This window comes from Campylobacter sp. RM16188 (assembly GCF_012978795.1).
GTDB classification, from domain to species: domain Bacteria; phylum Campylobacterota; class Campylobacteria; order Campylobacterales; family Campylobacteraceae; genus Campylobacter_A; species Campylobacter_A canis.
In genome coordinates this window covers 1-114,104 of sequence record NZ_LIWQ01000004.1, presented here as the reverse complement: position 1 = coordinate 114,104, position 114,104 = coordinate 1, and the positions used below count along the sequence as shown (strand labels likewise).

Below are 114,104 nucleotides of genomic sequence, written 5' to 3'. Positions count from 1 at the left end.
GCAAAACAACATCCAAAAGTTCATTGTGAGCTTTTAGTCTGTCTTGCTTTATATTTGCACCAAAAACAAAGATGCTTTCACCGCGTAAAATATCTTCTGAATTAGCCTTGATTGATGATTCTACTTTTGATGTTTTCTCAAATTTAGACACTTTTGAGCTTAAGCTGCTCGCATCAAATTCAGAGCTTTTTATCTTGTTTATCTCTTGTAGCGGCAAGGTATATTCCGTAATTGTTCTTTTTTCAAAAACATCAGAGCCAAAAAGCAAAGTTGCCGTTAAGCCTAGTGTCAAAAAAGTTTTATTCATAGTAATCATTATATTCATCCTTTTTACTGTTTTTTTTCATTTGTTGAGCTTTACGTCTTTCTCTTTGTATGCGCTGCTGCTCTCTTTTAGCTTTCATTTTATTTATAGCTTCTTCAGAGCAAATATCCTCTTTATAAGCTACTACTAAAATTCCTTTTCTGTCTTTTGGGCTAAACCAAAACACTCTATCTTCACCATTCTCATTTTTAGGTTTTTTTATATACCCTATTTTTGTCGTTATAACAGGAATAACAACTGAAAGAAGAAAGTATAGGGCAACATATAAGACAAGACTGCCAGAAAGCCCTTTTATTCCGGTAGTTTTAAATATGAAAAAGATGGTAAAAAGAAAATTGATAAACATTCCGAAAGCAAAAATCTTTTTGTAGCCAAAGCCGTAAAGTAAGATATAGCAAATAGCCGTAAATATACCAAAAAGCGATATATGATTAAGGACGAAGCCGTTTTGAGAAACAACAAACAGACAAAGTAATCCCAATAAAAAGACAGCGATGAAGTCCCCGCCTAGATATAAAAATTTATGCAGACCGCTTAGACTTGATATTTTATCAAGAGCTACTCTATCAAATTCATATTTCCCTTGAAAAAACCATTCCTCGCCATCCTCTTCAATCGTCATATCCAACGCAGAGATATTTTGCCAAAGAGGAATATATACTATTCTGTTTGAAAGTATCTCTCTAAAATAATACTCTTTAGTTATTCCACCATCGTTACCCATTTGTAAATCGTTCCTGCGCTAGTTTTATTGTTATTTATTCTATTAATGATATAAGTAAAAGTGCTGTTGCCTTCGTTGTTTATGATTTGAAAGGTGCTATCTTTCTTCTCACTTAAAATTTTTAAACTCATTAGCTTTCTAAAACTCATAAAAGGCAAATTGTCATTGTTGCTCTTGTTATGTCTTTTGATGGCTGCACTAAAATCCGCCTCAAGCCCTTTGTAGTTGATAAAATCTTCAACGGGTCTAAATTCTTGAAGCATAATATATTCATCTTCAACAAAAGGCATTCTAAAAATAGAATCATCATCTATTCCGTTTTCTAAAAGCTCTTCTCTTAGAACGCTAGCCATATATTCACCTTGTAAATCTACATCAAAGCCCACCAAAAAATAAACTTTTTCATATCCATTCGCAAGAGCTTCCTCTCTTGTTTTTAAAATTTCTTTAAAAACTTCATTGTCAGAAAGCTTTGTGTTGTTTTGATAAATTCCCGGCTCTTCTGTTTGCTTGACGTTTAGTGGAATTTTCATATCAAAAATTACCACTTTTTGATTAAGCTCGTGATTGCTATGGCTGGCAATTAAGGATTCGCTAATCAAAATAAAAAAAGAGTTCATTTGCAATTCTTTAAAAATTTATCTTTTCCAATTACCATAGGCTGACCGCCTATTGCTGACACTATCGCATTATTTCCTTCAAAATGCACATCAACCTTAAGATGCTTATTCTTGTAGAAATCATAAACAGGCTCACTCTTGTAAGTTCCGTCCTGTTTTTTAATCAACTGAGTTCTGATTCCTGTAAGTTGTTCAAAATTGCACTCCATTGTTTCAAGCGCACTGCTGGAATTAATAGTAGATGTTCTTGATGCAGATTGTTTTGCCTGTTCAGCCGGAGCTTGTTGAACTACGTTGATAGCTTCTTTTTCAGGAGCTTTAATTTTTGTTACGCTGCTATTGCTTTTTGTTCCTGAAGCTATTTTCGTATTAGCGGTAATATCAGGATTATAAAATAGCTCGTCTATCGACATAAAGCCCTCTTTTGGATATTTAATTCTTGCTATCAATTTTTTGGTTGAATAGTCATCGAATTGGACTATAAACTGAGTGCCTTTTTTGTAAATTTTAGTAAGCTCGAAGCTACAATTTGTATGCTTGAAAATATCGCCCTTGTTGTAAATTTGGTCGTTATATTTAAATTGCAATGTTTCTAGGTTGAAAAGTCCGTATTTTTTAATATTATAAATTGCACTTACAAGACAATCCGCTTGCGTATCTTTAGTTTTAGATGTTGTCTTGGCGGGTTGTTTTTTCTGTTGAGTTTTTTTAGACTTGATTTTAGGTGAAGTTGTTATACTTTGTGTTTTAATATTCACACCTGTTTCAAGCCCTATCATTTGTCCTTGAGCAAGAGGCTCTTTGCCGTCAATGTATCTTATTTTTTCTATTGTAACAACTTTTACGGGGGTATTTTTAATTGTTTCAATAGCGTTTAATTCAATATTTTTTTGTAGCAAATTAAAATGAGTGTAGTCTAAATTTGTATTTTTCAGCTTAATTGCGCCCGCATTATAGGCTCTTAGCTTATCAATTAGCTCATCAGCTTGGTTTTCAAAGCTAAAGCTTCCATATAAGATAAAGTATCTATTGTCGGGATTTTTTATAATAATAGGCAAATCTGAAAGCACGTGTGAGCTAATGCTCTTTAAAAATATGATTTCATAAAGGCTACTATTTGTTACATCTCTAAGAACTAAAAATTTACCATCCAGACCAAGAACTTTCGAGCCATTTTCAATTCCTGTTGAAAGTTCATTATTAATTTGAGATATGGTATCTTTAATTCCCTCTTTATAATACTCATAGCTAGTAACTTGCTCATATCCCGGGTTGCTTATAATATGATACTCTTCATTTCCATTAAAATAACCAAATGCGGATACTGAAGCAAGAAGTGTAGCTGCTATAAAAGATTTTTTCATTTTTTTAAGTCCCCTTTTTCACCCTCTACCTTGCTTTTCTCTCCTTCTTCGATTGCTAGCAGATAGTTTGGATTTATTCTTTCATCTCTTATAAAATAAATAGGCTCTAGCCCGTTAATCTCATCACCATTTATGGTTTTTATACCAATTAAAATATTTTTAACCGCCTTTAAAAAGTCTATTTTGTTATCGGATAAAGGCTGAGTCGTTTTCAAATTTACAATATTGTTTATATCTTGGATGCTTAATTTATCTTTGACAAGTTGAGAAGTTCTTAATAGAACGCTGTCATCAAGATTTACAGGAATCAAAAATAGATTGTATTTTTGTATTAAATTTTTATAACCGTCTTTAAAAAATATATAGTTGAAGTCCTTGCTGTTTGGGCTAATGACAATATATAGATTGTCTTTATCAGCATTTGCCTTGTCTATTATAGGGATAGCATATTTTTTTAGTTCATTTAAAGCCTGAGAAGGAACTATATTCATCTTTCCTCTTAAAAGTAGTGCCTCGTCAAAAGTAGTGTTTTGACTTCCATTTTGTATGAGGTCGCCACCGATAATCACAGAATCATCACTCACGGCATATACAATATTGATTTCGTTAGTGTTTTTGCTCTTGTAGCCTATCTGCAAAATAGTTTCATTTGCAGGAAGCGGTTTAACGCTTACTATTATGATGTCGTCAGGGGAAATTCTGTTTTTTGCCAATACGCCTTCGGCAATTCTTATGTATGTCTGTTCGTCTATTTCGGCTAAAGCTTGAGTTGAGAACAAGATGCCACAAAACAAGGCTGGGATGATTTTTTTTGCTATTTCCATTTTTTGTCCTAATGATATAGAGAGGTTGCCCTCTCTAAAAATTTTAAATATCAAGGTTAAAATTATTGAACTAGCTGCTTCCAGAAGTCCATAACTAGGTAATCCCACATTTGCATAAATTCCTTTCCTGCAAAAACGGAACCGAAAATACCGTATAGAATAAAACAAACCACTATGCCTGCTATAAAGCTTGCAAATATTTTGCCGTAACGAGATGCTTTTGGCTCTGTTTGCCCGTTGCTTTGCTCGTCTTTTTGTTCCAAGTAGCCTTTGATTCGGAAAGCCATAAAGAATCCCAATCCAAATGGTAATAGGGCAAAAATCCATCTCCAATTTTGGATTGTCTTGATTACAGTTGTTTCTGCACCCTTACCCGCCTCGTTAAGCTTTGTCAAACCTTCGCCTGCCGGATTAGCTCCACCACCTGCTGCAAAAGCCTCAACAGCCGTTAAGGCGATTAAAGCTAAAATAAGAACCAAGCCTTTATGTTCGCTTAGAAAGCCAAATAATGTTCTTCCCGCTCTAGCAATTCCTTTACTAAACGAAAAGAGCATATCTTCTTTTGTTTGATATGTAGTAGCCGCTTTGACCATTTACATTCCTCCTTTATATAAAAAATTTTAAACAGCATTTTAACATTTTTTTTATAAAAAACATAGAGTATTATAAAAAAGTAATAAAAAATTGCACTTTTTGTTTTTTTTTATGTATAATAATGCAGTAAAATATGCCAAAAGCGAGGAATTGGATATGACGGAAAATAATGACACGTTAAATTTTGAAGGTGCGATGGAAAACCCATCCGGCAAAAGAAGAAATGGAGGCACTCAAAGACCCGCCAAAAAAAAGAGCAAAAGCGGACTAATAGTTACTATTTTATTCTTAATGGTGGCTGCTTTTGCTATTTTAAAAACGAGTGGTATAGGAGCAGCTCTAGGAATTTCAACAATAAATCTTGATGAACCGGCTCCAGAAACAACTCAAGCCTCAAAAACAGAGCCGGCAGTTGCGCCAAAAGAAATATCCAACGAGGAATTAACAAAAAAGCAAGAGGCTCTTCAGAAACAACAGATAGCTCAACAAAACAAAGAAGCAATGAATGAAAAAGCTGCAAAAGAATTTGAAGATATAGAAAAAAGAAAAGATGAAATTTTTAGCAATATAGAAAAAGACTTCAAAACAAATGCGCAAAAGGAAAACACCGAAACGGCTTCACAAACAAATGCCGTAGTCGAACTTCAAGTGCAAAAAGATGAAGATTCATCGAATTGGAAGCGTAGAATAGCATCGCTATTTAAAAACGATAAAGACGTTGTTTTTATTTTGGATGCCGACATTCCATCCATCATTGCTAACAATTTCAGGCAAGAAGCCTATAATCAATATAGAATTGCCGGAACAGACGCTAGAATTTCAAACATTTCATTTGTGCAGCCTCGCAATCATAATGATTTTTTAGATATTAAAGTAACGGTTGAATCGCTGCCTCCAACTCCGCCGCATTCTTTTGAGAAGTTATATCCTATATCAAATTATGTTAAACTTGATTTTTTTGATGATGCTATTGTAAAAACATCAAGAAATAAACAAGAAACACTTGTGGAAGGCGATTTTATATTTCCATATATGCAAATTAAAAAGATTGGACAGCTAGAAAATGGTAGAATCTTCGCTGAAATTATTATCACTCAAGACGGATTCGGAGGAAATAATTTTGTGTATAGATATGAAAGAGATATGCAGTAGGAGTTAAGTATTATGAATAGTATATCTATTATAGATGCGCCTATTTTATTTACGGCTGTAATAGCAGGGCTTGCTTCAATGATTATATTTATCTATCCCATTATCTCGTATGTAAGAGAGTTTAATAGCAAGCAACAAACCGGGAAAAGCTACATTGAAATTTTTGCAAAGACGTTTGGATTGCAATTTGCCATTTTGCTCTTTATTCTGGCTTTTGCTTTTTTGTGGAACACTGCGGTAGGCGACCATCCTAGAGTAAGGTCTTACTCTATGAAATATGGAACTGCCCTATTCTACGGACATTTTAATCCAAATAACGGAAGTTTTACAATTCCGGCAACCGAAGATGGAAAAGGCTTTTGGACTGTATGGCGCGATTTGGGAGCTAAGGGCGTTACAACAATAAATTCCATCACTTCAAATACTATGAATGCAGGAGCGGCAAAGGCTATCGGCGGAGCAATCGTAGTTATAGGTATGATGACGATGGTTATATGGCTTGCTCTCTTGATTTATCCGCCGTTTTGTATATTAGCTCCCGTTTTTATGGTTATACGGCGCGAGCAGCAACAGCAGCATACAGACGATACTTTTGATAGGCTTTACAAGGGGCTTATTCTCTCTTTAACTTTGGTAGTCTTTGGCTATATTCATTCGTCCATAGCTTCAGTTTTTGTGTCGGCTCAACTAGGAGTAGATTTCAGCTTCTGGAAAAATATGGAATCAATCTGGTCTGGAATTTTTATGGGAGTATAAAATGGCAGAGAACAAAAACAAAAACAATCGCCCCGAATCAAAAGAGCATTCCTTAAGACGCTTTTTAATAGAAACGCAATTTTTCAGGAAGGCTTCCATCTGGGCTTATATTTTTTCTTTTAAAATTTTAGTCGCTACTGCAATCACTCTTTTTTTGATTTATTATTTTGGAGAGCAGTATTTGCTATGGATAGGAATAGGCTTTATGGGCTTTGTGATTTATAGTTACAAAAAAGACAATATTAACTTTACTTTCAAGATAACCAGAGCCGCAGACAGAACTATATTTAGCTTTTTTTCAAAAATGACAAAAAAATTCTATAACAATAGAAAAAATATGCTTAGGATTGAAGCAATGAGTAGTGAGCTTTTATTTAGTGAGCCGGCAACCAAGAAAAAAAAGAAAGGACAAAAATGAGACGCTTATTAACAGTCATTTTGCTATTTTTATTAGTTCCTTGCGCGTATTCAAAAGATGTAGTTGATAACAAGGGTAGAAATTATAGGAATCCTAAATTATCTTTGTTTGACAACACGGTTCGTTCTCGCAATATGCTTGGTGTGCTAGCCGTTACTCAAGGAATATCTAGCAGGCTTGAGCCGCAAACTCTTTTCAAAATAAGAGAAAGCAGCCACTATCAGGAGAGAATAAGTGATGCACCTCAAATTTTAGACTATAAAATTTTAAACAATTCGCTTAATATCTTAAATCAAGAAAAGAACATACTTGATATAAAAAATTCTAACAAGCCTTAATAAAACTATATGGCGAAAGCAAAAAAAAGATGTTATTATTTTTGAAAATTCAAAAAAAAAGAAAGGAGATAGAAGATGAACTTTCTTGAAAACCCAAGAGTGTTGTTATATTTTAAAATTCTTGGCAGACCTTTGCATATACATATCTTGTTTGCTTTGCAAATGCTGATTTTATTTAAGACATTTATAGATATGACCTATGCTAGTGTCGATAATGACAAGTGGGTTATGATTTCCGGGTTTTGTATGACTATTGGACTTCAGCTAATCTTTTCTCTAGTAAAAGCTGTAAAAGTAGCGGATTGGAAAGACGATGCTCTATATAGTATTAAGACCATATTTTTGCTAGTTTTGACATACGTTGTTATATTGGCTGTATCATCGGCACTTGTCCTATTTTTTGACACTACGCTGGGAATTTTTCTTAATGCGATAGAAACAACAATTTACGTAACCATACAACTAGCAGTAATTCTAAGCGGGACATACGGTCTTTTGATAGACGTAACGATAAATAACTTCTTTACTTATGACTTTTATCGTGCAGGTGGAAGAAACTATCCTTATGAGTATCTTCCATACTATGAAAAGCCTAGTCCGTTTTCGATTGTAATTTAAAAAAAGGAACAAAAACAATGAAACAAAAAATTTTTTCAGTAGCAGCTATCGCTGTTTTAGCCTCCGGAGCTTTTGCTTTGGAACTTAAGGACATACAAAAAGATATTGACGCTCTTAATTTAAGCAACAGCGCGGAGTTTAGTAAGAATTTTGCACCGCTCCTTAAAGAGTTCCCGGATGGAGTAAAATTAAGTCATTTTTCAAAGCTTAAAAATTCAAATATGATAATGGCAAATATAGTAACCCCCGATGAAGGTATGTTGCCGATTTTTATCTCTTCTGACGGAACAATGATAAATGGTTTCGGCTCAGTGCTGATTGCAGATGATACTCTCAGCCTTGAGATAAAGGAAAAGCTTGAGGTTATACTAAAAGACAACAAGAAATTTCAAGCACAAGAGCTGGAGCTAGACAAGAAAGTGCTTGACATAACAAGCAAAATTCCATCGGAGTATAGTCTTGATTTTGCATCAGAAGATGCCGCTTCAAAACAATACGCAATAGTAATTAGCGACCCTGAATGTCCTTTTTGCCGTATGCACTTGCAAGAAGAGCTGCCTGAGATGCTAAAAACTATGAGTGTTAAAGTCTATTTTGCCCCTGTGCATCAAGATTCTGCTTACATAAAATCAAAAATCATACTAGAAAGAGCAAAAAAAGCAAAGACTAATGCCGAAAAAATAGCGATTATGAATGAGTTATATAATCCTGATTTCAAAATTTCAGACAATGACAAAAAACTACCTATTGACAAGCTAAAAGCTTATAGAGAAATAGTATTTGCCGAAACAGGCATTAGGGGCGTTCCGCACGTTTCAATATACGAAACTCCTGAAAAAAAATAAGGAAAAAGAGATGAGAAGAAATTTAAATCAACCGCAGCACGTTATGATTACAGACCGTGATGCCGATTACGAGAAAAGATTAAAAGACAGCATCCCTTATGTGGAAGGCGATGAGCTTAAATTTTTTGAAAAGCACTATGGTTCTGCATACCATAAGGATATAGATATAAGAACAGAAAAGGGCGTTGTTTTTGTTGAAGATAACACGGATGGCGATTTCTTCAACAATATTGATGAAATGACAAAGGACTTTAAAGTTAGGCAGTTTATCCTAAGAGGAAGGTATGAGGGCAAACTTGCCAAATACTTCTTTGTTGATTTGGACAAAGAGGGAAAAGACAGAGTTGCAACAGGCATAGACGGCTATTATGAGAGTAATACAGTAGCCTTGATTGAAATTTTCAAGAAGCATTACGGAAATAGCGTTGGCAAAAAGTAAGCAAAAAAGCGATGTCGCCGCAACGTATATAATAGATACTCTGAAAAAAAATCCAAACTATGAGAGTTTGAAAAAAATTTTATACGATGCAACAACCGACATAGACAACCCTGCCGTCAGTAGCGGCAAGGAATTTTTTGATGCTGTGGCGTATCGCCAAAACATTGAAAATCAAAAGCTATATACGGCAATAGCCGCTTTGGTTATTGCAGAACTTCAGAGTGAATTTGAAGGAAAGGAAAAGCCGCTGTTTTTACCAGTAGAGGCACTGCCTCTTGCCTATATGTTTTTCTCTTTTTTTAAAATGTCGCTTAATGCAAATTTGACCGAAGAGCTTTTTGGAATAGAGGAAGAAAAAAGCCTGTTTGACGCTAACGCCAAACAAATTTTTTTAAAGAATTTCTCAGATATTGCCAACTATCCAGAAAAAAGCATAAGATTTATTGCTGATTACCCTTATAATTTTAGCGATAAGCTTGAGCAGATGTCATACGAAATTGATGAATACAACTCTGTTTTTATGCTAGACCTGCTAAGAGAATTTGCAGGCTGGGGAGCAAAAGAAGCTGAGGATAAAAAGGATAGTCTTGAGAGGTTTGACTATCTGCTTGGACAGATTAAAAAAGAAATCCCTTTAGTCGGGGATGTTTTACGTGTATATAAAAAACAAAATTCACATTAAGGATTTAAAATGAAAAAATTTTATGGTTTAAGTCTTGTCGTGGCTACTCTTTTTTTGGCGGGATGCGCAACAAAGGGTGAGCTTGGTAAGGCTGATTTAAAAGAGCGCGGATGCGAAGCTTTTAACTTCACTAGCTTGCTTCTATCGAAGGCTAAAGCGGCTGAATTTATAGACAAGAGAACTCAAGCGGAAAAGAACTTCCAGAATGGCTTATGGACAGCAAAAGAGTATTGCGATATGAGCGAATTAACGCTTACAGAGCTTTTGGTAGAGTATGGCAAAAAAACCGATTATTCAAATTTGATAAGTGTAAGAAGCGGCAGCAATATAAAGCTTAACAACAGTGGTGCTACTGTCATCGAAATAGAGGGTAGCAATATGCAATACGTCAATGATAGAAAATCATTTAACTACGTTGCAACAGACGATAAAAACGTAATAAGCTTTAAAGATGGCGATGAAATAAAGCTTGATGGCAAGAAATATCGCATATACAACAAACAAGAGTATAAAAACGATAAAGAGGCGTGGATTATAGAGATTGTGGAGATAAAAGACAAAATGCCTAAATCAAGCCTTATAACCATCAAAGAAAACAAATTTGTTTTGGGAAATTACAAGGTCATTTTTTAGCAGGATAAATAATGAAAAATATAAGGGTTCTGAGCAACGAAACACCTATCGGAGTTCTAAAAATATCATCTCAGGGCAGGAATGAAACTTACTTTTTTGAATACTGCGATAGCTGGATTTCGTCAGGATATGAAATAGACCCCAATTTACCACTCATAAAACAGGAATTTGTATCTAAAGAGCTTTGGAGTGCTTTTAGCGATATTAGTCCGGATAGATGGGGGCGATTGATTCAGGATAGAAAAGCTGGAAGCAACTTAACTACAAGCGAATATATGCTTGGAGTGAGTGATTATTTCAGGATAGGCTCATTAAGGCTGATGGTTGATAATGTTTTTGTTTCGCCTACGTCAGACATTCCAAAGCTTACCAGACTTAATGAGCTTTCAGCCTCTATCATAAATATAGAAAAAGGCGATAGCGTTCCTGAAGATTTAAAAAATTTAATCGAACCTAGCGGAAGTCTTGGCGGTGCTAGACCAAAGGCTAGCGTTATTAAAGATAATTGCTTATACATTGCCAAATTTCCGTCTATAAGGGACGAATACAGACAGATAAGCAGATGTGAAAAGACTATGCTAGATGCTGCAAAGATAGCAAAGATAAATGTCTGTGAAAGCGAGCTATTTGAAGTTAAAAACGGCACAGGATTGCTTGTAAAAAGGTTTGACAGGGATGAGGGAGCAAGAATTCCGTTTAAATCGGCTATGACAATGCTAGGAGTCAAAGAAGGCGTTAGTAGCGAGGGTAAAAGCTACTGTGATTTAGCCTTTTTACTAGATACTAAGAACAAAAAAGAGCTTTTTAGACGAATGGTCTTTAACGGGCTTTTTGGAAATACTGACGACCATCTAAGAAATCACGGAATACTTTATGATAAAGACACAAAGAGTTGGAACTTGTCCCCCGCTTTTGATATAACACCTGAAACCATAGCTTATTCCAAGCAAAATCACGCTTTAAATTTTATAGATTATAAAAATTTACCGGACATAAACCTATTTGATTCCATCAAAGAATTCTTTGAAGTAAGCAGCTCAGATTTTAAAGAGATTTTATCGGATATGCTTAATGCCAGAGAGCAGTTTGAAACTATTGCGAAAAGCAATGGAGTTAATTCAGACAACTTAAAGATGCTAAAAAATAACTATATGCACGAAGATTTTGAGAAGGCTGAAAAATTAATATCCAACACTTTCTCTAAAAAGATTTTTATCAACAACAAATGCTGCTTAGGTATCAAGAGTTAATATTCTCTTGATACTATTTTGCATTAAGCAACTAAATTTCTTTTCATACTATCTATTGTGTCAATCGCAATAAAAGATACGTTTTTCAAATCCCTACTAAGCTTTTCCGGGTTTTGATTGTTGCTTACAATAACAGACCTGATTTCATCTATGCTTCTGCCGGTAGTTTCTAGCAGGGATGAATGGATGGCTTTTTTTAAATTTTCAAAGAACGATATTCTTTTGTTTAGTATATCGTTGTAGCAATGGACTACGTTAGTGTCAGAACCTTCTCTGTCCAAACTAGCCCTTTTTAATCCTTCAGCGTTTTTTTCACAGATATTGCAAATTTCTATAAAAAAATCTATATAGTCTAAAAAATCATCCTTATACTTTATCTCTTTGTCGATAAAATTTCTTAGTATCTCTTTTATTGTTTCTATATTATCATTCATATTTCAATCCTTTAATTTATTTTTTAAGGCTTTTGTGATACTTGAGCCTCATAAGCTGTCCCCTTGTCCGCCTTCTTTGAAAGCAAAAGCTCCTCATTGAAGTCTTTAAAACCGGCTGATGGAACACCTCTTATTATTTTAAAAGTCGCAAATTTATGCAATAAAAGCTTTTGCCTGTCATCAAGTGTTGCATCTTGAGCCTTTAAAATTTCTTTTGCAGTGTCGTTTAATTCAGACAATGAAGATATTTTACTCGTATCAATATCAAGCCCGATTCTACCTAATAATCCGCCTAAAGATGAAACTATCCTTGCCGCCATTTTTTGAGCAAATTCATTGCCTTTTTCATCATTATCCGGAGAGAGTATCACTCTGGAGAAGCAAACAAGAGTCCTTTCAAAGAAGTTCTCAAGAGATATAAAAAAGTCTTCAGATGGATGCCCCATAGTTCCGGCAATCGTTGTTTCCTCTTTTTTTAGATAACCAAGCTTAATCGCACTACTTCCATCAAATACGGGATTTTCTACTATAAGCAAGGTTTGATTTTGAGCATCTTTGTTTGGGAAATTCACAAAAGAGATAGCCCTTCTGCTTCCTTCTCTCATACGTTTTTTAGCATCAACGTAGCCTATACTGAATTCTTGCTCGTTTTTTTCATCGTCAATATCTGGCGTGGCATTATCATCTACTACATTTATAGTATATTTTTCTTTTTTTGTTTGGACTAAAAGCATTTTAGACATAACCTCATAGCCCAAATTCGTTCTCAAGTCTTCCGGGATTTTTTGCTTAAGTAGTTTTTCTATAATTTCATCAACTCTCTTTTTTTGGCTATCTTTAACAATATAGCTACCCCATTTTTCTGAGTAGGTTTCAATATTTTTTCTTGCGACAGAGAAAAAGTTTTCCGGGAGTGCATACATCACTTGGTCGGCACACATAAGGGCTTTGCCGCCCTCTACCATATCCATACCACAAGAAATTCCTATTAAAATAGGCTCTTTAGGCGTATTGTCAAAATAAGGATTTTTAGGGAAAAAAGCTCTTATGGTGCTTTTGTTTGTATTATTTAGCGACAATATGTCGGCTTTGAGGTTTAAACCTCTAACTTTTATATCATCTGCAATATCAACTGTTTGGGCAAATTTGACTTTTGTGTATCTCTCTTTCCAAGCAGCAAATCTATCCTGATTTCTAACGCTGGCATCAGGGATTGTGTAATCTCTTCCGAGTGTGGCGGCAATATTTAAATTGTATTTTGCGGCATTGCTCTCGTCTTTAGCAATCTCGTTTAACAAATTCAAAACTGTATCATAGCTATAAGAAAGCATCCTGTCGCAAACAAAATTGATTACATCTCCGCCAATGTGAGGCTTGTATTCTCTTACAAATTTGCTTTTTTCCAATACACTCTCAGGTATATTTAGCTGATTAGGCTCAAAAGCATTGTTTTTTGGGTTAAAGCTTACGAAAAAGTCAAATCCTCTAGTATCTCTTTTGACGCTCAGAATCACGGTTTCATTATCCCTTTTGTAATAAGGATAGGTTCGGCAAGTTTTACCTCTCTCTTCCACATAGCCCATTAGCTCAAGCATTTTTTTAAAGGATAAATTTTTTAATATAAACTCTGCTTTTTCGGCACGCTCAATCTCTTTCTCTTTTTTAAAGAAATCTTTTTTGTTAGCATTGATAAAATTTTGAATAGAATTAATGCTGTTAAGCATATTTCCGTCAATAGGTTTATTTAGCACTTTCGCAATCTTTATAGCAAAATCTTGCTGTTTTTTGCTTGGCAACATCATTTTTACGCCTTTGGTCGAGCTATATTAACCTTCGGCTGCTCTTCGATGTCTTGCTTGGTTTGCGATAGTGTTTGAGCTTCAAGCTTGGCATTTTTATTCTCAGCCGTTAAAATTTCAATAGCTTCTCTTACAAAGCTTCCCTCTCTTGTTTTGTAATCAAGGTTGCTTAAATTTAATACGCTTTCACTTATGTTTTTGCGCTCATTTATAAACATATCGGTTGTTGTCTGTATGCCACAATAATTTAGAAGTCTTATATACTCTTGCATAGTTTCATCGGGGTTCTTGCCTACACTCATATCAACTCCTGAAAGCATATAATCCTGCTTTGTTAGCCCTATATTACTATCAATGTCCAGCTTAAATTTTTTAATAAATTCAATAGAGTAATCGTGTGCCAAAACAGCATTTGGATTGTCAATATAGCTTTCATAGTCTTTTAATAAACCAACTAAAAAATCTCTTCTACTGTTATCTGAAATATTTGATTTTATATCTTGCTCATAATCCTGTAAGAATATGTCGGCTGCTCTTATGAGGTTTTCAGGACTTTTAAAATGTAAATTGATAGAAGTTGCTCTTTCTACCCTGTCTGCAAAATGAATAATATCATCCATATATGTATTTTTTATGCCTACTGCACTATAAATGTGTTCGGCAAAACTTGCTTCATAATCCCTAATTTCAGGTATCACATCTTTTACGGGCGTTGGAACATCACCCATTAGCATTGCTTCTGTCGCATCGTGTAAAAGAGCCTTAAGGATTAGCTCTTTTTTCTCTTCTTCTGTTTTGTGAGAGCCAACGAGGTTAAGTTCAACAATTTTTGCCACATTAACACTGTGCTGTAACGTGGAGTAACCTGTGCCTAAAAAGCCTATGCTTTGCTCCAAATTTGCTCCTATTTTTGCGACAAGCACTTCAGGTTTCATATTGCCAACATTGAAATTTCGCATTAGCTGTTTAAACACAAAGGATATAACGTCTTTTTGCTTTTGAAAATGCTTTTGTGTGGCAACGTCCTTAAAAACTAAGTCAATATTTTTAGCAAATTTTTCTCTGATTTCCTCAATATCTTCCAGAGGGCTTAACTGTTCAATCTCTTTGTAGTTAGGGACAAAGAAGCTTGCAAGTAATTTAGCTGTTTTTTGAGCGAGAGTTACAATCATCCTTGAGATAGGATTGTAGCTGTCTATTATTTTTTGTCTTGCTTCGTTTTGCTCTCTTAAAAATCCTAACATTGCCTTTATGTTCTCTTCGGCGATAGCAGGGTCGATTATATCCATTAGCTTTGTATGCTCTTCCTCGCTTAGAGAGAAAAAGTCCGTATCTAAAAGCAACGCCCCTTTGAAGTTACAATCGTATTGTTTTGCCTCGACTATCTCTTCGCGTAAAGCATCGTATTCAACCACAAAGGTTCTATCTGGATTTTTGATGTCTTGAGCGTAAATTTTAACTATGTCGCTGTTGTTTTTATCTTCAATGTAGCACATATTTACATAATTGACATCTTTTCCTAAATCTACAAATTTGCCGTCTATCAAAATTTTAGTGCCGGCTGATGTTAAGACTTGAGGAATTACTGATGAAATAAGATGAGAGCCAGCCTTAATATTTTGTGAGGCTCGATACTCTTCAGGAGATATTGCTGCCGCTATCTCTTTGTGCAAAGATGCAAGTTTTTGAGGTGTGATTATTTTATTTGCTTCTAGCGTATTAGATAGCGATTTTAGCTGCTTTAGAATTTTTGTAGCGGCTAAGAAATTATTTGAATCGCTAAAATTTTTGACAACTTGGGTCATAGTAGAGATTAGTTTGGCAATATATCTTGATTCCATATCCAAAATTACATTTTTGTCTTGCATATAATCAACCAAGTTGCTTAGATAGTTGAATATCCCGGCATTTTGCTCTTTTAGTCCGTTTCCCTCTACCAAAGAAAGGCTATAAACATAAGCAAAAACGCTGTTTTTTATTGATTTGCTTGACAATATTGTATGAGACGATTTTAAGTCGGCTCTAGCCTTTAAAAAGTCATTGTCGAAATTTTCAGACATAATATCTTTTAAAATTTCAGATAGAGCCAATTTTTTAATATTAAGCTCTGAATTTGTAAAATCGCTTCTTTTAGCAAAAAAGTCAAAGTCAGAAAAAGCCCACTTTTCGTCTATGGTGTTTGATGAAATTTTAATAAAAGCTCTTGTTGAGCCATTCTCGTCATAAACGGGCTTAAATCCAAGCTCTGTCAGCTCATTAAATTCTTTGTCCGGGTCTTTGGGCAATCTAATGTCATAGCCAAACGATGCCTGCTTAATTGCCCAAAAAGAAGAAGAGTTCATTAGCGTATCAAGCGGAGTAGTATTAAAATCTCTTATTTCATCAGTAAGAACCTTTAAGCTTGCCGCAAAAATCTCCTGTTCAATTTTATCTTCACTTATCTTCTTTTGCGAAAGTTTTTCACCACTAAATTTCTCGATGCCGCAGTCTATTCCATCAGAAAAAAACGTGTTCATTTCATCGCTAGTCATCATTGTATTCGGAGTTGTCATAAACAAAGTAGTATTTCCGTCTATTCTGATAGTATTGTTTGACTTGGCTTTTGCAAGCAAGGCATCGTTTTTGTTGTCTATATAGACTTTTTCACCCATTTTTTTATAAAAATAGCTTCTAGTATCGTCCGGGTTTTTTTCTTCCACGATATACTTTATCCCGATAAATTTGTCTTTTATCTTTTTGTATCTTGAGTCCGAAAAAGCGTTATGTATCTCTGAAGCCAAAGCATTTAACACTTGGCTTTTAGAATATGCCTTATCAACCAGAGGCAAGACCAGCAAATCATTCTTGTCTGAATAGATAATAGATAAGTTTTTAGCATCTACAAGCGTTCCGTCTTGAGCTATTGCAATGTTGTTTAAAATTTCACCATTCATCAAGTCATATATGCCAAAACTTCTACTATTTTCAAGTATATCCTTTATTCTTGGGGATATAGTTGTTTTGATTCCTTTTGCATATTCAGAAAGCTCTACATCTCCATCTGCTGAATGTAAATTAAAGTCTTTAATATTTCCGTTTTGAGTAAAAATTAGCTGTCCGTCCCTGCTTTGGTCGGTTTCCTCGCCTTCGATAACCGCCTTAAATACTTTTTCGTTCTCAATATAGCTTAAGTGTTCTTCTACCATCTTCTGTTACTCCATCCTTTTTGAATTTTATATACTCGTTCATATTGCTAAAAGAATTTAAATTTTTAGGGCTTACGTTGTTTTCGACTAATTTAAAGATTTCTTCTCTTCGATTAGAAAAATCTTGAGTAAGCGCATCAAAAATAATAACGTCAGCACTTGTTTTGCCCGGAAAAGGGCGCATTGCCCTGCCTATTACTTGCTCTAAGCTATAAATAGAGCTTACCGGAGGTAAAACAGGCGACATCACCCTTACTGTGTCTATGCAAGGCAAATCTATTCCTTCTTTAATTAAGCTCGTGGTGGAAACTAAGACAAAATTATCTTCGTTGCCTAATTTTCTAATCTTGTTGAAAACTTCTTGCTTGTCTTTGGATTCGCCATTCAAGTAAAAAATTTGAGCCTTGTCTTTAAAGTCTTGAAATTTTGCATATATTTTTTTAGACCAAGATATGGAATTTGTCAAAATGATAGCTTTAAAGCTCTTTTTTTCTTGAAATTCATTATATACAAAGCCTTCTACTTCTCTTTGTCTTAAAAAATCTTCATCAATGGACTTCTTTAGATAGCCTATTTTTATGCCTATATCTTCCCATTTTGTAGGAAGGCATTGAGGATATTTTCTAAAGTGGTTAATAGATAAAACTTCAAAAATTCTGCTGGCATAGTCTAAATATTTTGACTTCTCATCCTTGCTATAATCTTTGGTGGTATCAAAATTTGGCTCATATCCATAAATTTTAGTTCTTAGCATTATGGTTTCAATAAATTTCATCTTTCTGTGCAGCTCGCTAGGCTGGCTTGAGAAACAATCTTTAAAAAAATTTTTAATATTCTCAACCTCGCCTATACCGATTGGTTTTTGAGTTCCGTTTGGCATTGTTTTAAAAATATTATAGGGCTGAAACTCTTTTTGTTTTAGGATAGTAGAGATAACCATATATGCTGATTTAAAACTGCTATCTATAAAGTCAATATAGCTTTTTATGCTCTCATCATTTATTTTTTTTAATAAAATTTTACCTATGAAATCTTGTTGCGCAACGTCATTAAGTCTAAAAGAGCCACTCTGAATAATATTCACATCAGGTCTTACAAGATAGCCGTTATCGTAAAGCTGCTCAATATTTACGCGATAAGCAATATTGTTGTTAAAAAGGTTCATTAGTCTAGTTTGGTCTTGATAAGCACTTCTGTATGGAGTGGCACTTACGCCATATACCCCTTTGCAATATGGCGCAAGAGTTTCTATGATGTTTGACAATACGTTTGCTGATGCGTGATGACACTCGTCAATAATAAGATTTTGATGTCTTCCTTTTAGGTCTTTAAGTAAAAAGCTGCTCTGAAATATGGACTGCCAAGTCGATACTAAAACCTGCTTTTTTGCTTCACTAGCTTTATCTGCCGTATTACCATCTATCGACCCTATTGACATACTATCTCCCAATATGCTTTCAAGTCTTTCTCTGGTTTGTTTTACCAAATCTATTGCCGGGACAATAATGAGGGCTGTTTCTTGCTTTTGTTCAATCAAGTAGGCGATAATGTTGGTTTTGCCTGAGCCTGTCGGCGCATAGATTATCCCTCTGTCCGTTTTCATTAGTGCATCAACGCACTCTTGTTGGTATGGACGAGGAGGAAATTTTTTATGCTTAGTTACAGAAGCTATACGAACGGTATCGCCGTCCGGAATATTTAAACACAAAACAGAATTGTTTTTTTGCTCTTTTTTTAACTTCGTAATCAAAAAACCCTGAATTGTTCTTACGTTGGTTTCGTATGCCTCTGTTAGCTTCCTAAAAAACCTTTCATAATTTTTTATGCCTTTTATGTCTTTTAGTCTTGCAAGATACTCAGGGTATCTTGTTTTATAAATTTCTATCATATTCTCAAGCTCACTAGCTAGACGATTTTCGTCTTTAATGCCTAATTTTTTGCCTATCTCTATTATGTCGGCTATGTTTATACTGCTCTTTTTGCCGTTAATAGGCAGTGTTGTTTGCTCGTTTGACATCTTAGTAATAGGAAAAGTGTTTATAACGTCATAAGCGGGCGTAAGCTTTAAATTTTTACCATCTACAAAAAAGCTGATATTCTTTTTGTGAAAATCCGAATTAAACATCAAAGCGTTGGCGAAGACGTATTTTAAAAATTTAATCTTTTCATCTTCATCAAGGCAGTTTTCTTCGTTTAAGAATTTTGCTATCTTGTCAATAGTTCCATCGTATTTATCGGAACTTTGCATAAAGGCATTGAGGCTAACTTGACTTATTTTATTTTTATTCGCATCAAAATCAAATCTTTTAACGACATAGTGCGAAAAATCGTAATATTTATGATAGATTAGTCCATTATACGGAACTTCAAAACCGAATTCTTTTAAAAAAGTCGTATGTAAATGCTCATTAATTGCCAAATTCTCATAATGGTTAGCGGGCTTTAAAATTAAATCGCCGTAACACTCGGAAAGAGTATTATTTTTAATAACCGCTTGAAGCTTATGTTGATAGCCGGGAAGGGATAATTTTTGCTGCTTAGGCGGCTTTGAGTCTGATTTTACAAATAAGACCTCAGAGCTTATATTTATATCCGCTTTTATCTCGTTTGGAAAATCAAAATCTCTTGTAGCAATATCTGAAAATTCAATCTCTTCGCCATTATATAAATTTGATGAAGAGAAAGTAAAGTCCCCTATGGTATTGTTAAGATGCTTTAACAGCTCCAAATCGTTTTTTGGATTAAAAAATCTGCGCATAATTAAGAGGTCTGCGCCTTCTGGCAATATATCATAAAATAGATGAAGCTTGCTATTATCTAAAGCGTAGTCGTCTAACTTCTCATTGTAAATATAAAAATTATCCTCTTCTATCTTTCCAAATTTTTGTTTGTTTTTAAAGACAAAGATTGGTCTAACATTGTCCATCGCTTACATCCCTGTTTTTATGCCGCTACTAATTTTTTCTTTTGGTGTTTTATGCGGCTTAATAAAGTCGATAGGGTCTAGCTGCTCTGCAAAAACTATCTTGCCCGAAAACGCTTCAATATCCCCATCTGCCGAGCAATTATTAGATAATTCCATTAGAAATATAGGCATTTTCCTATTTTCGGCTATCTCTTTGCTTTTGTTTATTAAAATTTCTGCGCTGTCGCTAGTTGCTATAAAATCAACTTTTTCTATTATGTCTGATAGTGGGTTCTTAAAACCTAACTTGAGCATTACAAAATCTTGCGTTTTTGTTTTGGCGGCAGCTGTATCCGCATTTGAAATCATATCGTGCGTAACTATTACGGGTGCTAAGAAATTTTTACTATAAGGGATGGCATCTGTCTTTTGAGTAAGATATTTTGAAAGCTCTACATACTCAAAAAGAGTTATAGGCTTGGAAAGCACTATATGGCTTTGTTTTGCTAAGTCAAGCTCGCTTGTGGCATCGTTTGAGATTAGTATGTTGTTATCAATAGCCATTTTTAGTAATTCGGTAAATTCTTTTAAATTTTTAATACTTCCGCCCAAAGCTTTCAAGTGTCCGCCAAAAGAAAAACAAGGCTCTTTGTCCGTATCTTTATTGAGTTCGGCATAATAATTCATCAGTCTTGTAAGATTATTATGGACATTTTCCCCACGTCCGCTAAAAACAATTTTTCCTGTGTCCTTGCCTGAATTTACTCTTGAAGCAGCAATCACATCAGCCCCTGTATTATCAAACACTCTCTGGGCAACTAGCCCGTTGATTCCTACGCTTAAATTTTCCGTAAATACAAGTATAAAAGGGTTGTTTTTGATTTGTTTGACTTCTATTGAGTGCAAGGCTTGTTTTGTAGCTTCATAGGCTACTTTCTTTCTTCTTTCGTTTAGATGATTTAGTGCGGCATAGCCATTATCTAAAAAATCCTTTGTTTTGGTATCTGCATCCACGCTTTCTTGTTTTTGCATAACCATACGAATAAAAGGCTCACTGTCCGCCCCTATTCTGTTAATAGCGTTCATCATAGGAATTGCTCCAAAAGCCAAGTCTTTTGTTGATATAACGCTTTTGTTCTTGAAAAAATAGCTAAAAATAGGTCTGCGAAGTTTTGCTAGCTTTTCTATTTCGGCTTGTAAATTTTCCATTTTTCCTATTTTTTCTATGCTTTTTTCAGCTTTTTCAAAATTCTTGTTAGTAATTTGATTAACAATCTCTTCACCTAAAGTGTCAATTTTTTTAGTTATTAAATTGTAGCTAGCCTCAGCGTTATTGATGATGTTAAGCCCTTTTTGAACTATATCTCTGTTGCTGTCAAGAGATGCCACATCAGAAACAGCAGTAAAGGCTGCTAAGTCTGCTAAGTCAGGCAGTTCTAAATCGTGCCTTTGAGATAATTTGTCAAAAAACTTATATAGTAAAATACCTGTTGAAATTTCAACTTTGCCATCTACGTTTGGATTAAAAATATTTGGAAATTTTCCAAAATCACCGTTTGCGTGATGGTCGAAGGCGAAATATTTGTCTTTGTAGTGTTCATCAGCTATTATTGGCAAAACGCTTTTATGAGTTCCGTTGTCGCAAGTGATGATGTAGTTGATGCTGCCGGTTTGTAAAACCGCTTTAACAAAATTTTGAGATATGCCATAGCCATCGGTTCTTTTTGGGATTTTAAATTTTAACTTCTCTAAAAAAGCCTTAGCTGATTTTTCATCGGCATTGCCCTTTTTTACCTCTTGTTTTGCAATGGCGGCTAAGGTTTCTATCATCATCGTGCAAGATAGCATACCATCGACATCATAATCGGCATATATCAATACGCCGTTTCCCTTTTTTATCTGATTTGATATATTTTTATAGAAATGGTCTATTTTGCCTACCGGTATATGAAATTCACCGGATGCGCTATTTTTTTTAAAATTTGAAATTGCGTTATTTATCTCTTTTTTATTGATTTTGCTGTTATTCTCTGTTGTTTTGAAAAGGTCTTTTATTAAATTTTTCATATCTAAACCGTTCTTATAAAAATTATCTATATAAAAACCCCGCCACTATCATTATGGCGGGGGTTGCCAAATTATATTTTTGGTCTTGAAACTTGCTCTTGGTCTTCGTCCGGGTCGTCTAATTTGATTTCTTCTTGGTTGCTAAAGTCATTTTCATCAATATCAAAATCAAATCCGTTGCCCATATCGGTATCGTCATTTAGCTTATATTCCCAATCGTCTAAATCCCCTATGCCAAATGCGCTTGTTAAAGAAATGTCTTCATTTTTTGGCATTTCAACTTCATCTATTAAAACAGCATCTTTAGGGATGTCTTCTGTAACAATCGGAGCTTTAGTCTTGGCTTTAGCTTTTGTGCTTACAGACGGAGCTTTTGCAGGTTCGTCTGTTACAGGGATGTTTGGAGTTATGATAGTGCCAGCCATTTCTTCAAAATTTTGTTGTTTTGCCGCCGCTAGCATCTCATTCATTGCTTCTAGCGTTAGTTTAGGTTTATTCATTCCGGCATTATTTATAAAATTTGCGACTCTTACTTCTCTTGCGTCTTTTTGGTTTTGCGCAAAGCTTTCTCTTGGATTTATGCCTATTTCAGCTTCATAGTTTTTGTTGTTTAAGACTCTGGCAAGGGCTTTGCTTATGTCAGAAGGCATAGGCACTACAAGCTCTGTCGTTTCGCCATCCGCACGTCTTTTTGACATCTTTGTTGAACCCAAATTGTTATCATAAAAAGCGTTAGGGCTTGCAAGAACTTGATATTTTTTATCATCTTGCGTAATCTCTGTCATTAAAGAGGATGAAACTGTTGGAATAAGCCTATCATAAAGAGGACTGAATACCTTTTGCTCGGGATTTTTCTCTTTGTGTTCTTCAAGCTTGTTTCTAACCTGCTCTGCGGTTTTTACCATAGCTTGGTTCATATCGTATATTTCACCTAAGCTCTTATTGACTTCTCTTATAACATTTTGTGAGGTTTCAGGATGGTCTGCTTGTTTTAAGAAGCAAAGCGTTCCTGTTTCTAGGCTTCTTTTTAGACTTTCGTTTATTAGTTTGTTGTGATAAGATGAAACGCTTTGTCTAAAATTTGAACCGTTATCTGTATGTTTTGACAACTCAATAGCCACTCTTAAAACATTTAAATTGACTTGTAATGCTCTTGGCAAGCCTTTTATCTCATTTCCGTTCTTAATGTTTTCTAGGAAATTTTTAAGCTCAGTAGGGCTATTTTGTAAGTCGGTTAGTTTTTTGATAAGGGCTTTGTAGAAAGGTGCGACTTTTAGATTGGATTTGTTTGTGATTTCGCCCTTATTTTTTTCTGTTCCATCACCGTAAGCTTTTACAGTTAAAAATTCAATAGCCTCTTTAACTTTTGCAGGATAGCCTTTGTCGCTTCCCTCATAGTATATATTTCCTTCATTGTCCATTCTGTCTATTCTGTTAAACACCTCATAAAGACTTGGGTCAAGTCCGCTTTGCGGTCTAGGGAAAAAGGCTCTTGCCGGGACTTTAAGCTCTTTTTCGTCTTTTGTGGTAAAGCTTTTCTCGGAAAATACAATTTTTTCTGGCAGGATAGTTGCTTTAATATTTAAAAGAGTGTCGCTGTCGATTCTTCCAGAGATTTTAGCTGTCGGAGTGCCAAACACAACATTTGCATATCCTGACGGAACTCTTCCTGTATATTCAAAGCCCGGATTAATTTTAGATTTATTTAGCACTCTATCGCCGTCTTTTGTAAGCCCTATTTGCGCTATATTTTGATTAAATTCAAGCACTGTCTTAATAGCTTTTTCCATAGCATACAAGAAGTTGTTTGCAGATTTTAAGAGTTTATCCGGAGTTTTTTGCTGTAAAACTTGTGTGGAAAAAAGACTATCCCCATAGAAGCTTATAGATGGAAACTTATTGCTAAGTGGTTTTAGCTTATTTACTATGTCTTGAGATAAGGATATGGCAGCTCTTTTATCTTCTTCTGACGGTTTTTCTTTTATTGTTATGTCGTGAAGTTTAAACATTGAAGGTTTTACCTCTTTTGCCACTGCTGAAAATAAATGTCCAGCCGCAAATATATCTTTTTGAGCCTTCTCAACAAATGCTTTCATATCGGCTCTTACTTCTTGTGATATATACTCTGTCCTAATTTTGTCAATAAGCTTATCGTCTTTAAGAGTAGGGAAATTGCTATATTTAGCCGAAAGTTCTAAATCTTTATCGGCTGCTAAAATTTCATAAGATTCAACCTTTGTGGAAATTACGCTTATTCCCAATTTTTCTTGTAGGTCATCTTTGTTGTTTGCAATATTTGTTGCCGACATAAAGATTATCGACTCAATAGGATGGGCTTTAAATTTGTTCAAAATTGCGGTTGTTTTATCGCCATCATTAAGCTTAAGAGGTATTGAAGGGTCTTGTAGAGAGAGTGCAATAATTTTCTGCGCAATATTCGTAAGTGCGGTTAAATTCTCAGGTATGATATTTAAAGACGAATTGCCGTCATCGTCTTTCACCCACAATGACTTATCTTCGTATTTGCTTGTTTCAGCTATAAACATAGCAAGAGCATCTTTACTTCCTTGCTCCAAATTTGCCTTCATAGCACCTTGCAAAACATCATTGATAGCGAAATTCATCTCTCTTAGAGTTACTCTAGTTGCAGGGATATTCACCTCTTGTAACTTAATAGTTTCATCCGGCTGTTTAATCTCTTCAAACATCGTAACAACGCTTGAGCTTTGGTTGTTGCTGTTATTTGCATTGGTTAGATACAATTTAAAGTTTCTGAATTGACTACCATCTTGGACTGATAGTGTTGCAGATGTGATTTTAGGCTGAAAAAAAGCATTTATTACAGTGTGTTTTTCTTTGATGTCGCCTAGCATATTGAGATACGCTTGAGGTTGTTCATCTGTGGAGTTGTCTGAAGTTATATCTTTGATATATTCTCCATCTTCTAAAATAGGATGCTCTTCAATATTTTTTCTTGTCTTTTCTTCGTTGATGGTTATAAAATTTTTACCACCTACAATTCCACTGAAGACATCTCCGCTTCGCTCTAAACTAAATGTGCCGGTATCGGCGATATTTATTTTTTGTGCCATTTTTCGTCCTTTTTAGAATTATTTTGAAATTTTTACTTTTTTACTTTATTTTCGGTCTTGAACTTTTGCCAAAGCTTCTGCTTGAAACAGGCTGGCGGTCTTTTATACTATTTAATACTTCTTTCGCTTCATCGTTTTTCTCTTTAAATATATTGAATTTTTCACTTTTAAAACTATTTTCTTCTTTGTCAAATACACTGTTTTTTATAAAATACACTCTTTTAGAATCTAAATCACCGCTATAATCAAATTTTTTTTGTGTTTCTGCTTTTATTCCTTTTCCGTCAAATTTTTTTAAAAATGCTTTTAAGTCTTCTTCTGTTAATCGAAGTTCTTTTTTTAGAGTTTTTGTGTCTATTTCATAAGAGAAAGAACAAGTATAGCAGCTTGTTCTGGCTTTTAAATCTTGGTTTGCCTTTACGTAGTTGTCGCAATCGGTATAAAGAACGCTTAAAGGCTCTATTAGATTAATCTTGTCGTAAAACGATAGCTCTTCAAGCATAGAGCCTACTTCATCCTTGCTTCTTAGCCCTTCACTTCCTATTAAATAGTGCATTAAAGTATCTTTTTGGCTTTCCGAAAGCTTTGTTTTTGGCTCTTCAACCTCTGAATACCCAAACATTCTAAGAAGCGACAACCCATAAGCTTTGGCTGCTTGTTTTTTTGCAGACTGCTCTATAATCATATAAAAATTTTCTCTCTCATAGAGATAAGCTTCTGCTTCCTTAGCATTCATACGATAGCTTTGGCTGCTTCTTATAAAATCTTGACCGCTCTCTTTGGCTTCTATAAGTGTCTGCGCTTTTTGAGAAAGAATACTGTCGTCAAGATTTTTTCTAAGTGTTTTTAAAGAGGATTCAGAGAAGCTTATAATGTCGCAGTTGTTAATATTCCAACTTCTTTTTTGTTGCTCGTAAGCTTCTTTATCTTGTGGAGTGTCGATGCTTCTTGAGCTTATAGGAAAAAAATATCCTTTTTTGTGGAAAAAATTACCTATTCTTTCGCCATTATCATAAAGTGCGTAGATTGCGTTTTCCTTATAATCTATATTAGGATTAAAGTCTTCTTTGTTTAGCTCTATCGGCTTGTCAATGCTTTCCATATCGTCCAAGCTTGAATTTACTTCTTGCTTACAATTATCAAGCATCCACTTTGTAAGGTTTGCGATTTGATTAGCATTAACAAGTGTTGCAATATTGCTCATAGCACAATCCCCTATTTTTTCTTAAAATTATAGACTATTTTTACAAAAAAGCAATAAGAAAAAATAAAAAAGTAAGAAAAAATTGCACTTTTTATGTTTTTTTCTAAACAAAAATGCAGAAAATATTGTATAATTTAACAACCAAAAGTTTATAAAAAGCTAATAGAGTGGTGAAAGATGAAAAAATTAAAAGTTCTAACATCCGAATTGGATGAGCTTTTGCATAAAAAATTTGCCTGCGAACAGATAGTTTTTATAAATTATGTTGTCAAGGTCATTCTAGGGTGGTTTGAAAGTCCGGAGCATATAGAGATAAAAACAAAGAATAATTTGATTATTGTCTTTGCTTACGGAGTAAAAGCCTTTATCATTAAAACCACCAAAAAGCAAATTTTAGATAAATTTAGCATTGATAGTGCTACAATCAGCAAAATATTTTTGTCTGAGGGCAACCCGGAAAGCACTATAAAAGACATTGTAAGACACGCTCAAAACATAGCTTCTAGGCAAGATACGGATAGCAACAAAGAGCTTGAAGACTTTTTAAAATTTGCCAAAGACAAGCTAAGCTTAAGCCCTTATGATGTAAGCGTGCTAATCAATCAGTATAAAAAATTGAGCTTCTTGTCAAAAGAAAAAGTTGTAAATTTTAAAAATGAAATTATGGAGTAAATAAGATATGAACGTTAAAAAAGGCTCACTAACTTTTAAATCATTTGAGATGATTGACCTGTTTTTACTAAAAATTTTTGGATATTTTTCAAAAATGAATTTGGAAAAAACAATTAACTACTTTAGCATTAACGGCGATGATAATTCCATTAGCTTGACTCCAAATAACGCCATTAGGCTATATGCCATCAAACTTGAAACAAGAAGCAATAGGACTATTAGGACATATGATTTTGAAGGGTTTTGTAATGATATAAAACACGACAAAGACGGAACTGAGGTTATGCTAAGTTTCGTTAAGCAAAGAAACGTGGAGGCTATATATCTTTTTACTTCAAGCAAAAAAATAGCTCTTGCTATGTCCAAAAAATTTGAAACAAAACTACTTGAATCGTATGAAATACTTAGTGCCTTATATCATATCTTCTTGCTTGATGTTTTTGAAATTAAAGGAAGACGAATTTATAATAAATACAACGATATAAAACACACTCAGGATATAGATTTATTATATAAACAATTCCCATCTCTTATAAGTATTGCTGCTGACAATATGTTACAGAAATACACACCATATCAAATAACAGCCTTTAAAGACAGAGAGGATTTTTCTATAATCAATCTGTTTAGAACGGAGTGGTATGGCGTTTGTCATCTATTTTTTGACTTCTCAAGCAGCAAAGCAAACGGAAGGCTTGCCCTATTAGAGCAGGGAGCAAAGCTTGGCGATTCTAGCTATCTTAAAGAATATAATAGCTTTGTAAATAATCCAGAAAATAAAGAGAGCGTCATACGACTAAGAGAACACTGCTTTATAGGACACGGAATATTTTTTTTAGAGGATAGAGCCGTTACAAGCTCTTTTCAAGATGCTTTAGGAGTGGTCGCCGAAGAGAGATACTACTCTATGGATAAAATTTTGCCAAGAACCTTATTGCTTACTCGTGATATTGATTTTGATATATTAATGGAAAATAAAAATATCGGCAAATACTTCTCCACAAGCCTTTGCAAAGAGTGTCTAAAGGATGTAGAGGATAAAGGCGAAGTAATTTTAAAGCCTGATTTCTTTGGGACTGATATAAACGGTAATTTCTTTAATTTTATGTTTAAAGGTAACTCATCGCCTCACGCTTTAATTTTCGGAACTACGGGAGCCGGAAAATCAGTTGCCGCACTTAAGATGCTAACCCAAATTATCGACTATGATTTTGAAAACAAAGTGGCAAGGGACTTGCATTCTGAGAGAAAGATTAGATATATAAACGTAGGCTACACGGGCGGCAGAATTTTTGAAAATATCAAAAAGAACAGCACCGATAAAAAGATAATAGAGATAATCCCTTCCAGCGTTTCTAACTTAAGATTTAATCTGTTTGATTTTGAGGATATGAATAATCCAACAGAAGAAGAGCAGTCTATGTTTGTCAATTTTATCAACTTAATTTTGGACGTTTCAAGCTCAGACACGGAAAGGACATTAAGCGGAAGCGAGGAAAATGCTTTATGGAATTCCGTCTTAAAAATGATTGCGGAAAAAAGGTATGCAAATCTCTCTTTAGGCGAAATTCAAGGTAGCTATCCTAGAGTATATGATGAAATTATAGAGGAAATTTTAAATATTAAGGATGAAAACGGGCAGCCGAAATTTAGTTTAAGAACAAAGGCTGATGAGCTGCCTTCTGAATATGAAAGGTTTAAAAAGCCTATTTTAGCTGATTTGATAAACACAGTTATTGCCGGTATGAACGATATGAATAAAACATCGCTTGAAAAAACGGTATATCAGACTTTAAAGCAAAAGCTAGAAAACATTAAAAATATAGCTGCTTTTGCGTATTTTAACAACGTTGTGGTAAGAGATAATTATCCTGCATACTATGTAGATTTTGACAAAATCAAAGATGACAGAAAAAGTTTTGTCGCTATCGGTTGGCTACTAATCAAGAATTGGTTTAAATACGATAAAATGCAAGCTTTAAAAGCATTTAACAACAACGAAAGGCGACCTGATAGCTTCTATTTTGTAGAGGAGGCTCACAACTTCTTAAAAATTCCTGTTTTTGAGGACTTGATAAAAACCTTTGCAAAAGAGGTTAGAAAGTATGGCGTTCATCTTGTGCTGATTACTCAAAGCGTGAGCGACATTACACCGGGTTTAGCTGAGTTGTTTAGCACAAAATGCTTCTTGTTTAAAGAGCTGGACAAAGGAAATGCGCAGCAAGGCGTTATAATTGTTAATGGTAATGCAGAACTTGACCCATCAAGTCAGGAAGTTTTTGATAAGATTAAAGACGATGCGGATGATGATAGAACTATCTTTATGATGCACTCAAACGGCGTAAATGCCTTTAAGTTGCCAAGATATAAGCAATATCAAAATCTGTTCTTGCCTTATGATATAGGATAGTGTTATGAAAAAATATCTACTTTTTTTAATAGCAGCTTCGACTCTATTTGGACTAGATGAAGTTGATACCCCACTAAGGGCGCAATATAGAGAGCTTCAGGCAACTAATTGCTATTGCAATAACCCTGCCGGGACTACACTTATTAATAGCTCTCTCATAAAACCTAGTGAAAAGAAAATCAATGAGGAAATTTCTCAAATGATTGTTGATGCTAGAAACGAAGTCTATTATATCAGGGAATTTTGGACTAGAGGGTTAGGTGCTGAAGCTTCACAATTTGCTACTCAACGAGCTATGTATCAATATTTTAACTTTGAGGAAACAAAGCAGCACCACGAATTTGAAAAGAAAAATAGATATAAGTGTGTGGCTTTGGATTTGGAAATCAATGCGATTAGCACTCAAATAGCGGATGCCGAATTGGCTTTGCTTAAGCTAAAAGAAAGTAAATAATGGCATCAATTCTTCTTCAAACCAACAAAATAAACCGCAGTGTTCGTTATTTGGGGCTAGAAGAGAGCCGTTTTAGATTTAAAAGATACACAAAGACAGCGAGGGCTTTATTTTGGCTTAGTTTTTTTTGTGCCTTCTTCTCGCCGTTTGCATCGGTATTTTTCTTTTGTCTTTTGATTTTAAAGACAGGGAATCAACTTTTTGGAGTGTTTTTTAAGAACGAAGCCTATATCAGACAATATAATGCGATATTGCAGCCTCAAACCGCAAATAAAGTAGTTTCTATCATAGGTTATAGGGTTTATGACGAAGAGCTTGACGGGCATTTATCCATCATAAAGTCAGGAGATATTGAGTCATTGTCTGCAAAACAAAAGACAATGGAACAACCACATAATAAACTAAGACACGTTGGAATAGATATGAAAATCGCAAAAACGCATCTTTGCTTAGTGGGAAAAACCGGAGCTGGTAAAACAGAGTGCTTGCGCTCTTTAATGGATGACATTATGAAATTTGGCGGTGGAATAGCCTTTAATGACGGAAAGTCAGATATTAAAATGCTCAACGAAGTTATGATGCAGGCGAAAAGAAATTACAGAGAAACATCCGTCCGGGTTTTAAATTTCTTGAAAGCCGAGAAAAGCGCAGAATCCAATACCTTTAACTTTTTCAACAATCAACACCCAGTAAAGCTTGTTGAATTTTTATCAAGCCTTGCCTTCAAAGAGAGTTCAGAAGGCAATACGGCATATTTCCAAAATCGCGGTAAGGCACTTCTTTTGCCTGTCGTTTCAGCTTTATATACTAGAAATAAGCTTTTGAACGAAGGGCTTGACTCAGAGAAAATCCGTGATAATATGCAAGTTCTAAACGTTTCATTAATTTTTATCACCTTTTACTGTATGTGTCGTGATATAGACGGCATTATTGCGAAAAATAGCAAGGTTGTTGCAATGATTAGCGATAAAAGTATCATAACCGCAAAAACAACTTTCTTTGACAATATAGAAAAGCTGCTTGCGACCATCATTCAAGAGCCTACAAGAAGAATTGATATAGAGCGTGAGCTTGGAATTGAATACGCTTTCATAAAAGACGCTTACACAAACGTTTTTCAAACAATAAAATCCTATCTTGGAAACGTATGGAATAGATTTACCCCTATGCTTGAGAGTGTTTCTCTTGCGGTCTATGGGCAAGGCAGAGCAAATTCAAACGACCTGAAATTTTTTTATACAAAAGACCATAATCAAAATAATTTATATACCTTACAAGATATAAAATTTTTCTACAATAATATCAAAGAAGCATATACCTCAGACGGTAGCAATAACGAAGATAGCGAAAGCAGCAAGCAGACAAAAGAGGCAGCAAAAAGAGCCTTGAAGGACTTTGGGCTAAACACTATTAACGAAAAAAGCTTTAACTCTATTTTACAAGATGCTTTTGCCGGCAAAGATGGTTCTCTTGAAAAGCCACCTGCCGATGCTATTCAACAGCACGCTTACGCACAACAACAGTGGGAGCAGCTTTTTAACGTATTTACGGCATTTAAGCACATAGTAGCCCAGCCAAAAAGCGAGATAGACCCGATAGATGTTATTTCAGACAACCAAATTTTATATACCCTACTTCCTCCGCTTGAGCTTTCAAGAGCGCAGGTTGAGATACTTGGTAAAATTTTAATTATGACAATTAAAAATTTTGCGGGTATGGCTCTTGGCGGCGAATTTATAGGAAGTCATAACACCATAAAGAACATAGCAAAAGACAAATTTACACCAAAGCCATTTACTCTAATATCTCTTGACGAGTATGGAGCTTATCCTGTTGGCGATATCGACACCATCTTAGCTCAAGTGCGCTCTTTGAATATGTCGGTAGCTCTTGGTATTCAAGACTTTGTTTCGCTTAAAACATCAGGAACAGACGAAACAGCCCAAAAAAGAGCTTTGGCGAATACATCAAAGATTATTTTCAAAGTTGCCGATAGAGATGTTATAGAGTGGCTTGAAACTATGATAACAGAGCAAGAGGTAGAAAAAAGCGAATATAAAAGAGATGCGGCAGGCGAGCTAGTGCTTGATACCTCTACGCAATTAGTAAAGGAGAAATTAGTGCCTATCAGAAAAGTTCTTGACGCAGACAACGGATTTTGTTTGATGCTGCTGGGAGCAGAAAATGATAGGGCTGTATGGACACATACTTTCTTTAGAGGCGGTGAAACAGGCAACGTCAAGCTTATTCATACAAACGCCATAAAAGGGCTTAAAAACGACACTATACACAATGCCAAAAAAGGTTTTGATGATTTTAGAATGGAAACACTTGGGGTTGCATAGTGGGAGATTTTGTAGATATAAGAAATTTCAAGAACAATAAAAAGCTTTTTCTCTTCCAAATTTGCCTTATATCTTTTTTTGTATATCCGTTGATATATTATTATTTTGGATATTTTTTAAGGATTGAATCGCCGGATGCTAAATTTCTGATATTAGCTCATTTAATGTTTTTCTCCGGAGCATACTGTGCTTTAATTACCCTCGAACACTATAAGGATGAGCCTATTTATTTCAAAAAGACTATAAGCCTGATTTCTACCATTTTTATTCTTGATTTATTAATCCCGCCTATGTTAAAGCTGGCAAGAGAAATACTTATATTTTCTTTGAGCGTGTTAAGATAATGCGCTTTACACACGAACAAGAGAAAATTTTTAGAGTTTGTTCAGAAATTAATCCGGGTGAAATTGTTGCTATCACTGCGGCGGCAGGCTCAGGCAAAACATCGTCTTTGGTCGAGCTTGCAAAGAGATTGAGAGATAAAAAAATACTCTATTTAGCTTATAATCAAAGTATCGCGGCAGAATCAGTTAGAAAATTCCCGGCAAACACCACAATAAGCACTGTTCATAGTTTGGCGTATAGAGAGCTAAAAATAAAGCCTTCGGAGCTTAAAAACGGGGATTATAACTCTACTGAGATAGTAGAGCTGTTTGAGGTTGATTACAGCTTGGCTGCGGCTGCTTTAGAGTTAATAAATTCATTTGTCAATTCAGACGAAAAGAGCATATATTCGACTAATCAGGATGCGCGTCTTTTAGCTTTAAAAATTTGGCAAAAGATGCTCGACCGAAAAATTTTAATCACCCATTCGGCATATTTAAAAGAGTTTGAGCTACAAAAGAATAGGGAAATTTATGATGATTATGATGTCGTTATGCTTGATGAAGCTCAGGATAGCAACGATGTTACTTTGTCGATATTTTTCAATTTTACAGGAAGTAAAATCCTAGTCGGCGACCCACACCAAGCAATATATGGTTTTAGAGGCAGTGTTAATGCCTTCGATAAATTTGAAGCAGACTATAACTTGGTGCTGTCTGAATGTTTTAGATGTTGCCCTAATATAGTTAAAAAGGCAAACGAGGTGCTTCACGCATTTAAACAAAATCCTATAACCATAACCAGCCGGGTTGTGCCGTTAAGAAAGGATGAGGAGCAAGACCGAATAAAAAGCCGAGCCGTAATTACGAGGACAAACTCAAAAATCATTGAACTTCTGGCTGAAAGTTTAAAAAGTGATATTAACTATGTCCTTGTTAAAAATCCAAACGAAATTTTCAGCCTCACCTTAAATATTGTGCATTTTTTAAAAGGAAATTTAGACAAAATTGATACAACCAGATACGGTTTTTTGCTAGCTTGCAAAAACGAAGACGGCTTAAAGGAAAAGATAGAAAACGATGGCGGAATAGAGCTGAGTAGTGCTTATAGAATCGCCAAAAGATACGGACTTGGGCTTTTTAAGATAAAAAATAAGGCTATTGATAATTTTAAAAACCAAAAAAACCTTGAGGACAAGATATACCTTGCAACCGCTCACTCTTCAAAAGGGCTTGAATTTGACTATGTTGAATTAGAGAGGGATTTCCCGTCCATTAGCAAACTAGCTAGAGAAGGAAAGAGGATTCATAGCGACATAATTGAAGAAGTAAATTTATACTATGTAGCCATCACTAGAGCTAGATATGTGTTGATAGACCGCACTAGAAACGAAGAATTTGGCGGAAAAGGTTAAAAGCAAGCCCTGTTTTTGGTATAATGCAAATAATAAAGCATTTTTTAAGAAAAATCAAAGGATGAAAGAGAAAAATGGATATCGTTGAGTTCTATACCGACTGTATCATATCATTAGCAGGAAACAGCTCTGACCTTACGATAACAAATCTTAGTAAAAACTTCGGAATAACTTACAGAATTGCTACTGTCTGGAAAAACGAAAATATCAACGGAATGGACGGTTGGAAAAATTTTATAGTAGAATTTTTAATGAGATATGATGAGCAAAAACAAAAAGAGCTAGAAAAAAAATACGGGCTTAAAACAACTTCAGAAATTCCAATAGAAAATCTATCGACAATACTCAAAATTCCTTTATCAAAACTTGAAAAATTCAAAAATGACGGACGCTGGACAGGCAAGGCATACGAAACATTTTCAAGGCAACATCCTAGAATTTTATTTTTTCAAAGCTTATTTGTTTATAGGGTATGTGGCAACAATTTTTATCATAATTTTGCAGACTACAAAAAGTATGAGATAGAAAACAATGGAATTGCCGATAGAAAAAATGACTGAAAAAGAGCTTTTGGCTTTTAAGGACAGCATAGATTGGGAAAATTTATTAAGCAAAAGATTTGTTAATGAGATAGTTCTTGAGCAGGTTAAAAATTTAAAGTGGGAGTGGGTCGCTAAAAATCAAGGTATTTCTGTTTTTTTGTTTGAAAGGCTTACTGGAATCAATTATTTTCCATTGAGAGCTAATGAAGACAAAAACAACAGAACTATTGACAATATAGGGCTTGATGACTTTGCTTTGAGGTTGCACTGTGAGGAGATATATTCAATAAATTGGTATCTTTTTGCTGAAAATGCAAGATTAAATTCAGACCATCTAGTTCAATTTTTTATAAATTTTATGCAAAATGGAAGCATATTTAATAAAAAAGTTGTCAATTTGGTAGCTATAAAAGAGGCTTTATTAAAAAACCGGTTTATCCCTAAAGAAAGTAAAGAAGATATTGAAAGACAGATGACTTTTTAGTCATCTGTTGATTGTTAGATTGTAAGAGGACAATTTATCTTTTGTGCTTTTATTCTTAAATCAGCCATTATTAAATTTAGCATTACATCGGAGTTTTCTCTGGCAGTAGTGTCTTTTTCTTCGACAGATACTTTTTCCACATCTATTAAAAACTGAGATATATTATCTTTAAATTCAGCCTTTTCCTTTGGGCTCAAAACCTCTGTTTTTAGTATAAAATCGAGCAGCTTATTGCTTGCACTTTTAATTTTTTCAACCTTCTCAATTCTTGTCAAATTTGTTCTGTTTTCCATCTTGCGCCCCTGTAAAAATATAGTGCAATTATATGGCTTTTTTGTTATAATTGCAACAACCTTATATAAATAGAGAGAATAAAATGATAAAAAAATATATATTTTCATTCTTGATTTTAACTAGCTTTAGTTTTGCTGCAAGTTATGATGCTAGAGAGCCTGATGACGGCAGACCTAAAGTGTCAATACCGGGTTCGGGCGGAGCTACTTGCTGCACCGGAACTATGGCTACAAGCTGCGCAATGGACATTATCGACAGTTACGGCGTTATGACGGATAGAGTCAAGGAAAATTTAGAAAGACTTGAACGAAGATGGAACATAATCTATGACGAATATGTAACAATCAGAAATAAATCAATCCCTATGACTGCAAATACAATAGAGCAAGAAATTATGCAAAGCGAGCGTATAGCTACTGTCTATCAAACCTCTTATGAGGCTGAAAAATACAACAAGCTAGTAGAAACAGAACTTGAGCTTAACAACCTTTCTGGAAGTCTTAAATTTTTAACAAATGAAATTAGCGTATTAAAGGTCAAAGAAGGTAAATAATGTCAAGAAAAGGCGCATATAGTGAAGTAGAATCGCTCAAAAAGGGCAAATATGAAATAAGCCGGGATTATCGCCGCACTGAGCTTCTTTTTGCTGTCGGTTTTACTATCATCATAATGGTCTTCTTCTCAGGCAAACTAATATCAAAAGACCTATTCGTATTCAGCCCTGCGGATTACTTCGGCAAGGATTACAAGGGTGATTTTAACTATGTTGTTTTTTTAATATCCATTTTTAGCTGCTTATTTGTCGCTTGGCTTTTTGTTGGAGCAAAATCTCTTGAAAAGCACCGGGACAAGTTGTGGTTTAAAATTTTAAATTTGCCATTTTGGTTATTTAAACTATTTTTCTATATACCAAAAGACCTTGAACATACTATTGGATTTGAGGCTTGCTACCTAAGAAAGCTTGAAAAGAAGTTTTTTTATCAAGAAATCAAAAAAGAAGACGGCTATTCAAGAGTAAAAGAATTAAGCATATTTTACGACAGAAAATATCTCTTCGGGAAAGAATATGAGAGCATTTTAAGACTTTTTCGTTCAAAAGAGCATTTTGACGATTTATTCTTCATTATAGAGGGTTATCTTACCAAAAGCAAACTGTATGATACGGTTATATATAGACAAAACGATGACATTTTCCCTACTGAATATATACAGCAGCATAACGCAAAAATTGAGCAAAAAGGCGGAAAAGAGGAAGAGAAAATATCCAAAAACCGCGATTATAAATATTTTCAATCATATATGCTCAGAAAAAATCAAAACGGCATTCTTGAAGATAACGTTACACTATCGCTTAATGCCATTAGAATTTATATGGACGATAAAAAAAGAAAATTTAGAAAATTTCTTGAAGAGGAAGCTTTTGAATTTAATAGAGCTTGCACAAATCCAAAAATGGAATTTGCTAAAAGGTTCTATGCTCTAGCCCAAGATGTCCATTTTAGGGAAAAAATAATACAATTTTTAGACAGGGAGGAAGGCAAGAGGGTGTTAAGCCTTCTTGATGATATGTCTTCCAAGTCAAGAGCCAGAACGAAACGCATCAGAGGACAAGGCATACCTAAAGTAGCTATATTTAATGACAAAAAGACTATGGGCTACATTATAGATATGCTTATGGCTGACTTTACTCTTGTTTTGTTCCGTATGGTAATTGGACAGTTTATGAACCTGCCTGCCGGGACTATTGTTGTTAAGCTTGAGAGCTACGATACACGTATGATAATCGAATACTATAAGCAATTTTCAACGATTGAGATAGTCGAGAAAAAGAACGATGGACAATCACGACTTTTTCAATCTGATAACTATGCAAATTTGTTTTTCATCTTATTTGCTAGATTTGTTGATGATAAGCAAAACAATGTCTTTTCAGAGCTTTATTTTAGGTTTAATACCGCAGAATATACAAAGCCTCTTACCTTTGATGAGATAGAGGAGCTGATTGATTCTCGCGGCATAGAAACAGCAATGGATGTTGTGGATAAAATCAACGAAGAGCATAAAGCCGGATTGCAACATACAAACACAGCAGAAGATGCAAGAGCTTCTTATTTGCAAGATTTACAGGCGTAGCAAATAAGTATTGTAATTGATTTTGGTATTATTAAAGTAGTTTTTTAATCAGGAGATGTTAAAATGCGAGAAATTTATAACAATATATCTTTGATACTTATTGTTTTAAGTTTTATATTTTTTATTTGTTATATTGTTTTTTTATTTAAAGCGAATAAAGAGCAGCACTTATCTTGCCTGAATATGAGTTTTGTGGGTATCGCTTGTTTTGTTGTTTCAATAATACTTGGCGTGGTTGGTATTGTGGTATTTAATCCAGAATATAACCATTTTGCTGTTATTATGATATACGCTTATCTTATAGTAGCAACACCAATTTTTTTATTTGCGCTAAAAAAATCTCCTCTATCAAAAAGAAATTTCTTTTTAAAAATATTAAAGCCAAGCAAGTCTTTTATTGCAGGATATGCTCTTGCGCTAATCTCATATAGCACTCTTGCTTATTTTAGTGTCTTCAAGATAAATATTTTTCTAGCAGACACAATATGGAACATTTTATCCGTTGGTTTTTGTATTCTACTTGTAATGGGTTTTCTTTTATCTATTTTTTCAAATGACAAACCTGCTGAAAACAAACTAAGTAATTCTTTGTTTGGTTTTTTAGTAGCCTTTGTAGTAGTAAATTTCTGCTATTTTAGTGTGTTTATTTTTACACCTATAAGCAATAAGTTGTATGTTGCCTATTCACCACTTACAAATTTTATTAGGATAGACAAACTTGAAATAAATACTCAAGCCAACAAACTTAAAGGAGAACCAATAGCATTCTTAGAAAAGAATCTAAACTCCGATAAAGACCCCAAAAAAGTTGTTGAGGATTTTCAAAACAAATACTTCTAAAATATGCTAGGATATACTAGATTTTTTTTAGCAATTTTGGTTGTTTTATCTCATTTTGATATAAAATTTTACGGCTTAGACATTGGCAAATTTGCCGTTTTTTGCTTTTTTACTCTTGCAGGATATGTAAGCGTTAAAATTCTTACTCAAGTATTTTCATTTGATTCAATCTCTTTTGCAAAAGATAGATTTCTTAGAATTTATCCAAGCTATTTTATTACCCTTACCATCTCTTATATTTTTTTTCTTTCAACACAATACGGAAATTTTGACACAAATTTATTAAAAGTGCTGCTGTCGTATATCATTATCCCACTTAACTACGTTGAGTTTATAGACCTGTATCAAATAAAAGTTATAGATGATATTTACTTTGCTTTCCTGCTTCCGCCTTTCTGGAGCTTAGGGGTTGAGATACAAGCCTATATTTTGTTGTGTCTGCTTTTGGTATTCAAGAAGAGAAAAATACTTAGGATTTTTGCCTTTGGTAGTTTTGCCGTTTTTTCTTTGGCAAATTTAGGAGTGTTTGAAAAGGCGTATCTTTTTAATTATATGCTGCTACCGGGAAATTTCTTTACTTTTTATCTAGGAGTGTTGCTCTATGAACGCAACAAAAAAGAGATAGCTATTTTTGTCGGATGCTCTTTGCTGCAAATTTTTTATATTTTTACTTTTGATAAAATTTACGGATTTAGCAGAGAGGCTATTTTTGCAATATTTTTTATACTCAGCATTATCACCCTGAATCAGCATTTTAAATTTAAAGCAAAGTATAATTTTTTGATGGGCAATTTGTCTTACCATATATTTTTAAACCACTTTTTATTCATCTATTTGTCTTATTTTATATTTGGACATTTAGATAAAGTTTTTGTTTTGCTTTTCTCAATAATCACTTCAGCTCTCTTTCTAAAAATTGATAAAATAATAAACAAATATAGAATTATTAAATAAAATATTATAGTTTTTATATTTTTTTATTTATTTTATATACATTTTTATTTATTTTGTGGTTAATTATATATATTGATGTTTTCTGCAAAGTATTTTTAAATAAATTATCATATAAATTATATTAAAATAAATTTTTTTATATATTTTTGTATTTATTTTATATAAATTTACAATATTTTTATATAAAAAGTGAGATGTAGCCCAAAAGTATCAAGAATGTCAAAAAATTATAAAAAATACATCTTTTAAATAAAAAACTGATATTTTTATTTAAATTATCGTATTAAAACATATAAAATATATAATTTCTATATTGTTTTATATAAAACTAATGATAATTTATATAAAAATTAAGTTTTTTACAAGTTTTTTTATGTCATTATTTGAAAAATAAAACAAATCTTATGAAGAGGAGTAAGAAATGAGAACAAACAAATCTTTGTTTTTTGACTTGGCAGAAATTAGAGATACTCTTCTGATTGCAAGAGGGTGTGTTCTTTTTGAAATCAATCAAAAACATCTTGAACTTCTAATAGAAACTATCAACAACTATGAAACGATAGACGTTGAAGTTTTTAATGCCATAAATAAAAACTATAAGATGCCAGAGCAGCTTGCACAAAAAATAAGAAGTGTTTTTATAGAACACACGAGTTCTTTTCTTGGCAAAGAAAAAGAAGCTATGAAGGCAAGAGAGGAAGTTTTTAGCAACGAGTTACTACCTGAACTTATTGCGTTTGTGGATTTTTTCTACGAAATTATAGATGCTCAACAAAGAGCAGCATAAAGAGGTGTAAAATGAATAACAGCTGTATGGTTTGGCTTTGGAATGAGAGAAGTAAAATGTTTAAGGGTGTTATTTGCAGAAAAAACGGAGGATTTAACGAAATAGGTAAAATTCTATTAAAATACTACAACAATCCTTTAAAGATAAAAAAGCTTTTAGACTTAGGCTCTTTAAATGAAGTTGGAACGACAGTAAATGATAGTTTTCCCTATTATGACAATGGCGACAATATAACAATATCTAAGGCAAAAGACTTGGAGAGCATAGGCAAATTTAATGTTGCTAACCACTATTTCTTTGTGGGTGATTGCTGGTTTGTTAAAAAAGGCTTTTTTGTGAAAAAACTTAAAGAGGTCTTGGCTTGATTGACTTTTAGAGAAATAGTAAAAATCAACCCTGCTCTACTACTTGATACGATTCAACACTTCTAAGTCTTGCCGCCAAAGAGTTAAATAAAAGCTCTTCTGTATGGCAGCCGTTTTCATATATGACTTTTATGTGAGCGTTTTTATACCCATTTTCTGAAATAAAAAATTCTCCAACTTCTTGAACATAGAGCATTACGCCTTTAATAATAAAAAAATCGCCTGCTTTTATATCTTGAGAGTTAATTACCGGGATAATTTTTTTGCTTTTGTCCTTTAAATTTTGATGAGTTTCTTTAAACAGTGCGTCAAAGACCGCAAAATCTTTTACTGCCCTACTCACTGCTCTTTGGTCTGGATATTTGTTTTGCTTTTTGGCTGTTTTTAGAATATCTGATGTGTCATAAAGGCTTTCGATTAGCTCTTCTTCAGCATTTAAGACAGGCTCTGATTCTAGCCATTTAAAAGCTTCGTCTAAATTTTTAAATTCTTTTTCTGAGGGATTTTCATTTTTCATAATTTTTGCCCTGCTTTTGTTTATGCGCATTTACGAAATTATCGTCTTGAGAGCCAAAATATTTTTCCAAAACACTTTTGTCTGTCGCCTCAAGGAAAGAATATAAATTCCTTCTATAACCGCCCTCTTTCTTCCATCGAGATAGTGTCATATATGGAATTTTAGTTATTTGGCTTAGTTCTTTCATTGTCATTTTCTTGTCCTTATCTTACCTGTTAGCAAAAAATGCTCTTCATCAATATCTGAGTATTTTTCTTCACTTCTTTTAAACAGGTCAAAGTTTTCAAAGATATTGCCAATAATTTTTACCTTATTAGACCTAACGCCTAAAGAGGTGCTAAAAAAATCAGGGTTTCCGCCCCATTTTATTGAAAATCCATCGGCTTTTATAGACTCATCAGAACTTCCCCAGAATACATAGCCAACAGATTTTCCCTCTTTGATTATATCTCCTGCAAAAATTTCTTGCCCATTTTTATCAAACAATCCTGTTGATAGCATAAGCTCAAATTTCTCATCTGTTTCAGAGAGGGAGTTGAGATAAACAGCCTCATTCTCCCCTAGTCCATCTTCGTAGAGCCTTCCGTTTTCTTTGTTGTTGAAGCAAATTTCATAGTTGCCATTTCCTTGAATTCTAATACCTTCAATGGTTCTCATCATTTTGGCTGTTTTAAGCCAAGCTCTGATGCTCAAATTCATCATTAGTTTCATTTTTTAACCCTTTATATTTAGGATAGGCTTTACGTAGTCTATTGTATTTACAAGCTCTCGTTGCAATTCCATAACTTCAAAAATATCTTTATATGCTCTTGGCGATTCATCTAAGGTGCTGTCGGTGTGATTTGTTACTACTCCTCTCATAAGTTCGTGAAATTCTTGTATATCAAGTTGCGCTCTTGCCTGATTGCGGGATAATACCCTGCCCGCTCCGTGAGAAGAAGAACAAATTGAGGCTTCATTTCCTAGTCCCTCAACAATAAAGCATCCGTCCTTCATATTTCCCGGAATTACTCCCATCATACCCTTTTCTGCGTGAGTCGCTCCCTTTCTATGAATTACAAATCCATCCTTTAATTCTGCGTGGTTGTGATTTCGGTTTATAAATCTATCGGTAGATACCTTGCCAAAAACCGCTTCCATAGACAATAAAACGTTCTTTATCATCTATTCTCTGTTGTCTAATGCAAAATTTAGGGCTTGGTTCATATCGTTTAAATACTCTTGTCCCTCTTTTGAATTTATATCAAATCCAAAATGACCCTCTGTGTTTGTGGATAATCTGGCTCTTACACGGCGATAAATAAATTCTTTCTTGGCTCGTTCGTAGCCCTCTGGATTGTGGTGCATCCACCCGCTATTCTTTGCATCAAATTCTTGCGCGTATCGCTCTTCGTCTGTATTCTTGATTGCAGCCAACTTCATATACTCTTCGGCAATTACCTTTCCAACATTTCTTGAGCCAGAATGGATTATTATATTAATAAAACCTTCTCTATCTTGCCCAAGCTCTATAAAGTGATTGCCACCGCCTAAAGTTCCGAGCTGATACACTCCAACATCTCTAAAGGCTGTTTGTGCAAATTTTGCTATTGGGTTATACTCATTTGGGTATCTCTTTTTGTTTGCGTGTCTTTCTGCACCAACAGGAATTCTTGATAAAATTTCAAGCTTTAAAACTTCTAATTGCTCTGTTTTAAAATCCTTAATAGATGTTCTAATTGCAGACATTCCGCAACCTATATCATAGCCTACATAAGAAGGGAATATCATATCCTTGCTCTTTATCACAGAGCCGATAGGTAAGGTATATCCAGCGTGGGCATCTGGCATTAACGCCCCTGCAACATTGCAAGGTAGCGACATTGCCTTATAGAATTGATTTAAGGCTTCATCCTCAAGCACTTCCGCGAAGATGTTTATATTCTTTTCCATTTTCTGTCCTTTTCAAATAAGATTTTGTTTTGTTTCAATAAAATTATATAGGATTATTGCTTAATGTTTCTTTAATATTTTATCTATTAGATAAAATAATTTATCTATTTGATTATCTATTTGTCTTTTTTGTATATATTTTTATATTATTTTAAGTAAGAATATATTATAATAATTCTAACAAAACAAATCTCACCTTAAAGGACAAAACAATGAAAACACTACTTAGAAAAATAGAGCAAGCTTACACTCTTTATTATAAGGTTGAAAAAAAAGAGATTGAAATTGAAGCTTGCGTAGAAGAGCTTATTGAGAAGATAAATAAGGCTTTAAAGAGTGAAAAACTTGAAAATTTAAGCACAAACACTCTTCAAAGAAGTTCAATTTATAGTATTGATGAAGTTTGGCGAGAGGGATTTCTGGCTCTTGCCTTTGGTGATTGCTCAAGCGATTACTACGTTCAATATATTGTTGAGCTAGAAGGCGGAGGAAACCTTGCCATAACCGTCTTTTTTCCTAAAGAGGCATACACAAAAACAAACAAGGATGCAATTCAAAATGTTTTCAAAAAAGTATATAAAAATTTTATAAAAAAATATACAGAAAGAGCTTAAACAAGTTGGCTATTTTTTTCTAAATTCCCAAGCAGGGACTAAATCCGCCCTGCTCCAAATTCCTATTTTGGCACTTTTTGCTTCTTCTTCAGCCTCAAAATATTTTCTTTCGGAAGCGTATTTTTTATAGACCCAAGCCATACCGCGTTTAACCTGCTCTAAATTGGCTTCTAAACCATCACAAGACACTACCCCTACCGACCTATTGTATTTGTCTTTATCTTTCACTAGAACGCTTGCTATGCGTCCGTAGCACATATCAGATAATGACTTCTTAGAAACATTGCCAAAGTCTTGAGATTTTTCAGGTGCATCTATGCTTGCTAATCTTATTTTGTGTTGCCTTTTGTCTTTGTCTAAAATCGTCAAGGTATCACCATCTGCTATTGAAATCACCTTCCCTGATATTTCATTGTTTCCAAACAAATTAAAAGATATTGCCTGCAAATTGCTTGTTGCTAAAAAAAATAATAATATCAAAAAACTTATGTTTTTAAATTTCATCAAATTTTTATCCTGTTTCTTCTGGTGTTTTTCTCTGGTTCGTCAGCTTTTGTGCTGTGTGTATAAATTTTACTTTTGCCAAATGAGGTAACAAGATTGTCGTTTTTTGATATTTGTCTAATAACCGCACTTGCGTTCATATCTGGATTTGCCATTTTACAAATAGCGTCTATGGCTTCTTTAAGCACATTATCCCTTATGTTTTCTTCTTCTGTGTTTCGTCCGTAGTTGTATGAAATATAATTATCAAAATATTCGCTTAACCCTTCCGAATTGTAATATTTCCCCATATACATCCCTATCGTTTTGTCTTGATTTATAATTTTTAATGCTTCTCGCACATCTTCTGCCTTATCATTAATATTCCCATCGGTTAAAAATATATTAAAGCGAGAATCCTTTATCCATCCTCTAATTTCTCTTTTTGCTACGTGTAAAGCATTGATAAAGGCTTCGTTGTAATGAGTTTTTATTGCAGAAATTCTTTCAAACGGCTTGTCTTTTAGCTTGGACAATTTTACAATGGTGCAGTAATCTTTTTTTGTAATACTTGCGTGAAATACAAGCGCAACATCTATAAATTTTGCATCTTGTAAATTTTTCAATACAGCAATCAAATGCTTTGCCGTATTTAGGGGAAATCCAGACATAGAGCCGCTAAGGTCAAAGAAAAAAGTCAGCTTAACAGGCTCTTTTACCTTGTTTGTTTTTTCTAAAAAGATATTCTCGTAAGTTGGATTAAACGGCAGAGTGTGCAGCTTTCTTTTGTTTAAATTTTTAGAAAATTCGCTACTTTCATCCTCTTCTGTAAATGGAAAATATTTTTTTAGTTCTTGTTTTGCTTTTTGAGTGCAAGACCTCACTATGGACATAGATAGCTCGATGTCGTCTTTTTCTACTGATTTTGCGCTAGGAAGCAGTGAAAAACCTTTGCCTTCTTTTTGTTTTTCTAAATTTGAATCCCTGTTGGTTGTTTTTTTGTCGTGAAATTTACTCTCTTTGTTGTTTTTTGTTAAATTTCCATCTTCATTAATCTTTACGGCAACTTTTTTTATTTCGTCTATAATCTCATCTTGTTCTTCAGGGCTTAAACCGCCAAGAAGGTCGCCCTCGTCAGATAAAATATCTGGAGAATTAATATCTTTTTCCTGAGCATCTTCCTTTTCTTCTATTCTCCAAACATCCTGCTTGCTTTTTTCTTCTTCCATTTTTTCCATAGGGTCTATAAATTCGTCATCATCATCGTCATAATTTTCACCAACTACGCTATCTTCAGGAGCGTCAAAAGCCGATTTTTTCTTCTCGCTGTCAGCCTTTCCTCCGCCTGAAACTTTACCTCTTGCTTGCATCATTGATTTTGTCATTTTTGCTTTAGGATGCCTTTTTTCCATTTCATCTAGGAAGTCTTTTACTATGCTTACTACTTCGTTTATACTGACGGCATCTAAAATTCTTTTAAAAATTTCTTTGACAAATGGATAGTCTGGGCTTTTGTAGTAGTATTTTGGGTCATCGAGTGTTACGCAGACGGGAAAGAAAATATCATATCCTGTCTTGTTTTCTGCTTGAAGCTCAGGCGAAATTTTAAAAAGAGGATTTAATAAAACTTGGTAGTTTTTATCAAAATTCCAAAAACTATTAACTCTTACGTCCTCTGCAATGTTGATTAAAGAAAATGGAACGCTTTGCTTGTCTAATTTCTCTAGGTTTATCAAATTTGAGATAATTATGTGCGCAAGTTCGTGTCTAAAAACAGAAAGGGTCATTTCTCTTGTGAGGGCAAAAGTATCATCTGCTAAATTTATCTTTTTCCCTCTAAAATTTATAAAGCCGTTTCTGTCTAATCTTTTGTTTGAGAAATCTTCCGTAAAGGTTGATACAAAAATTTCATAAACGCTTTTTTGTGGATTGAATCTCGCAAATGATGCGTTTGCATCTAAGGCTTCCAAAATCTTTTGAGTTTCTTTTGGTAGCGTAGTTATATCAAAAAAATACGTAGTAACAGGAAATCCTAAGTTGCTTTTTACTCTCGGGTCGTCAAAAATATTAAAGGCTTCAAGTGCTAAAGCTTTAGCTATATTTGAAGTGGCTAGCTGACTTCTTCTTGTTGATGCAACAGCTTCTGTTAAGTTCATATCAAATCTTCATAGTGGTTTTTTTAGCTGGAGTAGAATCTATTTTGTTATCTTCTTCCTGCTTGGTTATTTTTATGCTGCCCCCTTCATCAAATTTCATTTCAGGAAGTGTCAGTATGGACATTATGTGGGCTGCTGAATCTTTGCCTAAATTTGTTTTTATATTGTATTTTGCTGCAACCTGAGCAAACTTTTTTGCGTGCTTGTCTATGTTTTCGCAAAAAATATCCATTTCTGCTGCTTCTTCGCTATCAGGACATCCCCTAACTCCCAATATTTGAGCAGAATATCTCTTAAATCCATCAATCACATCCTCAATATTGCTTGAAATATTAAAAATATGAGTGATTAGTCTTGGATTCATAGTAGGAGATGATAATACGCTAGTTTTATAATCAGGCTCTTTGCTTGTGTCGTATTCGGGCTTAAGCAGCTCGCCTTTGTTTTGTAAATCAAAAATGTGCTTTACTAGATTGATTGTTTCATTGACAACTTCTTTAACGGCAGCACCATCTGGGCTTATGGCATCTAACTTTTTAAATAGCTCAGATTTGATGCCAAATCTGCGAATAGCTATATTTTCTTTCATTTCGTCATAGGAAATTCCATCAACTCTAACAACAGAAAATCTGTCCCATTCTGCATTGCTAATATTTGCATCGTTGTCATTGCCGGTTATGGCTAATTTAAAGTGATTTTCGTTAATGGCATAAGGGACTGCCTCACTGATTAGCTTTAGGTTTTTAGAATTTAATGATGCCCTAATCTCCTCTGCTTTTTCTTGGCTTATTAAAGGTAGCACAAGACCTTCGGCAACGCTTTTTACTAGCTGATTTGCGTATATGTTCTTGTTTTTTATCGTATCATCTTCGCCGGCTGATACAAATTTCGTCTTTTCTGTCCTTTCGTTGGTTATACTTGATAAAAATAGCTCTTTTTGTCTGTTTGTCATCTTATTAACATCCACAAAAACAGAGTCGTTTTTTACTGAAATTGCGCTATCATCAATCGTATATAGTCCATCGCAGCGTTCCCCTACTTCAAACATCACAACGGTTCTTTTGTAGGCTTTGTCATCAATTTTTATATCTATTCCGTCTTTTCCCGCTATGGTAAGAAAATTTCTAGGAGTTACCGAATCAAAGTGCATAAAGCCATTAACAGGCATAATCGCTGATTTTAAAGCCGTAAAAAGCTTTGGGTTATCAGCCATTTCGTCAAACACAACAGCTGCGCCGCCACCATTGTATAAAATGTCTTTAAAAATAGTCAGTAAAACGCCGTTGTCATAAACTAATTGCGTATTTCCCGTTTTTGGGTTTTGAGCAATGGTCGTTTGTTTCATAAGGTCAGCTAGCGTCATTTGAGGATTTATCGGAATCAGCTTTGTGTGTCTGTAAAATTTTAACTTTTCGCCTTCTTCTTTAGATAAATTATACCTCTGAGAAAGCTCTTCGGGATTTTTTGAGTTGATACTTGAGAATATATTTTTAAGGCTAGTTGTCTTACCATATCCGGGAAGTCCCATAAGGGCTAGAGGTTTTTCATTGCTGCCTATAATTGCCCTGATAATTGATTTTTCCACCTCTCTTGATTTGCCCTTTTTATTAGCCAGACAGAAATCGTTGATTTTGTTGAAAAGAGCAGGATTTTGTTTTTGAATCATACTTATTATTGTGTCTTTTCCATTTGAGAGATAATTTCTCATATCGTCTTTGATGGATTTAGGAATTGAAGTGTCGATTGATATATCAAAATACATCTCAGACGAATCCCTAGCGGACTTTGGGTCAAGGCAGAAAAACGCCGTGTATTTGCTTGTTTCAGGAAGGCTTGGGTCAGGTATGTAGTCTATTATGACAGGGACTCCTATGAGGTAGCTTTTTTTATCAAGCTGTATTCGTCCTATGGTTGAAAAGTCATTTGTTGATGAAATTTTTAAAAGCGCACTGCTCATTTTTAGCCTTTCTTTGTTTTTTTAAAATTATACTTTTTTTATTGAAAAATTAATAAAAAAAATGATGTTTTTGCATAAATTCTTTACTTTTTTATTTTTTTTAGTTAATTTTATATAGTTTTTAATTTTATATTAAGTAAATAAATAATATAATAAAAATAAAAAGGATTAAAGATGGATAGACATTTTGGAATTTCTATAATTAAACTTCTTGTGTTTGCATTTCTTTGCTTTTATTTCTTTGAAATAGCAACAAAAGATAAAGTTTTAGAGGATTTTATTAGTGTTTTTTTTGATTATTATTGGGGATTAATGCTTCTTATTCTTTTGTTTTTTCTTCTTCTTGCATTAATAGGCTCTAAACAGAAAAACAAAGAGGAAGAAGTGAAAAAAATCTTTACACAACTTGGAGCTTTTGTTGTTATTTTTTCAGGTTTTTACGCAAGTTTAATTAGTTTTAGCATTAGTCATAATGAAAAATATATCGAAATTTTAAAATCACAAATAAACGAGTGTTCTGTAATTAACGAGAAGAACAGTCATCTTTGTGATACTTATAAATATACTTTAAATGAATATTATAAAGATTTTGAAGATAGTATCACAAAGTATGTAAAAGACCTTAATGACCCTTGCAAAAGCAAGAATAAGCTTGAACTTCCAAAAAGCACTTTAGAAAAGCTAGGCAATATGGCTATATCGTTTATGTTTTGTCTTTCTTTAATTTATTTTTTAACTATATCAATAGACCCGATTGCTAATGCGGCTATAAATACAAAAGAAATGTTTTTAAAAATATCAGGAAAGGATAGGAATAGTAAAAATGAAAGACCTAACTTACGTAAAAATTCCAGACGATAATGGAGATTTTACAATCTTTTTAAAAAAGACAGTTATTGAAGAGGACAATGGAAATAAAGAGTTGGTTTATTTTGAACCGGGATTTACGATAAAAGACGATAGAATAGTCAGAAAGGATATTATATACGAGCGAAAATTCGTATTAGGGTATGAGAGCAATGGATTTGCTCTGTCCAACGAAGATGATTTTAAGCAATATGCTAGAGAAAAATTTGAAGCTTTTAGAGGTGAGCTACTTATAAACCCTTTTGCAGTGCATTTTTGCGGCAAGAAAGAGCCTGAATATACGGACGAAGAAATCACCAAGACTGAATTTTCTTGGTAAGGATATAACTTTTGATTAGGAGCAGAATATGAATTTTTTAAAAATCAAATTGTGGTTAGAGAGTGAAAAGAGGTTTGCTGCTGTAACAGCTGTTAGCTTTGTAGAAAAAAAGGCTGAGATTGATTCTAATGAGATTGTGTTCTTTAGCGATGAGAATTTATGCTTTTTTACAGGTGTGTATGACATAAATTTTAAAGAAATTTACACAAATCATAAAGTCAAAGTCAAAAAGGATGGGCTTTTTAGAGAAGCTCTTGTTTGTTTTGATGATAAGATGGCTTCTTTTAGACTTGATTTTGGTAATGGAGAAAGTGCTTATCTAGGAGATTTTATTGATGTTTTTTATGGTTTGGAAGTAGTAGGCAGTATTCTTGGTGAAGAATCCAAAAATAAAGATGATGAAATTTATAACCCTGAAGATGCTGGAGCGGTATCAAGCGTTAGCAGTTTGATTGATAATATTTTCAATTAATTTTTTGAGCGTTTAGCGTTAATATATAAATTTAAAGTTATTATATAAGTTAATGTGATGTGAATAACTTATAATAAATATGATTTAAGCGTGGCTTCTGTTTAATTTTTTTTTGGAAAAAAAGGGAAATTTTAGTATTTTTTTTTGGAAAAAAAGGGAATTTGCCAATTTTTTTTTGGAAAAAAAGGGAATACGGCATACTATTTTTTCTACGAATCAGCTAAAAAACATCTGTCATAATAGGCAAATACCCATAAATACGGTATTTCGGAAAAAAAGTGAGTTGTGTTATAGTCTGGTAAAATTACTAATATTCAGAAAAGAAGCAAGTTTTTAAAAGCTGTAAAACCAAGTATAATACCCTTAAATACGTTATTTTGGAAAAAAAGGGAATACGGCATACTCTTTGCAAAATGCCTATTTTTTGGAAAAAAAGGGAAAATTTAGTATCGCTTTTTGGAAAAATAAGGAATTCTATATTATTTTTTTTCACAAATTAGTCCAAAAAAGCATCTATTATAATAAGCAAATCCCTATAAATACGTTATTTTGGAAAAAAAGGGAATACGGCATACTCTTTGCAAAATGCCTATTTTTTGGAAAAAAAGGGAAAATTTAGTATCGCTTTTTTGGAAAAAAGATGAATTTAAATAGAGTTTTTAATCAATTTAATGTCTATAACTGCCTATTTTTTGGAAAAAAAGGGAAAATTTTAGTATTTTTTTTGGAAAAAAAAGGAATACGGCATACTGTTTTTTCTACGAATCAGCTAGAAAAACATCTGTCATAGTAAGCGAAAACCCACAAATACGTTATTTTGGAAAAAAAAGGAATACGGCATACTCTTTGCAAAATGCCTATTTTTTGGAAAAAAAGGGAAAATTTAGTATTGTTTTTTGGAAAAAAAGGGAATTTCATAGTATAATTTCAATAAAAATTGAGAGCTTTTTATGAAATTCAAAGACAATGAATCTATCGCAACCGTAAATAATGACGTTGAATTCAAAAAAATTCTTAAAGCAAATTCTGTCATTCGCGGCTGGGTTGTAAATCCAGCGAATCTAAAAGAAAAACCTAAGCAGCTTAGTTTATACGAAAAAAGAGTGTTAAATTTTTTGCTTAAATGCTTTCAACAGTGTTATAGAAATAACCCGGAAAGCCTGAGAGAATTTAACACGATTGTTTTTCCGTTTGAACTGTTTAAAAACACTGTGGATGACAATAAGAATTATCGTAAAAAAATTCAAGATGCACTAATTTCGCTTGTTTCAAAAAGATTTGTCCTTAAAGATTTTGTCGAATTTGAAACCGGAAAAAGGCTAGGCAACTACACTACGACACTTGTTAATAGCTTTTCTGTCTATAAAGAAGACAAAAATATGCTAAGAGTTACTATTCCTGCCCCGCTAGCCGGAACTTGTTGCCAAAAACTAGGGCATTATACACATCTTGACTTTAAAACAATCAACTCTTTTACTAGAAAATATGCTTTAAATTTATATGAATATCTAGTTTCAAAAATACAATTTCAAGCCAATGAGCGTAATTTTAAAGATGAAATTTCATTTAAAATAGATGAGCTGGAGAATATCTTTGAATTTCAAAAATCTGAACTTAGGGATGATTACAGTTTAAATTCATTGCTTGCCGATAAAAAGCTAGGTGATATTATGGATTCAATCAAAGAAGCTGTAAATTTTAAAAACTATGAAGTATTATCAAAAGACTTAAAATTAGTTATTTCGATAGGGAAAGATGTCTATTCAAAATTTCAAACGATGCCACCCGATGTTGTTGATTTGGCTTTTGAGAAGTTTTCTAATTTAATAGATGCCGATGTTTCATATCCTGCGAGTAATCAAGTAGTTTTTACTCTTGATAAAACCAAAATGATTGATACTATGGCAAATTTTTTAAACATCTTAGCCAAAAATTACCCTAATCAACCATTACTAGATGCCGATGAAGATAAAGTTAAATACGGTGATATTGCTGTAAATTCTAAAGGAGATTTTTATTATTTAAGTAAAGATGCCTCTATGCCTCTCATAAAGTATAAACAAAAGAAAAAAATTCTAAATTTCTTATACAAAAACCACTATGAGCATCTAATGAAAAAATGTAAGCAAACTATCGTTCTTGACGTAGAGTGTGAAGAGCTACAAATGTCAATAGAAAACCAAGAGAGAAATGATATAGCTGAAACCATAAAATATTTTATTGGCAGGAAACTTTACTCATCAAAAGCTGATTCTACATTTGAAATTGTTAGCTTGAGTGTTGATGATAAAAAATCCATTGAAGGGGAGTTTAAAATTTTCGCCAATATGATTAATACAGAAACCAAACAAGAGGTGCATAATAGTTTTGCCAGCCTAGAGCAACTAAAAAAAGCCCTAGAAAAAAGCAGAAAAAAGATTGAACAAGACGTAAATTTGTTTGATGACTTATAGATTTTAATAAAATAGTAGCCCAAGAACATTGTGTCGGGTGGGGCGTTAATGAATTTATAAAATTATCAAATTTAATATTAAATTAAGTTATTATATAATATAATAATTATAACAAAACAAATCTTAGGAGAAATACAATGGCAAACAACAGCTTTAACATATCCTATAACGACAGCCATAGGGCGCAACAAGATTATGGCTGCGCTACAACTGCTTTGTATATCAATTCCACAGGTCAGTTTTTAATACTAAATGGCGACCATCGAAGCGGATATGAAAATTTAAATTTTGACGAGAGCTTAGACTACTTTTACTCTCATATCAACGAAGCGAGCGAATTTTCAGAACACGGGCGAATTTTTGATTTTAACAACGGAAATGCCCGATATGTAAGTGGTGGCTACTAAAATTTACCGAATTTCAAAAAAAGGACAAAAATGCAAAACGATTTAAAAAACACTATTGAGATTCTTTTAGAGGCTCAACTTCAGCTTTCAACAGAGGATATAGTCAAAGCAGGAATCGACAACCATACGGCTTGCAAATTTAACGGTAACTTGCTAAGTTTTTATGCTGTTTTGGATAGCGACAATAGAGAGAAGTTGTTAAATTTTATATTTAAAGACCTAAAAAGACTACAAGAAATAGCAAACGAATTAAAAGAAGATGCAGAAAAAATACTTGGATGCGATTTAGTTTTAATTCAAACGAGTATCTCTTCTAGCGACAATAGATTTTTTCCTGTTGCAAAAATTATAGACAAAACAATCAGGCAAATAGACAATGAAAAATTTGTGTCATTTAATGGCAAAAAAGGTTTTAGCAAAAAAATAGGTAAATTTCAGTATTTCTTAGAGATTGAAGGCTTAATGATTGAGCATCCTAGTTTAAAGGATAAAAATGGAAAATTTAAATTTATCTACTAGCATTAGTGATTTTATTTATTACGTGTGGATTTGGCTTTTAGTGTCTGTCGGCTTATTTTCATTTTTTGGGTTTTGCTTGACAAACCCCTTTGTTAAGCTGGAAGAAAAAGAGATAAAAATTGCCATTTGGGGCGGTTTCTCAGGTGCAGTATCTTCTCTTTTGGCTTTATTGGTCATATTAGGCACTCCCGTATTTGCCTTTTTAAAAACCTTAGACATAGAAATCGTATGGAGCTTTATTGCGTTTGCTTTTAAAGTTATATTAAACAATTAAAATAAAGGATTTAAAATGCAAGTAAATGCAGAAAAATGGAAAAACAGCATAATGGCACAATTTAAGAGCTTTAACGATGAAATGGAAAGAATTTTAGACAATTTAAAAGGCAATGATGCAAATATAGACGAAGCAACCGAGCTGCTAGAAAGACACAAAGAGATAGTAGGAGAGGTTGAATTGTTTATGGACACGGCGATTGAAAATGACATCGGAAATTAAAAATGAAAAGTGCAACAGAGTCTAAATATCTTCAGGGCAAGGCAACCAAAGAACAAGCGGAGCAAAACCTAGATGAACAAATAATCGAGGAAAATTTTGCTCCGATTGCGGGAGCTATTAAAGAAAGCCAAATTGATATAAATGAGTTGTTTGGATTGATTTTGTCAATAGAGGAATCCATACAGAACCAAAACGAAGAAAAATAGATGCCAAACAACTCTATTTGCGCGATTAAGATTTGCTATAATTGCCTAAAATTAAAATGTAAAAAGGCTCATAGATGATAGGCTTTACGGATTTTTTGCTTGCATTTTTTATAGCTTTGGCTGTGATACAAAAATACAATTACATAGTATTAAAATCAGAAAACGAGTGCTTAAAAAGAGAAAATGATTTTTTAAAAAAGAGGTCTGAAAGTAACGCATAAAACTATTAAAACCTCACCCAATATATAATATTTTTACTTCATAAAACCTCATAAAAATATCAAATTTAATATTAAATTAAGCACATAATTAATATAATAATTCTAACAAAACAAATCTCACCTTAAAGGATAAAACAATGAAAAATTTAGTCTCAAATTTAAAAGAAAACGAGCAAGACTACGAATGGTATCCTACTACAAAAGAGATACTAAAATGCGTAAAAGAACACATAAATTATGGTTTTAGCTCAATTCTTGACATCGGAGCAGGGGACGGCAGAGTTCTTAAAGAGCTTGCTTTTATTGAAAGCGACAGAGGCTCTTATTTTGAGAAAATGTATTCCATAGAGAAAAGCGAAATTTTAAGAGCTAGACAAGACAAAGACATAATCCCTCTAGGATGTGATTTTTGGCAGAATACACTCATCGATAAAGAGGTTGATGTGGTATTTTGCAACCCGCCTTATAGCGAATATGAGGAGTGGTGCGAAAAGATTATCAAAGAGGTAAATGCTGAACATTTGTATCTTGTGATACCTCAAAGATTTAAAGACAGTGATAAAATCAAAAGAGCCTTACAGGCAAGAGCTATTAAAAATTATGAAATCATTGGAAACTTTGATTTTTTAACAGCCGATAGAAACGCAAGAGCTAAAGTGAATGTTGTTTATTTTAAAATGAAGAGCAGATACAGAGATGAGGGCAAGAGTGCGTTTGAGTTGTTTTTGGACGAAAATTTCCCTTTTAGTGTAACTGAAGGCAACAGCAGTGAAGCGCAAAAAGAAAAGATTAACAACTATCTTGTAAATGCCAAAAATCAAATAGAGGCATTGGTTAAGCTTTACAATGCGGAATTGAATAAGCTTATGGATAATTTTAAGGCTATTTGCGCACTTGATGCAGATGTTCTTGAAGAGATAGGCTTTAAAAAATCAGTTTTGAATGAAAGTATATCCAATCGTATTAAAGGACTAAAACATATCTATTGGAATGAACTTTTTGATAGATATGAACCTATCACGTCTAAATTTACAAATAGCTATAAAAATAATCTGTTAGAAGAGCTTAGATATCGCAAAAACATAGACTTTAATCTCGACAATGTTTATGCTATTACGATATGGTTTTTGAAAAATGCTAGTAACGATTTTAGCGAGCAGGTGTTAGATTTTTATATGGTTCTTGCCGAGAAAGAAAATTTAAAAGCTTATAAGTCTAATAGGCATTTTACTACCGATACTTGGCGATATATGAATATGAATGAGCGAAAAAACCTCTTTAAAAAAGATGCTAATCAAAAATCAAAACTAGATTATAGGCTTGTTCTTCAAAGAGGTGCTTTTTATTCTATGGATTGGGGAGGTCGAGGCTATTTCACTGCTGATGGTATAAATATAGTTAATGACTTTTTGGTAATTGCCAGAAATTTAGGTTTTGCCATCAATTCGGAGCAGTTCATCAAGGGCTGGTATCGTGATGTGTATATATGTCCGGGAGAGAAAAATTACCTGTATTTTAACGGTAATGAAATTTTGCTTGAATACAAAGTCTTTAAAAACGGCAATATGCACATAAAAGTCAATCAGGACTTAATGAAAGCAATTAATATAGAGGCAGGAAGGCTCTTGGGGTGGCTAAGAAGTCCAAAGGAAGCGAGCGATGAACTTGACATCAAACAAGAGGATGCAGAGAAATTTTTTCACTCTCTGCCCGAAATAAGTATCGATAATAGCTTAAAGCTACTAAGTGCATAATAGTATCGGCGGCAGAGGCTGCTTTGCCGCTTTTTAAATAATTCTATCTTCAAAATTTGTGATATAAACAGCCGCATAAGGGTATCAATGTTCAACTTAGAGATGATTGACGGGTTGGATTTTATTGCTTAATTTTTTATTCTTGTCTTGGCGAAGATTTCTATGCTATGCAAGCAGATAGGTATTTAGAAACACCCAAGCGGAGTAGTTTTCAAAAAAAGATTAGATGCGCTTTGTTGCCTATCGGGATATTGCTTCTAATATACTCAATTTATTTTGTGCCGGGCGAAATTCAAGGGATAAAAGTTTAGCGGTTAAAGCTGTGGCGGAAATTACCGCTTTTGCTAGGATTTTTATATCATAGGGCAGGGCAGCTACTCTGGTTTTTGTAGCTTTAAGCCAGAGCAAATCCTAGACCCCATAACGGCTTTAGCGGCATAGAGGTTATTGTCTGTTCTGCCTGCTCTCTTGTTAGCCTTATTATGCCAAAGTTTGTTGTGTTTCCCGAAATAAGCAGATTATAAGTGCCATTGTTGAAAAATTCCCAATACCAGAGGCAATTATCTTCTCTCACAAATAAATTTTTAGCCTCTTCGAGCGCAAAAATTTTATCACCTATAATAATTTTTTGGCTGTCATCCGGGAAATTTTTGACTTCTAATATCTCATTGCCGACAAGAGGTAAATTTTGCAATCTTTTTTCGATAACTTTATCGCCCGCTTTGAAAGTTTGTTGTGTTTTTGGCTTGACGCGATATGAATAAAATTCCCAATTCCATTTCGGATATTTGCAATCTTCCCATCCATCCTTAAAGACTTCGCCTTCAAAACATTCTGTGATTTGTATTTCTTGCCCGCCTATAAAAGCCTGCATTACCTTGAGCATTTTTTCTGTTTTCATCCGGTTATTTCCTTTTTTATTGGATTAGCCTAAAATATCGTAACAAATTTTCTTCAAAGAAATTCTAGTTTCTTCCAAGAAGGTTTTAAACTCTTCATCGTTCGCACAAGCAAAGATTATCGGCAAAAAAAAGGGCGTAGTTTCCCCATCTTTATTTGTAGTTTGGAGTAAAATTTGGTCTTCAAGAAAATTTGTAACATAAACACCTGCGTATTGTTTATCAGAATTATATAGTTCAACTAAATCTTCATAGTTTTTTTTATAAAAATTGCCGATATATTCTTCTATACAGTCTTTGCCAAGAATTCTTATAAAAGGTCTGTTTTTATTAATGACATCAAAGAGCATCCACAATCTGCTGCACACTAAACTAGCCAAATCGTGATGTTTTCTAACGAGTTGTATATATTCCGTTTTCATCACTGTCCCTTTAAATGCTTGTATTCGTCATCATAGACGCTACCAATGACTTTTACCTTTGTCAGCAAATCACAAAAGAAAAAGAACCTGCTACCTGCTTCGCCGTTTGAATCGGGCAGTATAATAAAAGCGGCAAGCTCTGTATCATATTTTACTTTGCCAATGAGTGTATAGCCCAAATATTGGTCGCTTTCAAATTTTAAAACATCGCCTTCGCAAATTTCTTTGCTTCTGCGACTAAATCTAAACCCGGTATATTGCAGCAGCTCAATATCTTTTAATAAAACTTCAAAAGTTTCATCTCTTTCTTCGTCCATAAGGGTATATTTATTCTCGATGAAGCTCGCATAAGACACTTCATACAAGCCTTTTTTATAAATAACCCTCTCGTTTGTCTTTGTAGATATTGCGGTTGTATCCCTTTTTAAAAAAGCCCTATAAGAAATTCTGTCTAGCTTTTCTCTTTGGATTGGATTTTTCCAAGAGGCTTTTTCGACTTTTACGCAATACACATCTGAAAGCTCAAAGGTTTTATTGTCTTTTAGGCTTTTTATCATAAACGCGGCAGATTCTTTGTCATAAAAGACACTTCCCGTATATGAAGCATCGTCTTGCTTAAAAGAAACGATATTCCTTGAGTAGATATATTTGCCGTTGATGTCTTTTATTTGAGAGTTTCTTAAAATTTCAACGTTTTTTGCAGAAATATCAAAATGAGCGGATTCGGCTTCATTAAACAGGACGCATTTGTTGTTTTTGAAATCCATTTCCCATACCGGATAAAATCCTTGAGGGCAACTCATTTTTGTTAAAAATAGAGGCTCGCAAATCGTCTTATTTTTTCTTAAAAAAGCCATATATCTATATTTTTTCATCTTCTGTTCCTGTGTTTATTACTATCTTTTTTTAAAAATTCTCTTTTTGGTAACAATTTTTGAAAAGAACTCATCGGTGATAAGTAGGCGAACTTTTTGAGTGTCTAATAAATTGTCTTTTAAAGAAAAATTGCCATATCGTTGCTTTAAATTTAGCACAAGCTCATTTTTGAGAGCTTTAACAATTTTTTCATTGTGCCTTAAGCTCTTTTTTCGTCTTATGCGTTTTTGGGCAAGGGTGTTAATGTCTTGCCCGGTCAATAAGAGTGTCGGCTTAGAGCTGCTCTTTAGTTTTTCCGCATAAAAATCACTTGGTGGGAAAAATAGATGCGCTTCATCAATTAATTCGTTTTTATACATTGCTTACTCCTTTATCTCTATTTTGTGCATATTTTTTAAGAATTTTTCTTTTTCTATGCGTTGTCTAATTTCTTCCATTCGCTTTTGCTCTGCTAGAGTTTTTGCCTTTTCGGCTGTAATTTCTCTTTGCTTTATTCTGATGCTAGCCATTTGGTTTATCTGCTTTCTACTTGGATAGTTTTCAAACCGATGACTTCTCCCCTCTACAAATTTAACTTTTGCTGCAACGCATATATCGGTATCTTTGTATTGCTCAGAAAGACAATACTCAGTAGCTAAGGCTATATTTAATCCTTCTTTCTGCAAGAAAAAAGCAGAAATACTTATGAATATGGCAACCACAAAACTTAAGCCAAGCACATACTCTTTTTTGCCAAATGGCATATAGTCTATTTTCATTGTAAGCAAAATGCTTGTCGCAACAAAGCAGGCAATAAAAAGAACAGAAATTGAAACGTAAATATATCGCCCGAATGTGTCATACATAAGAAGGTAAAATTCTTGCATAGCTATCGCCCCTATCAGTTGTTTTGTAGCTTAGACTTTATCTCTTTTATCTCTTTGGCTTTTTGGATGTCTTTTTTAACATCTGTAATCATAGCCCAAAGGGTTTCTAAGAGATTCTCATCATCGCTCTCTAGCTTTCCTGTGTAGCCTGCGAAATGGTCGTCATAGTATTTATCAAAATTTTTGCTGAAATACTCATACTCTTTAGCATCTAGTATCAGCTTGGTAAAATTTGCGACTTGTTCATTGCGCAAAGCTTGGCGAGCTTCTCTTTTTTCTTTTGTTGCTCTTGCCTTTGCCCTTACGTTGCTTATAATATCTTTCATCCCATAAAAGCCGTATTCATAAAGCTCCGTCTCCTTGTCTGTAACAACAAAGCTATTTTTATTTTTTATGAGGTCTTGGAAGTCTGACAAATTTGCTTTTTTATAAGCATCTTTCGCTTTTTTACCTGATGCTTCTTTAATTTTATTGATAATAGCAAGACCATACTGTAAAGCCATACGAGCTGATTTTGGACGCTTCATCAAAGAGGGATAAGAAATATCCAAGTATGTGCCAACATTTGCTAAACTCTCTTTTGAAATGTTATCTTTATTCATTTTTCATCCTTTAGTCTAAATCCTAATTGTTATAATTATTATAATATATATATACTTAAAATAAAATAAAAAACTATATTATATTATTATGGTTTGTGCTAATTTTATCGCGTTATCATCGGAAGAAAAGCATACACTGCTATTTATTTCTTGAGGATAAATTTCTATATTTTTGCTAGGTTCTCGGCTTGTTATATAAAGCTTATTGATGCTCAGTCTAGGACTCCCCTTAAAATCTTGTATAAAAAAGAGTCTGTCCTGTATAAAATTTAAGTGAAATTTATCGACATCGCTGTTTTTTATGTCAAATAAAATTCCGTCTTCAACGTTATTTTTGTTAAAATAAATAGTTAAATTTGGATATTTTTTTAACGGAAAACTATCCCAAATTTTAAAAAAATTATTATAAAAGCCTGTCAGCTCTTTAAGCAGCCATTTTTCAATTATGACTTCAAAAGTGCAGTTTTTATATTTCGATTCTTCCAAACTAATATCATACTCGCCGCTATATTGAATGTAGGCATTCTCAAAATTTATCTCTTTTGGTTTTATTTTTTTGAGAGAGAATATATTTTTTATGGCATTAATGTTTAGTTTTGTCCCTTTTTTTATACTCAAAACTGGAAATATGATAGTTTTTTGGCTAATGTCTTGAATTAAAAAATCAAGTCCGCTGTTGTGAAGGGCAACGGCGATACTTAAGATAAAAATTTTGCTGTCTATCTCTGTATTATATAGATAAATTTCGTCTATTTGTCTATCATTAAGGCTAAAAACTATATAGGGATTATCTGTTAGCTCATTTAAGTCGCTAACGGCTTTTAAATCAGCTTCTATCTGGTTGATTAAACTCTTTGGGGCTAATAATCTGTGTATGGATTTTTCGCCAAATTCAAAAAATTCATAGTGTGTTTTTAGTTCAATCATTTTTTAGCCTTATGAAAAAATAGAGCAGGGAGAATTCCCTGCAAATTTTAAGCAAAACATTCCACTTGAATATTAAAGCAGCCGAATTGCTCTGGATTTTCCCTTGTCTTGTCCCACTTGCCGTATTCACCCTGAGTCATATCTGGGTTTAAGTAGATTATATCAAATCCGCTTGTTCTTAAATTAGCCTCGATGGCTTTTAAAGCCTTGTTTTGGCTTTTGTAGTAGCCAACAGTGTCAATACTATCGCTACTAAGCCAACAATCGCCTATTTGGGCTATAAATATATTGTTGCTACTCATTTTTTGCTCCTCAGAAAAACTTGTTTGCTATTTTTTCTAAGATAGCGTTTATTCTCTTTTTTAGAGTATTAAAGCGTTTTAGTCCAAGAATGAGCATTGATAGCTCTGTAAGCAATTTAAATGCGCCAATCGCCAAGCTTCCTAATATAAAAATTAGTGCAAGTGTTAATGCCGTTTCTAACATTTTTTGTCCTTTTTAGACGAGATTTTTTGTTTTGTTAGAATTATTATATTATATATTAGCTTAATTTAGTATTAAATTTGATAATTTTATGAAGTTTTATGAAGTAGAAACAAGAGGCAAAATCCTCTTGTTTCTTGTTTTTTAATGCGCTTGTTCGCTTTGCAAAACTCCCTTAACAAAAATGAGCTTTTTGTCTGGATATGCAAAGGTGATATTTGCATCGCCGCCGTTTCGCCAAACAGCTTGGCAATCTTCGCCTGCACGATGAAAAAAATTAGCTTTGTAGTAATAAGAGGATTCCTTGTTGTTACTTATGCTTACTATGTCGGCATAACGCAATCCAAGAACCATAAAAGCCATATAAAATAAAGCTCCAAAAGCGATACCAAAAACTGAGCTTATGGCATATCTTTTAAACATCGGGCGCATACTTTTATTTTGCATAAACGTAACTAAAAAAGCACAAACACTGCCAAAAATAGCACTTGAGAATAAAAAATTTACATTTATATCCGATATTTTTGCTAGCATATAACAATTAATGGCTAAACTTACTCCAAAAGAGGTTGCTATAACAAACAAAAAAATATCGCCATTGACTATGTTTCTTTTAAGCTCTTTTCTTAAAGAAAGCAAAAGTAATTTTGTTGAATAATCCATTAGATTTCCTTTTTAAATTTTTATATAATTATACAAAATATACAGCTAAGTTTCTTCCCATATCTTTTGGGTTTATAAACTCTTCGGCAACAAAATATTTTAAATTGTTTTTGTCAAAAGCTTTTATATAGCTATGAGCGATATAATATTTGTCTTTGCTTTTATAAAATTTATACGTTAATATTAATTTTAACGGTAGTAGTAAAAAAACAAAATACTTAAAAATTATATCAAATCCACCTAATATAAGGTTCTCAAATCTAGCCATATCCCAACCAATTTCAGCTCCCAAAAAAAAGATTAGAAAAAAAATAGCTATTGCGACAATTATTGGAATAATTGCAGGAATTTTGCTCGATTCTTCTACCTCTTCGTCTTGTTGCTTTATGATTTTAACACCTATAACACCAACACACACAAATATAACCCCTGCCAATACTTTTGAAAGCACGCTAAAAATGGACGATTTTGCATTTTGAAGCGCAGCATCTATTGTGCCGTCATAAGAGAAAGATTGCTCTTGTTTTAAACTTATATCCAATCCTGCAAACGCCCCAAATATCAAGTTTAAAATACATATTAAAACCCAAAAGCCTAAAAAAAATTGAATATAGTCGATTGCAAGCTTTTTAAAATTAAATTTAATCATTTTCTATCCTTTTATTTGTAGGTTAAAATGTTAAAGCCAAGACCATAGACGGGAATAAAATCAATCTTTGCCAGCCTATGAAAATATAGGTCAATTTTGTCTTTTCCGTATTTGTTTTCAATAAAGACAAAATTTTTATCGCCTCTGGTTTCTGAAATTTCATCAAGCATCAGAGCCAAGACCCTGTTTATGTCAGATACATATTCGCTTGTTTTATGGTGTTTGTAAAATATGGAAACATTAAAATCTGTCGGGTTTTGTAACTTATTTGCAATAAAGGCAGGAAAATCATATATGCAATCATTGTTCCGCATAAAATTGACAATCTTTTCTTTTGGCTTGAATATCTTGTTGATTCTAAGGATAAAGTTGATATTTGTTTCGGGAAATAAATACAATTTATCCTTTAAAATATCCTCGTATGTTATATCGTTTAGCTCGTCAAAATTATCCTTATTGATTTTTGAAAAAGCTATGGCAAATTCTTTCAACTTGGTTTCTTTAGGTTCGCTATATATATCGGGCAAATTTAAAGTTTTCACCTTTGAATATTCCCTTAAAAGCTTGGCTAGCATTAAAACCTCCTTGCTTCGATAAGGATTTCGTCTTTTGAATAATCTTCAAGACTTAAAGCACCTGAATTTTTAAGTTCAAGATATTGTTCGTTCATAAATTTTGTGTTCTCCGCTTGAGCTTTTTGTATCTCAGTAGCAACTTTCTCAATTTGTTTTTTGCCTTGCTCTCTTAATTTATCCATTTCGGACATATCTTTTGCGCTTAATAAATTCGTTTTTGTATTATTGAGAATTTCAACGATTGCTTCATTAGTATTTATAACATTGAGCTTTTGAATTTCAACGATACTTTCTTTTAAAGTAATCATCATATTGGCTGCACTCTTAAAGGAATTAACCCCCACCATTGTTTTTAGCTCGCTATATAAAATATTGCGAAGTATAGGGGTAAGCTCGTTTATATTTTGAGTTAAATGTGTTGCGGATAAAATTATAGGCTCAATGAGGCTTTTAAGGCTGTCGTGCTTTCTTTTTACTTCCGACTTTGCTTCGGTGAGCAATCTGTCCATTGCCAACTTGTCTGTTGTTTCAGTAAGGGTATTATAAAATTCTGTTGCTTTTGCAATCCATTTATCTAGCTCTACAATATCTGAAGCGAATCCGCTTCTAGTTTGCTCAAAAAGCTTAAGGTGTTCTATTAGTTCATCGTATTTTTTTTCAAAGTGAGCTAGGGTGTTTGTGATATATTCTGTTAGCTCTTGCTGAAGTGCTATCTCCGTTTCCGCGCTCTTTTTTAATTTGCCAATTATAGGCAACTTATCGGCAATTCTGCTAAATAGTCCTTTGCTTTTGCTCATATCCTCTATTTGTTTTTGGACTTTTACCAGCATATCGCCAACATCCTTTAAGTCGATAACTCTTGCATCAGAGTATATCTCTTTTAGGTGTTTTTCTGTGTTTTGAATTGATAGCAATTCGTTTTTAAAATCTGAAATTTGCATTTTTTGTCCTTTTAGATGAGATTTTTTGTTTTGTTATAATTATTATATTATATATACACTTAAAATAAAATAAAATATGATAATTTTATGAGGTTTTTGAAATTGTATGCAATAATTATGAAGGTGTATAAAATTTCGTAGAGTAGGGCAGGGCAAAGAATACCGATGGCTAAAAGTATCTATGCCCCAATGCGGTTTTAAGTTGTTTGAGTTGTAAATTTGCTACTAAGCCTTATTCCGCTTCAAGCGTTTTGCAGTTTTGATAAATATTGCCTATGATTTCCCAAAAATTGGTTATAGGCGTTTTGTCGGCTTGTGAATATGTGGAATTTAAAGGCATAGTATAATCACCGAAGTTGGCAATAAAGCATCCGTCCTTAAGCTCTATAACCCCAACAGGATTTGATGGAGTTGTATCGACAAAATTTTCATCAGAATCTTCATAGCCACTAGGAGATACGACCAAATCCCTGATTGTATAGCCCGTATAAATCTCAACTCCATTTGCATCTTTAAAGCCCGTATATTGCATAAGCTCAATATCTGCAAAACGTCTTTGATGAAGATAGGAGCGACTATTCGTAGGTGTTATATGAAATAAATCAGCTGTAAAATCTGAAAAATCAAGTCTAACAACTTCCCTAACCCTTTTTAGCTTTTTATCCCACGCTTTAAATTTAATCTCTATCATACTATTATCCCTTATGCAAGATTTGTTTTTTTGTTAGAATTATTATATTATATATTTACTTAAAATAAAATAAAATATGATAATTCTATGAGAGTTTTGAGATTGTATGGAGTGATTTTATTTTGTTTTAAAATTTTAATCAATAATCGTCATATTCGACTACCCAATATTCACCATTTTTTAGTTTATAGGCTAAATAGCCATAAAAACTATCTTCCCCATTTTGTCGTTGCCAAACTAAATAGTTATCGTTTTTTTCAAACAAAAGGCTCTTGCCAGAAGAATCACAAATTAAATCACAAACATAAAATTCTTTATTGCTTTTAACGACTTTGTTAAATTTGGTAAAACCACAATGCTTAATATTTTCGTTTTTTATTTGTTCTTGCAACTCTTCGAGCGCATCCTCTTTTATTTCGCAGCAACTGCTCATAAAAACATCAAAGAAATATTTGATTTCGTTTTTTTCTCTATTACTCAGAAACATTTTTTATTTCCGTTCCTTTTAGGGTTTAATTTTTATGAATTACTTTCTGCTTCCGATTTTTGACAAGATTTCAAAAAGCTTTTGCATTTGTGAATTAGAGCCATCCATACGAATTAACTCATATTTTAAATTTGGCTTGTCGGCTATATATTTTTTAGCTTCTTCAATATCAAAAGTGATTTTAAGCCCCCTACTTGGAGCTTCCCAAGTTTGTTGCAAAGGCAGGAAAGAAAAATTGTTCAAGTCTTCTTCATCTCTAAGAAAAACAGAAAGGGCTTCATTATCCTCGATTTCTCTGATTTTTAGGATTAAGTTTATATTTTTTACTTTCCAATTCTCGTGGTCTGTATGGGAAGTTCCATCAAGAATATAATTAATCAGATATTCTTTGGCTTCATCTAATCCTTCCGCTACTTCTTCACCCTCTAGGCATAAGCCCCAAAAATCTGCAAAGTCAGGGAGTCCGACAAGCGGTTTCCCCTTTTGGATAATAGCTATATACTTATCGCCATTGTCCTTATCCGCATTGCAGTTAATCGTTTTGCCAAATTCTCTTAAAAAGTTAAAATCAGTTTTTGATATTTGATTAGTTTTATATGGCAAAGACACATTCAAATATCGCTCTCCAAAACAATCTACTTTTTCAAAAAAATCACAAATTGTTTCGTCATCAATCGTTACTGCCACATTATTGCCGTATTTTTCGATATAAAAGTCTAACTTTTCTTTAAATTCTTGTAGTTTCATCTGTTTTTCCTTGCTCCAAAGCTTGCCTTTTTCTCTCTTCAGCCATTTCATCGACTATTCTGTTTATCATAAGAATAACAGTTGTTATATTGAGAAAAAACCTTTGTCCTCTTATTGTGTCGATTGGGAGTTTGTTATCTTTGCTGCTTTTGAGCAGTTCCTCTTTTTCAAGCATATAGTCTCTGCCTTTGTATAGCCCTTTGTCGTGGTCTATAATTTCTATTACTTCAGTAATATTGATAGATATATCTTCTTTGTCAAAAGCCTCTTTTGAATAATCACTTTTTGTTTTTGATTCGATTATGTAATCGCCTACCTTTACTTCTATATACCCGTCCTCAGTTGCATCTTTTAAGCTAACGAAGAATTCGTCCATCACGAAACATAATTCTTGTTCTGCTATTTTTGTTTTGTATCTCACTTTTTACTCCTAAAATGGTATCGTTTCGTCTATTTCATATTTGTCATCGTCATTTGATGCAACACTAGGGGTCTTAATTTTACTTGGCTCTGGCTGATTATAGTTGCTTTGAGCCGCTGCTTTTTGTGGCTGGGTATATTGCTGTTGTTTTTGCTGAGGCTGTCTTGAGTAGCTGTCTTGCTGCCCATAGCCGTAGCTGCCTTGATTTCCTTGTTGCTGTCCGTAGCCGTAGCTGCCTTGATTTCCTTGTTGCTGTCCGTAGCCGTAGCTGTTTTGACCGCCCTGACTTCCTTGTTGTCCAGCGTTTCCAAGCATTTCCATATTTTCAACGGCTATGCTATGCTTGCTTCTGTTATGTCCGTTATTATCAGTCCATTGCTGAAATACTAGCCGCCCTTCGATTAACACTTTTGAACCTTTTGCTAAGTATTGATTTGCTATTTCAGCTTGTCTTGCAAAAAACGTGATGTCAATAAAACAAGTTTCTTCGCGTTTTTCGCCGTTGAGCGTGTATTTTCGAGTTACCGCAATGGCACTGTTTCCCATAGCATTTCCGCTTGTAGAATAGCGCAACTCAATATCCCTTGTCAAATGTCCAATTAAAACAACTTTGTTAAACATTATTCAGCCTTTTCAAAATAGTCCAAGATTACGTCTAAAAAATTTTGAATGACCTCTTGTAAGTCATTCTCGCTTTTATACTCTCTAACATCTGCAACCCCAAGATGTTCTTTTTCTTCAGGATTGAAATAGCTTGACAGAATAAATTTATCTGTATTTTTGTCAGCTAATAAAATCGCTAAGGTCGAAAGGCTGTGATTAGGAAGATATAAATTGTCGCTTATTTTAGTAGAAAATAGCGAGTTTATCTTTTTTCTATCAATGTCGGCTCTTTCGATAATGGTTATAAACGATTTCGGGCTAAGTTCCTGTATAGTTTTATTTATAATCTCTAAATCAGTTCCTGCCCTCTCAAAGTTTTTGATTGTTTTGCCTTTGCCTAGTAGCATTTTTATCCTTTCTCAAGTGAGATTCTTTTGCTTTGTTAGAATTATTATATTATATATTTACTTAAAAAAAAATAAAAAACTATATATTTTTAATAGTTTTACGAATAAAATTTAAGAGTATGGCAAAGGGCGATTAAGCCCTTATAATTAGTCGGATTCTTTGAATATAATGTTAAATCGTTCAGCTGTGATGCTCTTGTTGCTTTTGAAATGTTCGTCAAGTTTTGCCCTTAGAGAGTAAAAGCTTTTTTCGGACATTGCAACGCAAGGTAGCATATCGAGCTTGCCGCTTTTAATATCCTCTATTTGCTGCGGAGTTGCCAGCTTGAAACAATATCTGTTCTGTTTGCCTTCAGGTTGTATCAGTATTTCGTTTTGTTTCGTTACGATATAGGGTTTGTTTGCCTCGTAAAATACATATACGCTTGACAAGATAGCCGCCGCAAGAGCTAAGGGCATAATTAGCTTAGTGTTACTCATTTGATATACCTTCCATAATTTTTATCGTGTTCTTGATAGTGTTTAACGCTGTGGTGTGTTCTTAGGACATATATGTATTTATATGTGCCATAGGTTGCGCCGCCTAAAAATTTTCTACTGTGATTTGCACCCCCGCTTGTTTTTATTCTACATATCAGATTCTCTCTCCACATTTTAAGCAAGTCTTCTCTGAAAGTAGCTACTGAGCAGTTGGTAGCTTTTTGGTATTGCCAAAAAGCGGGACAGTTTTCATTGGCTGATATGCGCGACACATAATTAGAAAGAATATCCAAGATGATATTTTTGCGTTCAGTATAAGGAATTTTCATTTTAAAAGTCTTTATATTAATTTTTATTTTTGTGTTGCTCAAGAATTTTATCAAATTCGCCATCGTGTGCTGGGCGGGCATTTAGGCATAACAAAAAACCACTACTCAACACTTCAAAAACGCCAACAAATTCGTCTGTCGCTTCTTCATCATCATCTATGAAGAAATCATCGTCTTTAAATTTTTTAAAATTAAAATCCCCACTCTTGCTCATATAGTTTTTATCGTGAAAAACAGAAAAAAAGAAAAGCTCGTCTGTTAAAAGCTCACGGCAATTAACTACCAAATTGCCACGACTGCCCCAATAAAAATATTCAATGTTAAAATAGACCTGCTTTTTGTTGGCAAAATCTATCTTCTTTATCTGCTGTTTGTTTTCTTCTGGAGTTAATATTTTAGGCGAATAGCCAGAAGAGTAAAAAACATTCGGGCTTTGATGTATTACTTTTTGCATTGTTTATCCTTTTGTTCGCTGATGCTATAATTTTCATTTCTGTTTTTAAAAATGTTTTTATCTCTAGGGAATAAATAATCAAGCAACTCTGCTGTTGCGACCCATTTATTGTTTAAAAGAAGCCTTTTAACTTCATCTAGCGTTTCTTTTGATGTTTTTAAGATGTATGCTTTTGAGTTGTCTATGTTGTAAAATTTTATAGCACCATCGTTTATAAATGTTATATAATACAACTGCTCTAACATCTTTTGTTTAATGTCGCTATTTGACACTTTGTCTTCGGTATAAAAATATATCGCAAGCTTGGAGTTATCTCTACTTACTAAACTAACTTTGTAGCTATATACAAGCGATACCTGTATTCTTTCGTTGTCATTAAAAGTTTTTGGATTACACACAGCAAACCTCCCTGATTTCTTTGATTCCCTCATAAATATTGCCAACAACCTCATAGTCGGCAATATTATAAAATCTAAAGAAAATCTCTCTTTCACACTCTACGAGGTATTCGCAACCTCCTTTGTGATAGACAACTTGCCCGGTATGAGTTCCGCTTCCAAATCTTGTTTTAAATTTTAGAATGTCGTTTCTGAATATTTTGACGTTATTTTTGTCTGTGTTTTTTGTCCATTCCATAACGTCAATATCACTGCCAGCTCTGGTGTCTATAATTTTATCTAAGCCGTATTCATCAAGACATAATGCTCGGACAAAATCTTTTTTGAATTCTTTGGCAAAAGCGATTGATTTTACTTGTAGCATAACCCCCTCGCTTTTATCCCAGATTCTAAAGTCTAAATTTTGCATTTTATCCCTTTAGGAAAGATTTGTTTTGTTGTTTGACTGCTCTTTTTTAATCTTTTTTTAAATTAAGCTCTGAAAATACGTCTTGTAGCACATTAAAAAGATTGTCTATGTTTTGCTCTGTAAATTTTGCATAGCCGAAATTGACTACTATACTGATTTTATTCTTATTGTCTGAAAAGCATATTCGCTTGCCATAGCCACTATCAAAGCCATAAAAATTTAAGAAAATTTCTTTAGCACCTTCAAAGTTATAATCTAAGTCAAAACCCTCTTTTGCGAAAAAGCTATCCGCTTTCGATAGACTAGCCTCAATAGTTTTTTCAAGCGTAGATGCCTCACATCCTGCCTCTTTGCTTAATTTTGATATTAGCTCATTAGCTTCAAACATTTTATTGATTTTTTCCACCAACATACATCATCCTTTATTTTGAAGTTTAAATCTTGAATCTTGTCATACAAGAAAGATTTGTTTTGCTAGAAATATTATATTATTTATTTACTTAAAATAAAATAAAAAATTATATTTTAGAATATAAAATCTTTAGTGCTTTTAAATACTTGCTTGGCTCAACAAAGAGTAGCCCCTCTTGGTTTTTAAGTTTAAAATTTGTGCTATGTGATTTTGAGCTTCAGCCTGAGTGTCAAAATTTTTAATGACTATGCCTGTTGGAGTCTTGTTGGCTTTGCGACCATATATGCGCTCAACCCTAAAATCTTCAAAGAGAGTATTTACACAATCAATTTTATAGTATCTTGTGTCTTTTTCTAAGACAATCATTTTATTTATTTCCTTAGTTATTTTATATATTTAAGTTATTAAAATAAATAAAATACACTGAATTTTATTTATAAACCGCAAAGAAATATATAATAAATTATAGCATTTTTTCAATATTAAAACCATAAAGAATATATAATTTTTAGTGTTTTTTGTTTAAAATTATTTAAAATATATAAAATATTATTTAAATAAACATAGATTAAATAAGCTTTTTATTTAATTACCTTTAAAAAATATATTTGTTTATTTATTTTTTATTGTTTTTATTATATAATTTATATATTTTTCAGAAACAAAGGAGAAATGATGGCGAAAGGCAAGAAGGCAGTAGCTATTGACAACAATACGCTTTCACTAGATTTAGGATATAGTAGCTCAAAAGCGTTTTATATGCTTAACGGCAAAGAGGTTTTATATAAAATTCCAACAGCTGTGAGAGAATTGCCAGAAGATACTAAAGAGGATGATTATTTAGAATATGAAGGCAAAAAATATCTTGTCGGAGATAGGGCTATAAGATATGACATAGAGATAGAACTTGATGCAGCAACCCTGATTAAAAATGCCCCGTTGTTTGTATATGAAGCAATCAAAAGCAAAAATATAGACCACGAGGGACTGACTTTAACAACGGGATTATCTATTAAGGATTTCGATTCTGCTAAAGAATTAGCAGAAAAACTAAAGAGTTTTACCGTCAATGGTGAGGAAATAAATTTAGATGTTGAAGTTCTGCCTCAAGGACGCGGAATCGGATATGATTATTTCAATGATAAATCCGGCAGAGAAATGCCGGATATAGTCTTGATATTAGACATAGGTTATAACACCTTTGACTTTATTTGTTTAGAGAATGGCAAGATGATTTTAGATAGCTCTTTTGCCAATGATTTTGGAGTAAATAGAGTGCTTTCAGAAATTCAAGGAAGGCTCGCCGCAGAATATGATATAGAAAGAAGCACATCAGAGCTAATCAAAATAATTTTAAAAAATAAAATTTTAAACCACAATGGTAAAAAAATAGACATCTCAGATATGTTCCAAGAGGTTCTTGAAAAATATGTAAGAGATATAAAAACTTACTGTATAAGCGGCAAAGAGAAAAGAAGCTTGATTGAAAGAGCTGATACTATTTTGTTTGGCGGCGGCGGAACATATATGATTAAAGAGTTAGGCGGCAAGAAAATCTCTGAAGTTTTTGGCAGAGAAGAGGTCGATTTTGTAGATGAGCCTTATGAGTATTCAAATGCTAGAGGATATTACATCAGACATACCCAAGAGTAGCAATCAGGAGGTTTTAAATGAAAGATAAAAAGAGTAAAACACTAAAGACAATTAGTTTGCAAGGTAAAGAGATAGAGCTATGGGATTTGCTGGAGAATAAAACAGGATTTGTCCGTATGGCTCTAAGAAAATTCGCCGCCGATAGTGAAACGGCAGGAATGTTTTTTACTTACCCGGCAAGAGCTAGAAAAATTATTGAAGATATGGAGCAAGAATACTATGAGGCTAAAACGCAGCAGCAAAAATATGCTGATGATGACCTTGAAGTTGATGAAGATACAGAAGAAACCTCAGTCAAAACGACAAAAGAGATAAGGGAAATAAAAGAGGTAAAAAAACCGGTTAATAAGCCTAGCAAAAAAGGCAGTGGCACTGTTAAATATGATTGATTCACAAAAGGAATTTAAATGGCAGACTTTCCAACTTTAATAGTAGATGACATAGAAGAGCAGGGCGAAGTCTTACCTAAGACAAAAAAAATCATTGATAATGCAACAGCGTTTCTCGAAAAAAATATAACCCCCCAAAAGAAAGACGGGAATAAAAAAAGCGTTTTTTTGTTGTCGCATTTGTTTTTACATAAGCCAAGCGGAATTGTAATAGGCATCTCGGTTTCTAAAATGAGGAAAAGTAGTATTTTTAGCAATGTAGTATATTTTGATTTGGCAAAAGAAAAAGAGCAGGAAGGCAAAATTTTTTTAAATTTGTATGCTAGCAGACAATCTGAAAATTCTTCAAAGATAGTAGAAAGAAGAGATTTTTTATACCAAAATATCCCATTTATAGGATATAAAACAAAAAAGAAAGAAAGTGGAAAATTAGACCAATATTTCTTTTTTGTTTCAAAAGTAGATAATAAAGTCTTTGGAGGATTGGATATTGTAAAAAATAATTTTGAAGCTCACATAATGATTTTGTATTCTATGCTTCAAAATAATAATTTTGAGCCATTTGATAGCTTGGATAATTTAGTGGAGATGTCAATTTATACTAAATTTCTAAAAAGCGGTTCAAGATTTGAGCTGATACATACCGCTCCGATACACAGTTTGTCTTTTACTTGTAAAAAAAGATAGTCAAAAACGAATATCCACTTTTTTGCATTTTAAATTTAAAAATCTATGACGAAAAAGTGGATATTAAAATTTATTTTTGTTTTTTAATCTCAATGATTTTATCTACTATTTTATTTAACTCTTCCAGCACAGGTGCAAGTTCATTCTTGCTATTTTTTATATCAGTGTATGCTTCGCCGTCTTCCCATCTGATTTTTACCTCATAAAAGAAAGACCCGTCAAATTTTTCTATCTTTTCAAAAAAGAAAAGTCTATCAGGATATTTTTCGCTTGATAAATTAACTCCTTTGATTTTGTGTTCGCCATTGAGCTGTTTTGATTTTTTAAAAAGAAACATCTATTTTTCCTTTTGTAGTTTTTTATTTTAAAATTTTAATAAAAAATACTTAATGCGTTTATATATTTTTTAAAAAAATATTATTGATTTTATATTTTTTGCTTGTTTTTTAGAAATTTTAGATTTTATTTCAATAGTAGTCGTCATAGATTTTTTGTTTTTTTTGAAAAAAGTAGAATTAGAAAGTCATTTTTGATTTTTCGCTGCCGAAAACATAAATTCTTAGAATACCTTTTGCGATTTTTAAAAAAAAGGTCGTAGCTTTACGAGGTTGAAAAATTTTTGTAGCAATTTTTAAAAATCAATCCGGGCAAATTTGTGCTAGAATGCTTTTAAGCTTTTATGCACTTTTAAATTCCTATCAATTATATTCTTGCTAGTCAAATTTATTAAAGCTTTAAAACAAAAATACTGCAAAAATCATTCTACTTTTTAAAAACTTAACAAAAAAAGTGAAGTATTTTTGTAAGTTGCAAACATAAACAAATACAGCTAAAGTTACGATTTTATCGTGATTATTGCTATATTTGCTTTAAAAAACAACTTGTATCAAAAAAAGCAAATTTTTAAAAGAAATCTTATAAGCCAATTCGGGTAGATTTATACTAGAAAAGTATTTTTTAGACATTATCCATTTTTTTAAGAATTTTCTAGTCAAGCTATTCAAGTTTTATTGTAAAAATAAAAAAGTGTAAAAATATTAGTGAATTTTGAAAAAAATTAAAAATTTGCTAATGTTTTTTGTATGTTTTATTTATATATAATATAGTTATAAAGTAGCGTATTTTTAGATGCTTAAACTGCATTTGCCTCAATATAATAAAACTGCAAATACATTTTATATAGTAAGTCTTTTTTGTAAGTTATTGCTCAAAAGAAAGAAAAATCTTTCGACCTTGAAAGATATATTTTATTCTATCAGCGAATAAGCTTGAAAATATTAGCTTTACATCTTCGTCTGTAAAAACAAAACCATCTAAATTATCGTTTAAAATTTTTTTGTATATTTTAGTAAGTTTCTTTTTGGGCATATCTTTTTCTACAAAAGAGTTTTTTAGTAAATCAAGAGCTTTTTCTTTGTTGCCTTTAATATTTAAGAATTTTTCCAACAACTCTTTTCTTGCTTTTAATAAATCAAGAGGGTTAATCGAAACAAACTTTTCAGGCGTAGCCAATGGAAACGAAAAGTGCCATTTGTTGCCGCTGTATTCAACTAGAATTTTTCTAATCAGTCTTTCGCTAGCGTTAATATTGATAGCTGTTAATTCTTCTTTTATTCTTGGAGTTAGCTCGTTAATAGACATATATTCATTGCGCTCTAGTATTTTAATAGCAGCATCACATATTTGGCTGCCTTTTTCGCTACTATGCGAAAATTGGACGACATTAGAAATACTATTAACGACTCCTTCATCTTTCTTGATTTGCTCCGGAATAACTGAATACACCCATTTGTCCATATTAAATTTATTAAGTATTTGTAAAATTTCTTTTTCGGTAGTTTTGATTCTGCCTTTTATTTTATAGACTAAAACAGAACACAAGATTGCGCCTTTTGCATCTAAAAGATTTAAAATTTCATTAACTATTTTGTTTTTTAAATCAATATTCTTCATTGCCAAGCCCAAGTATCTCGTTTAGTTTTTCATCTTCAATTTCGTCTTTAACCTTATAAAGCTTTTCATCTTCTATTTTTATATAGTTAGAACCCACTTCCTGAGAGGGCTTTTTGCTCTCTTGGATGGCTTTTTCCATCTCTTCTGTTTTTTCTTGATTTATGCCCGTTTTTATCTGCGCATCGCTTGAGATGTTAATTTTAATAGGCTCATCGCTCCCCTTTGGCTCAAATAGGCTTTCTCCTAAATTTTGAGAAAATCCATCGTTGTATTCTTCTATGGATTCTTGAGAGAATTTTTCGGCTATAAGCTCTTTGCTTCTGTCCTCTTCGGCAAAAGAAACAGCGGATGAAATTTCAACCTCGCCGATATAATCATCCTCATCACCGCTTGGAATTTCAGAGCTATTAAATTCTTGAGGCTCTTCTTCCTCTAAAGGAGCTAAAAACATTTTCTCTTGCTCTTGAATTGTCTTTAAACGAGCTTCTTTTTCTTGATTGTCGCCGTCATCAAAATCATCATCGACAAATTTTCTTGATTTTATTTCGTCTTCATTAGCGGCAGCAAGGATAATTTCATCTTCGCAGGCTTGAGTCTTTGTAAAATTTGAAACAACTATGTTGTTAATATCCGGGATATTGCTGTTGTTTGTTTGAGCCGGAGAAGAGGACACAGCCTCTTGTTCGCTCTCTTTAAGATTATCGGCGGATGTAGAATTTTCTTTTGATTCAATAGCCTTTGTAGCTTGGTTTTCAAGCGTATCTTCTTCCTTCTTTTCCTCTATTTCAATATTGTTAATATGAAAAAAGCCATTAAAAGGATATAAGTCCGGGCGTTCTTTTGCTGATGGTAAAACTATATAATCGCTATCTTCTATCTTGTAATATTTTTTTTCAGGGTTATATTTTTCTTCGCCTTTTGGCTGCTTAATTTTAACTTCTTTCATTTTCTTCTTTACGCCTTAAGTATTCTAAATAAGAGGTTTCCATAGTCGCTTCGTATGGGAAGTCATCATTTTCTTTAACAATATATTTTTTGTTTTTAATGAGTTTTAAGATATACTCCATCTGTGCTACCCAAATTCCATAAGCAATATCGTCTGAGAAGTCAGCTCTTTTAAAGCCAGCATCCATCTTGCCATAATAGTAGTTTAAAACGCTTAGGTCTTCTCTTTTTGATGTATCAACCTCTTTTGTTCCAAGCCCTGCCTTGCTTATAATAAACTCAGGAATACCAATAAACAAAAAAAAGATAAGATAGAAAAACTTTTCAAAAATTTTTGCAATCATTTTTAACTCCTTGTCCGAAAGCTATTATAGCAACTATTTTTTTTAAAACAATAGCCTTTTAATATCGCTTTATTTTTAAATTTCTGTTGTTTGAAGGCTTATCACCTTCGTTTTTGATAAATATATCGTCAAGCTTTTCTTGCGAGCCATAAGCTTCTTTTATCTTTTTCTTGTAAATGCTATGAATGTAATCAGAATAGTTTTTTGCCCTTTGAAAACCTACTATATTACCGGCTTTTTGTATCGCTTCCTTGCCTTCAGCAGAAGTATAAGCTGCTACACCCTTAACTTTAGCGAGATTAGACGACAGATGTAAGAAAACATTATCGCCTATATTTCCCGCTATTGTTTTTGTCCCTGAATAGGCTTGCGACATAGACTTCCATAAAGACGTTAAAATTCTACCTTCTTCAAGCTTGTTGCCGGCAATTTTTGCAAGGGATTTAAATTTGATAGGGGCATTTGCGTTAAGTATATTATTAATTTTATCTCCGGCAATATGCTCTAAATCAGCTCTCATTTTTGCAAAATCGGCAGCACTCTGGATTCCAACTCCTCCTTGAATAATATGTTTTACATTTGCCATCTCAGAAGCAGAAGTATCTAAAACCTTCAAAGCTTCAGCCGATATTTTTTTTGCAAACCCTAATCTGTCCAAAGGCAGCTTTTTGATTTGTTCAGGAGTATATCCAGCCCCTTTCAATAGCCCGATTATTCTAAAATTATCATTTACCGGAAGGGATGTGTCAAATTTTTGGCTAAATACCAAAGAGCGAGTTTTTTCTTTTTCGTCTTTTATGTATAGAAAATCCTTTGTGGCATATCTTGTATTTGTAGAAGCCGACACTAAATAGTCCATTGCGGATTTAGCGTCTTTTTTATCAACTGCTTTATCTGCTTTTATTTGATGACTGTATTGCATTACGCTCAATTCCGGTCTATTTTTAGATTCAAGATTTTTTCCAAAATGTAGCTTCATAAACATAAGTCTAGCGGGCATTACTTTTGTAAAATGAGCCGGGTCAAAATGTAGGCGTTTTGTAATTTCGCTAACATAGTCTAGCCTATTAAGTCCTTTATTCAGAAAATTTAAAAATTTATGTTCTTGAGGAAATTTATCTACGGGCAAGAAATGAATAATATTTTGAAGCTTATCAGCATCTCCCTTGTGGATTAGTTCATAAATTTTTTTATAAATACCTTGTTTGGTTTTATTTAGATTATCTACAAGGTCTTGGTTTATTTTTTCCTCGACAAGCAATTTATCAAGTTTTGTCTGAAGCCGAAGAATATTGCCAAATCCTAAATCTTTTACTGTCAAATTAGCAATTATCTTTTTTTCATCTTCCGGCAAATCTAATTTTTCAGACAGCTCTTTTAAAAAAGCTTCAGGTGCTATTTTGGATAGCGTTCCGTTTGCTAATTTTTCATCTTTCAAGTCATTAAATGCCTTATTTAATATTTTGTTTTTGTTCTCTTTGTCTTCCCTTGAATAGAATTTGTTTGATGCTCCTTTACTAAAAAAAGCTGTCGCAAAATCTTTACCGCTAGGGAATTTCAACAAAAGGTTTTTTTTGTTTTTAATTTTTCTTAATTTTTCCTCTAAAATTTCTATGTTCTTTCCGGAATATCTAATGTTTTCATTGTAAAAATTAACACTATCTATTGACTTAAGGCACTCACTGATTCTATCAGCATCTTTGCATATATAGTCTATTTCTTTGTTTATTAGCCGAGCTTCATCAATTTTGGCGACAACTCTTTGCGATATTCCATCTACTGCTTCCTCATCAAATTTATCTTTGTGTTTTTGCATCGCAGCTTTTATGTCTTTAGTTAAAGCAGTAAAATCCATTTCGCCCGTATCGGCTACTTTTTGGTGAAATTTATTAATTTCTTCGCTCAATATGCTTTCAAGTTCTTTTTTCTTGCCTTCATCAATTTCTAACTTTTCTACAACTTTCTTTGCTATATAAGCATTGGAAGATTTTATCTTTTCTTGAGATGTAATTTGTTCTAAATTTTCAGATGCCATTTTTTTAAGAAGGTCTAAATTCTTATCGATGTGTTCTTTGTGTAAAAAAATTATAGAAAAAAGATTGTCTGTTAGCTCTACCGCTATCTTATCTGCTTGCTTAAGATTTTTGTTTAAAAATATTTCGTGCCTATCTTTTAGGGCAACAGCAGCCTCTTTTTCCATATCCAGAGCTACCCTTGAAGCTATTTTCTTACCCTTTTCTAAATCCATCAGAATCGACTGCTTTTGCAAAGTTTCTTTATTGGCATTAAAAAAAGCTTCTGCTCTGCTAGAAATTTCATTGGCAAATTTATTTTGTTCATCTTCAGACAAGCCAAAATCGTCCATAATTTCTTTTATTCGTTGGCTTAAGTCAATTTTTTCAGTTTCAAAAATTTTTTCGCCAAATTCTTTGATTTTTTCTTGTTGTAAAGCCAATATCTGACTTTTAATGGCAAAAATCATTGCCGATTTAGTGTCTTGTTTTGATAGAGCATCAACATAGGCTTCATTGTAGGCATCCTGTATTAAATATGCCCGTTCAACAAAATCCCTTCTGTCGGTATCTTTGATTTCTCTCTCTGCCTTCAAACGCTCAAGAGCGGCTGCGAAATACTGCTCATTTGCTTTTGGCAAGTCTTCCCCAATCATATCGTCTAAAAATTTGTGTTGATTCCCAATGCCATAATCTATATTGGCTATTTTGGTATCTGCTTTATTGATGGTATTGATTAAGAATTCTTCAGCCTCTTTTGGGACATACCAAGCAGTTTCAAGATGACTATTTTTTTCGCTAAGATGCTTAATTTCATCGGGAGTAAGCTCTTTATTTAAAAAGTCTTCTTCTAGCATACTGTGAGCTGTTTTATACTTATTATTTGAAGAAATCTTAGCAGCTTCATCCAAGTTTTCCGTTATATCTTTTTGAACTCCATCGATAAACTGCTCTGCTGTTTGAACGTTGTCATTATAGCCTTGTATCTCTCTTTCTATTCCTTCAATAGTTTTAAATTTTTCCGTTTCTGTTAAATTTGTAAAATTAGCTAATTCTCGCAATTCTCTTCGCTCAATAACTTGGAAATGAAGCTGCTTTGTCTTTTCCCAAGTGTCCGTAATAACATACATAGCTAAAGCCAAAAAGAAAAATGGCGAAGTAACCATATTGCCGCTTGCTTCATCTAGTGTTTTTTTTGCCTTATCAACAGCTTGCTTTGAATCGGAAATATACTTCTCAAAGCATTTTTCGATTTGGTTTTGTGAGTATTGAGAGCCATTTGAATCATTAGCCATAGCTATCTGTGCGCTTCCGCATATTGCAAGTTGTTTAGCGGCAGGGCTAAAAAGTGGTGAAGTTTCAATTATCTCTTTGAGTTGTTTCTGTTTTTGGAGTGTAAAAAAAGATGATACTTTATTTGAGCGAGCAAATTGACTAGATTTAAAATCCGGCTCGGATTCCTCTTTGTTTTCGTCTTCGCCTGCTTTTGGGTTATCCATTTTTTTGTCAAAAAGAGAACCGCCATATCCATCAAGACTGTAACCGGACATTTTTATATCGTTATTGTCATCTTCGTCTTCGGGCTGACTCGCAAAACTTTTTTGAGCTAAAGAATCAACAGACAAATCTTCACTCATACTCATATCGTTCGGATTTGCTTGAGGAATTTTTATTTTAAAATTGTCTAAATTTATAGCAAATTCGTCTTTAGCTTTTTTATTTACAATATCAGAGTCAGTCAAGTCTTCTATTTCGCCATCTTCTTCAAATTTGCTTGCGAAAAGATTTTCGGAAGGAATTTCAAACGTTATTTCTTCATTGTTTTCTTCTTGTTTTGCAGGTGTCTTTATTTTATCTATATCTATATTCATACTTACTCTTCTCCTCTTGCCTTTTTGTCCATTTCTATTGCATTAGAGTAGTTAGGGCTGTAATAGTAGCCATCTTTTAGCCTTGAAGGAATGTCTATTAACAATAAATTTATATCTATCTTATTGACATCGCAGTAAGCAATTAAGTCATTATCTGCCAAAATCAGGCAATTTCTTAAGGTGTCTGCTATCGGTAAGGCGATGATGTTGCCAAAAGTTTCATAAAAGTTTTTGTGGAATTCGTGCAAAACCCCTTCTTGAGCCTGCAAATATCTACCTACTATGCCAAGTATGTTATCGTGGCTTTCAAGCCTCGTAAATAGCTTCTCTTTTAGCATCCTGAAAGCTTCGTCATAAATTTGTGGGTCTAAATTTGGAACACTCTTTATCGTTTCAGAGTCTTTTAGCTCTTGAGCTGCTTCGTCCATAACTTCTGCGATAATGCTTATGCAATCCGGGTCTATGTTTTCGTAATATAAGCCCTCAAGGCAATCTAAATCTTTTGTGTCTATTAATTTTTGAATAACTTTTTTCATAAAAAGGTCTGCAAAGATACTTCTGCTTAAATTGTGAGCGGCAGAGCCAAAAACAGAGTTGTTTTCCATTAGCTGTTCAAATTGAGCGATTGAGGCATCAGGGGTTGCTTCAAGAGATGCAGACAGGGATGACATAAAATCTACTATGAAAGAGGGCATATTCTTTTCTAGCTGAGAGTATATCTCATCCATTTGTCGCATAAGCTCAAAAAGCTTGTTGGTTGCTTCTGTATAGGAATAGTCAAAAATGTGTTTCCCACAAACAAAAACATCATCGAATAGTTGCTTTTTGTTCAGAAAGGCTTTCTGCATAGCCGGGAAAAATTCGTCAAAAGACTCTATCGTAGCTTTTTTCTCTTCTTCATCTTCAATATTGTCAATGACAAATTTGGCTCTGTTTTTATCTTTGATATATTCATTGATGGATATTAAATCAAGCATTGAGAACAAAGTGTCATAGTCCCTTTTTAGGCTTAAAAAATATTTCTCGCGGTTTTGTTGCTCCATCTCTCTTTTGCTGTAAGCCCTATCATCATCAAAAGAGAATGTATATTTGCCTTCTAGTTGCTCAGTTACAATATTTGAACACTGCATCTAAATCCCTTTATGTGTTAAAAATAATTTTTGTAATACCTTAAGCCTTGAGTGAAATTTTCTAAATCTCTTCTTGAGTAGAATCTGCACTCTCTATAAGAGCCGTCTTTGTCGTCTTGGCTATAAACAAAATGCACTCCGCTGCCATTAGCTTCTTCAAAAATTTCCTTAAACTCTCTATTATTAGCATTATTAATCACAGAAAAAGCCCACTTTTCATATTCGTCAAATTCGCTGCCTATTATCTGTTCTTGCTCATACCAGCTTAAATCCAGCAGCTCTTCATCAGTTCCTCTTGGAAGCTCATTTATAAACTCATATAGCGGTCTAATGGCATAATATTCTTCTAAAGCTTCAAATGACGGCTTCTCTTCATAGTAAAATATCTCATCTTCATCAAGCTGTTTAAATATTTTATCTATGTTATTAGCAAATTCCTCATACTCCTCAAAAGTATCAAGGACTAAAACGCTATGTATATATTTAAAAGTTTTTATTTTGTCTGCATATTTTGACTCAAGTAAGTCTTCTTGGTCTAAAAAAGCAGCATAATACAAAGCCTCTTTCACAACGTCATATTCTGCATTTTCTCCGGATTTAGAGTGTATGATATTTCTAAGAAAAGCCCTTTCTTCCTCATACTCTTCGATGATTTCTCTGTAATAATTTTTAAACTCCAACATTTTTCCTCTGCTTATTTTATTCTTCTGAAAGTTTTTCCATATATTTCATCAAAGCTTCTAGCTTTTCTTTAGATGCGCTTTTCGCAAACGCATTTAGCTTGTTGCGCATAATATTAATTTCTGAGTTCTTTTTTGCCTGTTGTTTAAGCTCAAGCTCTTGCGATAAAATTTCAACTACTTTTTCAATCAAGGCATTACCAAATTTTAAAATTTGTTTTTGGTCGTAATCGCTTTTTATAATCTCTTCGTTATATTCCTTATCTATGTTTGGAATCTTGTAAAATGTGCTTAGTTTTAATCCAAAATCTTTTGCTATTGCCTTTGCATTTTGATAAAAATTTAAATTAATTAACGCTCTAAACAATAATAATTTACACAGTTTGTTAAATTTTTTAGAAAGCTCATCATCTTTTTTTAGCTTATATATCTGTTTTGTTGATAATCCATAATCAACTATAAGCATTTTTTCTTCTTGTGTTAATTTATATGCCAATATACTATTTATAACTTCTTTTAATTGCAATCCGGCTTGTTGAGATATTGTTTTTATAGAGGATAAAATGGCAGCATCTACCTTATCTAAATTTTTCTCTTTTTTGTTTTTCATCTCCTTTATTAAAAGAAACAAATTGTCAAATTCTCTGTTCTTTTTTACATCAGTATAAGAATCTGCGAAAAACTCCTCTTCAGTGTATTGTTTAAAATGCAAAAATATAGCCAAAAAGATAGCTTCTACTTGAGCAAAATCAGACAACTCAGCCCTTAAACTATTTTCATCAAAGGCTGCTATATATCTGCTATATAAAGGCATATTACTATTGATTATTTGCGCAGGCACGGTAGTAATTTTTGTGCCGCCTTCCATATTATTGATGACATTTATCGCCCTTAACCTTCTTCGCCCGGATATTAGCTCCAGCTTGTCATCATCTACTTTGGCAAAAATCAAAGGAACTAAAATACCCTTTTCTTTGATACTCAAGACTAAAGATTTAAAGTCTTTACTCTCCTCAAAATCGCCGTCTAATCTTCTGTCTTTTAACTTATCGACTATCTTATAATCAGCAAGATTGATTTGAACTATATCGTCATTGGTAAATTTCATAAGATTTTCCTTTTACATTTTTGTAAAATTCTCGGTTGCTCCGTTCATAGCCAATATACCCTCAGACATACTAATTTGCAAAGGTGTATTTGCCCTAACATAGCTTCTTAAATCAAAATTTTGGCTCTCACCGAAGTAATATTCTGAGAAAAGCTCTGAAATCATACTCTCAATTTCAGCCGGCACATAAGGGAATTCGCTTCTTGACCCCAACATCTTATCTCTATGCTCAGAAAAACATACACAAACAAGCTCGTTGGTATCAAGCTCAAATTTATACTCCTCCAAAAGTCCATCCATAACCTTGCACATATAGTCGCTTTTTTTGATATGCTCAAAGAGTTTTGTCTTTTGTTCGTTTGTGTTTTTATCTGGAGTTAGGATATAAGGATAAGATTTTATAACTTCCATTGCCTGAGCATCTTCTTTTATCTTGTCAATGATTTTTCCTAGCCTTGATTCTTTCGCAAAGTTGTAAAATTTATGAGCCGGGTCGGCAGCTATCATAAAGAAAACCATAGGCAGAGATTGAGCCTTAAATATCTCTTGATGTTTGCTGATATAGTGGTCGAAAGTATCTGTCGCCTTGCTCTCTGTCGGAGCTGTCAGATATATACTCAGGTCAAATCTACCCTTTCTGAAAAGCTCAGGGTTTTTCTTGACTAATTCCGTAACATTATTTGCTGTTGCTATAAATAAGACATCAGCCTTATTCTTTTTGTTTTTATCTTGATATTCGTTTAATACAGTTAGCAAATATCCAAGCACCTGTTTTGCTTTAGGGCTATCGTTAAACATTTTTTCTATCTCATCTATTAATACAACATAGTTTCCTTCTGTGTATTTAAAGAAGTCAAAGAATTTATTTAGCATCCCAAAAGTATCATCGCTGTTAATAAAAAAGCTTAAATTTAGCTCTATGAGGCTTCTATCTAACTCGCCGGCAATACATTTTGCAAAAAAGGTTTTACCTGTTCCGGGAACGCCAGTAAGAAAATAGCCACGAGATGTAATGCCAAAATTTGTTCTTGTTTTAATTAGCCTTAAGGCACTAATCATACTCTTAAAAGTTTGGCTATCTTTGTCTATGATATAGTCGTCAAAAGTAACTGTTGGATTATAAACATTGGCTTTTAACTTATCTTTTAATACCTGTATCGGTGTAATTCCCTCTTCTTTTTGACGCTTAGTCAAAAGACCGAATTTGTTTTCAACCCTAATGACATCAAAAATTTCACTAAATTTAGGGTCTAGTAGTTCGGGCAAGTAAGGGGCTATAAAAATTTTATATGAAATTGAGCCGTCTTCAAAAGCATTTAATATAACTTCTTTATCTCTAGCAAAGCAGATATTCTCTTGCTTGGTGTTGTATTTTGAGCAAAGTTCATCTTTGCCTTCTTTTGAGAAGAAATATTCATCTTCTATCTTTAAATATAGCATTTATACCTTCCTTTTTGTTGTTTCTTCTATCTTTTCTTCTATTTTTACTTCAGGCGCAGAATTTGTTTTGCAATATCTGCTGTCTAGTAGCTTAAATACTGCAATTTTTGATACTTCCGCCTCAATATTGCTTGTAAAAGGGCTATGGGTAAAACTTTTTTCAACAGCACCAAACAAGAACGGAATTCTATCTGATGCCGGGTTTGGTTTAATATCAACAAAAGCCCCTGTCGATTTTAGCAGGTCTAAGCAACCGTCCATACGAACCTTGTCTATCTTGCCGTCTTCAAAAATCTTATTCAAAGCGTTGTGCATACTGTCGCTTGAAAGCAACTTCTTGGTTTCTTTTGCCGTTTCTTTGATTATGCCTATATTGATAAGCTGATTGTATATTGCAACAGGCAAAGGAATATTTTTAATACCTAATTCCTTAGCGACCTTATCCCTATAAGGCATATTATCAACCCTTGAAACTGATTGAATTGTTGTCAAGAAGTTGTTTTGAATTGTTGAGCCGTCAGGATATAAAATTCTAGCCTGCGGGTCAAATCCAAAAAATGAAAATCCTTCCGCGCTAGGCTCTAGTGCAGCAACAAGAACGTTTGGAGAAACCCCCATTTGAAGTAACTTATTAATTTCAGTCTGCAAATCGTTCGTGTCCATTATAGTCCTAAAATCTATATTATAGTTTAAGCGCAAAAATGTTTTGTCTATCTGGTTTAAAATATTAGCAATTTTATTGTTATTGCACAATACCACAATGGACTTAGACTCTAAATTCCCTTGTTTCTGCTGGTGCTGCATCATAAATTCCAATGCGGCTAAAGATGCAAAGAGGTTTGAGCCTACACGTTCTGTAAAAATAGGGAAGTGATAGCCGTTTTTGATGCCGTCTTTCAAGTCATTGTTGAAGCTTTCGTTTGTCAAACAATGAAAGGCATAATACGAGTTTTTGGTGTTAGCCGCCAAAACTCTCTCTTTGTATGGTTCAAAATCACCTATGATAGCACTTGAAACATTAGGGAAAAAGCTTTGCATTTCTCTCTCCCCAAAGGTAGCCTGCAAAGAAAAGTAAAGTTCAATATCTTTTGCTGCGGTATTTGTTAAAGATATATAACCGCTCTTATCCTGTCTTATCCTTAATTCAGCAATATGTCTTGGCGGAACTGAATCTTTAGGAAATAAGATATTAAAATTTGTATTTTTGTCTATATAGCATAAATCATTCGGGTCAGTAGGCAGATTTCTAATATCTTCCCAGCCACCGTATGTTCCATTGATATATTCAAGAAGGTTAGGGATAATTAAGCTTTTGGCAATCTCTATCTTTGCTTCTAGTTTTTTTATAATTTTTTCATCTTTATATCCCGTTATAAGAGTCGAAGCCCCATTGTTTTTAATCATATCCTTTGTGATTTCAACTAGAGATGAAGCAGAATCGCTATTTTCAGAGTTTAAGATTTCTGTAACGCTCTTAGTAAAACCAATACTTGTTAATGCGTTTTTTAGCATTCTTCTATTTTCATTAACCGCTCTGATTTCTTTCTCTGATAAATTTTCCCTATACAAGAATGAATCCAAGAATAAATCAGCCCATCTATCGACTAGCTGTTCAACGGCATTTATTTTATTTAATGAAAAATATTTTGCAGCCATCAAGAAAGATGCTGTAATGTTATTATTAATGCCGCTGGTCGGTCTATCTATTTTAACGTCATAGGTTATATTGCTAGACATTTTTAGAGTCATAGCGGCATCTTCTCTGGTTTTTTTATCTATTATGTTTGCGCTGGTAACTTGTGCGTTGTCCATTAGCTTTCTTGCTTGCAAAACCTTCTCTGCCTCATCACCCAAAGCATCACGATAAAATTCTATGCTAGCCAAATCAATCGCAGGAAGGTCGCTCTCTTTTATAGCCCCGCCCACGCTATGATTATCTTTTACGTTTTCAACGATTCCGTTTATTAATTTGTTTGCAATGCCGTCAAAATTGCCAAGCAGACTTTTTATCTCTTCTTCATCTTCTTTCTTAATGCTTCCGGTATCTATATCAATATTTAAATTTGGCTGATGAGCCAAAAAATATTCCACTGTATGGTTTATAAAATTTGGTATCTCTTTTGCGCATATTCCAAAAAAATCAACTCCGCTGCTTTCCTTTTCTTTTTTATTGCGTTTTATATCCAATCTACTTAGAACTTGATTTTTAAAAATTTGATTAAATTCAGGAACTACGCTTGCCAGATAGAAAAAGCATCCGATTGTTTCATTTTTAATCTCTCTTATTGATGTTATATTAGGAAGTGTATTAACGGGCGTGCCTGTAATACTAATTAGTGTTTTTGTGCAGTCTTCTATTTTCTTTAAACCAGCACCCAAAGATGTAGTAGGGTTTATGTTTTTGTGTATTTCATCAACAGCAGAGATTTGGTGTTTGTCCTGTTTTTTGACTGAGGCAATAAACGTGCTTCCCAAATCAATTAAATTTGCGTTTTCTCCTAAGTTATATTTTATAGGCTTGTCTGTGTCTTTGATATGGACTGATGTTATAAAAATCCCCTGAGAGTTCTTTTTCAGCATAACAGATATTTCAGATTCGTTAAGCGGCGTAGCAATAAATTTACTTCCCTCTATCGGACTAAGCTCTTCGCCTACTAAATCAACAAAACAAAATTTAGCCCCTTCATTAGTCCTATTGTTTATTTTAGACGGCAATAAGAGAGTTCTTCCTTTTTGAATATACCTTAGCTCAAGCTCTTTAATATTCATAGGCTTTGCGCCAAATTTTACATTTTCAACAAAATCAGAGGTTCTCATTTTTTGGTAGGCAGATGTTTTTGCTGAAATTTGAGGGTAAAACAATTTTGAGTAGCTCTTAATAAAAGTGTTTTTATTGAAATTAAGTGCAAAAGAAGAGGTTATGTTGTTTAATCTTTCTATAAGAGCGGATTCCATCTCACTTCTGTTTGCAAAAGATAGCAGTTTTGCGCTATTTTCCACTTGGTGTGAATAAATATCAAGAGTATTTTTAACTATGCTAGGTGTCGATGCGATATATTTTTGCAAAATATCACCAACAGGTAGCATATAGCCTTTAGAGCTATTACCATCAATCAAAATATCATTTATTTCGCAAATAAAATCTTTATGATTTCTTTCAGACAAACCGGATGTCGATTGAATTTCGTCTTTGATATTTCGAGCTATGTTAGCAACATTTTTATTAAAAGAGGTGTATAAATTTAACAGATGTTGTTCTTCATATAAAATGCCGCCTGAGCTTAAAAAGCTGTGTATCTCTTTCTCGTAGGCGGTTTTTAATAAATATTCTATTCGTCCAAATTCTTTTGACAAATAATTCTGAACAGACAGCCCTTGCTTATTTTTCCAATCAGGCATCAAGATTATGTTTCCTTCTTTGGCTGCTTTTTCAAGGGATGAGTCTTTTATGAAATTTATTCTTGCGTTGCTGGCTTCGATTATTTCAGCTAATTCTTCTTGCGCTTCTTTGGTGGCTTTTGAACCTATGCTAACAAAAGACGGTGTTGTTTGTATAGATTTTCCATAGGTATCTATTTTTATATTGTCTATTTTTTTAATGTTATCCTGATTTTTCTGGCTATATTCAGATATAACATCTTTAGACGGCAAAGTATTGTTCATATTGTTTTTTGATTCTATTGTCAATCTCAGATATGGGTTACTTGATTTTCTTAATTCTTCTAAGACGGAATCATATTTATCAAGCAATACTGATTTTATTTTGTCGTAGTCAGCCGAATTTAAGTAGTTTTCTTGAGCGATACTGCTAATATACATTGTCATTGTGGCAATGGGCTTCCACTGAAAAGAGTTATCTGTCCCTATCCCAAGTCCTCTAGTGCTTTGTTCGTGTTTTTTGAAATCTTTATATAAGGCATAGAATGGGTTTTTGTCTATATTATCGTTAAATAGCTTTTCTATATTGCCTTTATTGTTTTTATTAACATAATCTTGAATACTAAGAATATCGGATGCAAAACTATTATTTAAAACATATTCAGGTTTTTTATTCTTTGAGCTTTTTTGTAAAGACAAAAATTTCTTTAAAACTCTTGGGATATTAAAAACAACTTCTCTATCAATATATTTTTTTTGCAAAGAATCATTAATAATATTTGATTTTTTTGGCATATCAGCAAAATTCATCTCAAATAGATGTTCTGGGAAGTGCCTGATTGCTTGATTTGCTATATCCAGATAGTTTTTGTTTTGGACATAGAATGTTCCTTCGCCTTGTGGCTTTCCAGCTTCAGTAAGAGCTAAAAACAAACCAAATGTTGTCGGTGTTTTACCGCCTCTTGGCACAAAATTTACATTAATGATTTTTGCCGGCTCTGCCGTAGCTGAGAGAATTGCTAGGACTTGATGCTTTCTTAGTCCATTAGCCTTAAACATCTTTTCTTGAACGGTAGAAAAGCCGTTTTTAATAGCCTCTTTTTTGCTGCTTTCGGCTATGCTTTTCAAGTCATTAATAGTAGCGTCCTGTCTTGAGGATATTAAAGAATTTACAGACTGCTCAAGCCAATTATTGGTGTCATCAAGCTCTATATTCTTTAACTCTACATCCAAAAAGCTATTTTTGTTTGCAGGATTTGTTAATAAAACTTCTTTAGCTTTTTCTTCAAGCAGCTTTATTCCTGACTCTATTTTTTGGATTTCGTCTATTGAAACAGTTTTGGTTTTGTAGTTATACAGCATAGAAAGGGCAACATTATGAGTTGCTTTAGATATTGCTTCTTTACCTTTTGCAAAATTTAAAATTTTATCTTCAATCTTTTCATAATAATCGCTTGGCGCAACGTTTTGTAAATCTTTATATAGCTCTTGCAGCTCTTTGTTGTTTTTCGCCGTTATAATTCTTTGTATTACGGTTCTAATATCAGATTGTGTCGGCACGCTCATTTTTTTAAAGCTACTATTAAAAACCGCTTTTTCAAGCTCCGGTATTTTTATATACCCAAGTTGATGATTAACATATTCAGAGCTGATGTTCATTAACGAAACGGCAAGACGGCTTAAAGCCTCTTCTTTGCATTTAGGGCTTAAGAAAAATCTAAGAGCATCGGGCAGTTCGAGCTTTGCTATTTTGGATGCCGAATACAAAGGATGTAATATTTTTCTTTCTATCTCTTGAGGATTGTATGGTTTGTTCTGAGTGATATAATCTAAAAAATTTGAATAGCTTGCAATGTTTTTTTGCACTATTTCAAAGCCTTTTTCTGTTGTGAGTGGCGGCGTTTGAAGCCTGTTTGGCGACATATCAATCAGGTTTTTGTTTAACATATCTTCATACACATAAGCAGCCGGGATGTTAAAGTGAGAAACAAGCTCTCCGTCTTTATTCAAAGCTTCAAAAAATTCAAAAGGAAAAATTTTTAGACTTGAGCCTTCAACTCTATCTACAACAGAGGGTGTATGTATTGCGGCAGAGTATGTTTCTTCGTGGGCTATTACATTTTTAATTTGAGTTTCTACGAGGATTCTGTCAGAATCAGACAATTTTGCTTTTTCGGCATAATTTTTAGTGGCAGATAGCAATACATCTAAAAATATCTCTTTGGATTTTTGAGTTTTTAAATCTATTTTAAGAGGATAGCCAATGCTTTTTTCACTTCCGTCAGATGAAAAGGCGGAGCTTATTATAGGCGGATTTTTTTCAGGCTCTTCTATGTTGTAGCCTGCTTTTTGATATATCTCTCTTAATCTTAATCTATTTAATTCAGCCTCTTCAGAGGTGTTACCTCTTTCAAGATTTCCAGCCTTATTTTGATTTACGATAGTAACAGTATGACTTGTCGGGATACTGCTTATTGGCTTTGTTTCAGCAGCTATTTCCAATATTGTCGGAACTGGCTTTGTTGATTTTTTACTAAGAAATGATATTACACTATCTTTTCTGCTGCTGTTTTCTACTATGTATTCAAAATCTTTTTTAGAACTTATTGTCGCCCCTGATATAAATTCTCTTAAAAAACTCTCCTTACAAGATGCCATAAGAGTATTTAAATTTTCAAAAGGCTTGTCTGCTGGTTCATCCTCTCCAAAGCTTAAATTTCTTACAAAAATAAGCTTTTTGCCATCATCTATTTTTATTGATGAATACTTAGTTTCAAAATCCATCTTTGTTACTACATACCCAAACGATATATCTTCAAGCAATTTTTTGGCATCGCTATCACTGATTGATTCTTTTGATATATCAAGATAAATTTTTGCCCTATTGTCTTTTGCGCAAGCGGAATATTCACCATATAGCTTGTGATGGTCGGCAAGTTTTATTTGAGAAGTAACCAGCTCGATATCATTTAATTTGGTAAGCTTAATCTCTTCTGTCGTAGGGGCAAAAATAGAGAGTTTTTGTTTTATAACATAAGGATTAACTAAAAAGTCATTAAAGCTTTCCTCTTTAAAATTTACCCCTTGCGGTATCATAATTTCGTTATTTTGTTGAGAGTCCATAATGTTTTCAATAAAAATTCCAAGCTCTGTTTTTTTAGCCATCTCGCTTGCAACCATCGCTTTGTCATAATTTCTAAAATATTGCATATATGAACTTAGCGTAGGCGAGCTGTCTGGATAGAGATTGTAAAGCTCAAACATAGCTTTATATCTTGAATCAAGAGCCGAAACAATATTATCTTCAAAAAGATATTGTTTTAAATTTTGATTTTCCATCGAAAAAATACTGCTAAAATAAGAGATTTTTGCTGCGTTTTCTTTAAGAACCACATCTATACCTTTTTTGTCTGCTATACTTGCGGTTTTTATCTCATAGAAAAAAGAGTGTGTGTATTTTTCTTTTGGAATTTCTGTTGAGCGGAAAAATTCATATTGTTCTTTTAAGACTTGCTCAAAATCGTTTCTAAAAAGCCTATTTAAAAGATTTGTTTTTATTCTTAGTTCTTGTTGCAAGTCGATTGCTTTGTTTAAATACTTTAAATCCCCATCTTTTAAAAAAAAGTCGCCAAGCCTTCCGCTAAAAACAACCTCTTTAACTGTTTGATTTGTGTTTGTGTCCTTGATTATTATCTTCGGGTTTATTGCTGTTGAGAGGAAGCCATCCTCGAAATACATATTGCTAATATCACGATAAAAATAACAAAAATCGGCAGAAATTTTGTGTTTTTCACTCAGATAATCTAAGATTTTTATCGCGTAATGCCTGAGAGATGGTTCTTCGATAGTAAAAAGCGTTTCTCTGGGCGAAAGCAAAAGCGATAGGGGTTTTTCGTTGTTTTTTTCTCTTTTTACAAGAGCAGGAACGCTATCACTGCCAAACTCTATTTCCACATTGCCTACTTCAATAGCTTTTTGGGCTATGTCCGCCTTGCAAAAAAACGACTCTTTATTTACATCATAGATAATATTAAATTCCGCTTTTTTAAACTCTATTGAGCCTGAAAAAAAGCTATTCAAGTCATCCATTATTTTGTTTGAAGTGTTTTTAGGCATATAAAAAACGCTCTTTGTTTTAAAAATATTCATCTCACTCACGGAAAACCCTTTATTTGTTTTTTCTATGCCATATTATAGTAAATTATGCTTTTTATTGTATCAAAAAAAATAAAAAAGTAAGGAAAATTTGCATTTTTTATTTTTTTTCTATTTTTTTCTTAAGCTTTTTGTTATAATTTTTTGAAAAAAAAGGAAATAGTATGGCTGGAAGCGAAATGAGCTTTACCGATGAGCAGCTTGGTATTATGCAAGAAGTCAATAAGCTTTATAATTCCAAGCCTTGCATCCTCATAGAAGCTGGTAGTGGCGTAGGAAAAACAACCACCTGTATAGGAATGTTGAAAACATATTACGGAACAAGCGATTACGGTTTGAGAAATTTCTATGTAGATGAGAATGATAACATAGACTTCAGTTACGGACTTTCCCGAAGAAAAAACGCTCTTTATTTGGTATTTAATAGGGCTATGGCTGATTATTTTAAATCAATAATCAAACATATTGACATACCGATTAGTTTGGCTCAAGAGATAAATTTGGGCGAAATTGTCGATGCAATGACCTATCACTCTTTTTTAAAAAGTAACGACAATATGTTAATTGCTCTAAAAGACAGAATAGGAATACAAAGCCTAGATGAAGTAACGATAAATTATGCAAAAGGCTCTTTGAACAAAAAGGATATATTCCAAATTTCAAGAATACTCACAAACAATTTATACAAACACGGCTTGATAAAATTTGACGAAAACAAAGAGGCTACAATTAAAGCAATGCAAGCCTATTCGTCCGCTATTTTTAATGATGTAGAGCTTTTTTTGGGAAGCTATTTAAAGAGCGGGCATACAATTTGTGATTTGGATAAAGCCGCAGCCGCATTTCAAGCCTCTGGCATAGACTTAGAGCAAAGTCCTTTAGTGCCTTATAGAAATTTTAAAAGACTGCTTGCCTTTTCAGATTATAAGAATATAAGCCCTGAAGCTTTTTTTGCAATAGAAATTAACAAGGCTCTTGACGAAGGAATAAGGGATAAAAAGGTTGAAATTTCACATAGCTATTATTACAAAAGAATTTATGAATTTGGTATGAAATCCGATGATTTTTTAAAAAAGATATTTGCAAAATATGATTTAATCGCTATTGATGAAGCCCAAGATGCAGATGAGATGATTTTTAATTTGGTGTATAAGTATATGAATATGGCAAAGCAAGACGAGATGCTTAAGAATAAGTATTTTGTGGCGACCGGCGACCCAAAGCAATCCATCTATGAATTTAATGGTTCATATAATATTTTTGAGTGGGCAGACCAAAATAGGGCAGAAAACCCGGATAATCCATTTTTTAAAGATTTTACACTCACAAAAAGCTTTAGATACGGTTCAAATATAGCAGCATTCGGAGAGCTTATATCAAAGAGTTACCGCCCAAAAGATAGGCTAGTAGGCAATCCAAATATTAATGACGAGATTCAGCCAGAAGCCCTAGACGATACAGCATTAGCAAGGTTTTTAATAGAAAATTTTGACAAGCAAGTAGATACAAAGGCAAAAAACAAAAAGAATACGGCTATTATTTTTAGGACAAACAGCGGTTGCATAGACCTGCTAGATAGAATAAGGAACAAAGTTACAGAGCTTATAGAAAAAGATTATCCCAAAAGCAAATTTACTCCAAAAGATATAGTTCTTGACCCGGAAATCAAAAAAGGGATGAAAGACATTTACAAGAAAAACATCTTTGCCGTAATAGAAAACGAAACTATAAAGCATAAGATTAAGTGTGAAGCTCAAAGGCAAAATTCTGATTTTGATTGGGAATTTTTAAGCATTGGTGATGCGATAAAAAACGAAAAGATAGTCGAAATACTAAAGAGCAGCCCGGATTGCAGCTATCTAGCAGACTATAATGAAACTTTTTTGGCGAAATATTTGCACTCAAGAGCAAAGAATTCGGCTAGTGTCATAATTACCAATGTTCATCAGTCTAAAGGGAAAGAGTATGCGACCGTGATTTTGGGTGATGACTATTTAATAAAAAACAAGAACCCTAGCATATCCAAAGCAGAAGTATATACCTTACACACGGCAGCGACCAGAGCGAAGTATAAACTTGCTTTTTATGAAAGCTCTGGCGGTAAAAATATGGCTAGATATTTTTATATCAATAACACAAGTCCGAGCGAAGATATTTTTGTGAATCAAGATTTTTGGAAAGATAAGCCTGCGACAGCTAGGAAAGAGAGCGTTCAAATGAAGCAAAATTTAGCAATAAATTTTGAGAATGAAGATGACCGACCTCTTCCAAAGCCGCCTTCTATTGATTTGTCCAAATTCAAGTTCTAAAAAGATAATATGATATAATTTGCTGTGCCATTAAAGGTAGCATATACCTCCTTTTTTAATATTTTTGTCTTATGCCCTTACCAAAAAATAAGGGCATCCCATATTAAAAAATAATAACTTAAGAGGTAAAATAGATTTAACTGCGCACAAACAATTACCTCAAAAAGCAAAATATTCACAAGGACAAGGGAGTGTCTTTTTTTATACAAAAATAAAAGATTTATTTGTAATGAATAATAGTTATTCTCTATTGATATTTTTTTAAAAAGTAGTAAAATACAATAACTTTTTTTAAAGGAATTGATATGTTTTTTAAAATAGCTGAAGAGGATATTTTGCAAGTTTTGCTCAGTCAGTTTTATAAAGAGAAAATCTTAAAAATTGACAAAGGCTTTTTAGATGATATTAAAGACATCTATTTTAAAAAGATAGATAAGGAATTTTCCTCTTTTGATAACAAAGAATACAATATTCACAACGACAACATAGAGAAGAACATATTGCTATGTCTTAATTTTTTAGTTAAGTCAAATTTAGTTTCAAGGGTCGATTTGTCTTTGCGAAAAGCGGATGAGGATGATTATTTTGCTCTAACTCCAAAGGGTTTAATGTTAATTTCTTATATCTCTTTTGAAAATTTTAGAATAGACAAATATTTAGAATTTTGTGCAGAAATAGGCGGCATCTCAGCGGGCATTAGCAGCAACGACCTAAATGAACTAAAAGAGAGGATAGATGCGGCAAAGAGTTCCGCAGACGGAGCTTCTATGTTTAGTTTTTTGGGTATGTTGAGTTAAAAGAGTAAAAAAAGAGCCAACTAAAAATATTGTATTTTATAAATAAAATTTTTGTGTTATAATAAACAAGTCCTTTTCGGGACGAGATTTGTTTTGTTGGGTAGGCTATATGCCTACCTCTTTTTGCCTCCGGACAAATTGCTCCTTTAACAAAAATTTATGATGTTACCTTTCTTGGAACGGTAAGGGTTAAAACCTTGCCGTTTAATTATTAATTTTCAAAGCCTCTTTTACCATCTCTGGTGTTGCATCCGCATATACCATAGTAGTTTCTATTCTTTTGTGTCTTAAGACTTTTTGGATTACCCCTAAGCTAGTGTTTTTTTCAAGCATATTCATAGCTAAAGAGTGCCTAAGTATGTGGCAGCCTGTCTTATTAATGTGGCATTTTTTATAAACGCTATTTAGCATTGAATTTACATTTTGCCTTTTGAGTTTTATATTGCGGCTGCTTACGAATATATCATCATCGAAATTTATAAATTTTCTAATATATTCAATCTCTTCCTTGATGGCATACTCTTCTATATATGCTGTTTGTGCTTCGCCACCTTTAGCAATTATTTCAATCTCATAAAAGCCGTCTTTGCCAAGAGAAAAGTCAGATAGTTTTAGTTCTAATGCTTCTGATACTCTTAGCCCAGCAAGTAGCAAAAGCTTTGTAAGTAAAGAGTTTCTATAACTTGAAAAATTACCCTTTTTTATTATTTTGTCTTCTAAAAAAGCTAAAATTCTTTCTCTTTCAGAGGAATCCATAAAATTTACTTTCTTTTTTTCGCCCTTTTTCAACTTCAGTTTAAAGCCGTCAAACAGATAGTCAAAATCAGCCAAGTCATCGTTGTTTTTTGAGATAAATTTAAAAAAGCTTCTTAGTGTTCTTGCATACCCTGCTTTAGTAGCATTTTTGGGCTTTAGCGTATTCTCAAGCCACGCAAAAAACCCGGATAAGTGCATCTGCTTGATATTTTTTAGGGTAACACTATCTGCGATTTCAACGCAGTAATCATAAAAAGTGTTTATTTGCTGCCTATAAGTTGAGATTGTGTTTTTTGAAAAATTTAACCCTTCTAAGTTTGATATAAATACCTTTTGCCATCTTAAAATATCATCGTCAAGTGTCCCGGTAATTAGCTTCATATCTTGCTCCTAAAGCTCTATGTTGTTTTCTATTATATAGGCAGCAGCTTTGTCAAGCCAAGCAGACCTGTTGTTTGTTTTGCCTTTGATTTTCTTAATTGTGCTTTTGCGTATTAATATGCTTATTCGCTCTTTTTCCTCTTCAGCCTTTGGCTCTTTTATTAAAATTTTGTCTTGCAAGCATTTATCGACAAAATTTGCAAAAACACTCTTTAAATCCTTTATGGCTTCTATCTCACTATGCCCTACCCCTTTAACTTTAGGATATTCTTTGTAGTTAGCCTTAAAAGATGTTTTTTCGGAGTTTGTTTTAATGGTTATTTCGTATGGCAAAGAGAGATAATACTCTCTACTTTTGTTCATTGCAGACCTTTCTATTTGTTTTAAAGCGATTATATCATAATATCATATAAAGTATATATTATTTATAATATTACTATTATTATTATATAAAGTATGATATAATATTTTAAATTTTAAAAACAAGGAGTAAAGAATGAGTAAAACCAGAAAAGAAGTTGCAAACAAAATACAAAACATCTTGGATGCTCTTGATTTAAATGTGATGAAAGCAGCCAGAGAATTAGAACTTAACGGCTTTGATGAACTTGAAAGTTATCTTGAGGGCAGCTCTGCGCCAGATTTTAAATTTTTAGAAAAATTTGCTAAGAAATTTAATGTTTGTCTTGAGTATTTCTTTGATGATAATGTTGCTCCGTTTAAGATGGACACTATTAATTGCAGCATAAAACAACTTATAGAGAATTCTGAGCAGTATGAAGCCTTTTTTATAATAGAAAGCAATGACGAACAAAGACATACAAAAATAATAGCCAAAGAGCGAGGCGATACTTATAAAAAATTTGTAGTAGATTTTTGTATCGGCGAAGATTATTTTATGGAGCATAGGGAACAAGAGGACTTATTTGGACTTTATAAATTTTATAGTAGCAATAAATGGCATATCAAACTACTAAGCCTTTCAGCCAAAGACTATGATACCCTTTTGTCCGGAGAAATTCCTGCTAAAAAGATATTGTCGGATGCAAAAATATCGTTTAAATTATTCGATTTGCTTGAGCTAAATGAAGAATTAGTTAAAAAATATGAGCCTTACCTCAAAGATGTTCTCAGTATAATTAAATACAAAAAGAAAGAGGCTGAAAAATGATAAAAATACTATATGACTACCACCTAAGTAAGCTTGAAAATGCAGTTAATGATTTAATAAAAGACGGCTATTCTCTTGCCGGAGGACTAAGCGTTTTAAAAGACTATTACGTGCAAGTGCTTGAAAAGGACTCCGAGATTGATTTTGGCGATAAAAATATAGACAAGAGAGATGAGCTTGAAAAATTTGCCAAACAAAAAATCTCAGAAGGCAAACAATACATATCTTTTTCTTGCCCCACAATAAAAGGGCTAGAATTTTATATCAACTATGCAATCACACAAGGCTATGAGCCTTTAGGCGAAATTCAGTTTAAAGGCATACAATTTAGTCAAATAATGGCAAAAGCAGAGTGAGATTAGCAATCAAGATATGGGTTGATTTCTAAGCAATAACCAGAGAGCAAGGCAGTAATTATAAAATTTGCAGTAAATTTTTTTGTATCGGCAAAGCTTATTTTATGTAATAGAGAGCAAGAAGATTTATTTGGGTTTTATAAATTTTTATAGTGGTAACAAATGGAATATTAAGCTACCAAGCCTTTGAGCTAAGGATTATGATGCCCTTCGTTGAGCTCAATGAAGAATTGGTTTAAAAATATGAACCTTACATAAAGCAAGCTCTTGATATAATCAAATATAAAAACAAAGAGGCTAAAAGCAATAAAGCCTAAAAAGAGGAAAGCTAATATGGCAACTATCGCAGAAAAAGATATTTTGATAGAAGAGAACGCTTACGTGATGGCGATTTGCAAAATAGAGGATGAAGAAACAATAAAAAAATGTAAAAAACTACGAAATTTTCTATATAGAACAAGCGAAGAGCTTATTGATTTTAAAGGAACTTTAAAATTTATTGAAAAAATCGAAAAAGCAAGAGAAAAATAGTATGAATGAGCTGCTAGAATGGATTTGGCATAAAACTATTGATAGCAATATCACAACGCAGCTAAATCCTATCGGCTATGTATTGGGAGGACAGCCCGGCGCAGGTAAATCTAAACTTACTGAAAAAATACAAGATGCTAGCAGTTACAATATTTTAGTTATTAATGCGGACGAGTTTAGAAAATATCATCCTCATTATCACGAATTTCAAATTCAAAACGATAAAACTTCACAGGATAAAACATCGAATTTTATAGCAGAAGCAACAGAATATATGCTAAAAAGAGCGATAAAAAATCGTTTTAATTTAGTTGTTGAAGGCACTTTTAGAACGGCTACAACTCCTATAAAAACGTTAAAACTATTAAAAGAAAATAACTATCAAACTAGCGTTAATATTTTGCTTACAAGCCAAGAATTAAGTTGGGCTAGTTGTGTAGAGAGATACGAAAAGGCTATAAAATTTAAAAGGCATACACCAAAAGCACATCACGATTTGGTTATTTCTAAAATAGCACAAAATATAGATGAAGTTTTACAGAGCAAACTAGCCGATAAGCTAGAAATTTTCATAAGAGATTTTAACGGTGAATTGATTGATTTATTTTCTAGCAAGAAAGATATTTATAGCCAAGATTTAGTAAATAAAATTTTAGAATGCACTACTCAAAACGAACTAGAAAATATTATTAAAAACAAGAAAATGATACATAATATTTTAGAAATCAAAGAAAATTTGCAGAATACTAATGAAAATAATACTTCCTGCCGTCCAAGATTTAAACCGTAATACCAATATATTTTTAAATTTAAGAGAAGCTCAAGTCGATTTTTTATAATCGCTTGAGCTTATAAAATGTTAGGGGGTTGCCAAAGACCTTATAATGGAAGGTTACTGCCCTAACCGCTATATTTTAGGATTATAGCAATACAAATATAAAGTTTTGATTAATAATTTATTTTAAATAATAATATGCCTTCAATAAACTTTACTTGATAAATAAATTTCTGTTTGGGATATTAAGGTTAATATTTGGAAGCTTATCGGATTTTACCGGTTTCACAATTAAAATATAACCGTTGTCTTCCTCGACCCATAAATCAAAAAAATCTTTTTTTGATTGGATATAATAGCCCGAATTCGGGTCAAATACGCTTACAAAATCCCCATTGTGATTTTGAACTACAACAAAATGAGCATAGTTCTCTCTGTTATCTACTCTAGCTATTACGGGGATTTCAAGATTATTGAAAATATCCTTATCTATTTTAAATCCGCCGGCTTCAAAATTCATTCTTCTAGCAATATTTGCCATCTCATTGAAATTTAGCATATCGGTCTTTCTAATAGCATCTATAATATCTTCTTCCGTATAGCTGTTCCCGTAAAAATTCATAATAGTCGCTAATGCGGATGCACCGCAAGATTCTTCATATCCTTGCAAAATAGTATCTTTGGTTCTTATTTCTTTGAAAGACTTTACTTTAAATGCTTCATCTTGCGCCGTTAGACAAGAGATAAAAAACAAAAAAATTAGAATTTTTGCCACAACGAAATAGTCAATGAAGAGTCTGGGGACTTAGAAGTGCCACCAATCGACCCTGATACCGATAGAGATGTTTTGGTGCTAAGCGAGTATGTAGCCCCTATATCCACGTTTGAAATCATAGATGTTTCAGACCCTCTTTTGTTATTTATTTTTGTTTTTGTTTGATAAATTTGTGCAAATCCTAATTCAAGCGAAAATTTTGGATTTAATATAATCGAAAAATCAAATCCTGCGGAGAATGTATTGCCATTGTTAATTTTATAGCCTCCAATAGTTTCATCCAGATTAATTGTTGAGCCAAAATATATAGAGGATATTACAGGGTCGGAGAAATTCCTAAAGCTAGCTTTGGCTGAGAATGATTTTAAAGAGGAATTCTTACTTACTCCCAAGTATCTATTTTTCTTTAAAGCTGCTACTTGAAGTGTTAAATAAGGTTTAAAAAGCCCTATTGTATCAAACGCATAAGTTCCTCCCACCCAAACAGAATCAAGGTCTGTTGAATCATCGTGTGCATATAAGTCCGGGATGCTAAAATACTCTCTGCGCTTTTTGCTACCATTTATAGCTATCAAAGCATCGAAATTTTGTGTAAAGTCATATAAAAAAGTCTGTTGCAACGACAATATTTTTACATCTCTCCAAAACCTTCCTTCATTGTTTATAGATACATTAGGATATATATCAAAAGCGTAAGAGTTATCGCTAGATAATGTTCTAAGAGAGGTAATACTTCTTAATCCTTTTTGGTTTTGAAAGATAGAGTCAAGAGTTATAGCGTCCGATGCCAACAAGGATTGTATGAATAAAAAAATAGCCGCTAGAAATATCTTCTTCAATTTTAAAATCCTTTTTGTGAAAATTTAATATAGTATTATACATTATTTAAATTTTATATGTTTAAATTTAAGCTTCTACCTATCGGAAATTCTACTTTAGCTTTTTTCTCAAATGTCTTGGTGAAGTCATAGTTGTCTATTAAAGCTTGATGTTTTTGGTAAAACTCTCTGTTTGATTTGTTTAAACTCTCTAAAAGCTCATCAAACATCTTATTGGCTAAGTCCATATTCTCCAAACTAACCTCTTTAGTATATTCGGCTCTTAGATTTGCTAATCTATCTGCTCCTAAAAAGTCTTGAATACTCTTACCGCTCTTTAAGAAATCATAATATGCTTTAACTCTTTGGGTTCTATTTCCGTCATAATCCCACTCAAAAGTATCCGTTCTAATAAAGTGAGCGAACATCTGAGCTATTGATACTTGATGGCTTGGTTCATCGCCGAAAGCATCGCCCATAGTCGTCTTATTATCGTCTTTTATCTTTTTAATCGAACGTAAATCCGTATTTGAATCAGAGTAAGACGGTAAGCCGGCAAAATTTACAGCCGTATATCCGTTATCTAACTCTCCTTGCGTTAGTCCCGTTATATCGTTCTCTTTGCAAGCTAATAAATGTTCTTCTGGTGTATATTGCACATCTATTAAATCTCCTAGTATTGAACCCGTTGAATTATATGACATTGGCATAGTCTTTAAATCGGCTATACCAAGTAGCTTCTCTCCGCTTAAGTAATCGGGATTCCTAACAAGCTTGCTAAAGAAATTCCAAGCTTTTGAGATAGCTTCAACGGGACTATATCCCGAATTTGTTTTATTAGCATATTGGCTTATTTGTTCAAGTGTCTTTACGTGAATTTTAACAGCCTTTGGTATGCCTGCCGCTTGATTAAAATCAGGTTCAAGAAATCCTTTATCGTCAGCCTTAAAGCCAAATTTTGTAAAATTAGTATAAATGCTTGAGCTGTTCTCTTTGGCTGCTAGTGCGGAATCGAAATTTAAATCAGTAGATTTGGTCGCTACTGAATTTAATGGAGATATAGCCGAGTTCTGCGCAGTTAAAATTTGACGAGAGTAGTTTAAATTTGAAGTTATCATAGCTTAAACCTTTCTAATTAGCTTAAAAAGGTTTAAGCAAAATACGTTCCAGATTATCTTAAATATCCGGGAACTAATCCTTCTAGGCGTTCTTTAACATTTCTAACATATTTGTAAGAGAGCATCGAGAGTTCTCTGCTTGTTATCGGCACTGGTTTAACATTATAAACATAGCCTTTTTCAGTATGCTTAAATCCCGGCAAACTGTCGCCGTGTCTATAAGCTAAAAATATCTTATAGCCGCTTTCCCAATCTTTTCCATACTTCTCTCCAACTAGCCAATAACTATCACCATCATAGCTTTCGGTAATCTTACCAATAACTTGAGCTGCTCCCCAAGCTATATTTGTATCTCTATAAATATAGTCCCCTCCGACTATATTTTTCATCTCAGTATCGTTAAGCTGAGATTCTACGGCTTTGTCCGGACTTACATAACCGTTGGTGGCGGAAGTTAGAAGATTGTCAGACGCTAGAGCGTAACCACAAAGAACTAATGTAGCTAAAGTCAATTTAGTAATTAACTTTTTCATTTTTATCTCCTTTATGATAAATGTTTTCAATTAGCGTATTCTATCATATATTTATTAAAAAGGATATTTAACTAATAATATTGCCACTTAATGCCTTGCATTAAGTAAGCCGTTTATTTGTTTTTCTGCCCATTTAGCCATATCTATTTCGCCTCTATTTTTATTATAAAATAATCTGATATTAAATTCGCCAAAATTAAAATCAATCGAACTGATATGCTTGCTTCGCTTCAATGCTTTATTAGTTGAGAAAAGCAAATAGTGTTTGTAATCTATTGCACAATTTGGTTTTACGAGCTTTGAAAACTGGAAATTTACTTTAATGAGAGATTTTATTTCGCTAAATAAAGATGTTAGTAGATTATCTAAATTTGCACTAGCCTGTTTAATTGCTTTTTGCTCTTTCTCTAATTCGTTAAGCCAAGTCATTTCTGTTTGATTACTCATAAACGTCCTTTCTATGCCCCACTCTTACAACCAAGATTATTAGCTCATTTAAATTCTTTTTATAGATAACTCTATATGTTCTAAGTCTTAGTCTATAACATCCTTCCATATCGCCTTTTAATTTCTTAATAGTTTCTTTTTTTAGAAGGATTTTCTCTTGTTCTTCAGAAAAGTTCTCAATAAAACTATTTAATGAGCTAATAATCTTCTGGGCTTCTATATAGCCTATTTTATTAAAATCTTTTTTAACACTGCTTTTATAGTTTAGAGTCCATTCCATTTACGAAATTCTCCATCTCTTTGGCTGATATAACTTCATCTGAAGTATCATTTAGCCTCCTTTTGGCTATTGTCATATCTAAAAAATCAAGATAATACTCGACTGCATCGGAAATTAGACCACTTCTGGTCTTTCCTAGCTCAGCTGAGATATTATCAACCTCATTTTTCAAATAAGAATCGAGTGTGATACTTATTTTTGTTGCCCCACTATTTTCATTAGTCCTTAAAACCATTTTATGCAATCTCCTTTAATCTATCAAAACTATTATAGCTAGAAGTAGGATAAAAAGCAATATTATTATCCTACCAAAGAGTTATTATTTTATATTGTTTTTTACAATTTTATTATCTGCAAAAAACTAGACAGTGTAGAATTTTTATATGGGAAATTTGTTTTTGAATTTAGCTTATGATTGAAATATAAAAAAATACTGTTTTGAAGTTATTATATCAGCCCAATATTTTGTTTTTTAATTTTTCAAGTCTTGATTCTCTATTTTTTATGCTCAAAAAATCCCTTTTAATAAAAGCAGCCCTATCTTCCAATGCTTCTAAAAAATTACAATCATTAATATTGATTCTTGGAATGTCAGTATAATATCTTATTTTCCTATCAAATATATTTAAAGAGTATAAATATGTAAATTCATCCTCAGACAATAATTTCATAAAAAGTGGTTTAAGCAGCTTGTCTTTTTTAGGGATTAGGATGAGGAAATTAATAAATACAAGCATAAAAATCAAGAGCATTAAAACAAGCATTGATATAGCAATCAACGATTCCGCATCTAAGACTCTGTTGCCAAAAATAACATTATCAAAAATAGACTTAGTTTCAATCATACACGAAATAAAAGCAGATGCGGCTAAAATCATTATTGCCATAGCCGTATGTTGCGGTTTCATTTTTATCCTTTTTATATAAAATTTATCTCAACGCTTTCTTGAAATAGTATTAAGCATATTATATTTTATTATCCTGAATTTTATTAGAAAAAATAGAAAAAAGCAACATAGACAAAAATATTCACAAAAAAGTAAATTTGCTTAAAAATAACTTTAAAATTATATTTTTCAGTTAAAAATTGCTTTATTGAAGTATTTTTATAATTTTTATGTATTTTTTGATAAAAACTTCCATAAAAATACATTTTTTACTATTTTTTTACTATTTTTCAAAAAATCTACAAAGCATCTCATTCAAGAAAATGCCATTTTTTTAAAATTTTGGCATAAATTTTAGATTTATATTACATACTAAATAGTATGTAATATAAAAATATCGATAATTTGGTAAGCTGATTTCGCCAAAAGCTCTTATTTTGCTTGCTTAGTATGTAATATTTTTTTACAGATTATTTTTTGTGTCTATTTTTTTTAAAAACATATTGCATTTTATAAAAAGTTGGTATAAAATTCTAATAAATTTTAAAAATCTCATAAAAGGATTAAAAATGGCATTAAAAAAAGTAGAAGTTACGCAAGAAGCGTTAAAAGAAGTTGAAAAAGTTAAAAATGACCTGTTTTTACTAAGTAAAGATGATTTTTCAAAAGTTATCAACGAATTTATTATAAAAGGTGCTAATGCTATACCTCTTAGCTCTGAAAACTTAATACTTTTATCAAATATCTTAGATTTTGCAAAAAAGCTTAATAAAAGTGATGAAATTCAAGATATTTTGAAAGAAAAACTAAAAGAGATGAATAAAGAGCTTATTGAGAAGCTTTAAAGGATAAAAAATGGAAAAAGAGTTGTCCAACAAAATACCTGAGATAATAACCGACCCAAGAAAGACATTTGCCTTTAAATTTAGAATGGGTCTGTTTTGGTTGTTTAAAATAGGCTATTGGATAGTCCAAAGCGCAACTATTGTATATCTGCTCTTTGTTCAGCTTTTAGGCAAGCTCACTTATTTTTTTGTTGAAAAAATTGCGGCGAATGGACTTTATGGCACAAAAACAGCGGATGAAGCAAATGAAAATTTAGCCATCTTAGCTCCTTTAGCTTGGGGGCAAGGGTTAAATAAAGTCCTAAATTTCGTATATTTTAGTAATCCGTTTTTTGTCTTTATCTTGGTCTATTACGGAATCTATTTTTATGTCAATCATACTTTTTTCTTGATGGTCGGTGCGCCGCTGCTTGCCGTTGTTATACTTACGGTAAGAGGAAACGCCTATACGATAAGCATAGCTCTGGTTTTGGCAGCTGCTATGCTTTTAATAGTAGGCATCCTCTTTGCTTATTGGACTACAATCAGACATAACTATCAAGATTTCTTCGATATAGGTATGTATATAGTTATTGCAGCCTTCATCGTAAAATCATTTTTTGTAATGTTTTCCGTATTTCCGCAAGATATGGAACAAGCCGAAAAAGCGTGCAAACAGCCTGTATTTCTTCCGTTTTTATTTTTAAAAAGAGTGTTTGACTTTAAGGTAACGCCGTTTATAGGAATTTTATATGTTCTTGGAGCTTACAAGATTATAACCTTGATAGTTAAGCACATAATGCTAAAAGACTACATAGACTATCAGCTAATATCTGATGCCAAGAGCATATTTGCGCCTATAATTGATATAACAACGAATAGCCCAAGAGTAAATTTGGAATGGAGCTATACTATTTATGACGATGCAACTGCAAGAAGCGTAATCATACAAAGCATAGATGGGTATAAAAGATATATCCGATGGAGATTAGATGAGATGATAGGAACTATCGTCTTTTACTCTTGTGTCTTTACGGGAGCAAGAGCAGCCGGAGGATATTTAGTTCTATATAGGCTAACAAGAGATGGCTTAGAAAGTCAATTAAAGCGTCTGTTTGGCGGCTTTGGAAACATATATACAGATATGTGGTTTAAAAGATGGTTTTTACACTCCTTATTCTCTGCCGTATTTTTTGCGACAGCCTATAAGTTATTATGGTTTGGTTATTATCCAAACACTGAGGAGCAATATGTCAATCAGTATGAAAAAGAGCTAAGAGAAAAAGCAATCAAGCAATACGATGAGTGTATCGACCAAAATTTTGATAGAGAGCCGGGATATGATTACATACTAAAACTAAAAAGCAATGGTCAGTATTGTCCTGATACAGACTCTTTTTATAATCAAATTAAAAGAGAAGAAGAGAGAAAATGGAGCAATCATTGGAACGTAAGAGTTATTGAGAAAAAAGAAAATGGAAATAAATAAAATTTACCAGAGCGATTGCATAGAATTTATGAAATCGCTCCCGGGCAATTCAATAGATGCTGTAATTACAGACCCGCCTTACGGCACAACAAATTGTAAGTGGGATAAGGCAATTCCATTCGAGCTAATGTGGGCAGAACTCAATCGTATTGTCAAGAAAAATGCTGCAATAGTGCTATTTGGAAGTCAGCCATTTTCAAGTCAGCTAATATGCAGCAATATTAAAAATTTTAAATATGAGTGGATTTGGAATAAGAGAATAGGGGGCAATCCTCTTAACGCTAAAGTAATGCCTATGAAAATACACGAAAACATTATGGTTTTTAACAAACACAATTATTACCCAATAATGACGCAGGGCGAGATGAAAAGTAAGGGTTTTGGCTTAAAAAAGCCTATGGAGCAGTTTAACAGAACTAGCCTTGAGCGAAAACCCAAAGAGAACGACCTATATTACCCTAAAAGCATTTTAGACAATAATACTTTTAGCAAGGGAAACAGAGGCAGGAAGGAAGAATTCTTGCATCCTACTCAAAAGCCGTTAGAGCTTATAAAATATCTTGTCCTAACCTATTCGCAAAAGGATGATATAGTTTTGGATTTTGCTATGGGTAGCGGCACAACGGCAGTAGCCTGTAAAGAGTTGAACAGAAATTTTATCGGCTGTGAGATTAACCCGGATTATATACAGATTGCGAACAAAAGAGTAAAATACGCTATTAAAAACATTATTTAAAGGAGAAACAGTGAAGATTTTTATAAATGGCAAGCAAGTAATGGAACTTAAGGATGACGAAGACTTAGAATTTGATTTTAAGGGCAGAAGCTCAGACATAGTTATTGGGAATGGAAATATTTGCATCAGTGGCGGAAATAACCAGATAGGCAACAACAACTATCAAAACACCATAGGCTCATCATCAGCAAATAGTTCAGGTGGTATCAAAATTGAAATAGACGGAAATGCCGGGAATGTAACAACGACTTTCGGTAGTATTTTGATAAGTGGCGATTGTAGGGATGCAAGAACAGCGAGCGGCAATATAAAAGCTAAAACGATAAAAGGAAACGCAGAAACGTCAAGCGGCAATATAAAAGCAGACGAAATTCACGGAAAATGCTCTACAATGTCAGGAAATATAAGTAAGTGGTAGAAAGATAGCCCCGTAGCTATTTCGGGGCTTAACAAACATATTATTTCTTTAAACTCATTACCAAAATTTCACTCTCCATTATTTTGGCATTGAGCTTGTTAATTTCTGCATCAATATTAATGCACTTTAAATTCGTTGTTTTCTCAAGCTCATAGTTTTGCTTGTTTAACTGAAAGACCATCAGCTCATATTTTCTTTGCATAGCAGCAGAATCAACAAGCTTAACCCCTTGAAGCTTATTGATTTTGTCTTGCTCTTTGATGGTTTTTTCTATAATTCTTCTAATATCCATAGTTTTTTGCTGGAGCATAGCAACAAATTTGCTATGCCCGGTTTGAGAGCCGCCGCCATCTTGGCTGATACAAATAGGACAGCAAACTTTCGGAGGGCAGGGAAAGCAGGCTTGAGCAGAGATAACAAAAGTTCCGCTCAATAACCCGGCTGTTAAAATTTTACTTACTTGCATTTGTAATTCCAACCTCAAAATATTTAATTCCAAGCGGATTGATAATAGAGCCGTTCATCAAATCAAAGAAGCCCTTAGCCCTGATTTGAACAGTTCCATCCTTTTTATCAAATGTGTTTGTCATAGAGTTATATACATAGCTATTTACAAAGACATTGACAACTATCGAAAACGTCTGTGTTTGGTCGTCCCAAGTGTAAGTTGAAATAGTAGAATCAACAGGCAAAATTTGGTCTGGTAAAGTATCTCTTTCTATTGCTTGAGATAAACCGGCAAGGAGCGTTTTATAAAAACCGAACGCATTAGGATATTTCTCATTTCCTAAAGCTATAAAGTTTTCACCAAATTCCTTAAGCGGCAAATAGTTATCAAAAATATCATCAGGAGTTCTAATCTTAACAGTGTAGTTCTTTGTAACTCTTGAAGCATCAGTAATAACATAATCGACTAGATTGTTTTTGATTGCGCTCTTAAATTTTGAATCGCTTGACGCGTCTATTCTCGCCTTTTCGCTAAAGGCTACTTGACCGTTTTGCCCAACAAAAACAACACCTTTAACTTCTTGTTCAAGTAAAGATTTTATTGCTTGATTTTCTGCTGACATCTTCTGAGTTGCGAAAAAAACAAAAGCACAAATGGCTATATTAGATAGCCACACAAGCCACCAATTCATTTTAAAAAAGTTTTTTATTTTGTCGTAAAAATCAATTTTGTCTTGAATTTTCATATTATTGTTCCTTTGTTTTGTATTTGCTTAGTGTTTGTGCCGTTTCATCGGCAAGTTGCCTTATATGATGTTGTTTAGCTAGTATATCTTCCTTGCCTTGCGCTATCTTTTCTCTGAAATCAAGCAGGCATTCCTCAAGATATTCAAAACGCTCAATAAGAGCTTCTTCGTTTTCTAGCCTTTTTTTCTCTTGATATTTTTTATACCAAAAGCTATCTCGCACTTCTAGCGGAGAACGTTTTTTCTTGCTTTGTCCATCTATGTTCGGGAAAAACGTCATAGATTTTACAGCATAAAACCCTACATTGATTTGTCTTGAGCTGTCATAAATTTTAGAGTAACGGCTCTTTATCTCGTTCTCTTGAGTTTTAAGCTCTTGAGTTTTAAGCTTCGCAGACAAAAATTTTGTCATCAGAGCAAAAAGCCTGTCAAGTTCAAGTTTTTTATTCTCATTGATAAAATTTAAGTCGTTGTCAAAATATTCATCAAGCGTTTCAGCATAATTTACTGCTTGAGAAGGTGTTATAAGCCTATTTTGCGATAAGAAAAGTAGAGCATTTTTTTTGTTTAAAGGCAGCTCGGTTTCTTTTATAGGCGATAATGCCTTATTGAAAGGTGTTAAGCTCTTATGAGGTATTAGCTCAAAGGCTTCTTCAGGAGGCATATAATTATTTTCTACGCGAGAATAGTTGATAAAGCCGGCTGAGTAATCAGCTTGAAGCTCGTTCATATATTTTTTTACTTTTTTGGCGTATTGTCCCATCTTTCCACTCCAAATTGTTCATTAATTACTTCTGTTAATCTTTTAATAACTCTTGATATGTTTTCAACATAACTTACTTTCTTCGCATCAAATTTATTGCTTGTTTCACCTAACATATATTCATAATTGATAGGAAAAAAGCCTCTCTGTAAGTCAGAAATGAATCCATTTACCATAGCATCGGCAAATGCTTTAATACCAATATCTTGCAATCTGCCTTCTTTCGCATACTCTTCCATAGTCTTTCTTATGCGCATAAGCGTTTTTCCAAGCTCACCGGCATTACGATTAATAAGCCCAATAAGATATTGAGTTGCCAGAAATTCATAAATAATCCTGTCCGAGTAGGCATAAGAGGTAGGAATTTCAAACATCTTGGTATTAAACCCGGCATTGTAAATAGCCGTAAAAATTTTCTGCTCTTTTTCACCAAGCGAAACTGTCGTATTTTCAAGAAATAGTATAAAAAAGTCTATAATAGTATTTTGCCTAAAAAGCTCTCTTGCAAAGCTTTCCATACCCATATCGCTGGCGATTTTTTTATTGAAAAAATCTATGATAGTTACATCAAAGAGGTTAGACAAAATACCGTTATTTTGGCTTAGATGCTGCCCGTTTTCAAAATCAGCCGTTGATTTGATATAGACAAAGCAGGTTTCGTTTAGCCCGTGCCTTATTTCAGGAGATGAGTAATATCCGTTTTTGCCACTGATGAAATAGGGCATAAGATACATAAAATTTGCATTGTAGGCATTTTCTTTGTGCGTTAATTTCATCATTTCTTTAATATTTTCATCGATGGAAGCCCTGTCCGAAATCATCAAAACTTTAAATTTAGCATAAAAATCAGTAATGCTTTCTATGATATTTGCGGTTTTGTCCTTTTCGTATTTGAGATACGCTTTTTTAATTATATTCTCAGCCTTCTCTAAAAGAAGCCCCCATTTAACACTTACAAATTTTATATAAAATTCAACGATTTTTGAATCCGCATTTTTTAATAAATTTAGCGTCCAGCCGGATTTTTCCTCTCTTCTTTCGTCTTTGAAAAAACTAGCCATAGCCACAATGTTTTTATCGTATAGCTCTCCAATTTCTAACATAAAGCCGAAATGAGTTTCAAAGAAATCAGACGCATCCTGTTTGTTTTTGTCATCACCAAATTTAGATTTTGGCTCTTGCCTAATTACTTTATTGTAAATTACATAAAACAGATAAAAAGGTCTAAATTTAACTAAGAATAGATATAGGCTTTCTCTGTCGTTAGAAAAGTTAGATTTAACGCCGCTGGTTGCTTTTTCGTCAATACATTTTTTAATGTCCTGGACTGCTTCAAGAGCTTTATAAAAACAAAGCAACAAAGCCGGGTATATAGCGTCATCGGAAAATCTGGTTTTTTGCAGGTGAGCTACAAGATTGCTGTCATACTTGTTTAATACTGCGCCACGAATTGTAGTCAAATCAAAACCATCATTGACGATTGTTCCGTCAAAGGATTGTTGAATGAAAAAATTTACTAAATTCGTGATTCTTACCTGCATAGCATTACTTTCTGTCTTGTAGTAGCTTAAGCTCTGCGTTTAAAATATCAATCGTTGCTTCTAGTTTTTCACTATCGGCTTGAACCTTCTCAATCTCAAGCTCTTTTTTTCCGTAATGGACAATTTGTTCTCTTAAAAAAAGGGCGTTTGTCCTGAGAGTTGTTATTGCTTGATTAATGGTATATATAACGCCTGTAAGCTTGCTATACTGCTCCATTTTATTAGATAGCGTCCTTGTTGTTTCTTCTATGTTTTGTCTTCGCAGCTGCTTAAATTGCGCTTCTGATTGCGCTATCGCAGCCGATAATGCAGCTTGAACCTGAGCGCAAGTCAGCCCTGAGTTGTAGCTTACGATATTGCAACTTCCCAGAGCCGATTGTGCAAAGAAAGGGATGCTAAAAATAAAAGCTAAAAGGACTTTTTTCATTTTCTTACCTTATATTAGCCACCAAGAATTTGATTAACAACATCTTGAGCTTCTTTTTTGGCATCCTTAACCATCTCGCCAATCTCATTTAAAACTGCGGTAGAATAGAAAGGCACTGCACACTCTTTGATTTTTGCAAAAGAAATTCTTGCAAGCTCTTTTTTGGCTTCTGTAATTTTATTCATATAAGAGTAAAACAGAGCAGCTTGCATATCTTGCTTTTTGGCTTGAGCTAAGAAATAACCTCTTTTGTTCGGAGGAAGTTGTTTAAGTGCTTCTTGAGAAGTATCTACTATCTCATCTTTATAGATTGACTCTATCGCACTTAATGTCAAAGCCGAAGCTTCTTCCGCTGTTTTTATATAGTTAGATTCTAAAGCTTTTGCTGTGCTAATGCCACTTTTGCCATTTTTTGTATTAGTAAAATATATTTGTTGGCACTCTAAGGCTTCTGCTAGCGTTTTTTTATCAAAGCATCCTGTCGCTCCAGAAACTAAATCTTTGGTGATTTCGCTTCCGACTGTTGTAGATTTAGCAAAACTAGGTGAAGTCGTTTTTGAAAGTTGTCTTGCCGTTTTAATTCTATTTTCAAAAATTTCAGACTGAGAAGGTCGCTCTTGATTTGCCGGAGAACAAATATCATAATAAAATTTTAATTTCTCTTTGGCTTGGGCATTATTTTTAAAATCAGCAAATTCTTTGATAGGAAATTGTTTTAAACAATCGGCTATAACTTCAACCGCTGCGCTGCTTGAGCCGCTATCTTTGTCAATAAAGTTTGAATAAACGACTGAGAAAGCATCCATAGTATCAGAAATCTTTTCGCCATAGATATTCTTTTGGTCGCTTAAGCCCCTTTTTACATCCATACACTTATTAGACGAGCTACTTGATTTGTCCTTTTTTTGATGAACGTCCCCGCCAATCATAGGAAAATATTTATCGGCTTGAGTTAAAATTTCATTTGCCGGGTCTTGTATTTTTTCCTTTACTTTTTTCTTGATTTCTTGTTTGGCTTTCTCTTGCATTTTAGAGAACTCTTCACCGGCTTTAGCCGCTATTTCTTGAGTAGCCCCGTCAATATTTTTACAAAAATTTGTTAAGAAGTTGTCTTCGCATACGCTTCCCATATCTACACCGACCGTGCAAACGCCTAAATCTACACCATCTCGTAATATGTCAAGAATTTTATTAGCACCCTTTGTTAAAATTTTAGCTGTGCCGCCACAAATACCGCTAATGCCATCGAAGCCGAAATCGCTAAGGTCTGGAACTTGACATTGCCCATATAAAAAATTATTGCCAAATTTGAAGCTTTGACCTGTTTTTTGATTCTTAATAATTTTATTGATGGTATTAAAATCAAAATTTGTTATTCCGTTTAATACATCACCGATATTAATTGAAGAGCCTATTTTGCCCCCAATATCGCCAAGACCGCCAAAAGCGGAAAGGTTTGCGCTAAGAAGGCAAGCTACTATGCTTATTTTTGAAATAGATTTGAGCATTGGATATCTCCTGAAGCGTTCTTGCAAAACGTATTAAAATCGTTTTTATTGTTAAAGTAAGCCTTGTATTCACTCGGCATCTCTGCATACTTAATCTTCGCCACGTCAAGAATTCTTTTTATTCTCTCCGTCTTTGGGAAAGACACTCCAAATTCTCTTGTGATGCTTATAGGGGATGTGTTTCCTATTACATTGTCATTGACCGGGTATATAGTATTTGCAGAAGCACTATATACAGGGTTGCTTATATCCGGGTTGTTAAAATTTGAGCCAAAAGAATTGTTGTAGCTTTTTTGTGTATTGCTTTCAAGTTCAGGCAGAATGAAAATATCTTCCAATGACAGCTTTTCCTTTACCTCTGGCGCATCTATTTGGATGATATAGTTTCCGTTGGCATCTCTTGTTCTATAAACTCTAGGGAATGTTATTTTATTGTTGAGCATATAGTATTTACCAGCCTCATAGCTGTCGATAACGGTTCTATACTTTTGCATAGCTTTTACTAGGTCAAAAACCGCTTGCTCATACCCACTCTTGTAAAATTTCTCTGAGGCATCATTGTAGCCTTTTTCATAGTAGAAATTTTGCATATCCGTAAGGTCTTTTAATGCAGGTTGTTCAGCAGCGAACGACAAACCAAGAATTGCCGATGAAATGGTTGTAAGTAGAAGTTTTTTCATTATTGTAATCCTTTTATGTTTTTATAGTTTTTTGCAAATTTATCCAAATAAGTTCTTGGACTGTTGTTTAAATGTCTTATGCTTACTCCTCTGTTGTAACACTCTATAATATTCTCTAAGCCCGTTTTGGCTTTAAGCATATTGTAGCAGCCACGAATTATATCTGCGCCATAAAGCATATTCTTTTTATAGTCCAGATATAACTCCTTTTCTCCTTCTTGGTCTATTCCGTAACCCGCAATCGTTCTTGTATTAAGTTGCATTAGTCCAAAATCATAGTCGATTATTTCTAACGCCTTTTTATTCATTATCATAAAATCATATAAAAATTCCGCACTTTTAACATCAGCCGGAAAAACACTGACATAGGGTAAATTTTTACTCTTTTTTGCTTTATAGCCCACTTGTTGAAATACCCAATGAGTAAAATCGGGGGTTTTAGTCTTAATAGCTATAACATAGGGCTGGAAATCCGTTTCCGTCTTTGCGTAAGCCAAGATAATATCTTTGTCTATGTTAAATTTTTCATCGAGCATTTTAGCTTCAAGATAGACGCTCTCTTTAAAAGAGGTATCAGCCGCTAAAGCAGCCGATACTATAAGAGCCGATATTATCAGGGGTAGAGAAAGTTTCATTTTCCGCTACCATACATCTTTTCTCTGTAGATATAATAGTGATTGCCAGAGTCATAGCCTTTGACTGCCGGCACATCGAATTCTCTATGACCTTTAGTCGCCTTTTTCTTTAATGCACCGTATTTTTTAGCATTGTCCATATCGCCTAGTTCGGCATACATCAAAGATAGATAAGTGCATTGTCCCTTGTCGCTTAATTTCTCGCAACCAAATTTAAGCATATTAGTAGCCTCTTTATCGGCTATAATCTCTTTAGCTGCTTTTATAACATAATGCTCATCTTTTTCTCTATATAATTTTGCAGCTATCAAGTCGGTAGCTATGATTTTGCAAGCACCCATCACTTTCTTTTTATAGCAATACTCAGGCACAGTCTTTGTATAAAATTTCTCAAAATCGCCTTTATTTAAGATGACTTTATTTCTCTCTGCTGCTAAACAATAGTCCTCATTATTTTCGGTTGCACATTTTTTTTGCAAGCTTTTAATATCATCTTCCAAAATTTTAGGATTGATAATGCTATTTGCTATCGCCATATCAGTCGTATAATCATAGCTGTCTTTAGCATTTAGATTTAAGCCTAAAAAGCTTAATGCCAATAAAAAAGTGAATGAAAATTTTGTTAATTTCATTTAATTCTCCTTTGATGTTTTAAAAATTTTATTATAAATTTCTACTCTTTGCAATACCATTTCCTTTTTTTTGCTCATAATACAAATATCTCAACGGGATTATCTTTGTTTATAAGCAGCACCGGCACACCTTTTTCGTTTGTTTTTATTGCGTAACCATCTAACGATGTCTTTTTTGC

General features: G+C 33.2%; 123 protein-coding genes and 1 pseudogene (1 of these 124 running past the window's edge). 48 read left to right on the top strand and 76 right to left on the bottom strand.

Translation table 11 applies throughout. The annotated features are described in order from the left end of the window. The 6 genes from CDOM16188_RS03570 to CDOM16188_RS03545 all read right to left on the bottom strand — a co-directional run. Window positions 1–316, bottom strand: partial view of a hypothetical protein gene (locus tag CDOM16188_RS03570; RefSeq protein ID WP_172199003.1) — the 5' portion only. It extends 86 nt beyond the left edge of the window; only the first 316 of its 402 coding nucleotides appear in the window; the start codon lies at window positions 314–316; its stop codon lies off the left edge, out of view. Beyond that, window positions 300–1,049 (bottom strand): hypothetical protein, encoded by a 750-nt coding sequence (locus CDOM16188_RS03565; protein ID WP_172199000.1) that lies wholly within the window; start codon window positions 1,047–1,049, stop codon window positions 300–302. Before CDOM16188_RS03565 ends, CDOM16188_RS03570 begins: the two co-directional genes overlap by 17 nt. After that, window positions 1,028–1,669 (bottom strand): hypothetical protein, encoded by a 642-nt coding sequence (locus CDOM16188_RS03560; protein ID WP_172198997.1) that lies wholly within the window; start codon window positions 1,667–1,669, stop codon window positions 1,028–1,030. The genes CDOM16188_RS03565 and CDOM16188_RS03560 overlap by 22 nt, the downstream gene beginning before the upstream one ends. After that, window positions 1,666–3,033 carry a hypothetical protein gene (locus tag CDOM16188_RS03555; RefSeq protein ID WP_172198994.1) on the bottom strand — a complete coding sequence of 456 codons (1,368 nt, stop codon included), beginning with the start codon at window positions 3,031–3,033 and terminating at the stop codon, window positions 1,666–1,668. The genes CDOM16188_RS03560 and CDOM16188_RS03555 overlap by 4 nt, the downstream gene beginning before the upstream one ends. Then, window positions 3,030–3,857 carry a hypothetical protein gene (locus CDOM16188_RS03550; protein ID WP_172198991.1) on the bottom strand — a complete coding sequence of 276 codons (828 nt, stop codon included), beginning with the start codon at window positions 3,855–3,857 and terminating at the stop codon, window positions 3,030–3,032. Before CDOM16188_RS03550 ends, CDOM16188_RS03555 begins: the two co-directional genes overlap by 4 nt. Window positions 3,858–3,919: 62 nt before the next feature. After that, window positions 3,920–4,450, bottom strand: a complete 531-nt coding sequence (locus CDOM16188_RS03545; protein ID WP_172198988.1) for a hypothetical protein — start codon at window positions 4,448–4,450, stop codon at window positions 3,920–3,922. Window positions 4,451–4,607: 157 nt separating this feature from the next. Between CDOM16188_RS03545 and CDOM16188_RS03540 the strand changes: the two genes are divergently transcribed. The 10 genes from CDOM16188_RS03540 (at window position 4,608) to CDOM16188_RS03495 (ending at window position 11,582) form a co-directional block, all read left to right on the top strand. Next, window positions 4,608–5,603 (top strand): cell envelope integrity protein TolA, encoded by a 996-nt coding sequence (locus CDOM16188_RS03540; protein WP_172198985.1) that lies wholly within the window; start codon window positions 4,608–4,610, stop codon window positions 5,601–5,603. 12 nt (window positions 5,604–5,615) lie between these two features. After that, window positions 5,616–6,359 (top strand): hypothetical protein, encoded by a 744-nt coding sequence (locus tag CDOM16188_RS03535; RefSeq protein WP_172198982.1) that lies wholly within the window; start codon window positions 5,616–5,618, stop codon window positions 6,357–6,359. A 1-nt stretch (window position 6,360) separates the two neighbouring features. Next, the gene (locus tag CDOM16188_RS03530; protein WP_172198979.1) at window positions 6,361–6,777 is read left to right on the top strand and encodes a hypothetical protein; all 417 of its coding nucleotides are present in this window, start codon (window positions 6,361–6,363) and stop codon (window positions 6,775–6,777) included. Continuing rightward, complete coding sequence (locus CDOM16188_RS03525; RefSeq protein ID WP_172198976.1) at window positions 6,774–7,115, top strand: hypothetical protein; 342 nt, start codon at window positions 6,774–6,776, stop codon at window positions 7,113–7,115. The genes CDOM16188_RS03530 and CDOM16188_RS03525 overlap by 4 nt, the downstream gene beginning before the upstream one ends. A 75-nt stretch (window positions 7,116–7,190) precedes the next feature. Continuing rightward, a complete protein-coding gene (locus CDOM16188_RS03520; RefSeq protein WP_172198925.1) occupies window positions 7,191–7,733 on the top strand; it encodes a hypothetical protein in 543 nt (180 codons plus the stop codon). 17 nt (window positions 7,734–7,750) lie between these two features. After that, window positions 7,751–8,578 (top strand): hypothetical protein, encoded by an 828-nt coding sequence (locus CDOM16188_RS03515; RefSeq protein WP_172198922.1) that lies wholly within the window; start codon window positions 7,751–7,753, stop codon window positions 8,576–8,578. 10 nt (window positions 8,579–8,588) lie between these two features. Continuing rightward, entirely contained in the window at window positions 8,589–9,017 is a 429-nt protein-coding gene (locus CDOM16188_RS03510) for a hypothetical protein (RefSeq protein ID WP_172198919.1), read from the top strand. Continuing rightward, window positions 9,004–9,699 (top strand): hypothetical protein, encoded by a 696-nt coding sequence (locus tag CDOM16188_RS03505; protein ID WP_172198916.1) that lies wholly within the window; start codon window positions 9,004–9,006, stop codon window positions 9,697–9,699. The genes CDOM16188_RS03510 and CDOM16188_RS03505 overlap by 14 nt, the downstream gene beginning before the upstream one ends. Window positions 9,700–9,708: 9 nt before the next feature. Continuing rightward, a complete protein-coding gene (locus CDOM16188_RS03500) occupies window positions 9,709–10,332 on the top strand; it encodes a hypothetical protein (RefSeq protein ID WP_172198913.1) in 624 nt (207 codons plus the stop codon). Between the two features lie 11 nt (window positions 10,333–10,343). Beyond that, window positions 10,344–11,582 carry a type II toxin-antitoxin system HipA family toxin gene (locus tag CDOM16188_RS03495; protein ID WP_172198910.1) on the top strand — a complete coding sequence of 413 codons (1,239 nt, stop codon included), beginning with the start codon at window positions 10,344–10,346 and terminating at the stop codon, window positions 11,580–11,582. A gap of 23 nt (window positions 11,583–11,605) precedes the next feature. On the opposite strand, the gene CDOM16188_RS03490 is transcribed toward CDOM16188_RS03495, so the two are convergent. The 7 genes from CDOM16188_RS03490 to CDOM16188_RS03460 all read right to left on the bottom strand — a co-directional run bounded on the left by CDOM16188_RS03490 (window position 11,606) and on the right by CDOM16188_RS03460 (window position 26,268). After that, window positions 11,606–12,016 (bottom strand): hypothetical protein, encoded by a 411-nt coding sequence (locus tag CDOM16188_RS03490; RefSeq protein ID WP_172198907.1) that lies wholly within the window; start codon window positions 12,014–12,016, stop codon window positions 11,606–11,608. A gap of 23 nt (window positions 12,017–12,039) precedes the next feature. After that, entirely contained in the window at window positions 12,040–13,818 is a 1,779-nt protein-coding gene (locus CDOM16188_RS03485; protein WP_172198905.1) for a hypothetical protein, read from the bottom strand. 2 nt (window positions 13,819–13,820) lie between these two features. Then, entirely contained in the window at window positions 13,821–17,000 is a 3,180-nt protein-coding gene (locus CDOM16188_RS03480; protein ID WP_172198902.1) for a YfbR-like 5'-deoxynucleotidase, read from the bottom strand. After that, window positions 16,972–19,926, bottom strand: coding sequence for a HipA domain-containing protein (locus tag CDOM16188_RS03475; protein WP_172198899.1), 2,955 nt, complete (start codon window positions 19,924–19,926; stop codon window positions 16,972–16,974). Before CDOM16188_RS03475 ends, CDOM16188_RS03480 begins: the two co-directional genes overlap by 29 nt. Window positions 19,927–19,929: 3 nt before the next feature. Next, a complete protein-coding gene (locus CDOM16188_RS03470; RefSeq protein ID WP_172198896.1) occupies window positions 19,930–21,972 on the bottom strand; it encodes a DHH family phosphoesterase in 2,043 nt (680 codons plus the stop codon). A 71-nt stretch (window positions 21,973–22,043) separates the two neighbouring features. Further along, complete coding sequence (locus tag CDOM16188_RS03465; RefSeq protein ID WP_172198893.1) at window positions 22,044–25,064, bottom strand: hypothetical protein; 3,021 nt, start codon at window positions 25,062–25,064, stop codon at window positions 22,044–22,046. Window positions 25,065–25,104: 40 nt separating this feature from the next. Then, a complete protein-coding gene (locus tag CDOM16188_RS03460; RefSeq protein ID WP_172198890.1) occupies window positions 25,105–26,268 on the bottom strand; it encodes a hypothetical protein in 1,164 nt (387 codons plus the stop codon). Window positions 26,269–26,445: 177 nt separating this feature from the next. Here CDOM16188_RS03460 and CDOM16188_RS03455 point away from each other — a divergent pair, with 177 nt between their 5' ends. The 7 genes from CDOM16188_RS03455 to CDOM16188_RS03425 all read left to right on the top strand — a co-directional run bounded on the left by CDOM16188_RS03455 (window position 26,446) and on the right by CDOM16188_RS03425 (window position 34,913). Then, entirely contained in the window at window positions 26,446–26,940 is a 495-nt protein-coding gene (locus tag CDOM16188_RS03455) for a hypothetical protein (protein ID WP_172198887.1), read from the top strand. A 7-nt stretch (window positions 26,941–26,947) separates the two neighbouring features. After that, window positions 26,948–29,350 carry an ATP-binding protein gene (locus CDOM16188_RS03450; protein WP_172198884.1) on the top strand — a complete coding sequence of 801 codons (2,403 nt, stop codon included), beginning with the start codon at window positions 26,948–26,950 and terminating at the stop codon, window positions 29,348–29,350. 4 nt (window positions 29,351–29,354) lie between these two features. After that, entirely contained in the window at window positions 29,355–29,804 is a 450-nt protein-coding gene (locus CDOM16188_RS03445; RefSeq protein ID WP_172198881.1) for a hypothetical protein, read from the top strand. Beyond that, window positions 29,804–32,149 carry a type IV secretion system DNA-binding domain-containing protein gene (locus CDOM16188_RS03440; protein ID WP_172198878.1) on the top strand — a complete coding sequence of 782 codons (2,346 nt, stop codon included), beginning with the start codon at window positions 29,804–29,806 and terminating at the stop codon, window positions 32,147–32,149. The genes CDOM16188_RS03445 and CDOM16188_RS03440 overlap by 1 nt, the downstream gene beginning before the upstream one ends. 343 nt (window positions 32,150–32,492) lie before the next feature. Further along, complete coding sequence (locus CDOM16188_RS03435; RefSeq protein ID WP_172198862.1) at window positions 32,493–33,887, top strand: UvrD-helicase domain-containing protein; 1,395 nt, start codon at window positions 32,493–32,495, stop codon at window positions 33,885–33,887. Between the two features lie 74 nt (window positions 33,888–33,961). After that, on the top strand, window positions 33,962–34,447 hold the full coding sequence (locus tag CDOM16188_RS03430; protein ID WP_172198860.1) for a hypothetical protein: 486 nt from the start codon (window positions 33,962–33,964) through the stop codon (window positions 34,445–34,447). Beyond that, entirely contained in the window at window positions 34,419–34,913 is a 495-nt protein-coding gene (locus CDOM16188_RS03425) for a hypothetical protein (protein WP_172198858.1), read from the top strand. The genes CDOM16188_RS03430 and CDOM16188_RS03425 overlap by 29 nt, the downstream gene beginning before the upstream one ends. Window positions 34,914–34,927: 14 nt before the next feature. Here the strand turns inward: CDOM16188_RS03425 and CDOM16188_RS03420 are convergent, their stop codons facing one another. Continuing rightward, entirely contained in the window at window positions 34,928–35,206 is a 279-nt protein-coding gene (locus CDOM16188_RS03420; RefSeq protein ID WP_172198856.1) for a hypothetical protein, read from the bottom strand. Window positions 35,207–35,289: 83 nt separating this feature from the next. Between CDOM16188_RS03420 and CDOM16188_RS03415 the strand changes: the two genes are divergently transcribed. From CDOM16188_RS03415 to CDOM16188_RS03390, 6 genes are all read left to right on the top strand, one after another. Beyond that, window positions 35,290–35,760, top strand: a complete 471-nt coding sequence (locus CDOM16188_RS03415) for a hypothetical protein (protein ID WP_172198854.1) — start codon at window positions 35,290–35,292, stop codon at window positions 35,758–35,760. Then, window positions 35,760–37,340 (top strand): hypothetical protein, encoded by a 1,581-nt coding sequence (locus CDOM16188_RS03410; protein ID WP_172198852.1) that lies wholly within the window; start codon window positions 35,760–35,762, stop codon window positions 37,338–37,340. The genes CDOM16188_RS03415 and CDOM16188_RS03410 overlap by 1 nt, the downstream gene beginning before the upstream one ends. 63 nt (window positions 37,341–37,403) lie before the next feature. Continuing rightward, window positions 37,404–38,180, top strand: a complete 777-nt coding sequence (locus CDOM16188_RS03405) for a hypothetical protein (protein WP_172198850.1) — start codon at window positions 37,404–37,406, stop codon at window positions 38,178–38,180. A gap of 3 nt (window positions 38,181–38,183) precedes the next feature. Next, window positions 38,184–39,134: an acyltransferase gene (locus CDOM16188_RS03400; protein ID WP_301538602.1), complete on the top strand. Its 951-nt coding sequence runs from the start codon at window positions 38,184–38,186 to the stop codon at window positions 39,132–39,134. Between the two features lie 421 nt (window positions 39,135–39,555). Next, window positions 39,556–39,921: a hypothetical protein gene (locus CDOM16188_RS03395; protein WP_172198846.1), complete on the top strand. Its 366-nt coding sequence runs from the start codon at window positions 39,556–39,558 to the stop codon at window positions 39,919–39,921. 11 nt (window positions 39,922–39,932) lie between these two features. Beyond that, on the top strand, window positions 39,933–40,286 hold the full coding sequence (locus tag CDOM16188_RS03390) for a hypothetical protein (protein ID WP_172198844.1): 354 nt from the start codon (window positions 39,933–39,935) through the stop codon (window positions 40,284–40,286). A 25-nt stretch (window positions 40,287–40,311) separates the two neighbouring features. Here the strand turns inward: CDOM16188_RS03390 and CDOM16188_RS03385 are convergent, their stop codons facing one another. The 4 genes and pseudogenes from CDOM16188_RS03385 to CDOM16188_RS11265 form a co-directional block, all read right to left on the bottom strand. Further along, complete coding sequence (locus CDOM16188_RS03385) at window positions 40,312–40,803, bottom strand: hypothetical protein (protein WP_172198841.1); 492 nt, start codon at window positions 40,801–40,803, stop codon at window positions 40,312–40,314. Next, window positions 40,793–40,990 (bottom strand): hypothetical protein, encoded by a 198-nt coding sequence (locus CDOM16188_RS03380; RefSeq protein WP_253908122.1) that lies wholly within the window; start codon window positions 40,988–40,990, stop codon window positions 40,793–40,795. Before CDOM16188_RS03380 ends, CDOM16188_RS03385 begins: the two co-directional genes overlap by 11 nt. A gap of 2 nt (window positions 40,991–40,992) precedes the next feature. Next, window positions 40,993–41,514, bottom strand: a complete 522-nt coding sequence (locus tag CDOM16188_RS03375; protein WP_172198835.1) for a YopX family protein — start codon at window positions 41,512–41,514, stop codon at window positions 40,993–40,995. A 3-nt stretch (window positions 41,515–41,517) separates the two neighbouring features. Beyond that, window positions 41,518–42,666 (bottom strand): annotated as a pseudogene (locus tag CDOM16188_RS11265) (RtcB family protein). A 281-nt stretch (window positions 42,667–42,947) separates the two neighbouring features. Between CDOM16188_RS11265 and CDOM16188_RS03360 the strand changes: the two are divergent. Beyond that, window positions 42,948–43,349, top strand: a complete 402-nt coding sequence (locus tag CDOM16188_RS03360) for a hypothetical protein (protein WP_172198802.1) — start codon at window positions 42,948–42,950, stop codon at window positions 43,347–43,349. A 9-nt stretch (window positions 43,350–43,358) separates the two neighbouring features. Here the strand turns inward: CDOM16188_RS03360 and CDOM16188_RS03355 are convergent, their stop codons facing one another. From CDOM16188_RS03355 to CDOM16188_RS03345, 3 genes are read right to left on the bottom strand one after another with little or no spacing between them, the layout of a single operon-like run. After that, window positions 43,359–43,853, bottom strand: a complete 495-nt coding sequence (locus tag CDOM16188_RS03355; RefSeq protein ID WP_172198799.1) for a thermonuclease family protein — start codon at window positions 43,851–43,853, stop codon at window positions 43,359–43,361. Next, window positions 43,853–45,988, bottom strand: a complete 2,136-nt coding sequence (locus tag CDOM16188_RS03350; protein ID WP_172198796.1) for a vWA domain-containing protein — start codon at window positions 45,986–45,988, stop codon at window positions 43,853–43,855. The genes CDOM16188_RS03355 and CDOM16188_RS03350 overlap by 1 nt, the downstream gene beginning before the upstream one ends. Window position 45,989: 1 nt before the next feature. Beyond that, window positions 45,990–47,945, bottom strand: a complete 1,956-nt coding sequence (locus CDOM16188_RS03345) for a hypothetical protein (RefSeq protein WP_172198793.1) — start codon at window positions 47,943–47,945, stop codon at window positions 45,990–45,992. A 174-nt stretch (window positions 47,946–48,119) separates the two neighbouring features. Between CDOM16188_RS03345 and CDOM16188_RS03340 the strand changes: the two genes are divergently transcribed. The 11 genes from CDOM16188_RS03340 (at window position 48,120) to CDOM16188_RS03290 (ending at window position 55,659) form a co-directional block, all read left to right on the top strand. Further along, window positions 48,120–48,806: a hypothetical protein gene (locus tag CDOM16188_RS03340; protein ID WP_172198790.1), complete on the top strand. Its 687-nt coding sequence runs from the start codon at window positions 48,120–48,122 to the stop codon at window positions 48,804–48,806. Further along, a complete protein-coding gene (locus CDOM16188_RS03335; protein WP_172198787.1) occupies window positions 48,769–49,131 on the top strand; it encodes a hypothetical protein in 363 nt (120 codons plus the stop codon). The genes CDOM16188_RS03340 and CDOM16188_RS03335 overlap by 38 nt, the downstream gene beginning before the upstream one ends. A gap of 28 nt (window positions 49,132–49,159) precedes the next feature. Continuing rightward, window positions 49,160–49,603 carry a hypothetical protein gene (locus CDOM16188_RS03330; RefSeq protein WP_172198784.1) on the top strand — a complete coding sequence of 148 codons (444 nt, stop codon included), beginning with the start codon at window positions 49,160–49,162 and terminating at the stop codon, window positions 49,601–49,603. A 950-nt stretch (window positions 49,604–50,553) separates the two neighbouring features. After that, window positions 50,554–52,056, top strand: coding sequence for a replication initiation protein (locus CDOM16188_RS03325; RefSeq protein ID WP_172198781.1), 1,503 nt, complete (start codon window positions 50,554–50,556; stop codon window positions 52,054–52,056). Window positions 52,057–52,193: 137 nt separating this feature from the next. Continuing rightward, complete coding sequence (locus tag CDOM16188_RS03320; protein WP_172198778.1) at window positions 52,194–52,463, top strand: hypothetical protein; 270 nt, start codon at window positions 52,194–52,196, stop codon at window positions 52,461–52,463. Between the two features lie 30 nt (window positions 52,464–52,493). After that, window positions 52,494–52,982 carry a hypothetical protein gene (locus tag CDOM16188_RS03315; RefSeq protein WP_172198775.1) on the top strand — a complete coding sequence of 163 codons (489 nt, stop codon included), beginning with the start codon at window positions 52,494–52,496 and terminating at the stop codon, window positions 52,980–52,982. Then, window positions 52,957–53,256 carry a hypothetical protein gene (locus CDOM16188_RS03310; RefSeq protein WP_172198772.1) on the top strand — a complete coding sequence of 100 codons (300 nt, stop codon included), beginning with the start codon at window positions 52,957–52,959 and terminating at the stop codon, window positions 53,254–53,256. Before CDOM16188_RS03315 ends, CDOM16188_RS03310 begins: the two co-directional genes overlap by 26 nt. Before the next feature lie 15 nt (window positions 53,257–53,271). Beyond that, window positions 53,272–53,478, top strand: coding sequence for a hypothetical protein (locus tag CDOM16188_RS03305; protein WP_172198769.1), 207 nt, complete (start codon window positions 53,272–53,274; stop codon window positions 53,476–53,478). 2 nt (window positions 53,479–53,480) lie between these two features. Continuing rightward, window positions 53,481–53,684: a hypothetical protein gene (locus CDOM16188_RS03300; RefSeq protein ID WP_172198766.1), complete on the top strand. Its 204-nt coding sequence runs from the start codon at window positions 53,481–53,483 to the stop codon at window positions 53,682–53,684. Window positions 53,685–53,758: 74 nt separating this feature from the next. Next, window positions 53,759–53,905, top strand: coding sequence for a hypothetical protein (locus CDOM16188_RS03295; protein WP_172198763.1), 147 nt, complete (start codon window positions 53,759–53,761; stop codon window positions 53,903–53,905). A gap of 137 nt (window positions 53,906–54,042) precedes the next feature. Then, window positions 54,043–55,659 carry a DUF4942 domain-containing protein gene (locus tag CDOM16188_RS03290; RefSeq protein WP_172198760.1) on the top strand — a complete coding sequence of 539 codons (1,617 nt, stop codon included), beginning with the start codon at window positions 54,043–54,045 and terminating at the stop codon, window positions 55,657–55,659. Between the two features lie 394 nt (window positions 55,660–56,053). Here CDOM16188_RS03290 and CDOM16188_RS03285 read toward each other — a convergent pair whose 3' ends face one another. The 26 genes from CDOM16188_RS03285 to CDOM16188_RS03160 all read right to left on the bottom strand — a co-directional run bounded on the left by CDOM16188_RS03285 (window position 56,054) and on the right by CDOM16188_RS03160 (window position 69,766). After that, window positions 56,054–56,560 carry a hypothetical protein gene (locus CDOM16188_RS03285; RefSeq protein ID WP_172198742.1) on the bottom strand — a complete coding sequence of 169 codons (507 nt, stop codon included), beginning with the start codon at window positions 56,558–56,560 and terminating at the stop codon, window positions 56,054–56,056. Window positions 56,561–56,584: 24 nt separating this feature from the next. Beyond that, window positions 56,585–56,980, bottom strand: a complete 396-nt coding sequence (locus CDOM16188_RS03280) for a hypothetical protein (RefSeq protein WP_172198739.1) — start codon at window positions 56,978–56,980, stop codon at window positions 56,585–56,587. Further along, window positions 56,980–57,855: a YopX family protein gene (locus CDOM16188_RS03275; protein ID WP_172198736.1), complete on the bottom strand. Its 876-nt coding sequence runs from the start codon at window positions 57,853–57,855 to the stop codon at window positions 56,980–56,982. Before CDOM16188_RS03275 ends, CDOM16188_RS03280 begins: the two co-directional genes overlap by 1 nt. A 21-nt stretch (window positions 57,856–57,876) precedes the next feature. After that, window positions 57,877–58,215 carry a hypothetical protein gene (locus CDOM16188_RS03270; RefSeq protein WP_172198733.1) on the bottom strand — a complete coding sequence of 113 codons (339 nt, stop codon included), beginning with the start codon at window positions 58,213–58,215 and terminating at the stop codon, window positions 57,877–57,879. A 3-nt stretch (window positions 58,216–58,218) separates the two neighbouring features. Continuing rightward, window positions 58,219–58,722 (bottom strand): hypothetical protein, encoded by a 504-nt coding sequence (locus CDOM16188_RS03265; RefSeq protein WP_172198730.1) that lies wholly within the window; start codon window positions 58,720–58,722, stop codon window positions 58,219–58,221. A gap of 14 nt (window positions 58,723–58,736) precedes the next feature. Beyond that, on the bottom strand, window positions 58,737–59,324 hold the full coding sequence (locus CDOM16188_RS03260) for a hypothetical protein (RefSeq protein ID WP_172198727.1): 588 nt from the start codon (window positions 59,322–59,324) through the stop codon (window positions 58,737–58,739). A gap of 78 nt (window positions 59,325–59,402) precedes the next feature. Next, window positions 59,403–60,251: a hypothetical protein gene (locus tag CDOM16188_RS03255; protein WP_172198725.1), complete on the bottom strand. Its 849-nt coding sequence runs from the start codon at window positions 60,249–60,251 to the stop codon at window positions 59,403–59,405. A gap of 47 nt (window positions 60,252–60,298) precedes the next feature. Beyond that, a complete protein-coding gene (locus CDOM16188_RS03250; protein WP_172198722.1) occupies window positions 60,299–60,553 on the bottom strand; it encodes a hypothetical protein in 255 nt (84 codons plus the stop codon). Window positions 60,554–60,563: 10 nt separating this feature from the next. Then, window positions 60,564–60,737, bottom strand: a complete 174-nt coding sequence (locus CDOM16188_RS03245) for a hypothetical protein (protein WP_172198719.1) — start codon at window positions 60,735–60,737, stop codon at window positions 60,564–60,566. 141 nt (window positions 60,738–60,878) lie between these two features. Beyond that, on the bottom strand, window positions 60,879–61,397 hold the full coding sequence (locus CDOM16188_RS03240) for a hypothetical protein (protein WP_172198716.1): 519 nt from the start codon (window positions 61,395–61,397) through the stop codon (window positions 60,879–60,881). 28 nt (window positions 61,398–61,425) lie between these two features. After that, the gene (locus tag CDOM16188_RS03235; RefSeq protein ID WP_172198714.1) at window positions 61,426–62,046 is read right to left on the bottom strand and encodes a hypothetical protein; all 621 of its coding nucleotides are present in this window, start codon (window positions 62,044–62,046) and stop codon (window positions 61,426–61,428) included. An 11-nt stretch (window positions 62,047–62,057) separates the two neighbouring features. Then, window positions 62,058–62,621: a hypothetical protein gene (locus CDOM16188_RS03230; protein WP_172198711.1), complete on the bottom strand. Its 564-nt coding sequence runs from the start codon at window positions 62,619–62,621 to the stop codon at window positions 62,058–62,060. Next, on the bottom strand, window positions 62,621–63,562 hold the full coding sequence (locus tag CDOM16188_RS03225; protein WP_172198708.1) for a hypothetical protein: 942 nt from the start codon (window positions 63,560–63,562) through the stop codon (window positions 62,621–62,623). Before CDOM16188_RS03225 ends, CDOM16188_RS03230 begins: the two co-directional genes overlap by 1 nt. A gap of 232 nt (window positions 63,563–63,794) precedes the next feature. Next, the gene (locus tag CDOM16188_RS03220) at window positions 63,795–64,253 is read right to left on the bottom strand and encodes a YopX family protein (protein ID WP_172198705.1); all 459 of its coding nucleotides are present in this window, start codon (window positions 64,251–64,253) and stop codon (window positions 63,795–63,797) included. A gap of 139 nt (window positions 64,254–64,392) precedes the next feature. Then, window positions 64,393–64,740: a hypothetical protein gene (locus tag CDOM16188_RS03215; RefSeq protein WP_172198702.1), complete on the bottom strand. Its 348-nt coding sequence runs from the start codon at window positions 64,738–64,740 to the stop codon at window positions 64,393–64,395. A gap of 39 nt (window positions 64,741–64,779) precedes the next feature. Beyond that, the gene (locus tag CDOM16188_RS03210) at window positions 64,780–65,487 is read right to left on the bottom strand and encodes a hypothetical protein (protein WP_172198699.1); all 708 of its coding nucleotides are present in this window, start codon (window positions 65,485–65,487) and stop codon (window positions 64,780–64,782) included. After that, window positions 65,468–65,908 (bottom strand): hypothetical protein, encoded by a 441-nt coding sequence (locus tag CDOM16188_RS03205; protein WP_172198696.1) that lies wholly within the window; start codon window positions 65,906–65,908, stop codon window positions 65,468–65,470. Before CDOM16188_RS03205 ends, CDOM16188_RS03210 begins: the two co-directional genes overlap by 20 nt. Before the next feature lie 9 nt (window positions 65,909–65,917). Next, window positions 65,918–66,529, bottom strand: a complete 612-nt coding sequence (gene ssb, locus CDOM16188_RS03200; protein ID WP_172198693.1) for a single-stranded DNA-binding protein — start codon at window positions 66,527–66,529, stop codon at window positions 65,918–65,920. Continuing rightward, on the bottom strand, window positions 66,529–66,918 hold the full coding sequence (locus CDOM16188_RS03195; protein WP_172198690.1) for a hypothetical protein: 390 nt from the start codon (window positions 66,916–66,918) through the stop codon (window positions 66,529–66,531). Before CDOM16188_RS03195 ends, ssb begins: the two co-directional genes overlap by 1 nt. A 147-nt stretch (window positions 66,919–67,065) precedes the next feature. Next, window positions 67,066–67,398 carry a hypothetical protein gene (locus tag CDOM16188_RS03190; protein ID WP_172198687.1) on the bottom strand — a complete coding sequence of 111 codons (333 nt, stop codon included), beginning with the start codon at window positions 67,396–67,398 and terminating at the stop codon, window positions 67,066–67,068. Continuing rightward, window positions 67,395–67,727 (bottom strand): hypothetical protein, encoded by a 333-nt coding sequence (locus CDOM16188_RS03185; protein ID WP_172198684.1) that lies wholly within the window; start codon window positions 67,725–67,727, stop codon window positions 67,395–67,397. Before CDOM16188_RS03185 ends, CDOM16188_RS03190 begins: the two co-directional genes overlap by 4 nt. 16 nt (window positions 67,728–67,743) lie before the next feature. Further along, window positions 67,744–68,181 (bottom strand): hypothetical protein, encoded by a 438-nt coding sequence (locus CDOM16188_RS03180; RefSeq protein ID WP_172198682.1) that lies wholly within the window; start codon window positions 68,179–68,181, stop codon window positions 67,744–67,746. Beyond that, window positions 68,169–68,612, bottom strand: coding sequence for a hypothetical protein (locus tag CDOM16188_RS03175; RefSeq protein WP_172198680.1), 444 nt, complete (start codon window positions 68,610–68,612; stop codon window positions 68,169–68,171). The genes CDOM16188_RS03180 and CDOM16188_RS03175 overlap by 13 nt, the downstream gene beginning before the upstream one ends. Then, window positions 68,572–68,988, bottom strand: a complete 417-nt coding sequence (locus CDOM16188_RS03170; protein ID WP_172198677.1) for a YopX family protein — start codon at window positions 68,986–68,988, stop codon at window positions 68,572–68,574. The genes CDOM16188_RS03175 and CDOM16188_RS03170 overlap by 41 nt, the downstream gene beginning before the upstream one ends. Window positions 68,989–69,034: 46 nt before the next feature. Beyond that, window positions 69,035–69,400 (bottom strand): hypothetical protein, encoded by a 366-nt coding sequence (locus CDOM16188_RS03165; RefSeq protein WP_172198675.1) that lies wholly within the window; start codon window positions 69,398–69,400, stop codon window positions 69,035–69,037. Between the two features lie 138 nt (window positions 69,401–69,538). After that, the gene (locus tag CDOM16188_RS03160) at window positions 69,539–69,766 is read right to left on the bottom strand and encodes a WGR domain-containing protein (RefSeq protein ID WP_172198672.1); all 228 of its coding nucleotides are present in this window, start codon (window positions 69,764–69,766) and stop codon (window positions 69,539–69,541) included. A 309-nt stretch (window positions 69,767–70,075) separates the two neighbouring features. On the opposite strand from CDOM16188_RS03160, the gene CDOM16188_RS03155 reads away from it, so the two are divergent. From CDOM16188_RS03155 to CDOM16188_RS03145, 3 genes are read left to right on the top strand one after another with little or no spacing between them, the layout of a single operon-like run. Continuing rightward, window positions 70,076–71,053, top strand: a complete 978-nt coding sequence (locus tag CDOM16188_RS03155) for a ParM/StbA family protein (RefSeq protein ID WP_172198669.1) — start codon at window positions 70,076–70,078, stop codon at window positions 71,051–71,053. 17 nt (window positions 71,054–71,070) lie between these two features. After that, complete coding sequence (locus tag CDOM16188_RS03150; protein ID WP_172198666.1) at window positions 71,071–71,442, top strand: hypothetical protein; 372 nt, start codon at window positions 71,071–71,073, stop codon at window positions 71,440–71,442. 18 nt (window positions 71,443–71,460) lie between these two features. Further along, a complete protein-coding gene (locus CDOM16188_RS03145; RefSeq protein ID WP_172198663.1) occupies window positions 71,461–72,129 on the top strand; it encodes a hypothetical protein in 669 nt (222 codons plus the stop codon). A 70-nt stretch (window positions 72,130–72,199) separates the two neighbouring features. Here the strand turns inward: CDOM16188_RS03145 and CDOM16188_RS03140 are convergent, their stop codons facing one another. From CDOM16188_RS03140 to CDOM16188_RS03095, 10 genes are all read right to left on the bottom strand, one after another. Continuing rightward, window positions 72,200–72,466, bottom strand: a complete 267-nt coding sequence (locus CDOM16188_RS03140; RefSeq protein WP_172198644.1) for a hypothetical protein — start codon at window positions 72,464–72,466, stop codon at window positions 72,200–72,202. A gap of 863 nt (window positions 72,467–73,329) precedes the next feature. Beyond that, the gene (locus CDOM16188_RS03135) at window positions 73,330–74,082 is read right to left on the bottom strand and encodes a hypothetical protein (protein WP_172198641.1); all 753 of its coding nucleotides are present in this window, start codon (window positions 74,080–74,082) and stop codon (window positions 73,330–73,332) included. Next, on the bottom strand, window positions 74,069–75,028 hold the full coding sequence (locus CDOM16188_RS03130) for a hypothetical protein (protein WP_172198638.1): 960 nt from the start codon (window positions 75,026–75,028) through the stop codon (window positions 74,069–74,071). Before CDOM16188_RS03130 ends, CDOM16188_RS03135 begins: the two co-directional genes overlap by 14 nt. Further along, window positions 75,015–75,371: a hypothetical protein gene (locus tag CDOM16188_RS03125; RefSeq protein WP_172198636.1), complete on the bottom strand. Its 357-nt coding sequence runs from the start codon at window positions 75,369–75,371 to the stop codon at window positions 75,015–75,017. Before CDOM16188_RS03125 ends, CDOM16188_RS03130 begins: the two co-directional genes overlap by 14 nt. Window positions 75,372–75,429: 58 nt before the next feature. Next, window positions 75,430–79,254, bottom strand: coding sequence for a hypothetical protein (locus CDOM16188_RS03120; protein ID WP_172198633.1), 3,825 nt, complete (start codon window positions 79,252–79,254; stop codon window positions 75,430–75,432). 2 nt (window positions 79,255–79,256) lie between these two features. After that, on the bottom strand, window positions 79,257–80,384 hold the full coding sequence (locus CDOM16188_RS03115) for a hypothetical protein (RefSeq protein WP_172198630.1): 1,128 nt from the start codon (window positions 80,382–80,384) through the stop codon (window positions 79,257–79,259). A 17-nt stretch (window positions 80,385–80,401) separates the two neighbouring features. Next, window positions 80,402–81,064 carry a hypothetical protein gene (locus CDOM16188_RS03110; protein WP_172198627.1) on the bottom strand — a complete coding sequence of 221 codons (663 nt, stop codon included), beginning with the start codon at window positions 81,062–81,064 and terminating at the stop codon, window positions 80,402–80,404. Between the two features lie 19 nt (window positions 81,065–81,083). After that, the gene (locus tag CDOM16188_RS03105) at window positions 81,084–82,172 is read right to left on the bottom strand and encodes a ParB N-terminal domain-containing protein (protein ID WP_172198624.1); all 1,089 of its coding nucleotides are present in this window, start codon (window positions 82,170–82,172) and stop codon (window positions 81,084–81,086) included. Between the two features lie 12 nt (window positions 82,173–82,184). Continuing rightward, window positions 82,185–83,612: an ATP-binding protein gene (locus CDOM16188_RS03100; RefSeq protein ID WP_172198621.1), complete on the bottom strand. Its 1,428-nt coding sequence runs from the start codon at window positions 83,610–83,612 to the stop codon at window positions 82,185–82,187. Then, the gene (locus CDOM16188_RS03095) at window positions 83,613–91,148 is read right to left on the bottom strand and encodes a hypothetical protein (protein WP_172198619.1); all 7,536 of its coding nucleotides are present in this window, start codon (window positions 91,146–91,148) and stop codon (window positions 83,613–83,615) included. 161 nt (window positions 91,149–91,309) lie between these two features. On the opposite strand from CDOM16188_RS03095, the gene CDOM16188_RS03090 reads away from it, so the two are divergent. Together CDOM16188_RS03090 and CDOM16188_RS03085 are read left to right on the top strand one after the other, a co-directional pair. Beyond that, window positions 91,310–93,454 (top strand): UvrD-helicase domain-containing protein, encoded by a 2,145-nt coding sequence (locus CDOM16188_RS03090; protein WP_172198617.1) that lies wholly within the window; start codon window positions 91,310–91,312, stop codon window positions 93,452–93,454. Window positions 93,455–93,759: 305 nt separating this feature from the next. Further along, entirely contained in the window at window positions 93,760–94,251 is a 492-nt protein-coding gene (locus CDOM16188_RS03085; protein ID WP_172198614.1) for a hypothetical protein, read from the top strand. A 204-nt stretch (window positions 94,252–94,455) separates the two neighbouring features. Here CDOM16188_RS03085 and CDOM16188_RS03080 read toward each other — a convergent pair whose 3' ends face one another. Both CDOM16188_RS03080 and CDOM16188_RS03075 read right to left on the bottom strand, forming a co-directional pair. Further along, complete coding sequence (locus tag CDOM16188_RS03080; protein WP_172198611.1) at window positions 94,456–95,388, bottom strand: tyrosine-type recombinase/integrase; 933 nt, start codon at window positions 95,386–95,388, stop codon at window positions 94,456–94,458. 9 nt (window positions 95,389–95,397) lie between these two features. Next, window positions 95,398–95,751, bottom strand: a complete 354-nt coding sequence (locus tag CDOM16188_RS03075; protein WP_172198596.1) for a type II toxin-antitoxin system HicB family antitoxin — start codon at window positions 95,749–95,751, stop codon at window positions 95,398–95,400. Between the two features lie 133 nt (window positions 95,752–95,884). Here CDOM16188_RS03075 and CDOM16188_RS03070 point away from each other — a divergent pair, with 133 nt between their 5' ends. The 4 genes from CDOM16188_RS03070 (at window position 95,885) to CDOM16188_RS03055 (ending at window position 98,236) form a co-directional block, all read left to right on the top strand. Further along, window positions 95,885–96,559: a hypothetical protein gene (locus CDOM16188_RS03070; RefSeq protein WP_172198593.1), complete on the top strand. Its 675-nt coding sequence runs from the start codon at window positions 95,885–95,887 to the stop codon at window positions 96,557–96,559. Further along, a complete protein-coding gene (locus CDOM16188_RS03065) occupies window positions 96,556–96,915 on the top strand; it encodes a hypothetical protein (protein WP_172198590.1) in 360 nt (119 codons plus the stop codon). Before CDOM16188_RS03070 ends, CDOM16188_RS03065 begins: the two co-directional genes overlap by 4 nt. A 333-nt stretch (window positions 96,916–97,248) precedes the next feature. Further along, entirely contained in the window at window positions 97,249–97,446 is a 198-nt protein-coding gene (locus CDOM16188_RS03060) for a hypothetical protein (protein ID WP_172198587.1), read from the top strand. A 1-nt stretch (window position 97,447) separates the two neighbouring features. Beyond that, a complete protein-coding gene (locus tag CDOM16188_RS03055; RefSeq protein WP_172198584.1) occupies window positions 97,448–98,236 on the top strand; it encodes a zeta toxin family protein in 789 nt (262 codons plus the stop codon). A gap of 199 nt (window positions 98,237–98,435) precedes the next feature. Here CDOM16188_RS03055 and CDOM16188_RS03050 read toward each other — a convergent pair whose 3' ends face one another. The 8 genes from CDOM16188_RS03050 to CDOM16188_RS03015 all read right to left on the bottom strand — a co-directional run bounded on the left by CDOM16188_RS03050 (window position 98,436) and on the right by CDOM16188_RS03015 (window position 103,100). Continuing rightward, entirely contained in the window at window positions 98,436–98,996 is a 561-nt protein-coding gene (locus CDOM16188_RS03050; RefSeq protein WP_172198581.1) for a cysteine peptidase family C39 domain-containing protein, read from the bottom strand. Further along, window positions 98,981–99,835: a hypothetical protein gene (locus CDOM16188_RS03045; protein ID WP_172198578.1), complete on the bottom strand. Its 855-nt coding sequence runs from the start codon at window positions 99,833–99,835 to the stop codon at window positions 98,981–98,983. Before CDOM16188_RS03045 ends, CDOM16188_RS03050 begins: the two co-directional genes overlap by 16 nt. Before the next feature lie 53 nt (window positions 99,836–99,888). After that, window positions 99,889–100,932: a hypothetical protein gene (locus tag CDOM16188_RS03040; RefSeq protein WP_172198575.1), complete on the bottom strand. Its 1,044-nt coding sequence runs from the start codon at window positions 100,930–100,932 to the stop codon at window positions 99,889–99,891. Between the two features lie 53 nt (window positions 100,933–100,985). Beyond that, window positions 100,986–101,465, bottom strand: coding sequence for a hypothetical protein (locus CDOM16188_RS03035; RefSeq protein WP_172198572.1), 480 nt, complete (start codon window positions 101,463–101,465; stop codon window positions 100,986–100,988). An 87-nt stretch (window positions 101,466–101,552) separates the two neighbouring features. Next, the gene (locus tag CDOM16188_RS03030; protein ID WP_172198570.1) at window positions 101,553–101,912 is read right to left on the bottom strand and encodes a hypothetical protein; all 360 of its coding nucleotides are present in this window, start codon (window positions 101,910–101,912) and stop codon (window positions 101,553–101,555) included. Then, window positions 101,905–102,192 carry a type II toxin-antitoxin system RelE/ParE family toxin gene (locus CDOM16188_RS03025; RefSeq protein WP_172198569.1) on the bottom strand — a complete coding sequence of 96 codons (288 nt, stop codon included), beginning with the start codon at window positions 102,190–102,192 and terminating at the stop codon, window positions 101,905–101,907. Before CDOM16188_RS03025 ends, CDOM16188_RS03030 begins: the two co-directional genes overlap by 8 nt. Further along, entirely contained in the window at window positions 102,170–102,364 is a 195-nt protein-coding gene (locus tag CDOM16188_RS03020) for a hypothetical protein (protein WP_172198568.1), read from the bottom strand. The genes CDOM16188_RS03025 and CDOM16188_RS03020 overlap by 23 nt, the downstream gene beginning before the upstream one ends. A gap of 280 nt (window positions 102,365–102,644) precedes the next feature. Beyond that, window positions 102,645–103,100: a hypothetical protein gene (locus CDOM16188_RS03015; RefSeq protein ID WP_172198567.1), complete on the bottom strand. Its 456-nt coding sequence runs from the start codon at window positions 103,098–103,100 to the stop codon at window positions 102,645–102,647. A 548-nt stretch (window positions 103,101–103,648) separates the two neighbouring features. On the opposite strand from CDOM16188_RS03015, the gene CDOM16188_RS03010 reads away from it, so the two are divergent. The 4 genes from CDOM16188_RS03010 to CDOM16188_RS02995 are packed head-to-tail and all read left to right on the top strand — an operon-like array spanning window position 103,649 to window position 106,546. Then, window positions 103,649–103,924, top strand: a complete 276-nt coding sequence (locus CDOM16188_RS03010; RefSeq protein ID WP_172198566.1) for a hypothetical protein — start codon at window positions 103,649–103,651, stop codon at window positions 103,922–103,924. 10 nt (window positions 103,925–103,934) lie between these two features. After that, window positions 103,935–105,392 (top strand): hypothetical protein, encoded by a 1,458-nt coding sequence (locus CDOM16188_RS03005; protein ID WP_172198565.1) that lies wholly within the window; start codon window positions 103,935–103,937, stop codon window positions 105,390–105,392. 28 nt (window positions 105,393–105,420) lie between these two features. Beyond that, the gene (locus CDOM16188_RS03000; RefSeq protein WP_216656228.1) at window positions 105,421–106,128 is read left to right on the top strand and encodes a site-specific DNA-methyltransferase; all 708 of its coding nucleotides are present in this window, start codon (window positions 105,421–105,423) and stop codon (window positions 106,126–106,128) included. A gap of 10 nt (window positions 106,129–106,138) precedes the next feature. Then, window positions 106,139–106,546, top strand: coding sequence for a hypothetical protein (locus CDOM16188_RS02995; protein WP_172198564.1), 408 nt, complete (start codon window positions 106,139–106,141; stop codon window positions 106,544–106,546). Window positions 106,547–106,586: 40 nt separating this feature from the next. Here CDOM16188_RS02995 and CDOM16188_RS02990 read toward each other — a convergent pair whose 3' ends face one another. The 9 genes from CDOM16188_RS02990 to CDOM16188_RS02950 are packed head-to-tail and all read right to left on the bottom strand — an operon-like array spanning window position 106,587 to window position 113,925. After that, a complete protein-coding gene (locus CDOM16188_RS02990; RefSeq protein ID WP_172198563.1) occupies window positions 106,587–107,012 on the bottom strand; it encodes a hypothetical protein in 426 nt (141 codons plus the stop codon). Continuing rightward, window positions 106,999–107,739, bottom strand: coding sequence for a hypothetical protein (locus CDOM16188_RS02985; RefSeq protein WP_172198562.1), 741 nt, complete (start codon window positions 107,737–107,739; stop codon window positions 106,999–107,001). The genes CDOM16188_RS02990 and CDOM16188_RS02985 overlap by 14 nt, the downstream gene beginning before the upstream one ends. A gap of 1 nt (window position 107,740) precedes the next feature. Then, complete coding sequence (locus CDOM16188_RS02980; protein WP_172198561.1) at window positions 107,741–108,502, bottom strand: hypothetical protein; 762 nt, start codon at window positions 108,500–108,502, stop codon at window positions 107,741–107,743. After that, window positions 108,478–110,043: a hypothetical protein gene (locus tag CDOM16188_RS02975; RefSeq protein ID WP_172198559.1), complete on the bottom strand. Its 1,566-nt coding sequence runs from the start codon at window positions 110,041–110,043 to the stop codon at window positions 108,478–108,480. Before CDOM16188_RS02975 ends, CDOM16188_RS02980 begins: the two co-directional genes overlap by 25 nt. A 4-nt stretch (window positions 110,044–110,047) precedes the next feature. Continuing rightward, window positions 110,048–110,470 carry a hypothetical protein gene (locus tag CDOM16188_RS02970; protein ID WP_172198556.1) on the bottom strand — a complete coding sequence of 141 codons (423 nt, stop codon included), beginning with the start codon at window positions 110,468–110,470 and terminating at the stop codon, window positions 110,048–110,050. A 14-nt stretch (window positions 110,471–110,484) separates the two neighbouring features. Further along, window positions 110,485–111,978, bottom strand: a complete 1,494-nt coding sequence (locus CDOM16188_RS02965; protein WP_172198553.1) for a hypothetical protein — start codon at window positions 111,976–111,978, stop codon at window positions 110,485–110,487. Further along, on the bottom strand, window positions 111,954–112,658 hold the full coding sequence (locus CDOM16188_RS02960) for a hypothetical protein (RefSeq protein WP_172198550.1): 705 nt from the start codon (window positions 112,656–112,658) through the stop codon (window positions 111,954–111,956). The genes CDOM16188_RS02965 and CDOM16188_RS02960 overlap by 25 nt, the downstream gene beginning before the upstream one ends. Continuing rightward, window positions 112,658–113,293 carry a transglycosylase SLT domain-containing protein gene (locus CDOM16188_RS02955; RefSeq protein ID WP_172198547.1) on the bottom strand — a complete coding sequence of 212 codons (636 nt, stop codon included), beginning with the start codon at window positions 113,291–113,293 and terminating at the stop codon, window positions 112,658–112,660. The genes CDOM16188_RS02960 and CDOM16188_RS02955 overlap by 1 nt, the downstream gene beginning before the upstream one ends. After that, the gene (locus CDOM16188_RS02950) at window positions 113,290–113,925 is read right to left on the bottom strand and encodes a hypothetical protein (RefSeq protein WP_172198530.1); all 636 of its coding nucleotides are present in this window, start codon (window positions 113,923–113,925) and stop codon (window positions 113,290–113,292) included. Before CDOM16188_RS02950 ends, CDOM16188_RS02955 begins: the two co-directional genes overlap by 4 nt. Window positions 113,926–114,104: the final 179 nt, after the last annotated feature.

Bases quoted from the DNA above. Each gene is read 5' to 3' on its own strand.
- CDOM16188_RS03565 (WP_172199000.1), bottom strand. From the start codon at position 1,049: ATGGGTAACGATGGTGGAATAACTAAAGAGTATTATTTTAGAGAGATA.
- CDOM16188_RS03560 (WP_172198997.1), bottom strand. From the start codon at position 1,669: ATGAACTCTTTTTTTATTTTGATTAGCGAATCCTTAATTGCCAGCCAT.
- CDOM16188_RS03555 (WP_172198994.1), bottom strand. From the start codon at position 3,033: ATGAAAAAATCTTTTATAGCAGCTACACTTCTTGCTTCAGTATCCGCA.
- CDOM16188_RS03550 (WP_172198991.1), bottom strand. From the start codon at position 3,857: ATGGAAATAGCAAAAAAAATCATCCCAGCCTTGTTTTGTGGCATCTTG.
- CDOM16188_RS03545 (WP_172198988.1), bottom strand. From the start codon at position 4,450: ATGGTCAAAGCGGCTACTACATATCAAACAAAAGAAGATATGCTCTTT.
- CDOM16188_RS03540 (WP_172198985.1), top strand. From the start codon at position 4,608: ATGACGGAAAATAATGACACGTTAAATTTTGAAGGTGCGATGGAAAAC.
- CDOM16188_RS03535 (WP_172198982.1), top strand. From the start codon at position 5,616: ATGAATAGTATATCTATTATAGATGCGCCTATTTTATTTACGGCTGTA.
- CDOM16188_RS03530 (WP_172198979.1), top strand. From the start codon at position 6,361: ATGGCAGAGAACAAAAACAAAAACAATCGCCCCGAATCAAAAGAGCAT.
- CDOM16188_RS03525 (WP_172198976.1), top strand. From the start codon at position 6,774: ATGAGACGCTTATTAACAGTCATTTTGCTATTTTTATTAGTTCCTTGC.
- CDOM16188_RS03520 (WP_172198925.1), top strand. From the start codon at position 7,191: ATGAACTTTCTTGAAAACCCAAGAGTGTTGTTATATTTTAAAATTCTT.
- CDOM16188_RS03515 (WP_172198922.1), top strand. From the start codon at position 7,751: ATGAAACAAAAAATTTTTTCAGTAGCAGCTATCGCTGTTTTAGCCTCC.
- CDOM16188_RS03510 (WP_172198919.1), top strand. From the start codon at position 8,589: ATGAGAAGAAATTTAAATCAACCGCAGCACGTTATGATTACAGACCGT.
- CDOM16188_RS03500 (WP_172198913.1), top strand. From the start codon at position 9,709: ATGAAAAAATTTTATGGTTTAAGTCTTGTCGTGGCTACTCTTTTTTTG.
- CDOM16188_RS03495 (WP_172198910.1), top strand. From the start codon at position 10,344: ATGAAAAATATAAGGGTTCTGAGCAACGAAACACCTATCGGAGTTCTA.
- CDOM16188_RS03490 (WP_172198907.1), bottom strand. From the start codon at position 12,016: ATGAATGATAATATAGAAACAATAAAAGAGATACTAAGAAATTTTATC.
- CDOM16188_RS03485 (WP_172198905.1), bottom strand. From the start codon at position 13,818: ATGATGTTGCCAAGCAAAAAACAGCAAGATTTTGCTATAAAGATTGCG.
- CDOM16188_RS03480 (WP_172198902.1), bottom strand. From the start codon at position 17,000: ATGGTAGAAGAACACTTAAGCTATATTGAGAACGAAAAAGTATTTAAG.
- CDOM16188_RS03475 (WP_172198899.1), bottom strand. From the start codon at position 19,926: ATGGACAATGTTAGACCAATCTTTGTCTTTAAAAACAAACAAAAATTT.
- CDOM16188_RS03470 (WP_172198896.1), bottom strand. From the start codon at position 21,972: ATGAAAAATTTAATAAAAGACCTTTTCAAAACAACAGAGAATAACAGC.
- CDOM16188_RS03465 (WP_172198893.1), bottom strand. From the start codon at position 25,064: ATGGCACAAAAAATAAATATCGCCGATACCGGCACATTTAGTTTAGAG.
- CDOM16188_RS03460 (WP_172198890.1), bottom strand. From the start codon at position 26,268: ATGAGCAATATTGCAACACTTGTTAATGCTAATCAAATCGCAAACCTT.
- CDOM16188_RS03455 (WP_172198887.1), top strand. From the start codon at position 26,446: ATGAAAAAATTAAAAGTTCTAACATCCGAATTGGATGAGCTTTTGCAT.
- CDOM16188_RS03450 (WP_172198884.1), top strand. From the start codon at position 26,948: ATGAACGTTAAAAAAGGCTCACTAACTTTTAAATCATTTGAGATGATT.
- CDOM16188_RS03445 (WP_172198881.1), top strand. From the start codon at position 29,355: ATGAAAAAATATCTACTTTTTTTAATAGCAGCTTCGACTCTATTTGGA.
- CDOM16188_RS03440 (WP_172198878.1), top strand. From the start codon at position 29,804: ATGGCATCAATTCTTCTTCAAACCAACAAAATAAACCGCAGTGTTCGT.
- CDOM16188_RS03435 (WP_172198862.1), top strand. From the start codon at position 32,493: ATGCGCTTTACACACGAACAAGAGAAAATTTTTAGAGTTTGTTCAGAA.
- CDOM16188_RS03430 (WP_172198860.1), top strand. From the start codon at position 33,962: ATGGATATCGTTGAGTTCTATACCGACTGTATCATATCATTAGCAGGA.
- CDOM16188_RS03425 (WP_172198858.1), top strand. From the start codon at position 34,419: ATGGAATTGCCGATAGAAAAAATGACTGAAAAAGAGCTTTTGGCTTTT.
- CDOM16188_RS03420 (WP_172198856.1), bottom strand. From the start codon at position 35,206: ATGGAAAACAGAACAAATTTGACAAGAATTGAGAAGGTTGAAAAAATT.
- CDOM16188_RS03415 (WP_172198854.1), top strand. From the start codon at position 35,290: ATGATAAAAAAATATATATTTTCATTCTTGATTTTAACTAGCTTTAGT.
- CDOM16188_RS03410 (WP_172198852.1), top strand. From the start codon at position 35,760: ATGTCAAGAAAAGGCGCATATAGTGAAGTAGAATCGCTCAAAAAGGGC.
- CDOM16188_RS03405 (WP_172198850.1), top strand. From the start codon at position 37,404: ATGCGAGAAATTTATAACAATATATCTTTGATACTTATTGTTTTAAGT.
- CDOM16188_RS03400 (WP_301538602.1), top strand. From the start codon at position 38,184: ATGCTAGGATATACTAGATTTTTTTTAGCAATTTTGGTTGTTTTATCT.
- CDOM16188_RS03395 (WP_172198846.1), top strand. From the start codon at position 39,556: ATGAGAACAAACAAATCTTTGTTTTTTGACTTGGCAGAAATTAGAGAT.
- CDOM16188_RS03390 (WP_172198844.1), top strand. From the start codon at position 39,933: ATGAATAACAGCTGTATGGTTTGGCTTTGGAATGAGAGAAGTAAAATG.
- CDOM16188_RS03385 (WP_172198841.1), bottom strand. From the start codon at position 40,803: ATGAAAAATGAAAATCCCTCAGAAAAAGAATTTAAAAATTTAGACGAA.
- CDOM16188_RS03380 (WP_253908122.1), bottom strand. From the start codon at position 40,990: ATGAAAGAACTAAGCCAAATAACTAAAATTCCATATATGACACTATCT.
- CDOM16188_RS03375 (WP_172198835.1), bottom strand. From the start codon at position 41,514: ATGAAACTAATGATGAATTTGAGCATCAGAGCTTGGCTTAAAACAGCC.
- CDOM16188_RS03360 (WP_172198802.1), top strand. From the start codon at position 42,948: ATGAAAACACTACTTAGAAAAATAGAGCAAGCTTACACTCTTTATTAT.
- CDOM16188_RS03355 (WP_172198799.1), bottom strand. From the start codon at position 43,853: ATGAAATTTAAAAACATAAGTTTTTTGATATTATTATTTTTTTTAGCA.
- CDOM16188_RS03350 (WP_172198796.1), bottom strand. From the start codon at position 45,988: ATGAACTTAACAGAAGCTGTTGCATCAACAAGAAGAAGTCAGCTAGCC.
- CDOM16188_RS03345 (WP_172198793.1), bottom strand. From the start codon at position 47,945: ATGAGCAGTGCGCTTTTAAAAATTTCATCAACAAATGACTTTTCAACC.
- CDOM16188_RS03340 (WP_172198790.1), top strand. From the start codon at position 48,120: ATGGATAGACATTTTGGAATTTCTATAATTAAACTTCTTGTGTTTGCA.
- CDOM16188_RS03335 (WP_172198787.1), top strand. From the start codon at position 48,769: ATGAAAGACCTAACTTACGTAAAAATTCCAGACGATAATGGAGATTTT.
- CDOM16188_RS03330 (WP_172198784.1), top strand. From the start codon at position 49,160: ATGAATTTTTTAAAAATCAAATTGTGGTTAGAGAGTGAAAAGAGGTTT.
- CDOM16188_RS03325 (WP_172198781.1), top strand. From the start codon at position 50,554: ATGAAATTCAAAGACAATGAATCTATCGCAACCGTAAATAATGACGTT.
- CDOM16188_RS03320 (WP_172198778.1), top strand. From the start codon at position 52,194: ATGGCAAACAACAGCTTTAACATATCCTATAACGACAGCCATAGGGCG.
- CDOM16188_RS03315 (WP_172198775.1), top strand. From the start codon at position 52,494: ATGCAAAACGATTTAAAAAACACTATTGAGATTCTTTTAGAGGCTCAA.
- CDOM16188_RS03310 (WP_172198772.1), top strand. From the start codon at position 52,957: ATGGAAAATTTAAATTTATCTACTAGCATTAGTGATTTTATTTATTAC.
- CDOM16188_RS03305 (WP_172198769.1), top strand. From the start codon at position 53,272: ATGCAAGTAAATGCAGAAAAATGGAAAAACAGCATAATGGCACAATTT.
- CDOM16188_RS03300 (WP_172198766.1), top strand. From the start codon at position 53,481: ATGAAAAGTGCAACAGAGTCTAAATATCTTCAGGGCAAGGCAACCAAA.
- CDOM16188_RS03295 (WP_172198763.1), top strand. From the start codon at position 53,759: ATGATAGGCTTTACGGATTTTTTGCTTGCATTTTTTATAGCTTTGGCT.
- CDOM16188_RS03290 (WP_172198760.1), top strand. From the start codon at position 54,043: ATGAAAAATTTAGTCTCAAATTTAAAAGAAAACGAGCAAGACTACGAA.
- CDOM16188_RS03285 (WP_172198742.1), bottom strand. From the start codon at position 56,560: ATGAAAACAGAAAAAATGCTCAAGGTAATGCAGGCTTTTATAGGCGGG.
- CDOM16188_RS03280 (WP_172198739.1), bottom strand. From the start codon at position 56,980: ATGAAAACGGAATATATACAACTCGTTAGAAAACATCACGATTTGGCT.
- CDOM16188_RS03275 (WP_172198736.1), bottom strand. From the start codon at position 57,855: ATGAAAAAATATAGATATATGGCTTTTTTAAGAAAAAATAAGACGATT.
- CDOM16188_RS03270 (WP_172198733.1), bottom strand. From the start codon at position 58,215: ATGTATAAAAACGAATTAATTGATGAAGCGCATCTATTTTTCCCACCA.
- CDOM16188_RS03265 (WP_172198730.1), bottom strand. From the start codon at position 58,722: ATGCAAGAATTTTACCTTCTTATGTATGACACATTCGGGCGATATATT.
- CDOM16188_RS03260 (WP_172198727.1), bottom strand. From the start codon at position 59,324: ATGAATAAAGATAACATTTCAAAAGAGAGTTTAGCAAATGTTGGCACA.
- CDOM16188_RS03255 (WP_172198725.1), bottom strand. From the start codon at position 60,251: ATGATTGAACTAAAAACACACTATGAATTTTTTGAATTTGGCGAAAAA.
- CDOM16188_RS03250 (WP_172198722.1), bottom strand. From the start codon at position 60,553: ATGAGTAGCAACAATATATTTATAGCCCAAATAGGCGATTGTTGGCTT.
- CDOM16188_RS03245 (WP_172198719.1), bottom strand. From the start codon at position 60,737: ATGTTAGAAACGGCATTAACACTTGCACTAATTTTTATATTAGGAAGC.
- CDOM16188_RS03240 (WP_172198716.1), bottom strand. From the start codon at position 61,397: ATGGATTATTCAACAAAATTACTTTTGCTTTCTTTAAGAAAAGAGCTT.
- CDOM16188_RS03235 (WP_172198714.1), bottom strand. From the start codon at position 62,046: ATGATTAAATTTAATTTTAAAAAGCTTGCAATCGACTATATTCAATTT.
- CDOM16188_RS03230 (WP_172198711.1), bottom strand. From the start codon at position 62,621: ATGCTAGCCAAGCTTTTAAGGGAATATTCAAAGGTGAAAACTTTAAAT.
- CDOM16188_RS03225 (WP_172198708.1), bottom strand. From the start codon at position 63,562: ATGCAAATTTCAGATTTTAAAAACGAATTGCTATCAATTCAAAACACA.
- CDOM16188_RS03220 (WP_172198705.1), bottom strand. From the start codon at position 64,253: ATGATAGAGATTAAATTTAAAGCGTGGGATAAAAAGCTAAAAAGGGTT.
- CDOM16188_RS03215 (WP_172198702.1), bottom strand. From the start codon at position 64,740: ATGTTTCTGAGTAATAGAGAAAAAAACGAAATCAAATATTTCTTTGAT.
- CDOM16188_RS03210 (WP_172198699.1), bottom strand. From the start codon at position 65,487: ATGAAACTACAAGAATTTAAAGAAAAGTTAGACTTTTATATCGAAAAA.
- ssb (WP_172198693.1), bottom strand. From the start codon at position 66,529: ATGTTTAACAAAGTTGTTTTAATTGGACATTTGACAAGGGATATTGAG.
- CDOM16188_RS03195 (WP_172198690.1), bottom strand. From the start codon at position 66,918: ATGCTACTAGGCAAAGGCAAAACAATCAAAAACTTTGAGAGGGCAGGA.
- CDOM16188_RS03190 (WP_172198687.1), bottom strand. From the start codon at position 67,398: ATGAGTAACACTAAGCTAATTATGCCCTTAGCTCTTGCGGCGGCTATC.
- CDOM16188_RS03185 (WP_172198684.1), bottom strand. From the start codon at position 67,727: ATGAAAATTCCTTATACTGAACGCAAAAATATCATCTTGGATATTCTT.
- CDOM16188_RS03180 (WP_172198682.1), bottom strand. From the start codon at position 68,181: ATGCAAAAAGTAATACATCAAAGCCCGAATGTTTTTTACTCTTCTGGC.
- CDOM16188_RS03175 (WP_172198680.1), bottom strand. From the start codon at position 68,612: ATGAGGGAATCAAAGAAATCAGGGAGGTTTGCTGTGTGTAATCCAAAA.
- CDOM16188_RS03170 (WP_172198677.1), bottom strand. From the start codon at position 68,988: ATGCAAAATTTAGACTTTAGAATCTGGGATAAAAGCGAGGGGGTTATG.
- CDOM16188_RS03165 (WP_172198675.1), bottom strand. From the start codon at position 69,400: ATGTTGGTGGAAAAAATCAATAAAATGTTTGAAGCTAATGAGCTAATA.
- CDOM16188_RS03160 (WP_172198672.1), bottom strand. From the start codon at position 69,766: ATGATTGTCTTAGAAAAAGACACAAGATACTATAAAATTGATTGTGTA.
- CDOM16188_RS03155 (WP_172198669.1), top strand. From the start codon at position 70,076: ATGGCGAAAGGCAAGAAGGCAGTAGCTATTGACAACAATACGCTTTCA.
- CDOM16188_RS03150 (WP_172198666.1), top strand. From the start codon at position 71,071: ATGAAAGATAAAAAGAGTAAAACACTAAAGACAATTAGTTTGCAAGGT.
- CDOM16188_RS03145 (WP_172198663.1), top strand. From the start codon at position 71,461: ATGGCAGACTTTCCAACTTTAATAGTAGATGACATAGAAGAGCAGGGC.
- CDOM16188_RS03140 (WP_172198644.1), bottom strand. From the start codon at position 72,466: ATGTTTCTTTTTAAAAAATCAAAACAGCTCAATGGCGAACACAAAATC.
- CDOM16188_RS03135 (WP_172198641.1), bottom strand. From the start codon at position 74,082: ATGAAGAATATTGATTTAAAAAACAAAATAGTTAATGAAATTTTAAAT.
- CDOM16188_RS03130 (WP_172198638.1), bottom strand. From the start codon at position 75,028: ATGAAAGAAGTTAAAATTAAGCAGCCAAAAGGCGAAGAAAAATATAAC.
- CDOM16188_RS03125 (WP_172198636.1), bottom strand. From the start codon at position 75,371: ATGATTGCAAAAATTTTTGAAAAGTTTTTCTATCTTATCTTTTTTTTG.
- CDOM16188_RS03120 (WP_172198633.1), bottom strand. From the start codon at position 79,254: ATGAATATAGATATAGATAAAATAAAGACACCTGCAAAACAAGAAGAA.
- CDOM16188_RS03115 (WP_172198630.1), bottom strand. From the start codon at position 80,384: ATGCAGTGTTCAAATATTGTAACTGAGCAACTAGAAGGCAAATATACA.
- CDOM16188_RS03105 (WP_172198624.1), bottom strand. From the start codon at position 82,172: ATGAAATTTACCAATGACGATATAGTTCAAATCAATCTTGCTGATTAT.
- CDOM16188_RS03100 (WP_172198621.1), bottom strand. From the start codon at position 83,612: ATGCTATATTTAAAGATAGAAGATGAATATTTCTTCTCAAAAGAAGGC.
- CDOM16188_RS03090 (WP_172198617.1), top strand. From the start codon at position 91,310: ATGGCTGGAAGCGAAATGAGCTTTACCGATGAGCAGCTTGGTATTATG.
- CDOM16188_RS03085 (WP_172198614.1), top strand. From the start codon at position 93,760: ATGTTTTTTAAAATAGCTGAAGAGGATATTTTGCAAGTTTTGCTCAGT.
- CDOM16188_RS03080 (WP_172198611.1), bottom strand. From the start codon at position 95,388: ATGAAGCTAATTACCGGGACACTTGACGATGATATTTTAAGATGGCAA.
- CDOM16188_RS03075 (WP_172198596.1), bottom strand. From the start codon at position 95,751: ATGAACAAAAGTAGAGAGTATTATCTCTCTTTGCCATACGAAATAACC.
- CDOM16188_RS03070 (WP_172198593.1), top strand. From the start codon at position 95,885: ATGAGTAAAACCAGAAAAGAAGTTGCAAACAAAATACAAAACATCTTG.
- CDOM16188_RS03065 (WP_172198590.1), top strand. From the start codon at position 96,556: ATGATAAAAATACTATATGACTACCACCTAAGTAAGCTTGAAAATGCA.
- CDOM16188_RS03060 (WP_172198587.1), top strand. From the start codon at position 97,249: ATGGCAACTATCGCAGAAAAAGATATTTTGATAGAAGAGAACGCTTAC.
- CDOM16188_RS03055 (WP_172198584.1), top strand. From the start codon at position 97,448: ATGAATGAGCTGCTAGAATGGATTTGGCATAAAACTATTGATAGCAAT.
- CDOM16188_RS03040 (WP_172198575.1), bottom strand. From the start codon at position 100,932: ATGATAACTTCAAATTTAAACTACTCTCGTCAAATTTTAACTGCGCAG.
- CDOM16188_RS03035 (WP_172198572.1), bottom strand. From the start codon at position 101,465: ATGAAAAAGTTAATTACTAAATTGACTTTAGCTACATTAGTTCTTTGT.
- CDOM16188_RS03030 (WP_172198570.1), bottom strand. From the start codon at position 101,912: ATGAGTAATCAAACAGAAATGACTTGGCTTAACGAATTAGAGAAAGAG.
- CDOM16188_RS03025 (WP_172198569.1), bottom strand. From the start codon at position 102,192: ATGGAATGGACTCTAAACTATAAAAGCAGTGTTAAAAAAGATTTTAAT.
- CDOM16188_RS03015 (WP_172198567.1), bottom strand. From the start codon at position 103,100: ATGAAACCGCAACATACGGCTATGGCAATAATGATTTTAGCCGCATCT.
- CDOM16188_RS03010 (WP_172198566.1), top strand. From the start codon at position 103,649: ATGGCATTAAAAAAAGTAGAAGTTACGCAAGAAGCGTTAAAAGAAGTT.
- CDOM16188_RS03005 (WP_172198565.1), top strand. From the start codon at position 103,935: ATGGAAAAAGAGTTGTCCAACAAAATACCTGAGATAATAACCGACCCA.
- CDOM16188_RS03000 (WP_216656228.1), top strand. From the start codon at position 105,421: ATGAAATCGCTCCCGGGCAATTCAATAGATGCTGTAATTACAGACCCG.
- CDOM16188_RS02990 (WP_172198563.1), bottom strand. From the start codon at position 107,012: ATGCAAGTAAGTAAAATTTTAACAGCCGGGTTATTGAGCGGAACTTTT.
- CDOM16188_RS02985 (WP_172198562.1), bottom strand. From the start codon at position 107,739: ATGAAAATTCAAGACAAAATTGATTTTTACGACAAAATAAAAAACTTT.
- CDOM16188_RS02980 (WP_172198561.1), bottom strand. From the start codon at position 108,502: ATGGGACAATACGCCAAAAAAGTAAAAAAATATATGAACGAGCTTCAA.
- CDOM16188_RS02975 (WP_172198559.1), bottom strand. From the start codon at position 110,043: ATGCAGGTAAGAATCACGAATTTAGTAAATTTTTTCATTCAACAATCC.
- CDOM16188_RS02970 (WP_172198556.1), bottom strand. From the start codon at position 110,470: ATGAAAAAAGTCCTTTTAGCTTTTATTTTTAGCATCCCTTTCTTTGCA.
- CDOM16188_RS02965 (WP_172198553.1), bottom strand. From the start codon at position 111,978: ATGCTCAAATCTATTTCAAAAATAAGCATAGTAGCTTGCCTTCTTAGC.
- CDOM16188_RS02960 (WP_172198550.1), bottom strand. From the start codon at position 112,658: ATGAAAAAACTTCTACTTACAACCATTTCATCGGCAATTCTTGGTTTG.
- CDOM16188_RS02955 (WP_172198547.1), bottom strand. From the start codon at position 113,293: ATGAAACTTTCTCTACCCCTGATAATATCGGCTCTTATAGTATCGGCT.
- CDOM16188_RS02950 (WP_172198530.1), bottom strand. From the start codon at position 113,925: ATGAAATTAACAAAATTTTCATTCACTTTTTTATTGGCATTAAGCTTT.